Consider the following 115,343-nt stretch of genomic DNA (forward strand, 5'->3'; position numbering starts at 1 on the left):
TCGCTTGCCGTGTTCAGCAAAAACCGGTTTTGGTTGATTAAATGTTTTCATGTTTCCTTTCACCTCACGTCCAATTCTACCATAGTTAAGAAGAATACTTCGACAAATGCGATCAAAATCTTACCCTTAAAAAGAAAAAAACCTCTCTTTACGAGAGGTTCGCTAGCAAAATGATTAGTTTGATGAAAGAAAAGCCAAAATAAAGAGCAAGACCATCCAAACAAAACCTAAAATGGCCGTTGAGCGCTGCATCACTGCTTCAAATCCACGGGCTTTTTGCTTACCAAACAATTGATCCGCACCGCCAGTAAAGGCACTAGCTGCACTATTTTGCTTGCTAGGCTGCATCATGATCGTAATGACCATTAAAATCGAAATAACAATTACAGCAGTTAATAAGATATTATACACGTTAGCTCCTCCTTGCTTGCTAAAGTCGTCCTTTCTATTTTAGCATTTTCCGCTAGAAATTACTACTCCCTTTTTGTCATTGCTCGTTGCGTGACGGTTTAAAAAAAAGACTGTCCTTTCTGACAGCCTTTTTCTCATAGATCGCTTTCGTTCAAATCAGCGAACGAGTACGTCATCATATTCTGGTTTTTCTTTGAACTCTTTAACCGCAAAGGAGCAGACAGGCATAATTTTTTTCTCTTCCCGTCGTGCTTTTTCAACAACTGCTTTGAGCAATTTTTGCGCCAATTGCTGTCCACGATAATCAGGGTTGAGGAAGGTGTGATCAACTTCAAGTACATCATCTGGTGTTTCTTGCCATGTAATCTCACCAATTTCTGTTTCTCCATCATATAAAGCAAAACGCTTGTTTTCTTCTTTTATTTCCATTGTTTTCGCCCTTTCTATCAGACAATGTCTGTTTTTTGTTTGATATTCTCAATAAATTGCAAAACGGTTGGCCAATATTCTGGGGCATCTTTAACTGCCTGTAAATGTCCCATATTGGGAAAAAGGACTTTTTGTTTCGGCCCAGCCGTTGCTTCCATTAAAGTATTGATTTCTTTTTCAGAAAGAAACGTATCCTTTTCTCCTTGTAAAAACAGCACAGGTAAATGGTTGCTGCCGACTTGTCGGGTCACTGAGATTTGTAGGAAGGGGTAGCCGACTAAGTGTTTACTGTAACGATTGGCTAATCGCAAAAAGCGCTTGACGGGTAACCGAGAAAATTGTGGTAGACTTGCCCGAATGGCACTATAAACGGACGTATAACTGCTGTCTGAGATCAAACCCGCAACTTGCACCGGCATGACTTCTCCACTGGCCAGCAGCAAAGTCGCCGCTCCCATCCCTAAACCATAGAGGAAGATTTGGGTTTGTGGGTCTTTTTCCAAAATCTTATCGATCCACAAAAGCAGATCCATCCGATCTAGCCACCCTAAGCCGATCTCTTTGCCTTCACTACGGCCATGTCCACGCAAATCAGGAACTAAAACATTGTAACCCGCAGCCCAGAATTTCTCGGCCGCATCTTGACAGTCTGCTTGCCCATCACTGCGATACCCATGCAAGCAGATCACCCACGTTTTAGCACACTGATCAAAGACTTCTGCTCTCAGGATCAGATCATCGGTGGTCGTTACCGTACATTCCGAACCTTGTGACCAAAAAGCCGAACTGCTTTTCGCGATCCGCTCTTTGTATGGAATCCCCAGTTTCTTTCTGCCTTCTTTTTCATACCATTCATTGTTACGCATAATAATTGCCGAAACAAAATAGCGTACGCCCTTTTTCATCACAGACGTGCGATATACATAGTACACCAAAAAAATAAAAATTAGCAGTAGTAGCAATAGCCAAACCATAGGATCCCCCCTTCATTTTAGTTTACCATTTACACCGGTTTTCAGCCAAAGTTTTGTCGCAAGTCTTAAATAAGTCCTATACTTTTTTAAGAAAAAATCTTTGTACTGACTTCTAGCAGAGAAGCAGGACAAAGTTTTGATTGGTTAACTATGTTTTCGTCGATAAAGTATCCCAACGCTTGTAACGAGTAAAATACTTCCAAGGATACTCCACACATAAGAAGAGCGCTCGTTTGTCTTAGGCAATCGTTTTTCAGTAGTCGCATGGTTTGCGTCATTCTTGTTGTCATCTTCCGGTTGTTTAGATGTATCTGGCTTTTTAGGTGATAACGGGACCTGCGGCTTTTTAGGATCACTCGGGGTTTTCGGTGTCTCTGGCCCTGTATAAGTGTTGACTAAGTTATAGCCATTTATTTTGGTGGTGTAATCTGGAATTTTTACTTCTTGGATCGTGTAGGTATAGGCTTTTCCTTCGGCATCGTATTTTGGCAGCTTATCAAAGCGATAGGTCCAGTTGCCTTTTTTATCGGCTTTTACGATTTTTTCTGCGTATTTTTCGCCGTTTTGCATCAGCTTGACAGTGATGCTTTCAGGGCGGGTGTTGAATTGGTTGTCGTTGTCATTCCAAGTTTTTCTGCCTGAAACTGTGGTTGTTTCCGTATTGACTAGGTCATAGCCGTTTACTTCACTGATATATCCAGAAACGGTTGCTTCTTGAAACGTGTAGACATAGGCTTTTCCCTTGGAATCATACTTAGGCAGATTCTCGAAGTGATAAGTCCAGTTCCCTTCTTTATCGGCTTTTACGATTTGATTGTCGATCTTTTTACCATTTTGCATCAATTCGACAGTGATACTTTCTGGTCGGATGTTGAGCTGATTGTTGTTATCATTCCATGTTTTCGTTCCTGAAACTGTTGTTGTTTCCGTATTACGGTAGGTGTTGACTAGGTCATAGCCATTTACTTTGGTGGTGTATTCTGGAACATTTTCTTCTTGGATCGTGTAAGTGTACACTTTTCCTTCGGCATCATACTTAGGCAGATTGTCAAAGCGATAGGTCCAGTTGCCGTGGTTATCTGATTTTACGACTTGCTTGTCGATTTCCTTATCATTTTGAATCAGTTTGACAGTGATGCTTTCAGGACGGGTATTGAACTTATTGTCATAGTCATTCCATGTCTTTGTTCCTGATACTTCTGTCGTTTCGGTATTACGGTAGGTGTTGATTAGGTCATAGCCATTTACTTTGGTGGTATACCCATCAACGGGTGTTTCTTGAATTGCGTAGTCATAGGTCTGACCAGATTCGTCGGTTGTTGGTAGATCGGTAAATTCATAATGCCATTCCCCCTCTTTATTTGGGGTAACCGTTTTTGTTTGGAACACTTCACCGTTTTGCAGTAATTGAACCGTAATGCTTGTCGGACGGGTATTAAATTTGTTGTCATAATCGTCCCACGTTTTGGTTCCGCTGATTGTCGTTGTATCAAGAGACAGCAGGTGATTCATTGCAGCTAGTTTGATTATCGGTACAACCGTTTCATTGGCTTGAAGATCCCAGCGGTGGGTTTCCGCATTGACCAATACCGTATCAGCAATGATACTACCGTCAACATTTTGGTGGACATCAACTGTATCACCAACAGCCAAAATCGTTCCTTGGAAGGGACTATTAATCGAAAGCATTTGATTTTCTGGCTGATTAATAAAATTCCATAGGATAACGGCATCATCAAACACTTCTGTTTCATGACTATTGCGCGTCGTGCCATCTGTATATTCTAGTTTGATTTGCGACTTGATATTGACGGTACTTGCTCCTTCGGTATCCACATTGATGAGTACAGGAGACGTGCCTTTTGTTAGCCCTTTGATGGTAATTGGTGTATCTTTTTCTAATTCTGTTTTTGAAAGTGTAACGACTACCTTTTGATCTTCTTCATCAATAGTATCTGCCGAAAAGGAAATTGGTTTCTTGTCGATTAGATAACCATCTGGCGCTTCTGTTTCAACAAAGGAATAGTCCCCTTCTGGAAGATCCGTTTCGATTACTTGTCCATCATCATTTGTGACCTCTTCATCAACCTCTTTATGTGTCTTTTTATTTTGAAGTTCGTAAACACCGTCATCAAGCGGGTTTCCTTGTTCATCCGTTAAGGTCAACACCACCTCTTGCGTATCATTTTCAGCACGGGCGGTATTGATGACCCGCTGATTATTATCAGTAAAATCTTTGGTTACACCGGGTGTTTGCGGATAGGCTCCTAGCCTTTCTGACGTCGCCTGTAACCTTGAAAATACCTTTTTAAAATCTATATACGGTTCACTTGCAGATTGATCTTGGAAAACTTCGGAAGTCTTCAAGTGATCCATTCTCTGACCATTTACAAAAACGGCAGGTTGCTGATTTTGATCTGCTAAATCTACTGTGACTGATGGGCCAAAAACAACTTTGTTTTTTCTACTATCAGTTCCTGATACAAAAGAAGAGTTTGCGATGGAATTGATCTTTTGAATATAATTGATTTCTGTTGGCAAAGAACCATCCTGAATACTGGTCCCAAAATTGACATTTCCGTTTAATTCACCAACGGCCAAATTTCCGTTCGTGTGTGTATTTAGCGTCGCATGGTTAGCAAAAATATGAAAATATTGCGCTTCTCCTAGAAGTGCGTCATCAACTTCAGGAACATCATTTTTAAAAATGCCCCCACTTGAAAGTTGTGAAGCTGCTGGCGCACTTGCTTGGGTATCAGGCGTTGATTCTATGGTTTTTGATGCAGTATTTGACGCCGTTTGTTGTTGTGACTCGCTGCTTGTTGTTACAACCTGTTTTTCAGAAGCCACTGTTTGATCCTGAGTCTCAGAAAGTACGGCTTCTGTACTCGTTGCTTCTGTGGATTCATTTTCAGGTAGAACAACTGCTACATCTGTTGAGTTGATGAGGTCTTCTTTCACTTGTTCATTTCCTTCATCTGTTTGAAGGAAGGCGGAATTGATTGTCAATGTTTGAAGACTTTTTGTTTGAAACGTTAGCGTCATTTGGCTAAAAGAACTGCTAGTAGTTTCTTCTATCAACTGCTGTCTTTGCGAATCATATGTAAATGGCGTGCCGCTACTTTGAATCGAGTTCGGCAGAACCGTTTGTTCCCCTTCACTCAAGCTGAATGCCAGTTGATTTGCTGCTTGTTGATTCTTTTCTACTTGGATCGTCCAAGTGATCTCCCCTGTGGTAGGATCTGGTAATGAGGTCACTTGCGCTGTGCCTTTTTCGTTCTGAAATAGGACTGTTTTGGTGCTTCCCTCGGTGTTTGCATGAGCTGTAACGACTGGTAACAATGGCGTCACATACGACATGACAAGCAAGGACAACATGAAAATTGGGTAAGCTATTTTTTTCACATAAGTAAGCATTTTTCTTCCTCCAAACAACAAATTTTACTCAGGTGATTATCCTAATCGGAAAAAAGACAAAATGCAAAATACCTCAAAGTTTGTTTATGTGAAAAAAATGAAAGCAAGAACCATAAAATGATTCTTGCTCTCAGGAGAACTTGTGAAAATGAAATAGAATTTCTTTAGTTTTAAAAAACAGCAGAACAATTTCTTCATGATAAATACTCAAAATCAAGAAAGAATCTTTTGTTTGTGATAAAAGTTCTTTCCTTGAAAACTCTTGAGCAACAGCAGTGATTGGCAACTCGTTAAAATTTCACTAGTCAAAAAATAATAATTGTAAATAAAAAATGAAAATTTTCATAAACAATCATATTATTTTCATTTTCGGTTACAAAAATTTTAGCAGATTCTTTAAAATCTTACTGTTATTTTCCCTTTATTTATAAGTTCTCTTAACTTTTTCAACTTACTTACTATAGAAAAAACCTGTTCCTTATTCATCCACTAGAAACAGATTTTTTCTATATAGCTTTCATTCACTATTAATTACTAAAAGTTTGAACAATCTCATCTTGATCAAAGCCACAAGCCACATCCAAGGACAAAGAATCCTCAGTATTCAACGCCCCCCATGACAAACAAAATCTTAAATCAGTTGGCTTTTGATTCCCCTCAATAAAATAAGCTGGGAGCCCCGAGTCAGATCTGTCAAGAAGATACACACCACAGGATTTTTTCAGGAAACATTCATCGTCATAATATTGAGCTACAGCAAAATTAAGGTTATTGGCCGATTCTTTTAACAAATATTGCGCTCCATAGTATCGCTCCCCACTAACGATTTCAAAATCACGGAAAGAGTGTCGAGGAAGATTCGTTTTTATCTCAAGTTTTCCCTTTCCTTTGATCATTTTTAAATTAGGCAATAAGATAAATCGACCGATTATTTCGTTGACCCAATCTGGATGAGTTTCACCGTAGTCACTCGAAAAATTGCTATGACCATCGATTACTTTAAAAGAAATCGGCTCCCCGTTAAAGGTTAACCACCAGTTGCCAATAGTTGTGGGTAGCAACTGTTGACTATAAAGATCGCCAAACGATCTGTCTGGTCTTTCATCACATGAATCAGACACAGCTATATCCTTACAATGCTTTTCTATATATACCAATAGATCTGTATCGTCTGTAACGACAGAATATGAGCTACCATCATCAATGATTAATTCTAAGCTGCCTAATGGATGCTGAATGTACGGAAGATCTACATCACGATTCCACCCTTCCCACTCAGTGTAAGAATCAAAGAACAAAAGATCATCTAAAGTAATACTGGGTAAAAAACCAGTTAACACCCCTTCATAAAGATACGTGTCTTTGATTGTATCCAATAAATTATGGCCGGTCAGCCAAATAAGCGACTTTCCATTCTTCTTCTTTTCAATCGAACGAAAAATACTTGTGTCACCTGAATAATCTGTAATCAGCCAATTATACTGGAGGATCACTTCTTTGGGAAATAGGTCAATAATCCCTGCAGCCGAAACAATATGTTCTGCTTCCTTTGATACAACATTATTTATGTACAATTTTTTCATCAGCATTCTCTCCCAAAACACCAAGTTTTCCTATAGTCTATCATACAATTAGCATACCGAAAAAACTCTTTTTCCACTTTGATTCCTGTGAAAATTTTATCAGATTAAAAGTTAATCAAAAAGTAAGTGTTCACGAAATTTGAATGAAGCAAAACCAATCCACGGTTTTTACTTAAATAAATCTACCAACCAGTTTTGTTGACCTGTTTCAGCTAAACTCCCTGATCCGTGAATTGTAAGTAAAAAAGTCCCCTCATGTCATTTACACATGAGGGGACTTTACCATCATTTCAGTTCAGCCAAACGACAACGTTTGATTAAGCTAAGATTATTTATTTTTTAAGTTGTAGAAAGCTTGCAAGCCTTTGTATTCAGCAACTTCACCAAGTTGGTCTTCGATACGTAGTAATTGGTTGTATTTTGCAATACGGTCAGTACGTGAAAGAGAACCAGTTTTGATTTGGCCAGCGTTTGTTGCAACAGCGATATCAGAGATTGTTGAATCTTCTGTTTCACCTGAACGGTGAGAAACGACTGCAGTGTAACCAGCTTCTTTCGCCATTTCGATAGCATTGAATGTTTCAGTCAATGTACCGATTTGGTTAACTTTGATAAGGATTGAGTTACCGATACCGTTTTTGATTCCTTTTTCAAGGATTTCAGTATTTGTAACAAACAAGTCATCCCCTACTAATTGAACTTTGTCGCCTAAGCGTTCAGTTAATAGTTTCCAACCATCCCAATCGTTTTCATCCATACCGTCTTCGATAGTGATGATTGGGTATTTGTTAACTAATTCTTCTAAGTAGTCAACTTGTTCAGCAGCAGTACGTTTTACGCCGTTTTCGCCTTCAAATTTAGAGTAGTCGTAAACACCGTTTTCGTAGAATTCTGATGATGCACAGTCAAATCCTAGGTATACATCTTTACCTGGTTCTAAACCAGCAGCTTTGATTGCTTCTAAGATTGTTTCAACACCGTCTTCAGTTCCTTCAAAACGAGGAGCGAAACCACCTTCGTCACCTACTGAAGTTTCTAAACCACGTTTAGACAAGATTGATTTCAAAGCGTGGAATACTTCAGTACCCCAACGTAAGCCTTCTTTGAATGTAGGTGCGCCTACAGGCAAGATCATGAATTCTTGGAAAGCGATTGGTGCGTCAGAGTGAGAACCACCGTTGATGATGTTCATCATAGGAGTTGGCAATACTTTTGTATTGAATCCGCCTAAGTAGTGGTATAAAGGTACTTCTAGGTAATCAGCAGCTGCACGAGCAACAGCGATAGAAACACCAAGAATCGCGTTTGCGCCTAATTTGCCTTTGTTAGGAGTTCCGTCTAAAGCGATCATTGCTTTATCGATAGCCATTTGGTCACGTACATCGTAGCCGATGATAGCTTCTGCAATGATGTTATTTACATTGTCAACTGCTTTCGTTACACCTTTACCGCCATAACGAGCTTTGTCGCCATCACGTAATTCAACTGCTTCGTGTTCACCTGTTGAAGCTCCTGAAGGAACCATTCCGCGGCCGAAAGCACCTGATTCTGTGTAGACTTCTACTTCGATAGTTGGGTTACCACGTGAGTCTAAGACTTCGCGTGCGTAAACATCAGTAATAATTGACATGTTTTGTCTCTCCTTTGAGTTTGTTTTATCTTAAGGGGAATACCCCTTGCGAACAACTTAATTGTAGTGAAAAAATCACGATTCTGCAAATGTTATTTTCATGAAAATGAAATTATTTTACAGCATCTAATAATGCTAGGAATGAATCAGCTTGCAAGCTTGCGCCGCCAACTAATGCTCCGTCAACATTTTCTTTTGCCATGTATTCAGCAATGTTTTCAGGTTTTACAGAACCGCCGTATTGGATACGCACGCTATCTGAAACTTCTTTGCCGTATAATTTTTCAACGGTTTTGCGGACAACGCCACAAATTTCGTCTGCGATGTTTGCATCCGCTGATTTACCAGTACCGATCGCCCAGATTGGTTCGTAAGCAATCACAAGATTACTTACTTGACCGTCTGTTAAACCGTCTAAGCCAGCAGTGATTTGTCCTTCGATCCACTCCGCTGTTTTGCCAGCTTCATAGGTTTCTAAAGATTCACCACAGCATAGGATTGGGATCATGCCGTTTGCAAAGATTGCTTTGGCTTTTTTGTTGATGTCTTCATCTGTCTCATGGAAGTATTCACGACGTTCTGAATGACCAATGATGACATAGTCAACACCTAGATCTGCTAAAGCTGCTGGTGAAGTTTCGCCAGTAAAGGCACCTTCATTTTCCCAGTAGCTGTTTTGAGCAGCAATTTTTAATTCTGTTCCTTCAGCAGCATTCACTAATGTTTCTAAGAATAAAGCTGGCGAACCGATCACAGAGTCAACTGTCTCGTTGCTAGGAATTTTTGTTTTGACTGCTTCAGCAAATTCTTTTGCTTCTTTCGCAGTTTTGTTCATTTTCCAGTTTCCGGCAATAATTGGTTTGCGCATGTTCTGGCACTCCTTTTCGTTATCAAGCGTGCAAAGAAAGTTCTTTGCACGGCTTGTCATTGATTATTTATCGTTGATCGCAGCTAGGCCAGGAAGTGTTTTTCCTTCTAGCAATTCAAGGCTGGCACCGCCACCTGTTGAGATGTGGGTAAATTTGTCAGCAAACCCTAATTGTTCTGCTGCAGCTGCAGAGTCACCGCCACCGATGATCGTTGTTGCATCTTCAAGGTTGGCAATTGCTTCACAAACACCAATCGTACCGTTTGCGAAGTTAGACATTTCAAACACACCCATAGGTCCGTTCCAAACGACTGTTTTTGCGCCTTTTAATGTTTCAGCAAACAAAGCGATGGTTTCAGGTCCGATATCTAAGCCCATTTGTCCTTCAGGAACATCACCAGTATGTTCTTCTGTTGGGACATCATTTGAAAATTCAGCAGCAGTGATTGAATCAACTGGTAATACTAATTTATCGCCAGCTTTTTCGATCAATTCTTTTGCTAATTCTACTTTATCTGCTTCCACAAGAGAATTACCGATTTCCATGCCTTTTGCTTTGTAGAACGTATACGTCATTCCGCCGCCGATCAAGATTTTGTCTGCTTTAGGAATCAAGTTTTCGATTACGCCGATTTTATCAGATACTTTTGCTCCACCAAGAATCGCGATCATTGGACGTTTTGGTTCTTCGACTGCTTCCCCGATGAATTTGATTTCTTTTTCCATTAAGAAACCAGCAACTGTTGGGATACCTGTTGAAGCGATCCCTACGTTTGAAGCGTGTGCGCGGTGTGCGGTACCAAAGGCATCATTTACAAAAACATCGCCTAAAGAAGCCCAGTATTTGCCTAGTTCAGGATCGTTTTTGCTTTCTTTTTTGCCATCGATGTCTTCAAAACGAGTGTTTTCAAAAACAACGACATCGCCATCTTGCATGTTGTTGATCGCTGCTTCTAATTTTTCGCCGCGGGTTTCATCAACGAATGTTACTTCTTTGCCTAACAATTCGCCAAGACGTTTCGCAACTGGCGCTAAAGATTTTCCAACTTTATCTGCTTCTTCTTTCACACGACCTAAGTGTGAGAAAAGAATTGCTTTTCCGCCGTTTTCGATCACATAATTGATTGTTGGTAATGCTGCTTTGATCCGTGTATCATCTCCGATCACTCCATCTTTCAATGGAACGTTGAAGTCCACACGTACAAGAACTTTTTTATCTTTTAAATCGATATCTTGAACTGTCATTTTAGCCATGAACAGATTCCTCCTAGCATAATTGTTAAAAAAAGCGGAGAAGCGCGATGCTTCCCCGCTTTCTCTTGCGATGGTTTAAATTAAAGTCGTTCGCAACTCTTATAGGTTAGCGAAGTATTCTAAAGTACGTACTAATTGTGCAGTGTATGACATTTCATTGTCGTACCAAGCAACAGTTTTAACTAATTGTTTGTCGCCAACAGTCATAACTTTTGTTTGAGTTGCATCAAATAATGAACCGTAAGTCATACCAACGATATCAGAAGAAACGATTTCGTCTGTGTTGTAACCGTAAGATTCGTTTGAAGCTTCTTTCATTGCTGCATTGATTTCATCAACAGTTACTTCTTTGTCAAGAACAGTAACTAATTCAGTTAATGAACCAGTTGCAACAGGAACACGTTGAGCAGCACCATCTAATTTGCCGTTCAATTCTGGGATTACTAAGCCGATCGCTTTAGCAGCACCAGTTGAGTTAGGCACGATGTTTGCAGCAGCAGCACGGGCACGGCGGAAGTCACCTTTAGGGTGTGGTCCGTCTAGAGTCATTTGGTCACCTGTGTAAGCATGGATTGTAGTCATTAATCCTTCAATCACACCAAATTTGTCGTTCAATGTTTTCGCCATAGGAGCTAAACAGTTTGTTGTACATGAAGCACCAGAGATAACTGTTTCTTCACCTGTTAAAGTTTCATGGTTTGTGTTGTAAACGATTGTTGGAACATCGTTTCCACCAGGAGCTGAGATAACTACACGTTTTGCACCAGCTGTTAAATGTTTTTCAGCAGCTGCTTTAGAAGTGAAGAATCCAGTACATTCTAACACGATTTCAACACCTAGTTCGCCCCAAGGCAATTCTTCAGGGTTGCGGTTAGCTAAAACTTTGATTTCGTTTCCGTTCACATTGAATGAACCTTCGTGAACTTCAACTGTACCGTTGAAACGTCCTTGTGTTGTATCATATTTTAACAAGTGAGCTAACATTTTAGCGTCTGTTAAGTCATTGATAGCCACAACTTCGATTCCTTCTACTTCTTGGATACGACGAAATGCTAAGCGTCCGATACGTCCAAATCCATTAATACCTACTTTAACTGTCATTTAAGATTTCCTCCTTATGAAAATCATAAAAATATTTATTTTAAAGGGTTGCCCCTTTTAAAATCTCATTTGCGCAAGCTTCATCGGTGATGAGCCAGGTTTGTTTTGGTGCATTTTTCATGTATGCATTGACCGCTTTGGCTTTTGATTGTCCGCCAGCGACCGCAAAAATGATTGGGACTTTTTGTAAATCTTTTAATTGAAGTCCGATTCGAGGAACTTTGTAAACGACCTCGCCTGCTTCGTTAAAGAAATACCCAAAGGATTCTGCAACTGCATTTTTTTGTTTCAACATCAGAATTTCTTGTTCTGACATTTTTCTTCGAGCCGCCATATGCAACGCCCGTCCAATACTATGAATAACACAATTTGCTTGACTTATCAAGTTTAAGACATCAACGATGGCGGGTTCTTTCAAGAGAAACTCGTAGGTGTTCATGCTTAATTGTTCTGGTACAAACAAGGAGCGATAATCGCCATTTGTCTGCATTGCCATCACCGAGCTGACAGAGTTTGCTTGCACGTTGACTGATTCTCCGATACCACCACGGGCTGGAACAAACAAGTTATGACGTTTGGCGGTTTCCAAATTACCCAATTCCTCGGCAACTTTCGCCATTGTCGTCCCTCCCATTACTGCGATGGTGTTTTTGCCTTCTGGCAATAAGAGATCCAACGATTCATTCAGCAACTGGCCAAATTCAGCAATAACTTTCGGTTGTCGATCACCATCGCCGCTCGCAATCAAACAACGTTCGATGCCAAAGGTCTCTGATAATCGTTTCTCGATTTGGTGCATTCCGAACAGCTGATCCATCAGTGCACCAATCTTCGTGTACACTTCTTCTCCGTAGGCGGTCAATTGCATGCCGCTTTTTGAAGAGTCGATCAGTTTCAGCTTTTTAAGGATATCTGTTTCCGTCCTCAACACGCGTTCCGTCATTGATAAACTTTCCGAAAGTGTCCGGCGGCCAACGGGCTGCATCCAATAAATATTTCTTAAGATACGGTAACGTTCCTGGAGTACAGCGAGAATATCCGGGGTGATTGCCTCAATCAATTTTAATTCATCGAGCATTTTATATCCTCCCGTTGGACAATTTTCGTCCTACAATGACTTAAAATGACCCATCGATTGCAAAAAAAATTTAAATCTGTTTCCTACACCAATAATAGTAGCACTTATCGCCTTGATACGCAACTATTTCAGTCACAAAATCTTGCTTTTCATAAAATCGTCATAATTTGAAAAAGAGGAAAGGATCGATAAAAAAAGGAAAGGCTTTGCTGCCTTCCCTACTCATCGTTAATAGTAAGTTTTGCTTTACTCGAATCGTTTCCGCTTGGAAGAACCAGGGATATTCATGGCTTCACGATACTTTGCCACCGTTCGTCTAGAAATATCGATGCCTTGGGCTTTGAGGGCATCTGTCAACTTTTGGTCTGACAATGGTTTGTTTTTATTTTCTTCATTGATCAGTGCTTTTAGCTGCTGTTTGATCGATGCCGTCGTCAGGTCATCACCGCTTTCTTGCGTCGAAACTTTCTGTCCAAAGAATAGTTTTAATTCAAACACCCCAAAGGAGGTCTCCAAGTATTTCCCATTGACTGCCCGGCTGACCGTTGATTCATGAATTCCTAATTCTTCGGCAACTTCTCTTAAAACCAATGGCTTTAATGGTCGATCTGGTTGAGTGAAAAACTCCTTTTGCCGCGCAACGATCTGCACCCCGACACGATAGATGGTATCCCCTCGTTGCAGCAAGGTCTTCTTTAACCACTCGAACTCTTGGGCTTTATTGTCTAAATAACTTAAGACTTCTGGATCACCGCTTTGCTTCAATTGGTCAAAGTACTGCTGCTGAAAGCGAACCTCTGGTAAGGCGCGTTTGTTTGATTTCACGATCGGTTGTCCTTTTTCAACCGTCACTCGCAGGTCAGGAACGATGTAAAGCCCATCGGTCGACCCAAACGCCGCCCCTGGTGTGGGGGTCAATGTTTGAACATAATCAAAGACCTTTTGAATCTCAGTTAATGGAATCTGCAGCGCTTTGCTGATTTTGTCCCACTTGCGCTCTGCCATTTCCGTGAAGAATTCTTCTAAAATGAGATAAGCCATTGGCGGCGCATAGTCATCTCTTTCCGTTTGCAGCATCAAACACTCTCTTAGATCACGAGCACCGACTCCTGCCGGATCCAGTTGCTGGATCAAGGTTAAAGCATCAAGCATTTGGATCGGCGTCCCCCCGACAAGCTTCCCAGCTTCTTCCAAATCAATCGTCAAAAAGCCGTTTAAATCAATGTACTCGACTAAAAATAAAACGATCGTCCGCAAAAAGGTGTCGCGGTAATTTAAATGAACTTGATCAATGAGGTGTTCGAATAAAGACGTGTGCTGATCAGGGATCTGGCTTAAGTAATCCATTATTTGTTCTGACGAGCCGCTGCTCTTGCTTGGTGTGATGGGCGAATCATATTCCCCCAGATCAATCAACGGATTTTCTAATGCCTGGTTATCTATGAAGGACAATAATTCATCTGCAGAAAATTGCAGCACTTGGATCGATTGCTGTAATTTCTGCGTCATAGCAAGCTTTTGCGTCTGTTTTTGTTGTTGTGAAAATTGCTGTTGAAATTTCATCATTCTACCTCTTGTTTTTTTCACTGAAATTGGTTAAACTAATATTTGTGCTTCGCGCCTTTAGTGTAGTGGATATCACGTAAGATTCCGGTTCTTGAGACGGGGGTTCGATTCCCTCAAGGCGCGTTTTTTCTTTTCGTTACAAGTATACTCGATTCAAATCAATAATTCAAAAGCACTTAGGGACCGCTGATGCGGTTCCTTTTTTATTTGTATCTATGTAAGAAGGCGAACTCGTCCTTCAACGATTAAAAGCTGCTTGCAGCCATAAGGCGAAAAAAAGAAGAGGATTACTCCTCTTCTCAGACTGTAGACAAAGTACTAGTTTTTAGTGCTTTGTTTTTTTTTATCCGTTAAAATAAGAGTATCAATTGGAGGTGTATCCAGATGCTCTCAAAACAAGATATGAGTAAACGCGCACAAATCGGTTTCTTTTCTCTTGAAGACTTGGTCCCACAGGACCATTTATTGCGGCAAATAGATCATTGTATTGATTTCTTCTTTATTTATGAATTGGTTAAAGAGAAATACGATGAAATCCAAGGACGTCCTAGCTTGGATCCTATTCTTCTAATTAAATTACCAATGATTCAATATCTATTTGGCATTAAAAGTATGAGACAAACAATAAAAGAAATTGAAGTGAATATCGCTTATCGCTGGTTTTTGGGTTTGAGTTTAGAAGATCCTGTTCCTCATTTTTCAACATTTGGTAAAAACTATACGCGACGGTTCAAAGGAACAGATCTCTTTGAAAAAATTTTTTATGAAATTCTAGAACAATGTATCGCTGAAGGTATCGTAGATACTTCCGAAGTATTTATTGATAGTACGCATATTAAAGCACATGCGAATCGTAACAAAAAAGAATCTGTCGAAGTAATGGAACAAGCTGTTTTTTATACAGATAAGCTGACAAAAGAAATCACCAAGAATCGAGAAAAACATTTAAAAAAGCCCTTAAAAGAAACAAACGCAGAAAGTAAAACTTCCTTGAAAAAAAGAAGTACGACTGATCCTGAAAGTGGTTGGTTTCATAAAGGTGAACACAAAGAAGTTTTTGCCTATAGCTCACAAGTGGCGTGTGATAAACATGGATGGATATTAGGTTATACTACACACCCAGGGAACTTTCATGACAGTCGTACGTTTGTTTCTTTATTTAACAAGCTCAAAGGAGCTTTTCCCCTAGAAAAATTAATTATGGATGCTGGGTATAAGACACCAGCAATTGCACATTTACTACTCGAACATAAATTGACCCCAATTTTCCCATACAAACGTCCTATGACTAAAAAAGGCTATTTCAAGAAACATGAATATGTTTATGACGATTACTATAATTGTTATATCTGTCCCAATAATAAAATACTCTCTTATGCCACTACCAATCGCAAAGGATATATCGAATACAAAAGCAATCCAAAGGATTGTAAAAATTGTCCTTTCTTGTCTAAGTGTACCAACTCAAAAAATCATACCAAAGTAATCACTAGACACATTTGGGCTGAAGCTATAGAGACCTGTGAAGAGATACGCCATCAAAGTTGGTTCAAAGAACTTTATAAAAAGAGAAAAGAAACCATTGAACGAATTTTTGGGACAGCAAAAGAATTTCACGGATTACGTTATACCAATCAAATAGGAATTGAAAAAATGCACATGAAAATTGGGCTTACTTTTGCGTGTCTTAATATGAAAAAGCTAGCAAAAATAAAAAGGATCAGAGCGCAAAAGAGGCGTTTTCCAAAAGGAAAACTGCCTAATCTATCGATTATTCATAGAATATTACATAGAAAAAAGACAAACCTCATATTTGTATAAGGTTTGTCTACAGTCTGAGAAGAGGATTACTCCTCTTCTTCCTCTTCATCCGCAAAATCATCTTCATCATCGTCATCGATAATGGTTAGATCTTCCTCAATGCTGTCAGGTAATTCTTCTTCATCATCGGTGCTATTGTCGGCGCCGATTTCTTGCAAGTCTGAATTGTATGCCGAGATTTCTTCATCCTCGTCATCATCATCATCAAAGAGATCATCTTCTTCGTCATCTGACAAATCAGTATCCTCAGGATCATCATCGTTATAATCGATTGCATCTTCATCATCGTTGATAAAGGCATTGACTTTTTTACGTTTGCGACGACGTGGTGTATCTTCATCCTCGTCTTCGATGCCATGGTTGACTTCTTCATCGATCGAATCAATGGCGTACCATGAACGTAAGCCCCAACGATTGTCGCCTAAAGAAATAAAACTACCGTCGATATTCAAGTCTGTATAAAACTGCGCCAATGAATCACGAATCTCGCTGTCTGAAGTTTCAAGATAGTTTTGAATTTGGTTGACCAAATCAGAAAAATCCATCACGTCACCGCGCTGCTCTAAAATCGCATGGGCAACTTCAATCATCGACAATTCGTTTTTATTTACACCTTCAAATACATTAATTTCCAAACGGGACACGTCCTTTCACAGTCTACTCCTAATCATACAAAATTACGTCTGAAATTGCAATTTTTTCTTTCAATTTCCCTTTGATTAAGCGGTAAATTCTAAAGACAGTTTGTATTCGCCGACTTTGTCAGCAGCCATGAACAAGTCATAATCGATATCGATCTTTCCCGAGTATGGACGGTCTTTCAAGCTAACGTGCAAGTGATTGGTGAAGGTGTGGAACATCATCAAGCCATACGGGGTTTGATAACTCGTCTCTAAACGTTCCTTATAAGAAAATTTCAAGCGCATGCGCATTTCCCCTGAGCGAATCAATTGAATCAATCCGTCTGGCATAATTTTCATCGTAACGGGAATGTCGGTGCCGTCTGGCTGGATCTCTTTGTAACGGAGATATAAGGTATCACCGATCTTGACTGCTTGTCCTTGCAGATCAAACAGAAAGTTCTCTGTTTCCCCTGCTTGACGTACATTGGTTGTTAAATGAATCGAGATTGGGATTCCTTTTGATAATTCTTGCATGTACGTGTGCCTCCTTTGAAGATTTCAGTTTCATTCTTGCTTTTTTTCATTCGTTTGTCAATCATTTCAGTTGATTCTCCTTGGTCTATTTCTTCATTGAAAATAAAAAACGAAAACAATAGCAAGTTTTCATTCTTTTCTCCAAGTAATTTTCCAAGAATCGTATATAATAAGGATAACAGGTATTTTAAAGGAGTTTAACCGATTTGACTATCTATGTAATGGATCAAACCTTACCACGTATCCACAATCCTTATGAGCCGTTTGCCTTCACCGATGTTGCCACCGAAGTTGCTGGCAAACAGGAACAAGTTTATTGTCATTTTTGGCAGTTGTCCGATACGATGATTTTAGGCATGAAAGATACCCGGCTGCCTTTTTTGACAGATGGTCTGCAGGTTTTGAAAGAAGCTGGCTATGCCTCGATCATCCGCAACTCAGGGGGGCTTGGTGTAATTAATGATGCCGGTATTTTGAATGTCTCCCTCATCTTCCCTAAACATTTGGCTGCCACCACAGATGCAGCCTATGAAATGATGGCGACATTGCTGCAAACCGCCTTTCCTGAGCGGACAATTTTGGCTTATGAAATTGCTGACTCGTATTGCCCAGGCACCTATGACCTGAGTATTGATGGGAAAAAAATTGCTGGTACAGCACAACGACGAATCAAAGACGGCGTGGCTGTCATGATGTATCTGAGTGTCAACGGCGACCAACCAGCCCGCGGCTCTCTCGTTCGTCGTTTTTACCAAGCAGGTTTGAAAGAGCGCTTTGGTACAGATGGCTATCCAGTCGTCAATCCTGCGAGCATGACCACTTTAGAAGCGGCCCTCGGCCGTAAGTTTACCACACACGAGGTGACTGACCGCTTGCAAAAAGCCCTGCTTTCCTTGATCACAGACCAATCCCTATATCCGCTTGAATCACTGGATCAATGGCTGACAGAAAATAACCTTAGCGAACAAATGCAGCAACGCTTAGCTGGCATGGAAAAGCGAAACCAACCAATAAAGGAGTTTAGCGATGAGCCTACCATATAAATATCAAACCTTAGCGATAGAAAAAGTATTTCGTGATCCTGTTCATAACTATGTCCATGTACAGCACCAAGTGATTTTAGATTTGATCAATTCCAAAGAAGTGCAGCGTTTGCGGCGCATCAAACAGCTGGGAACTGCTTCCTTTACCTTTCACGGAGCAGAACATAGCCGCTTTTCTCACTCCTTGGGCGTTTATGAAATCAGCCGTCGCATTTGCGATATTTTCCAACGCAATTATTCCCTTGAAAAAGTCGGACCAAACGGCTGGGATGATAAAGAGCGTTTAGTGACCTTGTGTGCAGCATTGCTTCATGATGTGGGCCACGGACCATACTCCCACACCTTTGAGCACATTTTCCATACAGACCATGAAGCCATCACAGTGGCGATCATTACTTCTCCTGAAACGGAAGTTCATCAGATATTGAACCGAGTGGAAGCTGGATTTCCTGAGAAAGTCGCAAGTGTTATCACTAAAACTTATCCAAATCCTCAAGTCGTTCAAATGATTTCTAGTCAAATCGATGCTGATCGGATGGACTACTTGCTGCGCGATGCTTATTTTACCGGCACTGAATACGGCACGTTTGATCTGACCCGAATTTTACGAGTGATTCGTCCGTACGAAGGCGGTATTGCTTTTTCTATGAATGGCATGCACGCTGTGGAGGACTACATCGTCAGTCGTTACCAGATGTATGTGCAAGTTTATTTCCATGCGAGTTCTCGAGGGATGGAAGTGATCTTAGCCCATTTGCTGGATCGAGCTGCAGAACTGTATCAAATGGATTCAGAATTGTTTCAAGGCCATTCGCAGCTGCTTCTCCCATTTTTAAAACAAGAATTCACCTTAGATGAATACTTGAAACTCGACGATGGCGTTCTGAATACCTACTTTACCCAATGGACGGAAGAAAATGATCCGATCCTCAGCGATTTGGCCAAGCGGTTCTTAAATCGTAAACCGTTGAAATCCGCCCGCTTTGACGATGAGACGCAGTTGCCGATGATTGAAGAAATGCAGGGACTGGTGGAAAAAGTCGGCTTCAATCCCCGCTATTATACTGCCATCAATTCAAGCTTCGATCTGCCTTATGATTTTTATCGGCCGACTTCAGGCAAACATCGGACACAAATCGAATTACAGGAAAAAGATGGTTCCCTTGTGGAATTATCCCAAGCCAGTCAGCTAGTTGCAGCTTTAGCGGGACAAACCCAAGGTGACCAACGCTTTTATTTTCCAAAAGAAATGATTGACCCCAACATCCAAAATCACTATGATTTATTTGGAGAGACGTATCAAGAGTTTGCCAAGCACATTCGCAATGGTGCTTTGATCAAACCAAGCCACTAGGAGGAACTTATGAGTATCAAATTGATCGCCATCGATATCGATGGTACCCTGTTGAACAACGACCGCAAGATCACCCCAGCCGTTTACAAGGCATTGAAAGACGCTGAAAAGCAAGGTGTACGCATCGTTTTGTGTACGGGACGCCCTTTAACTGGTGTCCAAGATTTATTAAAGGAACTAGACTTATTTACGGACAATGATTTCGTTATTACTTATAATGGCTCTTTGGTTCAAAAAACCAAAAACCAAGAGATCATCTCTGAATTCGGCTTGTCCCAAGATGACTATCTCTTTGTTGAGATGACTGCGAGAAAATTAGGGGTTCATCTTCATGTAGAAACCGAAGATACCATGTATACCGCTAACCGCGATATCAGTCCTTATACGATTTATGAAGCCTTCTTAGTCAACATGCCATTGAAATATCGGACACCAGAAGAAATGACTGCTGACTTGAATATCATCAAAATGATGATGATCGATGATCCCGAAATACTTGATCAGATCATCCCACAATTGCCGAGCAGTTTGACGGACAATTACAATGTGGTCAAAAGTGCTCCTTACTTCTTGGAAGTTCTAAATAAACAAGCCCATAAAGGGGCTGCTGTCAAAAAATTGGCGGAGCACTTAGGCATCAAACAAGAAGAAGTCATGGCGATCGGCGATAACGAAAATGATTTAACCATGGTGGAATACGCTGGTATCGGTGTGGCGATGGCCAATGCCACTGAAAACGTGAAAAATGCCGCAGATGTCCTAACTGCATCAAACGAAGAAGACGGTGTGGCAGAAGTAATCAACAAGTATGTTTTAGCAAATAACTAAGTGTAAAAGGCAGGTTTCCTTTTTATCGGAAGCCTGCCTTTTTTATTTTGCCAACCATTGTTCAACTGCCCATTTATGGCTGCCGCGTTTCAATCGCTGAATCGCTTCTTCTGGCGTATGCCATGACAACTGATTGGTTTCTTCTGTAGGTTCACAGACTTTTTTCCATTTGGTCATTAAATAGAAATAGCCGGGATGATGGTAAAATGTATCGCGATGGCGTGAATAGAAGTATTCAACTGCCTCCCCTAAATAGGCAGCGATCTCCCCTTCAAATCCAAGTTCTTCTATTAATTCTCGCTGGATCGCTTCTTCTTTGGTCTCATTTGGTTCAATTTCACCGCCTGGTAAAAAATAGGCGCCATTGGGTGCTTGTACCAAGATCACTTCATTTTTTTCATTTGGAAGAACGACATACGCGCCATATCTTGATTTGTATGGTTTCCCCGCTTCTTTTTCCCCGAACACAATTTCCTTTTCTGGCATGATTCCCTCCACCAACACTTTCTTTCCATTTTACCCTATGCCAATAGTCTGGACAAGCTGGAAATAACGCTCTGTTGTTTTTTATTCGTTATAAAATGAGAAAATATGTTATCATACAACTATCAAGATCGAAAGGATGATTTACCCATGAAAATGGCTCACACTTGTGTCCGCGTCAAAGACTTAACGGCTTCTCTAGATTTTTATCAAACTGCCTTTGGTTTTGAAGAATCTCGCCGTCGTGATTTTCCTGAACATCAATTTACTTTGGTTTACTTAACATTGCCTGGAGATGACTACGAGCTAGAGTTGACATATAACTATGACCATCCTGGCTATGAGTTAGGCGACGGCTATGGCCACATCGCCATCAGTACCGATGATCTAGAAGCGCTTCATGAGAAGCACCAAGCTGCCGGATTTGACGTCACTGACTTGAAAGGACTACCAGGGACTTCTCCATCTTACTATTTTGTGAAAGATCCTGATGGTTATAAAATCGAAGTTATTCGCGAAAAATAAAGCGAAGATGCTCGAAAAAAGGACCTCGTGTCCTTTTTTCTTTTCGTTCCATTTACTTATAGAAAGGTTTGATCAAATGAAACCCATTATCGGCATCGCTGCTAATGAACGGCCAATGATTGAAGAAGCAGAACATTGGTTGTCCTATACACCCAAAAATTTTGTCACCCATATCCAACAAGCCCAAGGCATTCCCCTAATATTACCAATGGGTGTCGTGGAAGATGCTGCGACTTACATCAGCAAAATCGATAAACTCTTGTTAGCCGGTGGTCATGATGTCTCCCCTGATCATTATGGCGAAGATCCTCATCCTTTGATTCAAGGCATTCATCCTGATCGTGATGTCTTTGAATTGGCATTGATCAAAGAAGCAGTGGCTCAAAACAAACCCATCTTTGGAATCTGCCGCGGCATGCAGTTACTCAATGTCGCATTTGGTGGGAGTTTGTACCAAGATCTCTCTTTGATCGATCACCCAACGATCAAACACGTGCAATTACCAACGTTCTTTCAATTCCCTACACATCGGGTGGAAATCAAGGCAGACAGTCGTTTGGCTGCTCTTTTAGGCACAACCTATCAAGTCAATTCTTTTCATCACCAAGCAGTCAAAACAGTTGCAGATGATTTCAATGTGACCGCCACCGCTCCTGATGGTGTTGTTGAAGCCATAGAATCCACCGCCTATGGCGCACCGATCTTAGGCATTCAGTGGCATCCTGAGCTAGCCGCTCACAAGCTGCCTTCTGAGCAATCGATCTTCGACTTTTTTGTGCAGGAATTCTAAAGGCCTGCACCTTGTTTTCTAGATTCTAGCCAATAAAAAACGCCCGATCACAAAAAGGATCGGGCGTTTTTTTTATTTCTCATTTTTCATTAACACCAGTGATTGTTTCAACGTTGCCAAGATGCCATTGTCGTTATAGATCAAGACATTTGATTTGTACATTTTTGCAGAAACCAGCATCAGGACGATCGTGGTAACAGCAAGGATCCCTACTGAAATCAACGCTCCGCCAATCCCCACTGTATCATTAGCAAGCCGTACTGGCATAATATACGAGGACAAGAATGGGATATAAGAAGTTACTCGTAAAACAACGTTATGCGGATCCATACCGCCTAGTACGATTCCTAGCATATACCCGCCCAACGAAAGATACGTCACTGGAATAATGGCTTTCGCCGTATCTTCTGCTTTGTTCACTAACGACCCGCAAAGGGCTGACAAGACAGAATAGATCAAGATTCCTAAGAAGACGAAAACGATCGCAAACACGAGGAAAGGACCAAAAATGCCATCTGATGAAAAACTTGCCAATAAGTCTTTTACCATGGAGTTGTCCTTGATCCAGAAATAACTCCCGCCAAAAATCGCAACATACGCAACTAGCTGGGTCGCTGCAACCATGATCACCCCAGTTAATTTGGCGTAGTAATGGGTTTGTGCACGCGTACTAGACAAAATGACTTCCATAATGCGCGTTCCTTTTTCAGAAGCAATTTCTTGCGCAATGATTTGTGCGTAAGTGATGATAAAGAAAAAGAGAACGATTGTTGCGATGGTACTAACTGCTGCTTGCATCGCGGTATTATCTTCTCCATAGGTCATTTCGCCACCTTCACTGAAGGAAACTTTTTGCCGGTCAAGCGGTGCAACTTCACTAAGAACTGCCACTTGCTCAGCAGTCAAACCAAGCTCGCTAGCTCGAAAGGATGACTGCAAGCCCGTCAATAATTGTTGGATCGTCAGCTCTAAAGCTTGCCCCATTGAGGACTCGCTTAATAATTCCCCTTGCAGCGTATCCCCTGAAGCAGTAATAACTAACAAGGCATCAGCATCTTTGTCAGCCAACTGTTGTTGTCCTTGTTCTTCGCTTTCCACAACTTCAAATTCATAATCATCGCTACTTTGCTCCACAAAGGTCTGCGCAATGGCTGGTTCATTCGCATAAACGACAATTTTATCCACACTGCTCATACCATCGGCAAAGTAACTAATCAGATAAAATCCGCCCATTGCAATGAATGGAACCAATATCATAATCAAAAACGAAATTGATTTGATATTTTTCTTATAAACATCTAATGCGATTACCCAAAACTTATTCATTTGTTTTTCCTGCCTTCCGCTTAAAGATTTCTTCTAACGTTGGCGGTTGTTGATTGAACATAGGGATATAACCATCCGCCGTCGCTAAATCAAATAAGGTTTTTCCTACTGCAGGATCAGCGATCGTAATATCATAGCTGCCGTCTTCTCTGGCAATGACTTCCTCAACACCTGCCACTGCCAAAAGCTGTTCTTTCGTCAAATTAGACTCCAAATAAACTTTCGTTCGTCCAAAGGATTCACGAATTTCATGGACCTTTCCGTTTAAGACAGTTTGACCATCCCTTAGCATAATCAAGTGGTCACAGATTTTTTCTACGTTATCCATATTATGACTGGAGAAGATGACACAAGAGCCATTTTTTTTCAGTTCAATGATCCCGTTTTTCAACAGTTCCGCGTTGACTGGGTCTAAGCCACTAAACGGTTCATCTAGAATCACTAATTTTGGTTCATGGATCAACGTTGAAATTAGCTGAACTTTTTGCTGATTTCCTTTTGATAAAGATTTGACTTTATCAGTTTTCTTGCCTTTGACTTTAAACTTGTCCATCCAATAGTCGATTTTGGGTACGATGTCTTCTTTCTTTTTGCCACGTAAACGCGCGAAGTAGATCAATTGATCTTCAATCGTGACTTTTGGATACAAGCCGCGTTCTTCTGGCAGATAGCCAATAAGATTGTATTCTTTTTCACTAATTTTGTGACCATCCCATAATACTTCTCCTTGATCGGCTTTCAAAAAATCCAAGATCAATCGGAATGTCGTCGTTTTTCCTGCTCCGTTTTGACCAATTAATCCCATAATCTGACCATCATTGATGGTAAAAGACAATTGATCGACTGCTGTATAATCCCCAAATGTTTTTACTAGCTGTTTTGCTTCTAACACATGCTCACCTTCCCTGTCTAATAAAATATGTCACTAAAGAAAAAACCGATAATGGCACCAACGATTGCTCCTGCAACCATCAAGATGATAGAGTCGCGGATCACCCGTTGACGTTTCGCCAGTTTCTCTGGTTCATTGTAATAACTTGCTCGATTTTTGTATAAAAATTTCATCAAAATCGTGGTCAATCCTACCCCTATCGGAATAAATACTAGCCCAGTAATCAATCCTAGCCCAAAGGACCAAAAGGGATTTGTACGAATATTGAAATAACGAATGGAAAAATAAATCACTGCTAAAATTGCTAAACTGACCACTGAAAACAGAATCGATTTTTTCATCAAATAGCGCGTCTCATTATCGATTCGTTCTTGATAGCTTTCTTGATCGCTGAAAATCGCTGGTGTATCCGGAGATGCTTTAAAATAAAAATACCGATCTTTATAATTGCTGATATAGGTCCAGCCCCCAGCTTGATACATCGCTAGGTAATCAACGATCTCAGAAGGATCTCCTTCGAAAAAGTCCACTGCATATTTGGTCGTTTCCGATTTTCCTTTGATAAACTTCAAAAACCCTAACCGATTCATCTTCACAAAATGCCAGCCCATTGACGCTTGTTTTTGTAAACGAACCATTTCCTTTTCCGGATAATAGGCGACTCCAAGAGAAAGAAGATATTTCTTATTGATGCCCATCTTGTTCCCCTCCTAACGCTTCGAAGACCTGTTCTCCGATTTGATAAAATAGTTTGCGTCGCTGAATATCTTTCTCCAGAACCTGTCTTCCTTCTGGTGTAATCTGATAGATTTTTTTTCGATCGACGCTTTCTTCTAAATCGATCCACCCCTTTTTCGTCAGCTTTTTCAAAATCGTATACATCGTCGCGGGGCCAATCTCAAATGTTCCTTGGCTTAGCTCATGGATTTGTTTCATAATGACATACCCATGTTTTGGCTTTAAAAGCGCTAATAAAATCAAATAGGTTGAATCTGTCAATGCCTCATCCATTTGATTCCTCCATCCCACTAACTATATCACTTAATGATATATTATCTAATGATATAGCCAGCGTCAATCTTTTTTTTCTGATCTGCTAACATTGCTGGAGAATGCCTGCTTTCTTAATTTTCATTCTCACTTTTCTCATTAGTAATTGAGTGAACACCAATAAAAGTGCATACAACAAAGAGTAAAAGCTAGAAATGTCAAAGGCATTTTTCAAAGACTTTGTCCCAAAAACAAAAAAGCAATAGCCTCTTTCGGCTATTGCTTCAAAAACACTTCTTCTATTACATATGTTCCGCAACTAAAGCTTTCAATTGATCTTTTGTATGCACCCCAATTGCTTTATCAACGACTTGTCCGTCTTTTTTCAACAACAAAGTAGGAATAGACATGATCCCGAATGAAGCAGGTGTTTCAGGATTTTCATCCACATCCATTTTCACGATCTTCAATTCGTCTTCCTCATATTCATTCGCTAATTGTTCCAAGATCGGTGCTTGCATACGACAAGGGCCACACCAAGTTGCCCAAAAATCAATAAGGACTAAGCCTTTATCGGTTTCTTCTGAAAAAGTTTTATCGGTAATTTCTTTTGCCATCGTACTTCCCCTCCATTTTTAAAACTAAAAAAAGTATACCACGTATCGTAAGTTTTTTAAAATCGTCTGCTTACAAAAGGTAAGGGTTCTTAACGTTTAGTTAAACTTCACAATGGTCGCTCCATTGCCCCCTTGGTTTGCTGGCGCAAATTCAAAACTTTTCACCGAGCGATGATTTTTTAGGTAGTCAGTGATCCCTTGACGCAATGCGCCAGTTCCTTTACCGTGAACGATCGTCACCTGCGGATAGCCTGCCAAAATTGCTGCATCCAAATACTGATCCACTTCATTGAGGGCTTCTTCGTACCGCTTGCCGCGTAAATCCAACTGATTGACCACTGGACTGCTGTCAGCAGAACGAATCGTATTAACGATACGCTGTGTAGGCTCCTTCACTGGCGCTGCTGGTTGGAGATCTGTTTCTGGCAAATTCATTTTCAGAATGCCGATTTGGACTTGCCACTGATTTTTACCGGCTTTTTTCAACAGTACCCCACGCTGCCCATAAGAAGTTACGAGTACCTCGTCTCCTTCTTTCAGCGTCTTGGCTGCTTTGGCTTTTTGCAGAACCTTGTTTTTTTGCAGATGTTCTTCTTGCTGCAGTCCTGATAGCTTGGTGCGCGCGTCGATCAGTTCGTGTTCTTTGACCTTCGTTTGACCGCCGGCTAACTGCATTTTACGAATATCGGCAATGATTTTTTCAGATTCCTCTTTGGCTTCTTCTACGATTTGATTGGCTTTTTGACGGGCTTTTGCCAATTCTTTTTCGCGTTCTTCAAAGAAATAACTGTAAGCTGCTTCCAATTCTTGGTGCAAGCGGGCTGCTTCTTTTACATGATGACGAACTTCCAGATACTCGGTTTCCGTCATTTTTCTTCGATTTTCTAAATCAGCGATCATTTCATTCAGGTCTTGGCTTTCTCCGTCCATGATCTCTTTGGCTTGATCAATGATCGTCTCTGGCAAGCCAAGTCTTTTCGAAATCTCAAACGCATTGCTTCGTCCCGGAACCCCGATCAACAAGCGATAGGTCGGACTTAAGGTATCGACATCAAACTCCATAGAGGCGTTGATCGTATTGGATCGGTTATAGCCATAAACTTTCAATTCTGGATAATGGGTCGTCGCCATGACATAAGCCGACTTAGCCCCAAGTTCGTCCAAAATCGCAATTGCTAGTGCTGCCCCTTCTTGGGGATCGGTCCCAGCACCTAGTTCATCAAAAAGCACCAGACTTGTTTCGTCGACTTTTTTCAACACATCAACGATCGTTGTCATATGTGAAGAAAAGGTCGATAGACTTTGCTCAATGGATTGTTCATCACCAATGTCCGCAAAAATTTCATTGAAGATCCCCATTTGGCTTTCTTCTTCTGCCAAGATTGGTAAGCCGGCTTGGCCCATGATCTGCAATAGCCCTAATGTTTTTAAGGTGATGGTTTTCCCGCCGGTATTCGGCCCAGTAATGACAACAGCTTGATAGTCTTTTCCAATCGTAATATCGTTAGGAACGACTTTTTCTTGATCGATCAATGGATGACGTGCTTGTTTAAAAAAGACATGGTTATCTTGATTGATCGCTGGTACGATTGCATTCATCTCTTTCCCCAAACGAGCCTTGGCATTCATGAAATCCATGATTCCGATCACATATGCATTATGGAGGATCTCTCTTTGGTACGGAGCTAACTCTGCTGATAATTCCGCCAAAATACGAGTGATTTCGTCCCGTTCCGCAATTTGATGCTGACGCAAGCGGTTATTTTGTTCCACTACTTGTTTCGGTTCGATAAACAAGGTTTGACCAGATGAACTTTGGTCGTGAACCACGCCGCCGAAAACACCTCGGTATTCTTGTTTGACTGGAATCACATAACGCTCATTTCGCATGGTTACGATCGTATCACTTAGATACTTTGCATTGCCACCTCGGACGATGCCATCCAATGTCTCACGGATCGTCCGTTCTGCTCGTCGGATCGATTGACGAATTCCCCGAAGTGCTGGAGAGGCATCGTCTGTGACTCGGCCATCCTCATCGATAGCTTCTTTCAAGCGACGATTCAAGGTTGGTAAAGAAACCAACTGTTCTTCCCAGTGATACAAGCGGGAAAATTCAATCTCACTTTCAGACAAATCAGCAAAAAAGCGTTTCAATTCCTGCGTAGTTGATAAGACGCGGGCAACTTGTGCCAATTCAACGCCGTTTAAATCTGCGCCGATTTCGATCCGTTTCATTTGGGGACGAATATTCTCAATTTTTGGTACAGGGATTCCGCCTCTTAAACGCTGGATCTTGATCGCGTCTTCTGTTTCTGCTAGCCAAGAGGAAATGACTTGCGCATCACTTGATGGCACAAGCTTTGCTAAGGCTTCTTTTCCTTGGGCTGTTACGATATACTGACCGATTTGACTCTTTACTTGTTCAAATCCTAAAACATCAAGGATCTTAGTATTCATTCTTTTCTCACCTGCTTTGTTTTAACTTTTTGTTCCTAAGAAAAAGGCAGAATGGCTCTGCAACCATCTGCCTGCTTTTTACCCAATCACATCTGTGATCCACAATCGATAGAAATAATCTGTGAGAATCGGTGACCGATCAACGATGAAATTCGCAGTTCCGCTCGTTTCAAACAGATTTTGAATCGTGGCAAACGGGATCATTGAGAGAATCATAAAAAACATATATAAATTGATATACATCAAGATGACATTCAAAACACCCGCAACTGCCCAGTCATAGCCACCTAAAAAACGTAGGCGTTTGTAACGCAAACTGTCTGCAAAAATCACTAATAGTTTTGTGATCAGCCAACCAGCAAAGAGTACCATCACAAAAGCGATAGCCGCATAATAGGCTTTGTCTAAATCTAAAGCCAGTTCCATATCGTAGTATTTTAACTTTGAATCCGCCGTTACTGACATATAAGGAACATAGAGCTCAATTTTTTTCGCAATTTCTTGGTAATTCGCAACTGCAAAGAAAAAAGAGATCAAATAGCCCAAAACTGAGACCAATTGTAAACTGGTTCCGCGCCGCGCGCCGCCGTAAAAGGCTGCCAACAACAAAACCAAGACAAATAATCCAATCATTTAGGAATCCTTTCTACGCCGCACTACCCATGGGCTGTCTTTTCTTGAATTTTTCGTTTCCTTTGTTCATTTAAGATCTGTTGTGCTTCCACATGATTATGGATCTCCACATCACTGCGACCTGTCTCATCGAGAACTTTCCGTGCTTCGGATTCGATTGCTTCGATCCGCTTGATGCGATTCTCAAGCTCCGTTGCTTTAATGGCTTGTCCCCGCAACTCGTCCACTTTTTTTTGTAGGACCAAAAGCTGTTCTTGTTTTTTCAGCTGGTCGGAAACAGCGTTGATCGCTAATAAGATCGACGCTTGTTCTTGATCGGTTTGTGGCGATAATTGCATGATCTCAAGCAGTTGGTCATTGACCAATCTTGTCACCATATCCATGTGTTCTTTGCTTTCGCGTCCAATAATCGTGTAACTTTGATTCGCGATAACTGCTTTATAGCGTTTCTTTTGCTCCGTCATAGGAATATTTCCTCCCATTGCTTACATTCTGCTCTATTCTATCACTTATTGAACATGTGTCGCAAACTCTTAACTATTATACGTGATTTTCTTATGAATTTCCATGCCAATCGTTTGTTTGCTGATCGTCTTAGTAAAAAAGAATAAGAAGTATGGTAAAATCTTAAAGTATCCTTTTGTCTACCTAAGAAAAGACAAAAAAACAGGAGGAATCAAATGAGTACGATCGTTATCAAAGTACCAACTTCAACTATCAAAAAGATGCAGCAATTTTACCAACGAGAACTGCTGGCTAAGAAAGTTCCTTATACAGCGTTTGTCGCCAAAAAAGGGCCAACGACGATCACTGCTTATACGTCTGGAAAAGTCATGTTTCAAGGAGCGACTGCTGAAAAAGAAGCTTCCTTATGGGGCGATACGGCAAGTGCTGTACCGGATAAGAAAAAAGCGACTGTTTCAACCACTGCGTTGCCAGCAGGATTTAGCGAAAAAAGCGTCGTCGGCAGTGACGAGGTCGGCAACGGCAGTTATTTCGGTCCTTTGGTGGTCTGTGCCGTCTATGCCAAAAAAGAGCAATTGCCACAGCTGAAAGCCTTAGGTGTCAAGGACTCAAAAATGCTGACAGATCCAGAGATCCGTAAGATGGCGCCGAAAATCAAAGAATTGGTTCCTTACCAATTGCTCACTGTTACACCCAGCAAATACAACGAGATCCAACCAAAATACAACACGGTCCGAATGAAAGTTGCTTTGCATAATCAAGCCATTCGTTTGCTTTTGCAAAAGATTGCTCCTGAGACACCAGATGCCATTTTGATCGATCAGTTCACAAGCGAAAAAAATTATCGCACTTATTTAAAATCGGAACAAGCAGCGGTTACCGAAAAGCTCTATTTTGCGACGAAAGGTGAACAATATCATCTAGCAGTAGCGGCAGCCTCTATTTTATGTCGTACAGTCTTTTTGGATGAATTAGAGGCAGCCTCCAAAGAAGTCGGTATGCGCTTGCCTTCTGGCGCCCACGCAGCTGCTGACCAAGTTGCCGCAAAATTACTGCAGCAAGGTGGCATAGCACTATTGGGCAAATATGCCAAACTGCATTTTGCGAATACCGAAAAAGCACAGAAACTCGCTAAACTGTGAGTTCTCGTATTTTCAAAAAAACTGCCACTGCTTCTGATAAAGGAAGCAGCGGCAGTTTTTGTCCTCAGTACCAGTTAAATGCTGCGAATCAAAGCCCTAAGCCCGCTGCTTCGATTCCCATCGTGATCAACCCAGCCAAATAGTTTTCTGAAAACCGATCTGAAAAGTGTAACTTTGGTAAGACGCCATAATGAAACACTGCTGCCAGCTGCTTTTCCAAAAAAGAGCGCGGCACAAGCGCCTGCCACTCAGAGGGCAAAAACAAAATGACTTGATGCGGGTCCGTGACTGCCACGATCGCTTGAAGAGTGGCAGTCACTTGCTCTTGGATCGCCTCTGTTGCCAAAGGGTAAGAAACTTTGTAAAGATGCGGCAAATGCTTGATTTCGCCACTTAAATGGTTGGCTCCTTTAAAGAGCTGTTGGTCGATGACCAGTCCCGCACCTGGTGGATAATTTTTTGGAAAATAAATGCCAGCCACGATTTTTTTCTCTTCTTTAAAATGAAATACCGCAGCATTCACGTCATTCTCAATAAGCGTTTTTACCGCGATCTCCTTTTCAATCAATTCCCCTAGCGCCATGTCCTTAAATGCTGGAGCATCCATGATCTTCAGTCTTCCAGCAATTTCCACACCAGGAATTCCCACGACTGCCAAGCTGATTTTCGGGTATTCCTGTTTTTTCTGACGAATCACTTGCAAGAACTGCGGCAATCGGCCCTCTGCTGACTGCTCATGATGCAAAATGTTCCCGACGAGATCGACGACTGAAAAACGAATCACGATCTGCTGGTCTTCTTCGATAAACTGAATGATCAACAACAGTGTCCGTTGCGCATTGTACTGGTAAGCCGCAGCTTGACGTCCTCCCGTTCGTTGCGGTTGATCCGTCGTCAAAAGCAACTGCTTTTCTATCAATTCAGGAAGCAGCTTGTTGATCGTTACCACGCTTAATTGAGAGGCATCTGCCAGTTGGCGCTTGGTCATAGGCGCTTGCTGCTGTTTTAGCAAATCCAGCAATACTGCCTGATTATGTAATTTAATGGTCGTTGGCTGATAAGCTTTCATTTTTCTCCCCCTCAACGCTCCTATTTTAACAGATAAAAAGCTGGGAATATACCTTTATTAATTTTGTTAACAAAGGTATAATAGAAGCAACTTATTAAACAAAGTTTACTAAGTTCAAAAAAAAACGATCTATGTTGCTTATTAAAGGAGTTGTCGATAATGAAAATTGAACACATCGCACTATATGTCAATGATTTGGAAAAAATGAGGACATTTTATGAAACCTACTTTCAGGCGGTCAGCAACCCAAAATACCATAATCCGAAAACAAGCTTTCAGTCCTATTTTTTGACCTTTGATTCTGGTAGTCGGTTAGAATTAACGACCAAGAAATTTTTAAGCCCTCGTTTCAGTGAGAGCTTAGGCTACACTCACCTTGCGATTGCAGTAGGTGATCAAGCTGCTGTTGATCGATACGCTCAACGGTTTGTTGAAGATGGCTACCCTCTTTTAAATGGTCCTCGTACGACAGGCGATGGCTATTATGAAGCAGTTGTCCAAGACCCCGAAGGCAATTTGATTGAATTAACCACCGACGATTTACCGTCTTAGAAAGGATTTTGCAATGAAAGAAGATTTTGATTATCAAGCGATGTTGGCTGGTCAACTGTATCAAGCTGCCGGTATTCTCCCTGAGAATGGCTCAGTGGAGGGGAAAAAACGTGCCCAGGAAATCAACCTTTTACCAGTCGATGACCGAGAAGGAATCATCGCCAAAGAAAAAGCACTCTTTGGCAAATTTGGGCAGCATTGCTTTGTCCAACCACCCCTTTTTGTCGACTATGGTCGCCATGTTGAGATTGGTGATCACTTTTATGCCAATATGGATTGCATTTTTTTAGATGTCAATAAGATTCTGATTGGTGATCATGTGATGGTGGGACCACGGGTCAGCTTCTATACAGCCGGCCATCCGATCGATTCTGTGATCCGCAGTCAAGATTTGGAATTTGGCCTACCGATCACCGTCGAAGATTACGTTTGGATCGGAGGCAATAGTACGATTTTACCAGGTGTCACGATCGGCAAACATGCCATCGTCGCTGCTGGTTCCGTCGTCACAAAAGATGTGCCGCCGAATACGATCGTCGGCGGCAATCCAGCCCGTCTGATCCGTGAGATTCAGCCGACTGACAAAGAGCATTGGGAAACGGCCGCCCAGCTTTATTATCAAAAACGAGCAGACTGGCAGAAGCAGCAAAAATAACGAAACAAAAGGAGACGCCATGATTTTTACAGACTATCACGTTCATAGTGATTACAGCGATGATTCTTGGTATTTGATGGAAGATGTAGTCAAAGACGCCATTAACCTAGGCTTAGCAGAAATCTGCTTTACCGATCATGTGGATTATGGGGTCAAAGAAGACTGGCAAGCGACGGATGCGTACCTCGTCGGAGCCAATAAAGTCGTAAAAAATGTCTACTACGACTTGTATTTTACCGAACTGGCATGCTTAAAGGAAACATACAGTGACCAAATCAAGCTAAAAACTGGGCTGGAATTTGGGATGCAAATGCACACGATCCCACAATTTACCCGTCTTTATCATTCGCATCCCTTTGACTTCATTTTACTTTCCGTTCATCAGGTAGACGATCAAGAATTTTGGACTGGAGAATTTCAAAAAGGACGCAGCCAACAGGAATGCTACGAGCGCTATTATGATGAAATGTATCAGCTGGTCACGACATATAAAGAGTATTCCGTCTTAGCCCATATGGATTTGATTCGTCGTTATTTAGATAAAGAGAAGGACGCTTTTGAACAAACGAAAGAACAAATCGCAGAGATCTTGAAAGTCGTGATCAAAGATGGCAAAGGCATCGAACTGAATACCTCTTCCCACCGTTACGGAATCAATGGGTATACGCCATCGATCGAGATCCTCAAGCTTTATCGTGACTTGGGGGGAAGCGTGCTAACCATCGGCAGCGACAGTCATAAACCAGAGCAGCTCGGGTTTCAAATCAAAGAGGGACAAGATCTTTTACGATCATTAGGATTTACTGAACTCTGTACGTTTGAACAGATGCAGCCGATTTTTCATCGTTTTGCTTAACCTGCACAAAAGCTCCGTCTTTTGCAAAAATCATCCCCTCGTCTTTCGTTATGAACCTAAGTATTTTAAACAACAAAAAGAACGACCGCTTCAATCTGCGGTCGTTCTTTTTTTAGACATTAGTTCGTCCATGCAGCAACTTCTTCTGGGTGATTGGCTACCCAATCTTTGGCTGCATCTTCGGCTGATGTTCCGTCATTGATTGCTAACATGACTTCTTCCATATCTTCTTGTGTCCAGTTGAAACGATCAAGTACTTCGTAAACTTCTGGCATGTCATCTGCTAATCCTTGGCGTACAACAGTGTTGATGCTTTCTGCTTCACCCATTGTTCCTTCTGGATCATCCAGATATTTCAGATCATATTTCGCAAACATCCAGTGTGGAGACCAACCAGTAATAACGATCTCATCTTGGTTCTTGATGGCTTGGCCCAATGCCACTGTCATCGCTCCAGAAGAAGAGGTAGCGACATTCCAATCTGAAAGGTTGTCATACGTCGCAACCGTATTCTCCGCTGCATTTACAACACCAGCGCCTGGTTCGATACCAGTGATGGTTTTTCCAGCTTCGTCAGAAAGGTCGGCGATGGAATCTACATCCATATAACTTGGGACAACGATCCCCAGTTTTGCCCCTTCTAAGTTAGGACCTAAGTTCTCGACTTGATCTTGGTACTGTTCATACTGGGATTGATGCGTAGATGGTAGCCAAGCAGCAACCATCCCGTCAACTTCCCCTTTTGCCACCGATTCCCACATGATGGCGTTATCCAAAGGCGTCGTATTGACTTCGTAGCCCATTTGCAACAAGACTTCTGCCACCACATGGGTAGATGCGACTTCCGTATCCCATTCGACATACGCCAAGTTCACCGTGCCTTTGCTGTCAGAAACATTTCCAAAGGCAAACGATGCGCCAATCAAAGCAACGACTGCCGCTGCCGCAATCCCGCCAAAAAGACGTTTTTGTTTGCGACTCGTCTTGCTGGCTGCTTTTTGATGTGCCGAACGGTTCAAATTCTGGGTAAAGCGATCCATGATGATCGCCAAAATAACTAAGGATACCCCACTGACAAATCCGTTACCGACTTGTGCTCGTTGCAAGGCAGACAAGACGCCGCGCCCTAACCCAGGAGCCCCGATCATTGACGCGATCACGACCATTGATAATGCTAGCATCGTCGTTTGGTTGACCCCAGCCAAAATAGTGCTTTTGGCTAGCGGCAATTCTAATTTGATCAGTTTTTGCCAGCCAGTCCCACCGAAGGAATCAGAGGCTTCTACCAATTCACGAGAAATTTGGCGAATCCCTAAGTTCGTCATGCGAACAGTTGGTGGTAGAGCAAAGATCACTGAGGCAAAGACCCCAGGAACCATCCCGATCCCAAAGAAAGCAACCGCAGGAATCAAATAAACGAAACCAGGCATCGTTTGCATAAAGTCTAAGATTGGCGTCACGATACTTTGCGCTTTTTCGCTTTTCGCCATTAAGATCCCTAGTGGAATCCCAATGATGATCGAAACCAAACTTGACAACAAGACCAACGTCACGGTGTTCATCAAGTCTGTCCATAACCCTTGGTTATAGATGAACAGCAACCCGACAAAAGTAAAGGCTGGCAAGCCGAATTTTTTGCGTGAAACGAAAAAGGCAGCAGCCGTCAATAAGACGATCATTAATAACGGTGGTACAAACAATAATACATTTGTAATAGCGTCCATGATAAATTGTCCGAAAGACTGTAAGGCTGAAAACAATCCACTGAAAGTTCCTGTTAGCCAATCAGTAAAGCTTTCGACCCAATCAGCTACCGGAATCGTATGTTGTAAGAAATTATCCATTTGTCACTACCCCTTCCTCTGCTTGAACGGCTGAATCGGTCTCAGCCAACGCTTCAATCACGCTTCCGCGGATCACGACTCCGATCAAACGATCGTTTTCTACCACGGCTAAAGGTGTAGGCGAATCATAGATCAAATTGAAGATATCCGTTACCAGCATATCTTTATCGATCTTTTTAACATTTTTATCAATAACTTCCTTCAAGGTCAGATTGTTTTTCCGTGCCTCACGAGCAGACTCGGCTGTCAAGCTTCCTTTTAGGTGACGACGTTTGTCGACGGCTAACAGCATGCTGACTTCTTCTTTCCGCATCCGGTTCAATGCTACGCTTGGTCCATCGATCTCGATGTTCGTCGTCAATGCTGGAACCATGATGTTTTGCGCAGTCAAGACTTTGGAACGATCGACATCTTCCACGAAATCACGCACGTATTGGTTGGCAGGATTCGTCAAAATATCTTCTCCTGTACCGATCTGCATGATCTGACCATCTTTCATTAAAGCGATCCGGTCACCGATCCGCAAGGCCTCGTTCAAATCATGGGTGATAAAGATGATCGTTTTTTGAACATTGGCTTGTAGTTCTAAAAGTTCATCTTGCATTTCACGGCGAATCAGCGGATCGAGTGCTGAAAAGGCTTCGTCCATCAAGAGGATCTCTGGATCATTGGCTAACGCACGGGCAAGTCCCACACGCTGTTGCATCCCTCCAGACAGCTGGTCAGGATATTGGTCTTTAAAAGAAAGCAATCCTGAGTTTTCTAACGCTTTTTCCGCTTTCGCTGTTCGTTCTTCTTTCGAGACCCCACGGACTTCTAGTCCATATTCGGTGTTCTCTAAAATCGTCCGATGAGGGAAAAGGCCAAAGCTTTGGAAAACCATGTTGATTTTGTGACGACGAACTTCTCGCAGTTCTTCTTTACTCATTTTGGCAACATCTACGCCATCTATGTAAATATCTCCGCCAGACGGCTCGATCAATCGATTCAATAGTCGAATCAATGTTGACTTCCCGCTTCCAGAAAGGCCCATGATGACGAAAATCTCGCCTTCGTTGACTTCAAAGTTCACATCATAGACCCCGACGGTGGCACCTGTTTTTTCTAAAATCTCGTTTTTGCTGCGTTGTTCTTTGACCATGGCAAGAGCTTGCTGCTTTTTCTTACCGAAGATTTTGGTTAAGTGTTCCACTTTAACTTTACTCAAATGATTAATACTCCTTTTTCTGAAAAATTTCACGAAAGTGACCATACTATCTTAACAAGATGTGGTCACTTTGTCAAAAAAAATTTCCCAATGCTTTTTCTTTTGCAAAAAAAGCATGGGAATCAGGAAAAAGAATTACGCTGAATGGTCCGTTGGATAGAAGAAATTGGTCATGCGCTGCAACGCCAGTTCATTTCCGACAAAATAAATCGTATTGCCTGCACTGAATTTCGCATAAGGTCCTGGTGACAACAACAATTCTTCGGTTGTTTGGATTGCGATGATCGTCGCCCCTGTGGCTTGCCAAATATTCAATTCATTGATACTTTTTTCCAAATGCTGCGCTTGTACCGTCAACTGAAGTTCAAAGGGCACAAACGGACTCATATGGTGTACCTTTTTGGTCTGCTGCACTAACGTGTTCAACAAGTCAGAAAAATTATCCAGCTCTTGCTGCTGCCGCTCCACACTGTCTAAAATGTCTTGTCTGATTTCTTGGATCGACTGCACATCTTGGTATTGTTCAACAAAGGCCTGTGCTTTTTCCTTTGAAGCGATATAGGCGCCGCTGCCATGACGGACATCCATGATTTCTAAATCAACTAATACATTGATCGCTTTGCGGGCTGTTTCAGGAGAGACATTGAAATTGCTGGCTAACGTTGAGCGCGCATGGATCTTTTGCCCAACTTGGTAGCGATTTTCAACGATTCGTTCCGCGATCGCCACGGCAATCTGCTGATAACGAGGCAAAGCGACCTTCTTTTTATCTTGAAACTTATTCGTCATGATGAACTTCCTTTACTTTTTTTTCATCATAACAAGAAACATTGTTGGTGGCAACTATTCACTGGTTCGCGAATTTTTGATCAAGCGGGCACGGATGATCGCTGTTTCTTGCTGTATCTGCTTTTGTAGATCTTGCAACAGTATTTCATTTGTCTCATCAAGATCAATCAAGGTATAGGCGACTCCGGCTTTTCTCTCACTCGCCAAATTATCGATATCTACGCCTGCTTCAGAAATGATCCGCAATAGCGGGGCAAAAGCACCAGGCTTGTCGTGATAAAACAGCGCCAAGCGATACGGTGCCAAAAAAGGCAACTCTGCATGAGGAAAATTGACCGATTCTTGAATCGTCCCAGCGCGCAAATAGGCATGCATGCGATCAAAAACTACGTGATCCCCCTTTTCCAAGGCATTGGTAGTACTGCCGCCGATATGCGGATAACACAACACTTTCGGTTGTCCGATCAAGCCGGCACTAGGAAAGTCGGTGATGTATTGTTTGAGCTGATTTTTGGCTAGTGCTTCTAAGACGGCTGCTTCTTCCACGATCTCCCCGCGCCCAAAATTCATCAACACTGCATTTTTTTTCATCTGCTGAATCGTTTGTCGATTCAGCAAGCCGTGGGTCTCTTGACTCAAAGGAAGCAAAACCACCACAAAATCTGATTCGGCCAACAGCACGTGCAAGTCACTAACTTGTTCGTAATCGTGGGCCGCTTTTTTCGTACGGGCATAGCCGAGGACTTCCATTCCTAACTGGTGACAGGCTTTTGCCACCCGTTCACCGATCTCTCCTAAGCCTAAAATACCGATGGTTTTTCCAGCTAATTCTTCGCCGATCACTTCTTTTCGCCGTTCTTCAGCTACCTTCAACACATCTTCTGCTTCAATTTGACCTGACGTTAGCTCTTCTTGCAAATCAGCTACCGTCTGGATGGCTTTGAATAAGGGGCGAACGCTGAGAAACAAATTGGAGAGCACCAATTCTTTGACTGCATTGGCATTGACACCTGGACTATTGAAGACTACTGTGCCATTTTGAGTACACCGTGCCAAATCGATCGTATTGGTGCCTGTTCCTGAGCGAGCGATCACAGCTAATTCTGGTGTGATCAATTCGTTAGGAACCGTTGAACTGCGTACAAACAGCGCCTCTGGGGCCGCTTGATTTTTTAACGAGTATCCTTTTTTGATTGCTCGCTTACCTATCGTTTCGGTCATCTTATCTAACTGATAAATCGTCTCCATAAAGCAGACCTCCTTTTGTCTTTAGTGCGTATTAGTCAAATAGTACAAAAAAGTGCGGTAAAATGATAGCAATACGCAAGAGAGGATGATTACTATGCACCTATCGATCACAAATTTTCCAGATGAACAGCCGATCGTTGGCAAAGACTCGCAGCTTCAAGACACAACTTTAGGAGACTATGTCGAAATTGGCGAAGCCAATCACATTGATCATTCTTCCATCGGCAATTATACCTATACGGGGCAATATTGCTTTATTCAGAACAGTCAATTAGGACGTTTTATCAGTATCGCAGCGATGGTCCGCATCGGCCCCACCAATCATCCCTATGAACGCCCTAGTCAGCATCTTTTTGCCTATAATGGCGAAGGCTATGGATTTGCGCCAAAGGACGAGTCCTTCTTAGAAAAACGCAAAGCAAAAACGACCGTCATTGGCAATGATGTCTGGATCGGCCACGGTGCCGTGATCCAATCTGGTTTGACCGTCGGTGATGGTGCCGTGATCGCCTCAAACGCAGTCGTAACCAAAGATGTGCCGCCTTATGCGATCGTCGGCGGGGTTCCAGCAAAAGTGATCAAATACCGCTTTGATCCAGAAACGATCACTGCTTTACAAGAAATCGCTTGGTGGAATTGGAGTCGTGCAGAATTAGAAGCACGCTATCTGGATTTCCGGCTCCCAATCGAAGATTTTATAGTAAAATACACCCGTTGATTATGCGCTTTTTCCGCTTAGTACGAGGAATGAATGATAACACATCACAGTCATTCATTCTTCGAAAGTCTTTGAGGGAAGGATTTTTTAGAAATAAATAAAAAACACTGAAAATCTATTGTATCGAGAAATTCCTGTGCTAAAATGGAGAAATCAAATGAAATTTTTCACGAACTTTTAAAGGAGTGTTCTATTTGACCATTTTAGACTATCGTCCATTAAATCTTTACACCAATTACCGCGAAGCTGCCGAGGCATTTCCTGACACAACCATCATCCACGATGAAGTGCTGCCAGCATTTCCTGAACTTGGCTATCGTAGTACTTACCGTTCGAGCCATGAAATGATTTTAAAACGTGCTTACCAACTTGCTGCACTAGGCGTGCAAGCCGGCGATAAAATCATTCTTTATAAATCTTCAAAATTCGATACCTATTTATTAGCAACGGCTGCTTCTTACCTTGGCGCAGTGCCTGCTATGATCTCTTACCATTTCCCTGCTGAAACCATCGAAGTGTTTGTGGATCGCTTAGAAGATCCATTCATCTTATTTGATGAAGAAACCGAAGGCCGCGTCGCACAAGTGAAAAATAGCAGTACTGACAAACAGATTGCTGTTCGTCATCTGCTGCAACAACCCGCGGAACCAGTGGCCCAAACTGAGTTACCAGTGGATCAAATTTCTTATATGACCCACACTTCTGGAACAACGGGTATTCCAAAATTGATTTGTCATTCGGCAAACTCCATGGGCTGGCGGACAAAATGGCAAAAAACGATCTTCACCAAGATTGATCGCACCAAGGCAGACTCTGATTTAGTGGCGTTCCATATTTCACCGGTGCACTCCCGCTTCAATATCGGCATCTCATCCTTGATGGCGATGGGCTTTCCGATGATGCCATTAGCCAATGCCAACGGCGCTCATGTCGTAGGCATGCTAAAAGAATATCCACCAATCGCTTTGGAAACTCATCCAAACAATTTTGTCCAATGGAGCTTTGTGGCAAAAGAACAACCAGATGCTTTCGCCAATATTCGCTATTACCATTCAACCTTTGATGCCATCAACAACCAAACAATGGCCACTTTTTTAAATACTTCAGCAACAAAAGAAGCAATCTTTTTGCAAGTCTATGGTCAAAGTGAATGCGGGCCAATGATCCTAAAAGCACATACCTTAGAAAGCATCGCTACCAACGATGCCCGTGATATGGGTGTGGGTCTCGAGGACTTAACGAGAGCACGGATCGCCGATGCAGAGGGCAACGAGCTGCCAGCCAATACCGATGGGCACATCCATTTCCTTTCAAAAGGACGCGCGTTGACCTATTATAAAGAAGATCAGCGTTTTGCTGACAATGTCTATGGCGCTTGGTGGGACAGTGGAGACTACGGCATGATGGATGATCAGGGACATCTTTACTTAAAAGACCGTCAAGTGGACTTGATCAAAAATATTGAAAGCAATCTTGCCTTGGAAGACCTTTTGCTGGATCATTTAGACTTCCTTGCCGAAGTTGTGATTGTTCGCGACAAAGAAAACTCACCACAACCAATCATTGCTTTAGCGCCAAATCGTGAAATGGATTGGGATGCTTGGTGGAAAATGGTGGAAGACCTCCCTCACCTCAATCAACCAATTTTACGCGACTACGAAGATATCCCACGAACAGCAACCATGAAAGTTCAACGACTACAAATTGAAAAAGAATTCAAAAACGCAGACTAAAACAAAAGAAACGGCCAGCAGATTTCCCTGCTGGCCGTTTCTTTTGCTTTCGCTGTGTTTTCTTTCGCTGCGGTTATTCTTTCGCTGACCGTTTTCTTGAGTAGATACGTTCTTTAGATTGCCCATATTGACTTAGCTTTGTTTCAGCTAATGTGATACCAAAGCCCTTTCCATCAGGTACCAGCAGCTTTCCTTCATGCAAAGTTGCAGGCTGTGTAATGACATCATCATAAAAGTAACGGTCAGAAGCGGAAAGGTCCCCGGGAAAATGGAAAATATCTTGACTCGCAAATTGCAAATTCATGGCTCGTCCTACACCAGACTCAAACATGCCGCCTAACCAAACGAGTAGTCCATGGGTTTGACATCGATCAAGGATTCGCAAAGCTTCGGTGATCCCACCGACACGAGGGATTTTCAGGTTGATCGCACGGCAGCTGTCCAGTGCTGCGACTGTATCGACGTCTTCTGCCGTTCGAATATCTTCATCCAAACATAGAGGCGTCTTCATCTGTCGCTGTAGCTGACTGTGCCCCACCAGATCTCGTACCTTAAGGGGTTGCTCGATCATCACCAAGCCTAAGTCATCAAGTGCCAAAATGCGTTCAGGCTCATTTTGATAGGCCCCGTTCGCATCTGCCATCAAAAGCAATTCTGGAAAGGCTTGTCGAATCGCTCGCAAGGGTGCCACATCTTGCCCCGGCTTGATTTTTAACTTGATTCGTTGATACCCTTGGGCGACATAAGCGGCAACAAGAGCCATTAGTTTTTCGACAGAGTCTTGCATGCCGATACTAACGCCAACAGCGACACTCGGTCGGGTCGCGGTATACAGCTCTTTCACACTTTGATGCGTCTGCTTGCCATATAGATCCCAAATTGCTGTTTCCAAAGCCGATTTTGCCATGTAGTTTCCTTGGACCGTTTGAAACAATTGCCAAACTTCTTGCGGATGCTCGATCTCCTGGTCAATCAATAATGGGATCAGTGCTGTTTCAATCACTTGTCGAGCAGAAAAGAGGGTTTCTTCAATGTAATCTGGCTGCTCAAAAGCGACCAATTCACCGATGCCCACCGTTCCATCCTCTGCAGTCACCAAATAAAGATCAAAGGCTTTTTCTGTTAATTGTCCGTAACTTGTCACAAAGGGTTGTTTGAGGGGCAAGCGACAGGCGATGCGTTCAATTTTCTCAATCTTCATTGCGTTCTCTCCTTGTCAATCAGCTGACTGTGGCCTCGATCCTTTTACAAACCATTGATCGATTTCATGACGAACCTGTGTCGGCTGTTCTAAATGGATACAATGTCCAGCATTAGCAACGACTTTGATGGTCATCTCTGGTTGCAGCTGCTTCATTTGGTGGGCGATTTTCCGAAACTTTAAATCTTTTTCCCCCGCTAAATAAAGAATTTCACAAGCTAGCTGCGGAAGTGCCGACCAACAGCTTGGCTGTTTGCCAGTACCACCGTAAACCAAGCTTACTGCCAAGCCAAATTTATTTTGCTGCAAGCGTCCTTGGCGTACAGCAGCCTGCTGCACTAAGGGCAGCTCCTTTTGACTAGCAAACAACGGCAGTTCTTGCCAGTAATCGACAAAATCGACCAAAGGCTCCCTTAGTAAGCGCAATCCTAAGCGGCGATCGTGCCGCTGACGAGCGAGTCGTTCTGCTGGATCAGCCAACCCGGGGGAACCACTCTCAAGCAAAAGATGGGTCACTGCAGCTGGTTCCTTGACTGCCCAGACAAGTGCGATTCGTGCCCCCATCGAGTAGCCATAAAGACCATAGCGTTCAATCCCTAACTTCGCTAAAAGCTGTGCGAGATCATCCACCAGTAAAGGAATTTCATAACGCATGGGATGGACATAAATCGATGACCGTCCATGTCCAATCAAGTCGACTGCCAATACATTATAAGAACCTTCCTCTACAAAAACCGGTCGAAAACTTTCCGAAGAACCCGTGAAGCCATGCAATGCCACAAGGGTTGGTAAGGCTGGTCGGTACGGTTGCAACCACTGATAAAAATAACTGACGCCATTTATCGTGTCCCTCATTGCTGCGCTCCCGCCTCGCTAAACTGCTGTTGCAGTGCTTGCCAAGTGTTGACCGGATCTTTTTGATCACCCTTCACTTCGATTATTTGAAAACGCGGCTGTTGGCTTGTTTTCGTTAAAATCGTTTGAAACTCTAGCAAAGAGGTCGGTGTGTGCCAATCTGCCTCATATAAGGCCGCCACTTTTTGAAACTCAAGGTCTAACGGCGTGCCAAAGAGCGGGACAAAGTCGTTTGGTTCTAAGGTGTTTTGTGACAAAAAGGAAAAGATCCCACCACCGTTATTATTCAGTAAAATGATCGTTATTGGCAATTGATACTGACGCAGTAGTTGTAGGCCGTTCATATCATGGTACAACGCTAAATCACCAATCAACAAGTAGGTAGGCTTTTGACTGGCGGAAGCAATCCCAGCTACGGTCGAGACAAGGCCGTCGATCCCATTGACGCCCCGATTTCCATACACTCGATAAGTGGAGGAAGTTTTGCTGCCGTAGCGATCAAAGAAACGGATCGCATTGCTGTTTGCCAAAAGAATTTGCGCTTCTTCAGGTAGACATTGTTGGAGCATGCGCACAGCGCTGCTCTCATCCCATTGTTTCAACTGCGGACTTGCAGCAATCACCTGATCTGCCCGCGCTTGAAGTGCTTGCCATTGTTGTTGCCACGCCGTATGTTTGACGATCGGCAACTGGGTGATGGCCGCCACGAAAGTGCTGATCGCTGCTTCGATCAAATAGTTTGCCCGATGCAACTGGTCTTGCCACTGTCCCGATGGATCAACAAAGAGCCACGTCGTCGTATCCGCTGCTTTGTTCAACCATAATAGGACATTTTTAGTGACTGGTAAGCGACCAAAACGCACGACCACTTCTGGTTGGAAGGCAGAAGTCAATTGCGGGAAAACAAGATCGGCTTGACTGATAAATGTTCCTACTTTGGTACCGGCTGTCGCCAGATTGGTCAATGGATCGCCGACAATCGGCCAGCCTAATTTCTCTGAAAAAGCCAGCAACTGCTGCGCTTCTTCGATCGTAAGGCTTTCTCCAGCAATCAGAATACCTTTTTTACCAAAGTAAGGAGCTAGCTGGGTGATCATCTCTGCTGACAGCTCTTGTTGTGGTGCCAGATAGCTCACGTCTTGCTGAATACTGCATTGGCGACTAAAGTCAGGCAACAGCGGCTCCCGTAATGGAAAGTTGATTTGGACCGGGCCTTTCGGCTGTTTTTGCGCTTCGATCGTGCAAGTTGCAGCTTGCCAAAAACTATAACGCAACAAAGCAGGATCGTTTTCTGGCACGGTCATCTCTACCATCTTTTTGACGTGAGAGGCATACAAATTCTGTTGGTCCATCGCTTGTGGCGCCCCAACGCCCCGCAGTTCTGGCGGGCGATCAGCCGTTAAGACGATCAATGGCAAGTTGGTGGCCTCTGCTTCACAAATTGCTGGATAATAATTGGCTGCTGCAGTTCCAGAAGTACACAGTAAGATTGTCGGTTGGAGATCAACTTTGGACATCCCTAAAGCAAAAAAAGCAGCCGAACGTTCATCGACAGCCACCATACAGGTGATCTCAGGATCACGATGCAATAGTAGCGCCAATGGCGTTGAGCGTGAACCGGGACTAATAACCGCTCGCTTCGCACCCGCTGCTTTTAGTCCTTGGATTGCCGCTAATAAATAGTCTGTCATGACTGTCTGGTTATTCATCTCCTAAGATCCCTCTCCTCATCGGTTGAAATTTTAACCGTGTTTCTTGACGTTCGGATTCCGCATCTGAATCGGCAACGATCCCACAGCCTGCATACAGCGTTGCTTGATTGCCGCTAAAGAATCCTGAGCGGATCGCCACAGCAAACTCGCCAATATCTTCTTGAATACCCAACCAACCGATCGGTCCACCGTACATCCCTCTGCTGGCTGGTTCATGGGTACGAATCCATGAGACGGCTGCTTCTTTCGGTTCTCCCCCCAATGCTGGGGTCGGGTGTAGTTTTTGCACGGCGCTCAGAAAATTGACTCCTGCTTTTCTTTGCCCTGCTAAAGGAACAAACAAATGCTGAATGTCACGATTCTTGATGACGGAGCGGGCTTCTGATTGAAAACCGTCAGCTAACAAAGTAGCCAATGCCGTTTCCAAGCGATCGACAACTACTTGATGTTCATGGGTATTTTTTGCGTCCGCTAAGAGGGCTTGTGCCAGTGCCTCATCTTCTTCTTTGGTTTTGCCTCTTGGCGCGGAACCTGCGATACTTACCGTTTCAAATTGATCGACAGTCGCTTTTAGCAAGCGTTCTGGCGTCGCACCAGCAAAAACATGTCCCCCATGTTCGATGGCAAAAAGATAGGTATTCGGCTGCTGTTGCGCCAACCGTTGCAACACCGCAGCACTAATGATCGACTGCTTCGTTTCTATCTTCATTCTCCTGGCCAGAACCACTTTTTTCAACAATGTTTCAGTCGAGCGAATGGCTGCCACTGTCTCTTCGACCGCTTGCAGCCATTGGGGCACCTCTAGTTCCTCTTGTGCCTGAAAAGCAGGCGTTTCTGCTACAAGACTCTTGTCCGGGTTGGCATTCAACCAGCTTGCGACTTTTTCCTGTAAGGCAGCGACTTTTTGTTGTCGTTGTTCCTCGGAAGAAGCGGCTACTGTATAAACGACGCCACACTGATCATCAGTTTTGCTGACCAGTATTTCTGGCAACGCAAAGAGACCGGCACCTAGCTCAGCCCAATCCTGACTGACTTCTGCCTGTTCATCAAAAGCAAAGCCGCCAACTAACTGCGCCTGAAAAGGTGCCTCTGGTTGATAGTGGGCTTGCTTTAAGAGAGAGCGGACTTCTGAAAAGTCTGCAAGTTTAGGTTGCGAAAAAGTGGCTAACCAACCCAACCCTACCAGACTAGTCGTTTCATCAGGGGTACGCCAGAAATAGCGTTCCCCTTGATATTCTTGTGCCGCTGCATAAAGAGCCAGTAAGTCACACCTTTTTAAAGGCTGATACTCACTCAAATAGGTTTTCCCGGCAGCGATCGCTGCTTCATAATTACTTGATGATTTGCTGTTCAATGTAGTTCACTCTTTCTTCACTCAGCAATAGCCGTTTTAAAAGTTTGCCGCTTGCTGTGCGCGGCATTTCTCGCACGTGATAAAAACGGCGCGGAAATTTATAATGGGCGATCTGCCCTTCTAATGTATTCAACAACGCTTGGAGTCGGACGGACTCATTTAACGTTAAATAAGCCGCGACAGATTGTCCCCACTCCTCGTCTGGTTCCCCCACCACAGCTGCCTCTTTGACCGCTGGATGCTGCAACAAGGCTTGCTCCACTTCTGCGGGATAGATGTTTTCTCCACCAGATATGATCAGTTCGCTTGCACGACTGACTACATACAAAAAGCCCTCTTGATCAAGATACCCTAGATCTCCTGTGGCAAACCAGCCCTCTTGGTCCCACTGCTGTGGACTGCGATCGTTTAAGTAACGGGTCGTGATCGCCGGTCCTTGCAGTTGTATCTCTCCGATCGACTGGGTACTTTCAGCAGTCCGATGATCTGCCATTTTCGCATCAACCGCAATTCGTAGATGGACACCTTGCAGGGGAACCCCTGAGGAGCCGATTTTTTCTGAAGCTTTTTCTGGCGGCAATGCCACCACTTGTGAACAGGTTTCTGTCATCCCATAGGATTGGATCACAGAAAGCTGTTTTTGCTGGCATTTTTCCAATATACTTTTGGCAATGGGCCCGCCGCCTAGCAGTACATAACGCAACGAATCAAAGCCTTGTTGGGGCACCAATGGCAGCAAATCTGTCAACATTTTCGCCACCAAAGAAACGATCGTCCCTTTTCCTGCCTCAAGATCTTTCGCCATTTCTCCAGCATCAAAGCGCTCATACAAACGAACACTCATTCCAAGTCGCAAGGAACGCAAGAGAATTGATAATCCACTGATATGATACAGCGGAACTGCACAAAGCCAACAATCCTCACTAGTGATCGTTAAGTTCTTTTGAGTCGCTTCGGCACTTGCTAGATGATTCCTAAAGGTTTGCGGCACACCCTTAGGATTGCCCGTCGTACCGGATGTATACATAATCGAAGCTACTTGTTCTGCTTGATAGATTGCTTTATTAGGAACAAACGAAGGATCAATAGAACTGGCAAGAGCCTTCGCCTGTTCCATCGCTTGTCCAAAGGTCATGCTGCGAACACCCGAGACCGCAATCTTATCTGCCGTGATCACCCAGTCGCAGTGGGCATCTTGCAATTGGAAGGTGATTTCAGCGGCTGTCAATCGCGTATTCAACAGCTGGACTTCGATCCCCAACTCCCACAACGCAAGGATCGTAAAAACCAATTCAGGGGAGTTATTGCTAAAAAGGGCTACCCGGTTTGGCAGAACAACGAATTGGGCTTGATAATAAGCAGCATAAGCATAAACCTCTTTTTGCAAGGCAGCAAACGACCAGCTTTTTTCATGCCAATAAAAAGCTGGTCGTTCTGGATGAAGTTGTGCTTGCCTTTGCAGCCAACTCCCAGTCATTATGGGAATTTAGGGAATTGGTCGAAGTCTGGTTGACGTTTTTCTTTAAACGCGTCACGACCTTCTTTGGCTTCATCCATCGTGTAATACAATAAGGTCGCATCGCCAGCTAATTGCTGAATGCCAGCTAATCCATCCGTATCGGCATTCATTGATGCTTTGATCATACGTAACGCCAACGGGCTCTTTTGCAGCATCGTTTCGGCCCATTCCATCGTTTCATCTTCTACTCGATCAAGAGGAACGACTGTATTGATCCAGTTCATCGCCAATGCTTCTTCGGCAGTATATTGTTTTGTCATGAACCAAACTTCCTTGGCTTTTTTATGTCCGATCGTCCGTGCAAGATAGCCCGAACCATAGCCACCATCAAAACTACCGACATTTGGTCCTGTTTGACCAAATTTAGCGTTGTCAGCGGCAATCGTTAAATCACAAACCAATTGTAAAACATTTCCGCCGCCGATCGACCAGCCTTTAACCATGGCGATCACCGGTTTTGGCAACGTTCGGATCAAGCGTTGCAGATCCAATACGTTTAAGCGAGGAACCTGATCTTCCCCAACATAGCCACCGTGACCACGGACTTTTTGGTCTCCGCCTGAACAAAAGGCTTTGTCGCCGGCGCCTGTCAAAATAATCACCCCGATGCCTGGTTCATCGCGACTGATTGAAAACGCATCAATCATTTCAAACACCGTTTTTGGTGTAAACGCATTGTGGACTTCTGGGCGGTTGATCGTGATCTTCGCCACTTTTCCATGTTGTTCAAATAAAATTTCATCATATTCCTTTAAGGTTTTCCATTCTCTCATTACTTGTTCCTCCTCAATTCACATAGCTCTATTATACACATATCTAGTCGCTTTTCGTTAGAAATTGCTTTGGTTAAGGGAATTTCTTAAGACTTCTCCCCCTGTTGCCGACTTTCTGAGAACTTCGGCTATTTCTAACAAAACTCGTGCTATAATCATGGTAACTTTCTTAGAAAAAGGAGCAAAAAATGAACTTACTAGAAGCCTTAGAAATCGAAGTAGAAGCAGCAACAGCCGATTTTGTTCGTTTACGGATGCCCATCAAAGAACAGCACAAACAGCCTTTTGGTCTCGTTCACGGTGGCATTAACGGCGTTTTGATCGAGACTGCCTGCAGCATCGGCGCCAATCAAGCTTTGGCTCAAGAAGAAGCCTTCGCCGCCGGCGTTGACCTACAAGTCAACCATCTAGCCGCCGCTCAAGAAGGAACCCTGATCGTAGAAGCTAGTCCTGATCGTATCGGCGCTCGTATCCAAACTTGGCAAGCCACTATTTGGTTAGCTAGCGGGTTAAAAACTGCCGTTGGTCGCTGTACCTTGACGACAGTGCGCAAATAATTCTTTTCGCTCCTGTGTTGTAAACACGGGAGCATTTTTGGCCTGCTTTGAAGAAAGATGCCACCAGTTAACCCTTTATCAAAGATATTCTTTCATTATAAAGATATTGAGAATATGAGCGTAGTTTTTTCAAAAGGTACGTTGTTTTTTTACAGAATAGGGGTCTTTCGTTATAATGTAGCTAAGAAAGCGAGGCTTATTATGAAAAATAACCGATTGATCCACTTTTTAGGCGGCAAAACAAGCTATTATGTCTTAGGACTGATTATCTTGTCGGCAGTTGCTGTCTTTTTGCTAAATCAGATTTCTTTTTTATTTACACCCTTTTCAGCCATACTTACAGCTATTATCCCCCCCTTTTTATTTGGGCTGATCCTTTACTATCTGTTTAACCCGGTGGTCGATAAATTGGAATCGAAAAAAATTCCCCGCAGTGTTTCGATTGCTGGGATCTATCTTTTGATTCTTTTGTTGATCGTCTTTGCTGGTTTCCAGCTTTACCCGATTTTGGAGCAGCAAACCACCGATCTGATCAACAGCTTACCAAGTTTGGTCAGTGACTTTGAGAAAAACGCGACCGCCTTTTTAGAAAATACCCCGTTTCAAGATGAGATGGCACAAATTACAGACACATTGCAAAATATCACCAACAACATCATGAGTTTTATTGGGGACTATTGGGAAACTGGTGCTGCTGGGCTCAGCAGTTTGTTTTCAACGATATCGACCTTGTTCATCGCTTTGTTTACGGGACCGATCATTGCCTTTTTCTTATTGCGCAACCCCAACAAGTTTTATTTTTCGGTTCTCTCGTTAGTGCCACCACGTTTTCGCAAAGACTTTAATGAAATCGTCAAGATCTCTGACATACAAGTCGGTGCCTTTTTGAAAGGACAAATCATTTCTTCCTTGATTTTAGGGGCGATCTATTGGGTCGTTTTCCTATTGATTGGCTTAGAGTATGCCAGTATTCTGGCGATCGCCGCTGGTCTGCTTTGCATCATCCCCTATATTGGTCCTTTTATCGTCTTTTTCCCGGGACTTTTCATTGCCGCACAAGACTCCACCGGGATGTTGGTTAAATTTTTGATTGCTTGGTTTGCTGTACAGTTGCTTCATGGGGATTTAGTCGTGCCCCGTGTGATGGGTGACCGATTGAAAATTCATCCTATTACGATTCTGGTTGTTTTATTAGTGATGGGTGATTTGATGGGGATCGTTGGGGTGATTTTCGGGATCCCAATTTATTGTCTGCTAAAAGTTCTTGTCGTTTACGTGTTCCGCAAATTCAAGCAGCGCTATAACCGCTATTACGGTCAAGAAGGCAAATACTTCCACAGTGCCTTCACTAGCAAAGATTACCTAGGTGACGAAGACAAAGACCCCAAGAAAAAAACCTAAAAAAACTGTCGCGAATCGTTGGTTCGCGACAGTTTTTTGGTCTATTTTATTTCATCTCATGTTCCAAAAAGAAATGATAGAGCGCCCCTAATAAGTTGGCATCGTTTTGAAATTTGCACGCTTGGATCTCCGGCTTCGTCAAAGTCTGCTGCAAAATCGGTAAACTAGCTAGCAGTTGCTGATACTGACGGTCGATTTCTTCCACCACGATTGCTTGGGCACTGATGCCCCCGCCAATCACGAAGCGCTCTAAGTCGATCACGGCTTGAACATTGAGCATGACACACGCGATTTCTCGGCAATACGCTGTAAACAGCGCCCAGACCTGTGGTTGTTTCTGATTGATGGCGTCAAAAACTGCTTCACCATCCGCAAGATCAGCTAAGCCTAGCAGTTGGGCGCTGCGACGAATCATGGCGACCGCTGAACCGCTAAAACCTGCCAATTGCTGCAGGGTCAATCCCTGATTGACTGGTTGCTCAGCGTTTTCTTGAGTGTCACTTCTCTTAGTGGCATTTAGTAGAAAACTTAATTCCCCGGCTTGAAAATGTGCACCTTGGATCAGTTTTCCCTCAACGATTACGCCACCGCCCAAACCAGTACCTAATGTTATGGCAGCTCCGTTTTGAATCCCTTTAAGGTTTCCTAGCCACCATTCAGCTAATGCGGCTGCTTTGCCATCGTTGGTCACAGCAAGCGGCATTTGATACTTTGCCAGCAGCTGTTTTAAGGAGACCCCATCTAAAAAAGGCAATGCCCCGCCAAACGAGATTGTCCCGGTCTCTGGGTTGACTTTTCCCGGGGTACTAACCGCAATGCCCCGAATGCTTCCATGAACGTCCTCAACGATCGTTTCAATCCCCGTCAAAAATTCCGCAAGACTTTTCGGCGTATCCATCCGTCCTCGTGTCAGAATATTCCCCGAACGATCAATGACAGCCGATTTGATTTTCGTGCCACCGATGTCGATGCTTAAATAGTTTTTATTCACTGAATCCCACCTTCTACTTCTACTGCCCATCGCAGGACGGTTTTGGCTTTATCTGGTGAGACTTTTCGCGGATCAGACAAATAGATTTCTCGATGCTGGAACGTGTCCATCGTTGGACGGATCACTAACTGTTCTTGTTTTAACAGCTCCTTCATTTGCGCAAATGTTTCCGCTTCAGTATCAAAAGAGCCTGTATGCATTGCTTGCAGACACAATCCTTCTTCATAGCGCTCAAAGATGAGCTTTTCTAGATTTGGATTGTCTTTCTTCTCTTTGACGGCCAAGAGCTGTTCTTGAAACAGTGTTTCCGTGACTGGTTCTGGTTGGCGAATCATGATTTTGTAGATCAATTCTTCTTTGTTGACGGCACCGTCTGGCTTTTTCAGAGAGGTCCACACACCTTCTAAAGGAAAGACCGTGTATTCAAAGGGTTCATTGCCAAAAGCCCCTTTTTTTAACCCCATCCTGAGTGAATAAGAAATCGTATATAAAGCGGCGATCTCTTCGCTGAATTCAGGTCGATTCGGATTGCCGCTGCCGCTTAAACTGATAAATTGATACGTTGGCACCTCGATCACTGTTGGTTTTTTGGGAAGATAGAGCTCTTTTTCTAGTTTGCGCCATTCATACTTCATAAGGACCCTCCTCGATTTGCTTTTCTTTATTTTACCATGAATCACTTGAGCCGAACGAATGAAATATAGACTGTTTAAGTGAAGGAAAATAACTTGGTCAGCACCATTTTCATACTGAAACTAGTTTGACATTACAGAAATTTCTCTATCTTCCTTGCCTTCGCTCATTGTTTTACTATGGCAATCTCCTTTCTTCTATCTTTTCAAATACAAAAACTGCAGAAATCAATTCAAGAAGAGAGTGATTTCTGCAGTGATCGAGCCTCGGCTCTTTTTTTATTGTCTTACAGCCTCATTAGCAGCAAAGCGTTTTGAAAAATGTTGTTCTAATCGCTTTTGACCGGCTTCAATCAAAATGCACAACAGCCAATAGATGATGGCAACTAGCACGTACATGGACATGTAATCAAAAGTTCGTCCGCCAACGATCTTGGCTTTTTGAAAAATATCAGGAATCGTGATCATTGCTGCCAAGGAGGTTCCTTTCAACAAATCCATTGCCACATTACTCAATGCCGGTACAGATATACGAAAAGCTTGTGGCAAAATAATCAGACGCATCGTTTTCGTAAATGATAACCCTAACGCATAGGCAGCATCAAATTGCCCACGATCCACTCCAGCAATTGATCCTCGGTAGATTTCCCCGATAAATGCGCTGCTGGTCAATGTAAAACAGATGATCGCAGCACTAAGCGCCGACAATTGATAGGGCAAACCAAAATACAGGAGGAACAACAAGACCAACGCTGGGACGCCTCTTAGAAATGAGAGATAGCCCCGCACGAACCCTCTAATGATGGGGTTTTCCAGCATCCCTAAGAAGGTGAGCATGATCCCTAAGAGGTTGCCACCTAGAAAAGAAACGACAGCAATGCCGACCGTATAGGACAAGCCCGACAGCAAATAGGGCAATGAGTCCCACATCAACGGCAAATCAAGGGTTGGAATATACATTAGTCTGTTTCAACCGTTTGGATCGCTTGATCAGATTTTACTGAAATATCGGTTTGAAAATACGTTTCTGCAAGTTCTTTTAAACGGCCGTCTTCTTTCATTTCTGCTAAAACAGCATCCACTTTTTCCTGCAATGCTTTATGATCCTTCACAAATAAGAAGCCCGTTTCATTCGGATTAAAGTAGACATCTTCTAAAATTTTTACAGGGATATCTGGCAAAGCAGCAACCGCCATTTTTTGCAAATAGTAATCATTCAAGATCACATCCGTTCGACCATTCGCAACATCTGTCAAATACTGATCATTCGTTGCGTTGTCGTAAGTCACTAATTCTGCCCCATAAGATTCGGCTAAGCGCATGTAGCTGGTATTCGGTTCACCAGCAGCTTTTTTGCCATCCAAATCTTCTAAAGAAGCAATCCCTGAGTCATCACTTTTACGCACGATCATACTATCGAACGAGTATTTGATAGGCGTTGAGAGACTGAATTTTTCCGCCCGTTCATCCGTCAAACCAAAATCGTTGGCAGCAAAATCGGCTTCTCCACGTGTTAAAGAAGAAACTTGTCCATCGACATTGTACTCTTTAAATGTGATCTCTACGCCTAATCGTTTGGCGACTTCTTTTGCCACATCGACATCATAGCCCACTAATTCATTTTCATCGTTATAGTAAGACGATGGATACAAGGTTCCCGAAGTAGCAACAACCAATGTTTTGGCTTCTTCCACCTTGCTTAGACTTGAGTCTTCTTCCGTTGGTTTGCTGCAGGCACTTAACAGGACCCCCGTAAATAAACCTAAAAAGCCAACCATTGCAACGATTTTCCCTTTTCTAACTTGTTTCATAATATCCTCCTCTTAGTTTCCTTGTTTTGGCAACAGAAATCGTTGCTGTGTTTCAAATAAATAGCCGACTTGGAAAAGCAGATCTTCTCTGCCTTTAGACGCCATAAATTGGATCCCTAGCGGCAACCCTTCCTCGCTAAGAGCAGTTGGCAAGCTGATGGCTGGCTGCCCCGTTAAATTGGCTAATTGAGTGTAAGGTGTCAGAGTATAGCTCTTGGCAAACATTTCTTCGATCAACTCACCCGCAGCACTTTTTCCAAGCGATTCGATCTCATGCAGTCTTTGGCGAATGCTATCGCTTTGTAAGTCTTCCTCGATCAAAGGGGCTGGAAAAGCCGTCGTCGGTGTTAAAAAGAGATCATAGGTCGAAAAGACTTCTTCCATTTTTTCTGCCAGCTGATCCCACCACTGCAAGGCAAGAACGTAATCGGCGGCCGGCAGTTTTTTGCCATATTGGTAAAGTGCCCAGGTCATCAATTCCATCTCTTCCCGTCTGACCGGTTCTTGACGAGCAGCATCGATCTCAGCAAACATCGCAGCTGTTTCGCCACCATTCATGGCGTAATAGGTGGTCATCATTTGCTGACCATCCACTGGATAGCCCACTTCAATGACTTCGTGCCCCTGCTTTTCTAAAAATGCGGCTGCACTTCGGACTGCTTGGATGGCAGTTTCAGACACTTGGCCACCGGTCGGCGATGCGGTAGTAAAAGCAACCTTCAACCGCGGTTTTTGACTCGCTTGCTGATGATGCCATTCTACTTGCGGTGCCTGATAAGGGGCTGCCGGCTGTGACGTCCGCAACGCATAAAACAACTGTTCCGTATCACGCATAGAAAGCGTCAACGCAAAGTTGATGGAAGCGCCTTGCCAGCTGCGCCATTCACTAGGACCCACTGGCATCGTGCCACGGGTTGGCTTCAAACCGATCAATCCGCTAAAGGAAGCTGGAATGCGGATCGATCCGCCGCCATCACTGGCACCTGCAATCGGAAACATCCCCGAAGCCACTGCCGCTGCCGCACCACCACTGGAACCACCAGCTGAATAGGCAGGATTCCACGGATTACGTGTAGGCCCATACAATGTTGGATCAGTGATATTTTTGAATCCAAATTCTGGTGCATTGGTTTGCCCTAACGGCACAAAGCCCGCCTCTTCTAAACGAGAGACAAAATGAGCCGTGCGGCTGGCTCGTGCTTTTGCAAACAGTTTGGCTCCTGACGTTGCTGGCCACCCTGCTTTAGTTTGGCCGAGTATTTTTAACGGCATGGGTTGTCCACCAAAAACCGTTTTTTGAAGATGCTGCTCGTAATGCTGGATCGCTGCTTGCGGATCAAATGTTACAAGCGCATTCAAAAGCGAATTTTGTTGATTGACTTTTTCTTCGATCATCGCCACCCGCTCGGCAAAGCTGATTTGTCCTTGCCGCAATTGTTCCGCCCAATAGGTCGCATCTTGCATGCTTGTCCCTCCTTTTTCTCAATAACCTCAAACAATTATCTAAACTGTAACACATGGGAAATTCTTCTTTATATAGACTACAATATACCAAACACTAGGAAATCTTTCAACAAAAATAGAACAGTTTTTAAACCTGTATCACATCGTTATCAAACGTTCCAATCTTTTTACTACTGGCCGTCCACCAACGCTTTCTCTTAGCTGCCCGAATCATAACCTAACAAAAACGGCACATCGCCAAACGATGTGCCGTTTTGATTTACTTGTATTTTTCTTCCAGCTTGCTCATCCAAAGACCTAACCAAGCCCCCAAGACAAACAAGATAATTCCGATGACGGCCGTTACCCAAGTAAAGCCGCTATAGTTTGCCACCGGAGGAATCACGATCAAACCCGTTGAGGCAATAACGATCCCTAAAATGAAGTGATAGACTTTTGAATGATAATGCGTCAATAGCCACTCCATCAATTTCGAAAACAACAGCATCACTGCCAAGCCGCCAATGGCGATCGGTAGAAAGACCCCCATGATGTCAAAGCTCTTAAAGCCTTTCAACATCGGATCATAAAGTCCCAAAACGAGCAAAAGGTTTGAAGGACTCAAGCCAGGAACCAAAACACCTAACGCGATCAGACCGCCGGCGATCACAAAACCTATGAAATTGGCAGGGATCGTTCCTAAGATATCGCCCATAAAATAGAGGAACAAGAAGCCGATGACCATACTGCCGAAGAACCAAAGCAGATCGCCGGTTGTCCGTTTGCTTTTCAAGGTCGATTCTTTAGCAAGTGCTGGTAACGTCCCAATAATTGCCCCCGCAAAGCCCCACAAAACGATGATTTGATAGTTTTGCAGCAGCCACTCTAATGGCTTTGATAAAAGCCCGATCCCTACGATTCCCCCGATCCCTACTGGCAGGAAAAAGAGGAGATTCTCTTTAAAATTCTTCGTCAGATGTGCCATAAAGCGCAGCATCCGCTCATAAATGCCTAAGATGGCTGCCAATACGCCACCTGAAACACCAGGCAAGATAAAGCCCAAGGCAATCACCACGCCTTTAAGAAAACGTGACAAAATACTTTCGTTTCTCTGTTTTTCCATTTACAATTGCTCTCCTTAGCGATGGTTTTCACCAATCGTTCTTTTTTCATCAATCTCTTTAACTATACTTGATTGCCAAAAAAATGGAAAGTAATTTCTAATTCCTCATACAAAGGCAGATTTCAAAGTTCTTTCAGCATCAAGAAATCCGTCTGCTCATCATCCCCCATAAAAAAGGAATGACTGCCAACTCTTTCAAAGCCCATCGTATGATAAAAAGCCAACGCATTGTCGTTAAATTCCCAAACGCCTAACCAGATCGACTTTTTCTGCAGCTCTTTGGCGGTCTCTTGAGCAAACAGCAGCAGTGTTTTGCCATAGCCTCTGCGCTTATGTTCTTTTTTGATATAGATTCGTTCAATTTCCAACCCCTCTGGGGCAATCGCTTCCGTTTGCGCCTCACCCCAGTTAAGTTTGATATATCCTACGGTTTGATCATTTTCTTGTAAAAAATAAAACGCCGACTGCGGATTTTCTAACTCTCGGGTCAGTTTCGGCAGATTGTAGGCTTCTTCTAGATAGATACGAGTATTTTCCTCCGTATTGAAAGGAGCAAATGTATCGTAATAGGTGGATACGCTGATTTCTCCCAATTCTTCTAAATCTGCCAAAGTACATCGTTTGATAGCCATCAAAACGCCTCCTCATTTTTTCAAGCTATTCTATCACATCTCCATCATCCCTTGCAAAAGCAAAAAGGACAGACAGCTTTCCCCGCTGTCCGTCCTTTCATAGACTTACTCTTTTATAACCAAGAGCCAGAAAACTGATGGATCACCATCGTACTCGGATCTTCCTCGACCTCACCAGTGATATAGCTTTTTGGTGAAAACGTCATTTGCGGGAAGATTTCTACACCCTTAACGGTTTGTCGTTGATTATTCAATTCTAATCCGTGGTTTTGCAACAGTTCCGTCACTCGGATCACATTGGTGACGACATCTTCCGTTTTTTCTGCCCGGACAAATTTTCGGTCATCGTAATCGTGGTACCATTCTTCCATAAAGGGATGATGCGGCACCGCTCCAATGATCCCCGTAGAAATCTTGGTTTCGATCTCAAAGCCCATAAATGCCTCCAGTGTCAAGAGCACATCTAAAGGTTTGACCACCTCGATATCGGTATCCATATAAATACCGCCTTCTGTCACTAACGCATACAAACGAACCACATCTGACACAAATGCCCATTCTTCTTGGTCATAGGCCTCTTTTAGATAAGGACCGAATTTTGAAAGGTTGATCGTTGATTCATCCCAACGTTTGATCTCATAATCCGGACAATATTTTTTCCAGGTATCCATGTATTTCTTTTCTTGTTCACCTAATGGATTGCCGCCAAACCAGCAATAATGAATAATTTTTGGAATCATCAATCTCTCTCCTTTAGTTTATTGGTCTCTTTTAAGTGTAGCGGATTTTGCAATTGTTTCAAAATCATATACACTTTTTACGGCGAAAAGAACTGTTGGCTCTGCTCTTCAGGATCAGAAAGGATCATTGAAAAAAGCACCTGAGTCAACGACTCGAGTGCTTTTTGAGGGATTGCTTATAAATAATGATTGTCCCGACGGCTTTTTTGATATCTGCCACCGTTTGCGTCCCCGCAAGCTGCATGACCATCTCCAATTCTTTTTTGAAGAAATCAAAGACTTGTTGAACACCGGTGGCACCACCTAGAGCCAACCCATAAATCACTGGTCGACCGATTGCCACCAGATCTGCTCCGCAAGCAATCGCTTTAAAGACATGCTGTCCTCGCCGTACCCCGCTATCGAAGATGATCGGCGCCCGACCTGCTACTGCTTCAGCCACGATCTGCAAGGAATCAAAGGAAGCTGGACCACCATCCAATTGGCGTCCCCCGTGATTTGAGACCCAAATCCCTTGTGCACCTGCCCCTAATGCTCGGTCCACATCTTCTTCTGATTGCACCCCTTTGACATAAACCGGCAAATCAGATTCTTTGGCGATAAAAGCGACATCCTGAGGACTTAATTTTTGTTTTGAGGAGCCGTAAACGGCATCCATCGTTTGTCCGATCCCTGATTGATAAGCCTGAACGATCGGCATTGCCAACGGAAAGGTGAAGCCATTGCGGCGATCCGTTTCTCGATTGCCCCCAACAGTTGCATCTGCGGTCAAAACGATCGCTTTGGCGCCATTGCGTTTTGCCATCGCTAAGATGTCTTTGTTAATGCCATCGTCTTTGCTCATATAGAATTGGAACCACTGCGGCGCTTCTTGGCCACCAGCTGCTCGGATTTCTTCCAACGTACAAGAAGCATACGAACTCGCCGTATAGATCGTGCCAAAACGTGAAACACCTTTAGCTAACGCTTGTTCTGCCGCAACATTTGCTAAGCCGTGGGCAGCCACAGGCGCCATAATGATTGGCGCTGACAACGTGTCACCGCCAAAGGACAACGTTGTGTCCGGTAATTCAATGTCCTTTAAGACATGAGGAATGATCAATTTGTGATTGAAGGCGCGTTCATTTTCTTGATAGGTAAAAATATCCCCCGCACCACTGCTGATATAGCCATACCCACCTTTAGGAATCACTTCCTCTGCCGCGATCTCCAAATCGCGCATATTGATAAAATCGATTGCTCCTTCTGCGGTACTTGCTTGATAAATTTTTTCCATGCCTTTCCCTACTCTCCAATAAGATAACGTTTACATTTTCATCCTACCCCTGATTGCAGGATCACGCAACTCATTCGCTCACTCCTACTCAACACGCTGCTTTTACTTTTCAACTCAAGCCAGCCCTCCATTTGAGCTGGCTGAATTATTTTTATGTTCGTGAGAAATATTCTGCCAATAACAACGGCTGAATCGTTGGATATGTCCAACTGGCAGGCGGCTCTGCCCTTACATAAATTGCTTCGATCTCTGAAGTCAACTCATCCTCCAAGTCCGTGATCTGGGCTTCGAACACCAAGCCGTAATCGGTCTCCCCGTCTTTTTCTACCCCATAGATAAATAACGGCTCTAGAGTAAAGTGCTTGGCTCCTGTTTCTTCCTTTAATTCACGGGCGGCACACGCTGTGATGCTTTCTCCTGATTCTCGCTTACCTCCGGGTATTTCTAATGTGTCTCGTTCTTTGTGTTTGACATAGACGAGCTTTTCTTGATACTTGCTGATGATCACCGCAAAAACTAGCTGCTCTTCTGCGATCTTTTCAAGCTCAAAAATCGTTACGTGATTCATTTTACTCATTCCTTTCAAAAAAGCAGGCTTGCTTCTATAATAAACAGTCGTTAAAAATCAAAAAAAGTGCTGATCCCTTATGGAAAGGATCAGCACTTGCAGCATGTTATTCTTCTTCTTCCGCCATGAATGTGTTGAAGACTTCTTCAATCATATCCCATTCTGCTTCTGTTTCGATCTGTTCTAATTCACCTTCAGAACCGTCTTCGTTTTCAATATAAGCGTACGCTTGTAATTCAACGTCTTCTTCTTCCGGTACGCCTGCTGGATAAAGCAAGACGTAGTTGCGGCCGAATTCTTCCGTACCGTCAACCGTTAATAGAATTTCGTATAAGGTTTCATTTCCTTGGTCATCGATCAAAGTAATGTGTTCATGTCCTTCATGATCGTGATCGTGGTTATGATCGTGTGTATGTTCTGACATTTATTTTCCTCTTTTCTGTAAATTAAAACAGCTGTTTCCCAGCACCATCTAAATAATTCTGCAAAATCATGACTGCTGCTAATTTATCAATCACTTTTTTTCGTTTGGCACGCGATGTATTCGCCTGTTCTACCAGCATTCGTTCTGCTTGAACGGTCGTCAGACGTTCGTCTTGGTAAACGACAGGCAAACCGAATTGCTGTTCGATCGCTGCGCCGTAAGCCATAGAAGCTTCCGCTCTAGGTCCGATCGTATTATTCATATTTTTAGGTAGTCCTACCACAAAACGTGAGACTTCATATTCTTTCACCAATTCAGCAAGTCGATCATAACCGAAATTGCCTTCATCTTCATTGATGCGAATGATCTCGATCCCTTGTGCTGTCCAGCCCATTGGGTCACTGACCGCCACGCCGACTGTCCGCGAACCAACATCCAATCCCATGATTCTCATTATAGGTTGATCCCGTGATTGCCTAAATAATAACGGATCAGAACTTCCATGATCTCATCCCGTTCGTGACGACGAATCAAATTCCGGGCATCCCGATAACGAGGAATGTAAGCCGGGTCGCCAGAAAGGAGGTAACCGACGATTTGATTGATCGGATTGTATCCTTTTTCCTCTAATGCTCGGTAGACGATAGCTAATGTTTCGCTGACTTCTTTTTTACGGCTATCATCAAAATCAAAGCGAACTGTTTCATCTGTAAAACCCATTTCACGACACCTCTCTTTTGTATAGATTTTAGCATATGTTCCTACTTTATTGTACTAAACGTTTGATAAAACTACAAACATATGCTTAGATTTTCTTCATTATAACAAAGGTTTATGATGTTTCTATGAACTTTCTTAAAAAAAGCTAGAAAGCGCGATAGACATACTGGTTTTCTGGTGCTTCAATCGTCTTCTCTTGGTCTGCTACCACCATCGGCAAGTCTCGTTTGAAGGGTTGATAGTACTTCGATTGGATCGTCCCTTCCACGTGGAGCCACTGGTTATTTTCTGCAGTCGCTTGCTGCGGCAATTCCACCCGTAAACCGAAAACGCCTGAATCAGCCACACAATGGATAATGCCAAAACGAAACAAAAAGATTTCATTGGCATCATCTTGATCTGCATGGTACACAAATCCATCATAGGTGATTTTCTTACCAATGAATTCACTCGGGTACGTATAGATCAACTCCATGACTTCCAAGTAATTTTCTTCCGTTACCGCAATCGTCTCATCTTTGGCGTAACGTGCCAAGGCTGCATCCATCTGAGTGTCATAATCTTCTTTGTTAAAATAAAGACTTGTATCGGGTTTCAGATATTGGGTCGTCATTTCTGGATCCCCCACAGATTCTTCACTTAGGGGGAAATTAAACCCTTTTGCTTCAACGATCGTCGTATCCAAGCTAACGGTGGGAAAAAAGAGACCCACGATGATCGGTAAGGCTAATAGAAAATACGCAATCACTCGTTGGTATTTTTTCTCTAATCCATGCTGGTGCTCGTCGTCATGATGATGCTCGGGCTCTTGTTTGACCCAAAAGTACAGCTGGACCAAAGCCAACAATAAAGAAATGATCATAGATAAAATAGCGAGATAGCGATAATGAATGTTGATAAACTGATTGAGTTTGCCCGTCACTTGCAAATACATCATTAATTCAAAATAGCCTGATAAGATCAAAAAACGAATCATTCTTTACACCACCCATGCATAAATTGAAACGACGATTGCGACTAAACCAACCAGAGAAGCGATAAAACGCCCCGAAAAGTACCGCTTCATCATCAACAGGTTTTTAATATCTACCATTGGACCAAAAACCAGGAAACCGACGACTGGTCCAGTGCCGAATAAACTCAACAACGAAGAGCCGATAAAGGCATCTGCTTCGGAACATAGGGATAATGTCAGTGCCAACAGCAGCATGACGAAAACCGCTAACAGCTTCGTGGAGCCTAATGTCAGCATCAAGCCAGTTGGCAGATAGGTCTGCATCGCTGAGGCGATCAACGCACCAATGATCAAATAACGCCCAGTATCGAAAAACTCATCCAAACTATGCTGCAGCAAATGACGAATCTGCCGAAGAAGCGGATGACTGGTCTTTTCTGTTTGATGGTGGGCGTGATCATGCCCATGATGGTGTGGGTGAGCTACTTGCTCATTCCCGCCACTTAATTGATTGGCAAGCCGTGTTTTTAAGACCTCTTGTTTGTTAAAATACGCCAGCCAGATCCCCACGACCATTGCGACCAATAAGCTGCCCAGTACACGCAAAAAGGCGAACTTCGCGGAATTTCCAAAGGCAATGAATGTCGAAAAAATCACGATAGGATTGATGATCGGTGCAGTCAGCATAAAGGCAAACGCCGTATACACTGGCACTTCTTTTTTTACGAACTGATTAACGATCGGTACGATCCCACACTCGCAGGAAGGAAAAAATACCCCCAGGCCACAACCAACAGTGATCGATGCCAATTTGTTTTTTGGTAAGAGTCTCGTGACTCTTTCTGGCGTCAAGAAGACTTGTAAAGCACCTGATATCAAGCAGCCCAATAGGACAAAGGGCAAGGCTTCAATGACGATAGATAAAAAAATAACACTCATTTGCAGGACAGAATTCGGTAATGCCTGAAACATAACTTTAACCTTCTTTATCAATAAATTCGAAACGCTGGAATTACTATACGTTTTTTCCTTTTTTTATACAACGTTTTTTTTAAAGCAGTCTGTTTTTTTAATCGTTGCTTTAGATTTTCCTTATCTTTAAATCCTTCTTGTTCACCTAAATGATCAGCAACTAGCAGATATTTTGACTTTTCCTCAAGAACAGCGTACATTTTCCATGGAGGAATGACTTATGCAAAAAAATCAACCGATCCAAGAGAGGCTCGCCCAACATCCGTTGGCACTACTCTATCTCTCTCAACCAAATTGCAGTATTTGTGTTGCGGACAAACCACGCATCCAAACACTGGCACAAACCCAACAACTCCCACTATTTACCATCAACACGCTGACAGAGCCAGAAGCAGCCAGTTTATTTTCGGTCTTGACGGTTCCCGTCGTCCTCTTGTTCGCAAATGGGAAAGAAGTGCATCGCGAAGCCCGCATCATCGATTTCACACGTTTGACTCAACAAATCTTGCGGTATCAAGAAGCACTCACAAGCGTTGAAGAGCAAGATTCCTACGAATCACTTTTTGACCAGTTAGACGAGTAAGTTCAGTGAATGAAAGCAAAAAACAGCTGTCAGATCCTTGTATATACTACGATCTGGCAGCTGTTTTGCTGGTTCCTATTTATGTGATGCGATTATTCGCTTAGTGATGGTTCTTCTACTGGTTCTTCATGGGACAAGACGTTGCCTGAATGCAAGAAATAAATCAATGTTTGCAATTCATTGGTTAAGTCAACGTTTTGAATCAGCACGCCTTTTGGTGCAGTGATCCGTGCAGGTGTAAAGTTCAAGATTCCTTTAATGCCAGCTTTCACAAGCTCGTTCACTAAATCTTGTGAATGTTGTGCGGGAACCGTCAAAATAGCCACATCGATCTGCTGGATCTTCACTTGTTCCTTCATGTCATCCATTGGATAGACCGGCACACCATCTACGATTCGACCAACTAGATCTTCATTGACATCAAATGCAGCACTGATCCGAATGCTGTTGCTTTGGTGAAATTTGTATTTCAACAAGGCGCTCCCCAAGTTTCCGACACCGACTAAAGCTACATTCGTCATGTGGTCTTCGTTCAATGTCTTCGCAAAGAACTGCATCAAGCTTTCAACGTCATAGCCATAGCCGCGTTTTCCTAATTCACCAAAGTAGGAAAAGTCGCGGCGGATCGTCGCACTATCAACTTGAACAGCTTCACTTAGTTCGGTCGAAGAAACTTTTAATTTGCCAGCTTGGTGCAAAATACGCAAGTAACGATAATATAAAGGCAATCGCTTCGCTGTTGCCTTTGGAATTTGATGATCTTTCAAAGAATACTCCCCCATTGTGAAAAATTCACTTGTGATGAAGCTATCATAACAAATACATTGTTCAAAAATCAATTTGAATGCTCATAATTTGAAATATAAATTTTATAATGGTAAAATCAAACTTTTTCCCAATCGCCGTTTCCCCTAAAATATGATAGACTTGTAGTATTGTAACCTTGATACAGACAAGTTTCTTAAAGATAGGAATGACATACACATGATTTTATTACAAGCCAACCAAATCGCCCGTCTTTTCGGAGCCGAGGTTTTATTTGAAAATATCCAATTAGAAATTGCCAGCAATTCCCGAATCGCGCTTGTTGGGCGCAACGGTGCTGGTAAATCAACGCTACTGAAAATTATTGCTGGACTCGAAAGTCCTGATAAAGGAACGATCGCTAAAAACAAGACCGCTACGATGGGCTACTTAGCTCAAGATACCGGACTTGCTAGTCAGGCCACCGTTTGGGAAGAAATGCTAGGAGCTTTTGCAACGGTTCGGCAGATGGAGCAGCGCATGCGTACCTTAGAGATCGCCATCTCCGAAGCAGATCCTGCTGCTGACTCTGGCAATCTCCTCAAAGAATATGATCAATTGCAACATGAATTCGCAGAAAAAAACGGCTATGGCTATGAAAATGAAATTCGCTCCGTCTTGCACGGTTTTCAGTTTGATCCTTCTTTTTACACACAGCCGATCGATACCCTTTCCGGTGGTCAAAAAACCCGCTTGGCATTAGCAAAAATGCTGCTGCAAAAACCTGATATCTTGATCCTCGATGAGCCGACCAACCATTTAGACATCGAAACGTTATCTTGGTTGGAAAACTATCTACAAGGATATGCCGGTGCGTTGCTGATCGTTTCCCATGACCGTTACTTCTTAGACAAAGTTGTCAATGAAGTCTACGAACTGAGTCGGCAAAAAATGCGCCACTACAAAGGCAATTACAGCCGCTATTTGACCCTGAAAGCTGAACAGCTGCAAAGCGAATGGAAAGCCTTTGAAAAGCAGCAAGAAGAAATCAATAAACTGGAAGACTTTGTTGCCCGCAACCTTGTCCGTGCGTCTACCACCAAACGCGCGCAAAGCCGCCGTAAGCAATTAGAGAAAATGGACCGGTTGGATCGCCCGCAAGGAGATGAAAAATCCGCCCACTTCCTTTTTTCCATTGAAAAACCTTCAGGAAATGTTGTGATGCAAGTAGAAAATGCCGCTATCGGTTATTCTGAAGAAGAAGTTTTATCGGCGCCCATCGACTTAGATGTTCGTCGCAAAGATGCGATCGCTTTAGTGGGACCGAATGGGATCGGCAAATCAACCTTACTGAAATCGCTGATTCATAAAATCCCCTTTATTCAAGGAAAGGTGCATTTTGGCGCCAATGTCTCAATCGGGTACTATGACCAAACTCAATCCGATCTGCACTCAACCAAAACGATCCTCCATGAGCTTTGGGATGACCACAGTACCACACCTGAAGTCGAGATTCGCAATATATTAGGCAGCTTCTTATTTTCTGGAGAAGATGTTGAAAAGCCGATCACGCTGTTAAGCGGTGGCGAAAAAGCCCGTGTCGCTTTGGCAAAATTAGCCATGGACCATGACAATTTCTTGATTTTGGATGAACCAACCAATCACTTAGATATCGACAGCAAAGAAGTCTTAGAAAATGCCCTGATCGATTATGAAGGCACGTTGTTCTTCGTATCTCACGACCGCTACTTTATCAATCGAATCGCCACCAAGGTCGTGGAACTGTCTGAAAACGGCAGCAAGCTCTATCTAGGCGATTACGATTATTATTTAGAAAAGAAACAAGAAGAAGCTGAGATCGCAGCAATGTTGGAAGCAAAAACAACCGAAACCACCATCTCAGCGGGCAAGCAAAACTTTGTCCAAAGCAAAGAACAGCAAAAAGCCGTTAGAACCTTACAGCGAAAAGTCGCCCAAATCGAAGAAGAGCTTGCCACGATAGAAGAAACGATCCAGCAACTGGAACAAGACATGACCGCACCAGAAGCGTTGAATGATCATGTAAAATTGACCGCGTTGAATCAAGCGTTAGAACAAGCCCGCACTGAACAAGAAGCCCTATTAGAAGCATGGGAAAATACTAGCTTAGAACTAGAGGCATTTGAAAGTTGATCGTGGAATCGGTCTGTAGGCCGATGACAAGCTCCCCCTCCTTTGTTTTACTTAAAAGAACAGGATGAATACGTACGATTCGTAAAACAAGGAGGGAAAAATGCAAAAACAGACAGATGTTTATCGAAAGCGTCGGCCAATGATTGTTTTAGCAGGATTGGTGTTGATTTGGATAGGGTTCAATCGAATCTCTCATCACGTGTTGTACGGAGAGTTGTCCGAACACGTGTCTACCGCCGTTGCCTATGATGATAGCTACGATGACGAATATGTTTACTCCCAAGCTTTTTTAAGTGAAGATATCAATGCTTACTTAGGGGAAATGGACATCACAACACCGATTTTCCTGCAGACGAACGAAGAATGGGCCGATAGATCCTATGGCAATGACGGCAGCCAAACCTTAGCAGAAAACGGCTGTGCGATCGCTTCTCTTGCGATGGTTCAATCCTATCTTGAAGGCTATCACATTACGCCACCGGAAGTCCTTGATTGGGCAGGAGATCATTATTACGTTGACGGCCAAGGAACGGACTGGCGGATTTTTTCTGATTTTGCCGATGCAAACGGCTACAACTATTATGATCTTAGTACTGACCTAGCTAGCGTTGAAGCCTACTTGCAACAAAATCATCCCGTCATCGTTTCTATGACCCCAGGGGAATTTACAGATGGCGGCCATATCATGGTCTTAGGTGGAATGATGGGCGATCAAGTGTTTGTCTTAGATCCCAATGATGATCCGGAAAAATCCCACTACGCTACTTACTACACACTAGATGAAATCGCTGATCAAAGCTTACGCTTTTGGACCTTCAGCTGATTGTTCGAAAAAAGTCCCATTGTGGGGCTTTTTTCTTTGTCGTCCCGAAAGTAGCAACTGGATCTTATTTTTTTAATAAAAAAACCCTTTTTTCTCCCTTTGGGAATCCGCTTTCTATTATAATGGAAGAAAGAAAGGTGTGAAGTCTATGAAAATCGGTATCCCCAAAGAAATCAAGAACAATGAAAATCGTGTGGCATTGCCGCCCTCCGGAGTCTATGAGTTAGTCCAAGACGGACACGAAGTCTTCGTTGAACAAGGCGCTGGTGCAGGATCAACCTTTTTTGATCAAGCGTATCAGGAAGTCGGCGCTACGATTGCTACCGTTGAAGAGGTTTGGGCCTCTGAATTGGTTATGAAAGTCAAAGAACCTTTACCAGAAGAATACCCCTTTTTGCATGAGGGACTGGTTTTATTCACCTATTTCCACGTAGCCGCCAATCAACAGCTTGCTCAAGCGTTGATCGACAGCAAAGTGATCGCTGTTGCTTATGAGAACGTCCAGCTGGCGAACGGCACCCTGCCTTTACTGTCTCCCATGAGTGAGATCGCTGGAAGAATGTCTGTTCAAATTGGCGCGCAATTTCTCGAAAAAATTTATGGCGGAAAAGGGATCCTGCTTTCGGGTGTTCCCGGCGTCCGTCAAGGTCGGGTAACGATCATTGGTGGTGGCGTTGCCGGCGAGAATGCCGCGAGAGTCGCCGTAGGTCTAGGCGCACAAGTGACAATTTTAGACGTTTCAATCCCACGCTTACAAGAGCTGGATCGACAATTTTCTGGTCAAGTCCAAACTTTGTATTCCAATCGTTTGAATATCGAGCGAACGATCCAATCCGCAGACTTGGTGGTAGGAGCCGTTTTATTGCCAGGACAAAAAGCCCCGTGCTTAGTGACCCGCGACATGGTGAAACAGATGCCTGAAAAATCCGTGATCGTCGATATTGCCATTGACCAAGGCGGAATTTTCGAGACCGAAGACAAAGTCACCACCCACGACGAGCCAACCTATATCCGGGAAGAAGTCATTCACTATGCAGTGGCGAATATGCCGGGTGCTGTGCCGCAAACGGCAACCATCGCATTGAGCATTGCCACATTGCCATATGCCCAGCAGCTAGCGAAGGATCCTTTAGCAGCGTTGCGAGAAAACGAGGCCCTTGCCAAAGGGGTCATCGCCTATGAGGGCGCATTTACTTCAAAAGAAGCCGCTCACGATCTGTCATTGCCTTTTACCGATCTATCGGAATTGATTTGAGCCACTCTCCCACAATAAAACCAGCAGCCGTACAAGTAATTCGCGGCTGCTGGTTTGCTTTCTATGAGAATTTCCTTTTTTGGGTAGCATGGGCTTTGGAAGTATGCTATATTCATACTTAAAAAAATTCGACCTAGACAGGAGGAACACTGTGCTTACTCAACAACAAATCCAAGCATTTCCCAAAGTAGAACTTCACTGCCATCTCGACGGTTCCATTCGTCCAGAAACATTGATCGCCATCGCCAATCAGCAAGAGCTTCCCATCGCTCAAGACATCGAAGCTGTGAAAGCACAGATGCAAGCCCCCAAAGATTGTCATGACCTGAGGGATTATCTTCGCTGCTTTGATTTTGTTCGGCCGTATCTGCAAACACAAGAAGCTTTAGCAGCTGCTGCCTATGACGTGATGGAACAAGCCGCTCAAGATGGGGTCGCTTATATTGAGATCCGCTTTGCCCCCAGCTTATCGATGGACAAAGGACTCACTTGCAGCCAGACCATCCAAGCCGTGATCGAAGGCATCGCACGAGCAGAAAAACGCTACCCAATCAAAGGCAATGTTTTGGTCATTGGGATGCGTCAAGAAGACCTACCAGCTATTACGGAGATTTTTGATGAAGCGATCGCTCTTACCGATGAAAAAGTAGTCGGTATTGATCTAGCAGGTCCAGAAGAAGACGGGTACGTCCCTGATTTAGCTGCCAGCTATCAAGTGTTCCTCAAGAACCAAAGTGTCCAGCTGACCTTACATGCAGGCGAATGCGGCTGTGTGCAAAACATTTATCAAGCCATCGAAAGCGGTGCGCAGCGGATTGGCCACGGCATCGCCTTAAAAGGAGATCACACTGCTCAAGCGTTTGTTCGAGAACAAAAGCGCTGTATCGAAGGCTGTCCTACCAGCAATGTTCATACTCGTGCGATTCCCACATACTCGGCATACCCATTAAGAGAATGGCTGGAAGCCAAGGTCCCTTTTTGTTTGAACACCGATAACCGAACGGTCTCAAATACGACATTGACCAATGAATACCTGCAAATGGCTCATCATTGCGACATGTCCGAATCAGAGATGCGCTTCATAAACGAAACTGCCGCTCAGCATTCCTTTGCGGAAGCTGCCGACAAAGCGGTACTCTTGAAAAAAATTCAAGAATGGCAATTCTAATAAACATGGACGCTAGTGATCCCCACTGGCGTCCATGTTTATTTCCAAAACAATCAACTTTCTTTCCTTCACGCAAAGAAGAGCCGATCGATCCTTGTTAATCCTAAGGCATCGATTTCTAAAAGAGCTCTTTCGTAAATTTCTGTATTTGTGAAAGCCACACTCTCGTGGGCATCGATCCCAATAATACAAGAGCAGCCGACTTCCTTAGCGATCTTCCAAAATTCAGGATGCGGATAGCCACCATTCGTATAGCCCGCCAAATTATACTCCAATGGCAGCTGATACTCTTTGGCTTTTTCGCATAAACGGTAAGCAACTTCTTCGCAATGGGAATCGAAGGTTTTATAGCCCCGCATAAACACATCTGGGTGTGCCATATAAGCAAAAATTTCTGATTCGATCCCTTGTAAAGAAACACGGAGATAATCTTTGATCGCTTTTACCGAATCCCCGGGTGTATGGTCGTAATAGTGATTGCTTTCGATTTCAGGAAAGTGATTGCCAAAAATCAAATAGTCGATCGACAGCCTTTCTTTCTCTGCAACTAGCCAAGGAATCATTGTTTCAAAATATTCACACTCTAATCCTAATTTCACATCGATTTGTCCTTGATATTTTTCCCGTAAGCTTTTCACCGATGAAACGTAATCTTCCAATTGCGCAACATCCATCCGCATGGGCGAGACATACCCATCCTCAAAGGGCCAGGGACAATGATCAGCGAAGCCGATTTCCTTAAAGCCAGCTTGGATGGCTTTGATCACATAGTCTTCATCAGAATCCCGTGCATGTTTGCATCGAGTTGTGTGGGTATGATAGTTTGCTTTCCACATGGTTATTCACTCCTTCTTATTACATTTAGGTTAATTTGTTTTTGTGATCGCATTTTAGGTACACTCTTCTTGAGGCGTTATCCTTCAAACCGTTCGCTATTTTACAGAATCTTTTGTAAACGGAACCATTTTTTCGAAAAAATAGTACTAGCTATCAACACCTATCACTTAGCAACTTCATCAGTCTGGATTTATTCCAGTCCATTTCATTATAGAATTGCGGCTATCCCAAGACAATCAAAAGAAAGCTGCAAGCGGTTGCTTCTTTTCCCATCACTTCCATTGAGTCGTTTCTCTTGGGACAAATGAATTTTTCAAGAGGACGTGTCTTGGTGCGGTTTTGTCTCCTTGTACCTCTTGAAAAAGTAGCTGGGTCGTCCAATCCACCATCTCCTCTAAAGGTCGTGCGATGGACGAAAGCAAAGGGTTAGTACAAAGACAAACATTGGTGTTTTCATAACCAATCACTTGAATCGCTTCACCAACCTTTTTATCCAGTGAATGAAGGGAACGTAAAGCGCAGGCTGCCAAAAAATCACTTGCCGCAAAAATGCCATCGATAGAAGGCCATTGACGAAAAAGTTGATCAAAGGAAGTTTGCGTGACATTTACAAAATCGAGTATGACCTCGTGAACATGGATCTCTGGGTATTGGTCCATCACTTGATAAAAACCAGCTGATTTTTCTTGAACGGAATGTAATGTCTTTGGTCCATTAACGAAGAGGATCTCGCGACAACGATTTTGGATTAAGATCTGTGCTGCCAACTGTCCACCTGAGGTATTATCCGCAGAAACGGAGGATACTTCATCGCTAAGGACTCTACCCACACTCACTAGAGGTAATTTGAGAACCTTTTGCAACAATGGACCTTGCGTACAAAGGTTGGTACATAAAATTACCCCATCAATATTATTTGCGAGAAACAAGTTCAAAAAATAGGTTTCTCTTTCAGGATTCCCTTGTGTGGTACCAATCATCAAACTATAGCCTTTCTCAATCAGTTGCGACTCGATTCGGGTAATAAATTGATTATAAAAATCATTTTTCAAATCATAGATCAGCAAGCCGATCATCTTTGAGGAATTGTAATAAAAGGACCGTGCTAATTCATTTGGTACATAATCAAGTGCTTGAATTGCTTCTAGCACAATCTGCTTTGTTTCTTCATTCACGTATTTTTTATTGTTGATCACTCGTGAGACGGTAGTCACGGATACATTGGCAAGTTTTGCCACGTCTTGCATGTTTGCCATTGGTCCCTCCTTTCTCTCTTTTACATGTCTCGTAAATATTAAATCCTTTTCCATTTGATCTATTATCCGAATGCAACATTCCAAAACGCTTTCTTTTTATTCTATAATAACAAACCTTACCTTACATTTTCTATTTTTATGAAAATAAAAAAGCTGTTTAGATGAAATCTCACCATAAACAACTTTTCTATGCTAGATAAAAGTTTGCATTAATGTCAGCGTCTTTGAAGAAAACAAGAAAATCACTCCCGTGTTCTCTTAAACAATCATTTACACAAGCACCCAGCTAATTTTTTAAATCTAAGCCTTCAATCAACGCCACCGCACGATCGATCCCAGCGTCTTTTGTTTCTTCTAACACCACGTAACAGTATGGCTTGTGTTTGATCAGAAGCTGTAAAATTTCTGGATACCGTATTTGTCCTTCACCTAACGGGACAGGGATCACTTCTTCTCTCGAGAGTTGAAAATCCTTTAGGTGCAAGCAGACGATTTTCTCGCCAAAAAGAGTAAACGCTTCTTCTACCAATGCAACTTGATCAGCAGCCGTTTTTGCGGTGATCAAATTCGTTGGATCGTAAATGATCCCTAGATAATCAGAAGGAACACGTTCAATCAGCTCGGCGATGCGCTGATTCGAATACAACGGATGATTCAGTCCTGCTTCGATCCCTACCATGGTTTTATGTTTTTCTCCCACTCGAACGAGTCGCTGGATCACATGGATCAAGTCTTCAAAAACCTCATCCGAAAAATTCTCTTCGCTATATCCCAGCGCGGCAATGACTGAGCCTGTTTCTGAAGCCACCATGCTGGCACCAAAATAACGGGCATGGAATAAGTAGCGCTCAAATTTCTGTAAGATTTTCTCTCGTTCCTCTGGTTCGGGATGAATCAAGTTACTATAACAACTTAACAAAGCGATTTGAACGCCTTGTTCTTGGAATTCATTCTTGAAGAAGGTCCCCATACCTGGACTCATTTTTTCAGGAGCACTTAGGTCTGGAAAAGACGCATTCAAGGCAAACTGAACGTTTCTTATTTTCTTTGCTCCTACCGCTTGTGCTAGCTGCTTGGGTGTATATTCTCCTGAGAGGTCATGCCCTCGGATGGCTAAATGAATCATCTGACTCCTCACTTTCTACTGTTTTTTCCCATTCAATAATCAAATTTTCATAAGGTTCTAGCCTATGGTTACCCCGCGCCAGCGCTTCACCTGATAAGCGTTCGAAACCGGGGAGATGTAAGGTAAAGTCAGCTGTCGTCATCCCTAAGTTACTGATCCAGAGTTGGACATGGGTCGCTGACTCTCGGCGATACTTCATCACACCTTCCGAACATTTGATCAACAGGCGCTCTGATTCATAAGGGAAAAGTTCTTTGTGACAAAACGACTGCCATATCAAACTGTCTGTTAAATTGCTAGGTAGCGCACCTAAATAGATGATCTCTCCTTGAGCCAGTTGTTTCTTAGCTAGTAGCGTTTGGTCATTCCCTCGTCCGATCGTTTCCCAATCTTCTGGGCAATGAAAAACTGTGACCAAATGATCCAAAGGTTCTTTTAGGCCGTCATAGGTTAGCTGATAAGTCAGTCCTTTCACCGTAAATTGCTGGATTTGGTCAAACCCGAGCCATTCTCCTAAACGATCTAAGCCATTTGTCGCTGGCCACGCCAGCTCTTTGGTCCGATCCCCCGTCATCGGGCCTAAAATCAGCTTGCCTCCTGCTTCAGTAAAGGCGGCAAATTTTCTCAGCAAGGTCGGACTGATCCAACGAACAAATGGGGCAAGAACAACATCATACTCTTCTAACGGACTATTTTCTTGAATGATTTCTACACGAATCCCTTGGCGAATCAGACTGCCGTAAAATTCGGTAAACAGGCTGCGATAATCATAAACACCCCCATGATCGATCGTGTAAAAGCGTTTCGAGTAATCCGAGTAGATAATGGCTATTTTTGCCGATACATACTTCGTTTCCGCTAAAAGTGGTGCGATCTGTTGTCTTAGTTCGCCAATCCGAACTACCTCTTCATACCCACGATCTGGCTCTCCCCAAGCAGTTAACACGGCACTATGGGGTTGCTCCACACCATAGCGATGTCCACGAAAATGCCAAAAACAGAAGGATTTCAAATGACCAGCATAGCCAATGAACGCTTCACTTGTGACAAACCCATGAGGACGAGGTGCCGCATAGTTTTCAATATGACCGGCATTGGCGGTACAAGTTTCTAACAATAACATTTCCTTGTTGCGCGGTTTGACATTCCGCCAACGATCCAAGTTCATGGTATACGCTGGATAGTTGTCTGCCGGTGCATACGTATCAAAACCGGCAATATCTAAATCAGCAAATAGCTCATCATTTTGCAAGTTAAACCCAAAAGCGGAGTTATGGGTAATGGGTAACGCGGTCTCCATTCGGATAAAATGACAAAGATCATGCGCAAACTCATTCAACGTATCGGTGGTAAAGCGGCGAAAGGCATTCATCAGGGAAGAATTATGCAAAAACGGGGTCGTTAGTGGCAAGACGACATCCTCAAATGCGTCATACCACTCACTCCACACCTTCGTGCCCCAACACTCGTTGAGGTTGGTCACGGATTGATAGTTGTCTTTTAAATACGTATGCCAACGCGTTTGGCACGTCGTACAGTAACATAGATCGACATGACATTTAAACTCATTGTCCAATTGCAACATAACGACATTTTCATGTTTTTCGGCAATCTCAGCGATTTTTCTCGTCAAACGATAGGCATAGCGGCGAAAGTCCTCGTTGTTGGTACAGACATGCTGTCTTGAGCCATGATGCATCTTCGTCCCATCTTGATTAGTGATTAAAGCTTCTGGGTACTGTTTTGTAAACCAGCGGGGCGGAGTTGGCGTTGGAATACATAAGCAAACATCGATGCCATTTGCTTGGTACTGTTCTAGCGCACGTTCCAACAACGCAAAATCATATTCTCCAGGTTGAGGCTCCAAGTCACGCCACATGAATTCCCCAATTCTAGCAAAATTCATGCCCAACGTTTTCATCGTTTGACTATCACTTTGCATGATTTCTTCCGACCAGACTTCTGGATACATGCAGGCGCCGTAATAAATATCAGGAAACAGTGGTTGCTCATGGAAAAACGCCTGTAAACGAATCGCTACATAGCGAGCGATCATATGCGCCCCGACCTTTGAAAAGTGGGTATCATCTGCGAGACCTGCAGGATAATTGGGGTGCTCATCCGGTGCTAACCAAACAAAGAGCGCTTTGGAAGCTTCTAGTCCTAATGTGTCATAATAATGATAGGTATAGCGATTTAAATCAAACAAATCCACTTCTTCCGTTCGACTAAGTTCTCTTAAGACAGGTAAAAATGCTGACAACGTATGCGCCAGTCGTCCCTCTTCCCCTACACGTCGTTCAACAGGTGTACACAGGATAGGAATTCCTGCTTTTTCTTTGATTTGACGGATCATGTCTGTCAAATGAGCAATGTACGCCTCCATCGTGACATGATTTTTCTCTTTTTGGTCATTATGTCCAAATTGCAGTAGGACGACTGTATTCGGTTCGACTTCTTGCAGGAGTTGCTTAAACAACCCTTCTTCGATAAACGAACGAGTCGTACTGCCGTTTTTCGCAAAATTGTGTACGTCTACTTCTGGGGACAGATAGCTTGGTAAAGCTTGTCCCCAGCCCATCATTGGCTGTTGATCAAGGGGATAATCCGCCACGGTTGAATCTCCGCCTAGAACGATTTTCATTTCTTTTCTTCCTCCATCTATTTACTATCAGATTTCCAACAACTTCGACAAGTCCACTGGTTTTCTTGCTGAACATAAGCTGCATTAGAAATCGCTTTCTTTTCTATTATACAAAACATTTGCTGACGAAAACATGGAAAAATCAGAGCAAAAGCTGCGAAAATACGAGCTTTTCCGCAGCAACCAACAGTGATCAGCTCTGACCTTTTCGATATTGTCCTGGGGTCATTCCCGTGCACTTTTTAAATAAACGATTGAAGTAACTGGGATTATACCCAAGGTTTTCTGCAATTTCATTGATTTGGTGATCAGTTTCGAGCAACTGCCGTTTTGCTTCTACGATGCGAACATTGGTTAAATAATCAATAAAGTTGACCTGCTTGGCACGCTTGAACTCCTTACTCAAAAAGATTGGGTCTACTTCGAAACGATCCGCAACGTATTCTAACGAAATTTGTTCATTGCGAAAATCAGATTGGATGTACTCCGCTACTTTTTGGATCATTTCACTATAAGAATTAGCGACATTTTCTTGCCAGAGGATGGAGACGGGTTTTAAGAAATGATGGTACAAAAAGGCTTGGATCTGATTGATGTCCAAAAGTCGTTCGATTCGCTCTAACACAACCGTTTTCGATACATAATCCGTTCGTGAGACCCCATTTTCATTTAAAAGGTAATCGACTTGATCGTACAGTCGATTGACCACATAGATCACCGCAGCCTGTTGATTGTTTTCTGCCACGACCTGTTCTAAAAACCGCTGGACACTTCGTTGCAATTCTTCATGATAGCCACTTTTCAGCGCTGTTAAAATCAAATTTTCTTGCGAAAGAGAATACTTCGGCAGCGGGCGCATTTTCTCTCCTTGAAGCACTTGATTTTCGGGAATCAACCGTTGCAGATGGATTTGCTTTTTGAGACGTTGGGCAACTTCAGGCAACTTGCGAATCTCTGTTTCTTGTTGCGAACTAACGATGGTGACATAACGGCAGACGATCAAATTGATTTGCTTGGTGATCATCGTGAAGTAATCTGTCAGTAGCTGCTCTTGATTGACCACAAAAACCAAAATCCGTCCTTCATTTGAAGAAACAATGGTTGATTCAGGGAAAAACATGGCTGTGACATCCGCTATAATGTTTTCTAAGGCAAACAAAATGTGGGTTTCATCTTGTGAATTTGCTTGATTGCTTAATAGATCATTGAGTTGGAAATAAAACAGGCGATACCCTTGGTCACTTAAGCACCAGTTTTTTTGCTGCAGTAATTGTTGCGATTCTTCCTCCGATAAATAGCCATAATACCCTTCCATCAAATGTTGGATCACTTGTCGCTTCAGCGAATCTTGAAAGCGTTCCGCCTGATTTTGCAACAATCCTTTTTCCCGACTTAATTGTTGCCAACGGTCCACCAAAAACTCCAGATCGTTTTCTTTTTTCCATTGGGTATTACCAAAGAGCTGATCCATCGTTTTTTCAAAAGGTTGGTATTGTTTTTTTGCCAAAAAGAGACTCATGACTGCCACACAAGCAATAAAAAGAATGCTTACGACGATCAGCACTCTAGCCAAATGAGTGACTGGCTCGGTAATCAATGCTAAGGGAACGACGGTATAAAACGTCCATATTTGGTTGAGTCGCGTACTGTTTACGGCGATCATGCTATAATCATTGCCATTGATCGATTCGACCCAGGTTCCTTGATGCTCCTCACTCAGCGGTTGGATAACATTCGCTAAGTTCTGATCGCCAATAAAACGAAAACTCTCATGATTAAAGGAAATCGCTGCGAGTCCATTTTCAATTTGAGTATCATAAAAATACTTTAACAATGATTGCTCGTCGATCGTTGCAACTAAAAAAATTTTAGGCTGATCTTCGCCTTGGCTATCAATGTTTTGTACAAAAATCAATTCATCCTCTTCTTCAATGATCTTCCACTGATACTGCCTACCATTATCGATCCGATAGCGTTCAAATGCTGTTTTGGTTTGCTCGAGCGTTAATTCATACGTGCCGCCACTTTCAATCCCAAAGGGCGCCTCTCCGAGCGAATAAATACCGATTCGATTGACATAATTGGAGCTATTGGTTAAGTAAAACAATTCTTCCGACAGCTGGATCAACGTCTGATAATTCGTCGTTTCCAATAAATCTTCTTGGTAGCGCCTTTGAAACGATTGCCCCCAAACGCTTAAAGTCACTTCCAGCTGCGAGAACTGTTGGTTGATGTTACTAACGATTCCTTCGACTTGGCGATTGTTTAGTTCTTGATACGATCGTTGTAATGGTCCGATCAAATAGGCATGCAAAAAGATTGCAACGGCTAATAGCGGCACGACGATCCATAGACTGGCTAGCTGCAGTTTTCGATGAAAACCGCCTGTTTTAAAGTACTTCATTCCCAAACACCCTTGTAATAGATTTTATGTAACAAATTGTCATGCGAAAAAACGCATGACAACCTATCCACAACTATTGAAGTGTATCATCCTTTGACGGATCCAATCAGCATTCCTTTGGCAAAATGTTTTTGCAAAAACGGATAGAAGATCAAAATTGGTAAAGTCGCCACAATGATGACTGCAAATTTGATTCCTTGTTCAGGCGGCACATAGTTTGGGTCCATACTTGCTAACGCATTGGCACCACTGGAGGCCATCGTGATCTGTCTTAACAATAACTGAATCGGCCATTTTGCTGAATCGTTGATATAGAGCAATCCACTCATGAAGTCGTTCCAGATACCAACGGCGTAAAAAAGGGTGAAGGTCGCGATCACTGGTTTTGATAAAGGCAAAATGATTTTCCATAAGATCCCTAGTTCCGTACAGCCGTCCATCTTGGCGGATTCTTCCAACTCGATCGGCATTTCTTGGAAAAAGTTTTTGATGATCATTAAGTTGAAGGGATTGATCGCGATTGGCAAAATCAATGCCCAATAAGAATTGATCAGTCCTAAATTTTTCACCACGATAAACGTTGGGATCATCCCACCTGAAAAGAGCATTGCAAAAATCACGAGATTCAACAAGGTGTTCCGTCCTTTTAGGTGCTTGCGTGATAAAGGATAGGCAAAGGTGAAGGTACAGAAAAGCTGCACCAGCGTGCCAACGATGGTAACGCCGACCGTTACAAGCAAACTACGGATAAAGGTGTTGGTTGAAAAAATAAAGCGATAGGAGTCGAGACTGATCTCATTTGGCCATAAGAAAAACGAACGTGTGGTCAATTCTAACTCCGTAGCAAATGAACCTGCAATCACATAAATAAAAGGAATCACCATGAATAACCCAATCAATGCCAAAAATAGTGCATTAAAAATGTCAAATATTTTCCCTGCCTTCGTATTGTGTAAAGTATCCATCTTTTTCCTCCTTAGTATAAGCCGCTTTCGCCAAAACGTTTCGCTAATTTATTGGTACAAAGTACGAGGATGATCCCAACGATCGATTTAAATAATCCGACGGCTGTTGAGTAACTGTAAGCGCCATTGGTGATCCCCATCATATACACATACGTATCAAAAACATCTGCTACTGTTCGGTTCAACTGATTGGTCATCAAGAAAATCTGATCAAACCCAGTAGACAAAATCGACCCGATCCGCATGATCAGCATAATGATGATCGTCGAACGAATCGCAGGCAAAGTGATATGCCACACACGACGAAAACGTCCTGCACCATCCATGATCGCGGCTTCGTATTGTTCCTGATCCACACCTGATAAGGCAGCTAAATAAATAATGGTCCCCCAACCGATCTCTTTCCAAATCGATTGCATCACGATCATGGGGCGGAACCATTGCGGGTCTGAGAGAAAATCGATTTCCACGCCTGTCAACGAAGCGATAAATTGAGTGATCGCTCCATGATCGATGTTGAATAAAATATGCCAAAGACTAACGACGATCGTCCATGAAAGAAAATGCGGTACATAGACGAAGGTTTGAATGGTCCGCTGAAACAGCTTGTTGCGTAATTCATTCAGTAACAGTGCCAAAAAGATTGGTGCTGGAAACGAAAAGAAAATGTTTAAAAAGGCAATCATCAACGTGTTCCACAAGATTCGAAAGAAATCAGGATTATTGAAGAAATCCATAAAATTTTGTGTTCCTACCCATGGGCTATCTGCGATTCCTAAAAAGGGCACATAATCTTTGAAAGCAATGATCAACCCATACATCGGCGCATAACGAAATACTGCAAAATAGATGATCCCGGGAATCGTCAAAATATAGAGCCATTTATTTTGTTTAAAATGGTTGAGAAAACTCCCCCATTGCTCTTTCGTTTTCGGCACTTTTTTTATTGTTGTTTCCATTCATTCTCCTCCTCTAATTCCGCTCCAATCAGTGCTAAACAACAAATCGTATTTAGCCCCCACTGTGACAACACATTGGTCGATACCCACGGCATTTCTTTTATTTTTTTCCACGTTGTCGCTGCTTCAATGGTCGCTTCGATCGGCAATGGAACACCCGATTTGTCATTATCAAGCAATAACTGCCAAGCCCTTTGACTGATTGCTCGATCGTTACGCACTCGCCCAGCAAAGGCCATCATCGTCGACGCAAACATTGGCCAGGCAAAATGAGGTTCCGTCAGTACCTCGTTTGACTCTTCTGCTTTTATTTCAGGACTCAAGCTATAAAACCAGCCAAACTCCCCTAACATCTCTGTCCACTCTGGGTCTTCCAGCACTTGAGCAAGTTCTAACCAAACTTGCGGCGCCCCAAAGGAGATGACCATGTGATAGCCGCCAAAATTCCCTGTTCCCATATAAGATAAGGTTTTGTCTTGTGGATCAAATAACACTGTGGGACCAGACAATAGGCGCTGGGGCATGGCTTTGATGCAGGTGATGCCGGTGCGAATTCTTTCAAGGTACACAGGATCATTCGTCCGTTCCCACTGGGTAAACCAGTTCGAGACTAGCGCAGCCCAATCTGGTCCGATGCGAATCGGTATCCGCTTCGTTTCTCGTTCATAAAACTCGCGCATCGGTGGTAACGCATCAAAAGCATAGGTTTCATTGTCTTTGACTTGTTCCATAATCTCTCCAATGCGTTCATCCGCTGTCAAATAGTAGTAGTAGCGATGGAGACCCGCCATTGAAATTCGAACTTCTTTGGCTTGGCAACCCCAATGAACGACATTATGCCGTGACCCTAATCCTTTGTATTCCCCAGCATGATACTGATCGACTTCTGAAGTATGTCTCGTCATGCTTTCAGCCAGATAGTAGACGCTTGGATCACCAGTCCGTAAGAAATCTAGCCAAAGCCACATGTTAGGGACCAATTCAGTGTTTTGCCAAGCGTACCCACCAAGATCGTAGCGCCATTGGTGTCGAAACTGATCATAGGTATGCATGACATCACCATAGTTCCAATAGCCATACCAACTTCTTTGTTGGACTTCTGCTAAATAGAATTGACGCATCTCAGCCAATTGTTGCTCCAGCAACTGTTTCGTTTTCGTTGATTCGTCTGGTAAACTGATCCTGCCAAAAACCTTTGTCTCTTGATAACGCTCAGGCAATGAAACGATCTGGGCAGGTTCTTGGTTTTCTTGAGCTAAGCCCAGCAACACTTCTTCTGACGGGGCTTCTTCATATAGATCCAACCAACAACGCGTCGTATTTGCTACACCAACTGCCGTCGAACGAATCTCTTCCATTCCTTCGTATCCGCTAAGCATATGATCCCGTTTGGAATAGTGCTGAAAATCCATTGGCTTGGCATTCGGTGACCACTGCCACATCGTGATTTGGGTTTCTTTTTGGGTGATGCCTGTCACCTCGATCGCCGATGGTGCTTTTTCCCAAAATTTCTCCATGCTGCAAGCAACGCCGCCGGTTTCTCCCCCAGCGTAAAAGGTACCTGAATAATGCTCGCCATCCCCAATGGGCAACCAACAGTACCCAGCTTCGGTCTGTTTTTCTAATTCAAATGACCGATGATTGATTTGATTGACCCGAAAATTGTCCCAAATAGCATTTTCCACCGCATGAGACAGCATCGGCTCGTCCGCTGGGGTCAATGAAACGAGCTGTCCACTGGCTTGTTCTTGATAGGGAATGTTTTGCTGATAGTGTCGCCGTGAAAGTAACAATTGCGCCGCTTCATGATACACAGCATCTGCAATAAATTTGACTTGTCGATTCCAATTTTCACCTGTCAACGCATAATCAAATGCTATCCCCATGCCTTCATAAGCAAGTGGTTTGATGATAATGACCGTATGAATGATTTCCAATTTGCTGATTTCGCGAAAGATGCGGAACCGTAAAATAAACTCTTGCACCACTTCTTGATCGATCTCAATGATGCCTGATACTTTGATAACGGCTTTCTCGGAACCATTTTCTTCCAACATCAAGTCCGTTACTTTGGACTGCACCTTTTTGTTTTGGTATTGCAGGATTGCGTGAAGATCTTGCAATTTTTTCTGCCCATTGACCGCTACCCAGTCCAATACATTTTTCCCTTCCCCATGTTTCGGGAAGAAGCCTTTGATCGTACCGTTGTCAAAATAAATACCGTTGTAAGCTTTCCTAGCAATCGCCTGTTTCTTCTGGACACGCTGTTTTCTTTGAAAAAGTAACTGCGTCGTTTCTGCCACCAGACCACTGTGTCCTGTCCATTTCACACTGCCATCTGGCCAGTAAGCCAGTACTTTCGTTTGTAGCGGCTCCTCACCCAGCAAAAAAATTTCCTCACTTAGAGCCTCAGGTTGTAAAGCTCCTTTTTCCCATGGATACCCAAAACTCAGCCCACGTTTTCCCTTAGGTTTATTTTTGAGCCATTTCAATGCCATGTTCGATTTCCTCCTCTTCCCTCTCTGCAGGTTGACCTGCATCTTTTTGTTGCTTTAGCTTTCGTTCATTTTCATCAAATAATTTCAAGTAAATCCCCATTGTGCCAATGATCCACATCCCAATACTTAAAAATGGCAGGAGACCGGGGAGAAAAAAACTGATCGTACTACAAATCCCAAACCAAAGGACGCCTAAAAAGGTGCCAATAGGTTGAAAAAAAAGAAAGCGTAGCGAAGCGCCTAGGTACTTCTTCGTTGGGAGCACATAATATTCGTACATGCTAAGCAATGTATTGATCACAGCGATCGCGACGCATTGGCTAACGATCAATAAGATCAAGCCTGTTTGAGTCAATGCCGCTAAAAATCCTTGCTGGATCACTACCATGGGGCACAAATAAAAGAGAATGATCGGTAAGCCCAAGCGATTCGATCGCCAAAAGTTCCTGCGGTAATACCCAAAGAACGTTTGAAAAAAAGGCGGCGATTCCTGTTTAAGGGTTTTCTTTGCTACGTGGAATCCTGCTTGTACGCTAGGCGCCAGTCCAAAGATGATCCCACCTACTAGCGCACCTATAATAACGGTTACATTTATCAGCAAACAATAAAAGACAAAATCTGCTGCTTGATATACTTTCTGCCAATTCATCACCGTTCCTCCTCTAAGGAATATACCTTTAAGTCTTTATAGCAGGCCTTCATTGGCGCCATTTGCCGAAATCCGATCGCTCCTTTGGTTAATATGGGACCAAACTGTTCCTCATCAAGGTACCTTAACACCAATAAGTCGTTGATCCAAAAGGAGATCGTTGCACCTACCTTATCGATTCTTAGGTGATAAAACCCTCGGGCATCTGCTACACTCGGAAGTGGATCTGCGCCTTGGGCGACCAGATGAAACCCATGGCTTTTGCGCAAATTACACGTTTCAAACGCCCGTTCCTCCTCATACTTTCTTCGAAAATAAGAAAGGTGGTAAGCATCGATCCCTCCAGAATGATACTCGGGATATGCCCCGGTTCGTTTGGGTACTCCAGAATCGAAGATCGAGCCACCCTTGCGATTGGCTGCTGCAAAAAAGAGCATACATAAGCCTGGTTCAGCCAGTGGTTGAAACTGCCAGGTGATTCGTAGGTCCGCTGGAAATTGTTGAGGCAGCCATAAAACAAAATGTGGTTGTTTGTTTGATTCTTCAGAATACGTATTCGCCAGAATCATCCCGTCTTGGAAAGTAATCTTGGGCTCTCCTTCAGCAATAAAGTGTTGAATATCTGCTGCTTGATTCAGCGGATTTTCATAGATCAATTTCGCTAACATTTCTTCTCCTTTTATGCGTATATGAGCTGCTTTTCTCTTTTCATAGTAAACTTGACCTACATTTCTAACAATTGACTTTTTTTGAATTCTTTGATATCAAGCGTTAGATTAGGGTTTTCATTTGCTTGTTTCCATTTTTTCTTTTCTGATTTCTCACTACCTGTCTCGTCTCACTTGACTATTACTCCATTTTATTAGCTGAAAAAAATTATTGAAAAAGAAAAAGGTTGAGAGCAAGATCCACTCAACCTTCTTCGACTGTCGTTATTGTGCTTGATGAAGGGCATTCGTTTCTTCCATCAGCTGCGTGCCTCCTTGATTCTTCCAAAGTTCGATCGCAGCTTCCCAACCCGCTTCATCGATTTGTCCTGCGATAAATTGAACCCGCGCATCACTAATGATCTGATCAAGCTGTGCCCCTTTTGTTACATACGTATCTGTATTATAGGAGGCTGCTGGGTTAAAGACAGCGTGCTCTAAATCAGCTTCCATCAATGACAATCGTTTTTCATAGCTTTCAGTAGCCGCTTCTGTATCAGGCTTAGCAATATAGTACAGGGTATCTTCCGTTACATTCATCCCAATTTGTGAGTACCCTTTGACCGCATTGGCTAACGCTTCAGCTTCTGATCCTTCTAGTGCGACGGACATTCCATCCACTACTTCAAAATTGATTCCTTCGATTCCGTTGTTCAGCAATACCTGTGCTTCTTTATCATTTAATTTATCAAGGAACGTCAACACCTCTTTTAGATGTTCCTCTGTCTGGACACTCGACTTAGGAATCGCCAAGAAACCAGAATAGCCATCTGTCGGTAACGCATTCATCGTACCGCTATTATCTTTTAAATTCCCTGTAAAGACGACGAGGTCTTCTTCTCCAGCTTGCAATAATTTATTACTGATTTGTGCTGCTCGTGAATACGTATCAATAATGATCCCACCACGTCCATTGATAAACGGCTCATCCCATTTATCTGCTGCCATGGTTGCAAAATCACGATTGACATAGCCTTGTTCCACCATATCTTTAACAAATTGCATTGATTCTAGGTATTCTGGTTGCATAAAGGATGGCTCTAAAGTGCCGTCTATTTCTTTCCAAGCATTTCCTGCCCCAAACCAAGTAGCTAACACATCGTAAGGACTATTTGAATTGATCGAGCCAGGCCATTGGGGAATAATCAAACCAAACGTATCATTTTCACCATTCCCATCGGGATCGTTCTCAGTAAATGCTTTGGCAATCTCATAAAGATCATCGATCGTTTCTGGTACCTCTAAGTTTAAGTTTTCTAACCAATCTTTTCGGATGATCACCGCCGTCCGCATCGCATCACGTTTCCGATAAATTCCGTACACTTTGCCATTCACAGAAGAATTACGCAAAACATCCTCGTTAGACTGAGAGAGATTAGGATAATCAGCTAAATAGTCGGTCAAATCCCAAAAAGCCCCATTTTCTGCTGACTTGATAAATCCTCCTGATTTTCCTTGAATGACCATCACTTCTGGAATATCATCTGAAGCTAACGTAATATTCATTTTATCCTCATAGGATGTATTGGGTGCCCAGGTAATATCAATGTTTTTGCCAGTGTAAGCTTCTAATTGTTTCAAAATCTCGTTGTCACTTGCAGGTGGTTCAGTTTCAATGTACGGCGATAAAATCGAAATCGTATCATAATCTGTTGTGGAACCTGCTTCCTCCTTCCCACATGCCGACAAAAAGGCGACTGATAGTAACCCCAAACCAAGAATCGTACTTAATTTTTTCACTACTTTTCCTCCTTAGATTTTGTTGTTGAGCTCGATTAAATAAACCGCTTTCAATACCAAAAGCATAACGAAAAGCAGGATTTCCAGCAATTGACATTTTTTGTTAATCGTTGATATATGGCTGGGTAGGGAGTTTTGCTCTACATTTGCAGGTATCGTAAATTATAGGAAAAAAGAATAAATAGTTCTTCGTGTTCTTAGTTCGCTCAATTAATTTAATTATCGCAGTTTTTCTGATTCCTATCATTCTTAAATTCTCGTTGTAGAAAAAGTAGCCTAAGTACTGATGTTCTTATTCGTGAGAGATTTGGAAACATCTTATCATGAAAAAAAGACCAACTCATTGGTCTTTTTTGATAATTCATCAGTTTTGTAGTACTAAGCGGATCACCACTCATTCATATCCGACAGAAAGAGTACTACCGCTCATACACATCATTTTGATCCAAGGTTGGCGCTAACGCAGTGACGATCGTTTCCACCATCTTTAAGTTTTCGACCCCTGCAATCTTGCCGAACTCGTCGGCATGGATGGAAAGATTTTTCATTGTTAGATTGCGGATCGGTTCTGCTGGGCTGGCCTCGATGAAGAAAGCACGCACGCTTTGTTGTCCTATTTTGGTAGCTTGCACGTTTTCAATATTAATGTCGCAGACCTTTGCTGGACCTACTGGAATAGCAGGTTGTGCCATCAATTTGTGCCAATAGTCGGGAATCTCTTCCGCATAATCAGCTGGCAGTTCTGGATAACTATAATCTGGGTACCAATTTGTTTGTAAGAGAAAAGGAAAGCCAACATCCTTCATCGTTAAATCCGAAGCAGTGACCTTGCGTATAAATCCACCTCGATTGTTAGCGGATTTGATCCGAAACCCTGCGCCAGTTTGCTCAAAGACGACTTTTTGGATTTTGATCTCTTCGATCCCACCTGAAGTTTCACTGCCAATGGCAATTCCTGAACCGTACCCTAACTGACAGTCTTTGATCGTGATTTTCCGACAGCTTCTTTGCTGGGCTAAGGCTTCTGCCCCACGTCCCGCCTTGATCGAGATATTGTCATCGTTGCAGGAAATGTAGGCATTTTGAATGGTGACTTCTTCACAGGAATCAATATCGATGCCATCAGTACTAGGCCCTTTTCCATTGTCTATCGTGATGCCGTCGATCAATATGTGGTGAGAATACGTGATTTGTGTATTCCAAAAACCCGACTGTACCGACGAAATATCTTTGATGGTTACTTGCTGACTTTCATAAACAAGGATATTTCGTGGACGCTTGCAATCATAATCTGCTGCCCAGCGTAAGCCTTTCTTTGCATAATCCGCCATCATCCCGCTGGCTTCATCTGTTCCCCAAAACGTTTGCCACCATGTTTCTCCACGACCATCAAGTTTCCCTTTTCCCGAGATCATGACATTTTCTGCGTGAAAAACATTGATCATCGCTGCAGGCCACTTCATATTGATCCCTGCGACCCGATTATCTACTTCGGGATAATCGGCCAGTTCTTGACTACCATACAGAATCGTATCCTCTGAGACAATCAAGTGCACATTGCTTTTTAAAAACAACGCGCCGATTTGATAGGCGCCGGGTGGTGTAATCACTGTTCCCTGCACAGTTGATGCTTGGTCAATTTCTCGTTGCAATAATTGCGTGATGTCTTCCATTCTTGCTTACCTCCTACGCTTTTGTTTTACGCTACAAATAGGTTTATCGATATCCATGACTTTTAAAAATTTGCGCATCGCCAACCTTTTTTCATCTATCATTTATTTGGATAGAACTAAGTGCTTCTTACTGGCGCTGTCCATCAAGTAAAGCGTTCCTCTTGGCACATCTCGTTGTCTTTTCCCATGTGCTTTCTGGCGTCCTTTTTTCCTACATTCTTTACTATAGTCCCCTTAGTGGCAAAAGAAAGTCCTTTTTGATTTCTGAGGATCGTCTTTTTTTGTAACGTCCTTTCTTGTTAGAAAAATGCGCCTTTTTGTCTACAAAAGCAAAAAGGCGCAACCTGTCAAGGAAGGAAATAAGGTGCTTAACTAACTGTTTCTCATTGGGAAAACCAACGCAGATCATTTCCAAAAGCTTGTTCTACGTGCGTTTCTTTTGCCCCACCATGGATAGTTCGACTGTTTCTTGGCAACTTATTGCGTCACTTATGGCCGCTCGATCAATGATCGCTGCCTCTTTAAAGCTGACCTCCTGACACTGTTCAAAAATCATTTTCTTTTGCCCTTTAGCTGATTCAAAGGCAACTGACTCAAAAGTAACGCGTTGGATCGGTGAAACCTGCTGTGTTTGTTCATCGACAAACCCTTTTAGCTCGACCAAAGGGTTCTGCCCTACGATACGGGTATTCTTGACCAAAATATCCGAAATGATCGGTAACTGTTGTGCTGCCTGACCATCGGCATTGTAAGCAACAGGATGAGCCATGAAACGATCCAACAGGCAATCGGTGATCGTCACTTGACGAATATAGCCACCACGATCATTCTGCGCTTTCAATTCTAGTCCATAAAGCGTATTGGTCAGTTGACAATCTCGAAAAGCGATATTTTCAACACCACCAGATTGCTCACTACCAATCGCGATGCCATGTCCCCCTCGAATAGCCAAATCAAACAGCCGAATATTTTTCGCTGGTCTATTGATCTGATTTCCTTCTGGATTTTTGCCAGATTTGATTGCGATACAATCATCGCCCGTATCAAAAACGGTGTCAAAAATCAGCAAATTTTGCGAAGAATCTGGGTCCCAACCATCGCCATTGTCGATGCCTTTGGACTGAATAGTCACCCCATGGGTCACAACGGTGTCACAGTAAATCATATGAACAGTCCAGCATGGTGGATCACTCAACGTCAGCTCTGTCAAATGGATGTTTTTGGCCTGCATCATACAGATCAAACGTCCCCTTACTCGTCTTCCAGGTTTTCCATCAGAAACATATTCTGGATACTGTTCACGGTCTGCATAAGGGTTTCGCATCGCTAGTCCTAATGGATTCCCGCCACCAATGATCGTTCCTTTGCCACAAAGACGGACATTTTCACAAACGATACGCCCTCGATCGCCCCGATCGATATACCCAATGTTGATCAATGAACGAAAACAAAACAATTCCCAGCCTTCATAACGGCTTAATGGCAACCCCTCTTGATTCACGCTTCCTAAATAATCGTGAGGGGCAACCCGATACGTTTCTATGTCGAGGCTTGCTTGCAATGTGCCATCTACCTGAAAAATCATATTGCTTTTTAGCTCCAACGCACCGGAAAGGATCACCGCCCCTGTTGGGATCCAGACTGTGCCGTTGCTAGGACAATCGTTGATCGCTTGCTGGAGAATGGCGGTACTATCTTCTTTGCCTTCGCTATCAGCATGGTATGGTGCTTGCGTAACATCTAACACAACACTTTTTTTCTTTGTACGAAAGGTCGTCGTGACTGCGGTATTTGTAAGCAGACATCCCTGAAGATCGAGGCAGATGATCGTTACTTGATACGTTTGATCGGCAGATAAGTTTGTCAACGTCCAATGCGTCTTGTTTGTTGGTCTGGTTTGGATCAAATCGTTGTCTAAAAACAATTGATAACCAAAAATAGCTTGAGCGTGCAGCGGCTTCTCCCAAATAAGGGTCGCTTGATGAGCGCCGATCGTGCTTGGTACGACATGAAAATCAATTACTTGAAATGGTTCCATCGGTTTGTCCTTTCTTCAACGAATTCATTCAATAGAAAAAAGATATTCCAAAACAGCGAATATCTTTTTCCATACTTATTTAAGACCAGTCGTGCTGATGCCTTCAACAATGTATTTTTGGAAAATAAAGAAAATGATCAACACAGGCAGCAAGGAGACCACAGACATCGCGAACATGGCTCCCCAATTGGAGGTGCTGCTAGCATCCAGGAACTGCTTCAAGGCAATCGATACCGTGTAGTTTTGCGGACGTGTGAGGTACAGCATCGGTCCGATCAGTTCTTCCCATTTCCAATAGAAAGAGAAGATCGCAGCGTTTGCCAAGGAAGGCTTCATCAACGGTAGAATCACGCGGAAGAAAATACCGACCCGTCCACAGCCGTCCATTTTTGCTGCTTCATCTAAATCTGTCGGGATCGCAGAGACGAATTGGACCATCATGAAAATAAAGAAGGCTTGTCCGAAGTATGAAGGAACGGTCACTGGACGAATCGAGTTAAGCCAGCCTAATTGATTAAACCAAAGATACTGAGGCACCATGATGATCTCTTGCGGTAGCATCATCGTGACCAAGATACAAGCAAACCAAAAGCCTTTTCCTTTGAAAGGAATCCGACCAAATCCATAAGAAATGACAGCCGAAGAACAGACCGCCCCTACCATTGAAATCAACGCGATTTGCAATGAGTTGAAAATATAGCGAATGAAGGGAATCCCTGCGATCCCTTCAAACCCCTTGGTAAAGTTTTCTAACGTCCAGCTGCGGGGGATCAACTCCGTTGCCGTTCGAAAAATGTCACTACTAGGTTTAAAGGCACTAAACAGCAGCCAGAAAATCGGATAAAGCATCAGTAATGCAGCAACTAAGATCACGGCATCAAAGAAATAATTTTGTTTTTGTTCACGCATCAATCAAACCTCCTCGTTTTCTTTAAACACCCAAAATTTCGATGTTGCGAACAACAGAATCGTAATCAACCCAACGATGACCAGTAAAATCCACGCTAAGGCTGAAGCATAGCCCATTTTGAAATCGGTAAAGGCTCGTTGATACATGTACAAGGAATAGACTAACGTGCCGTTACGGGGTGAACCCGTCCCATTCGAAATGATAAACGCAGGTGTAAAGGTCAAAAAGGCCATGATCGTTTGATAGATCAGATTGAAAAAGATGATTGGCGTCAGGACTGGGACCGTGATATTGAAAAACTGTCTGATTTTTCCTGCCCCATCAATTTCCGCCGCTTCGTAATAATCTTTCGGAATATTTTTCAAACCGGATAAGAAAATCAACATCGACGAGCCAAATTGCCACGCTGCTAATAAAATCAAGGTCATCAACGCTAAGCCAGGACTTTTAAAGAAGTAGATCGGGTCTAAGCCGATCGCCGCTAGCACGCCATTGATCAACCCTGAATCGCCAAAAAGATTCCGCCACATGATCGATACCGCCACGCTCCCACCTAAAATCGAAGGGATATAAAATAATACCCGATAAGCGCCGCTTAATTTCGATGGGCGGTTGATCAGCATCGCCACTGCTAATGCGACGATCAGCCGTAAAGGGACTGCCAACACAACATATTTCAGCGTAACAGTCAGTGACTGAACAAACTTGGGATCATTCGTAAAAATCGTTATAAAGTTATTCCAGCCAACAAATTGCGCCTCTGTCAATAGATCATAGTCATGAAAAGACATAAAAAGAGAAATCCCCATCGGGACGATTATAAAAGCAAAAAAGCCAATGATGAAGGGTGAGATAAATAAGTAGCCTGTAACCATATTCTGTTTTGATTCTGGTAATCGATTAAACCAGCTTTTGAGTTTCCCAGGTTCTTTGGCCGTGGGTGATTTTGATTGTAGTTCCATAATTTTCACTTCCTACCTCCTATAGTTGATTACGCTTACAAGTTGATTTTAACGAAGTACTTCTTAAGAATGAATAGAAAAAAAAGCACAGAAATGTGAAAAACTAGAGGACCTATATTTTTTTCCTCCAGTGCTTCTCCTAAAAAAACGCCTTTACTGAAAAAGTCAGTAAAGGCGCCGCATCTATGCTTATTGATAGTTTTCTGCAAAAATTTCTTCGCAGCGTTGCGTAAAGGCATCATAAGTTTCTTCTGGTGTCATCGTGCCATAAGTGATCTCTGCGTACAGCTCTTTAAAGTACGTGTTGATTTCAGCAAACCCAATTGGTGGGATTGGGGATGGATCACCGACGATGTCTGCAATATCATCTAAGAAATCAGAGGACTCTTGTTCTTCTGGTGTCATGTCGGCATAAAGCAATTCTTTGATGGCATCATTGGAAGGAATTCCCCGCTCAGTACCGATGATCTTATTGGCTTCTTCACTATTCACTAAAAAGTCAACAAACTTCGCAGCTGCTTCTTTTGATTCAGAAGCATTCGCGATCGAATAAAAGAACCCTGGTCGATACGCCATCGCCCCGTTTTCTGAGTCAAAAGGACGAGCCAAATTGATTTCGACATCTTCTGCGGCGGAGGCTTTATAGGTCAAGTATTGATTGGACCAAGTCATCATATAAGCTGCTTTTCCTTGTGAAAACGGATATTGATCCATACTGTTGGCATTGCTAGTCACTTCTGCGGTTGGCATTGCTTTGGCTTCCGTAAGATCTGCGATAGCCCCCATAAATTCAACCCAGTTTTCTTTGGTAAAACCGATCTCTGGTTTGCCGTCTGCATCGTATTGGTATAGATCTTCGCCTTTAGTACGTAAAAAGTATTGCAAAATCGTACTGTTGTCATTGTTATCGTTCCAACCGTAATCACCTGTTGCTTCAGCGATCGCTGCCGTACTTTCTACAAGGTCATCGAAGGTATAATTGCTAAAGTCAATCCCAGTGCCCCCTTGTTCTACCAATGATGGATTGTAGAGCATCGCCATAGTATTGACAGAAGTTGGTATGCCGAAAACGTTTCCATCTAACTCGCCTGTTGCTAAAATCGATTCTTTGATATCATCGGTTTGAATCTCATTGCCGATAAATTCCGACATATCTGCTAATTGATTTTTCGTTCCATATTGCGCAATGTACTGCACATCCATCTGGATCACATCAGGTAATTCTCCAGAAGCCGCTTTTGTCGCTAGTTTTTTCCAATGGTCATCCCAAGAACCATATTCATATTCAACTTTGATGTCAGGATTTTGTTTCTCAAATTCTTTGATCGATTCGATATACTTCTCGTGTCTGACTTCTGAGCCCCACCAGGTAAAGGAAATCGTCGTTTTCCCATCTGCATCAGCTTCTGAGCTTCCGCTACTATTGCCGTTATTGCCACAAGCTGCTAAGGTCGCACCAAGAAACAACAAGCTCGCTGCTTTTAAAAAAGTTTTCTTCATTCTTCTACACTCCTTTTTGTTTGCGCTTACAAGGTGATTGTAATGGAAATCCTCGTTAATAAAAATGAAAAAACAAGAGCAAATATGTGAAAAACTAGACTGTCGTTTTTGCTGAAGGCTAAGCCTTCACGGGCAATAGCTAGAAAAAAATAGAAAAACAGATGAAAAATGTAAAAAAACAGACATGCTCTATTTTTTCCAATATACTATGCTATACTAGCGTTGAAAAGGCTTACTTTTCAAAAAACAAGGTAGGTGGAAACAATGAAAAAAATACAAACCGGACTGTTTCGTCTTTTTACGGTAACAGCTTATTTTGCTAAATTAAACCTTTTATGGCTTTTCTTTACCCTTTTAGGGTTGGGGATTTTTGGCTTCGGTCCTGCCACCGCTGTCACGATCAAATGTTTACATGATTTTCGTAAAACTGGTCATGACTATTCAGCTGTTGCCTTCTGGCAAGCCTACAAGCAAGCCTTTCGCACCTTTTCCCTTTTTGGCATTGGACTATTAAGTACAGTACTCCTGTTGTTGTTTAACTTACGGATTACTCATTTTTTCCCGACTGAAATGGCTTGGCTGCGTCCTGTCTATTTACTTTTAACGATTCTCCTCCTTTACACTGCATTCATCAGCTTTATGACCTATGCCAAAGCCGAACAACACGCTTGGAAACAGACCTTGTACGTCAGTATCTTTCTAGTCTTTCGCTACCCACTGCAAGGCCTTGCCTTGTTGTTTACCTGGTATTTATTGTTTCTCTTATTGACTGCCAAAACCTCTTTGTTACTCGTCTTTGGACTGGTGATTTTCTTGTTCTTCGCTGAATTTTTTCATGGTCAGATGATTGAAAAAACCAAACAATTGCAAGCAAAGCGAGGCAGTGTCCATGAAGTCCCAGAAGCTGATCAATCACTTTAAAAAGCAGCCTTTTGAGCGACAGTTACATTTTGTCTTTTTTGCGACGGTGGCAATTATCGTCTCATTGGCTGTTCTCCTGACCTTAGTTTGGCGACAAGTCTACATGGCGCAGCTGAAAGAAGCCGCGTATAAAGATGTCTCGATCATTTCAACAAATATCGCCAAGCGTTTAACTGCCGTCGAAACCCTCTCTTTTCGCATTATCGATAGTGCACCGATCCAAAATGGCCTACAAAGGATCTTGGCACAAGATTCCTTGCAATCCTTAGAGGCGATCGACCAAAAGAATGCCTTAAGTGCAGAAATCAACGCCCTCGTACGCAATGAATCAACGATTCAAAACGTCTATCTCTTTACCCCAACGAACGAAAACATGATCAACTTTCTAGCCGAGACCGACCATATCTTTAATGGCCAAACCATCAAAGATATGATCGAGACTTTGCCCGATAAGCCTGCCAAAGGGAGTTGGTTTTTTGCAAAGGACCTTTCTCAAGGTGTCTACCTGCGAAAAATCTATTCAACAGCCGATCTTTCTTTAACCTATATTGGTACGGTGATATTTCTAGTGAATACGTCCTTCTTTCGTAACGAGATCGAAAGTCTTCCCATTGTCTCCGAACAAAACCAATTTTTCATGGCGTATCAGAACCAATTTTATAGTACCGCAAATGACGAGCAAACCCTCGCTGCGGATCAAAATACCTTGCAGCAAAAAATGGAAACCTTCCAGCGATCGATCGGCTCCATGACGTTTGATAATCGCCAGTACTACTACGCAATGGATCGGAAGACGATGCCGAATATGACCTTCATTTATTTACTGCCTGAAAATCAAGTCTTAGCTGATCTTTATAAACTACAAGGCCTTTCCATCGCTGTGAGTTTGCCTTTTTTATGTTTGATTATTGTTGTGATTCGGAAAATAAGCAATCAGCTGACCCGCCCTTTAGCTGACTTGGCTTCGCAAATGGCCGTTCTGCGGAAAACGAAAAAACTGGCCTCTTTAAAGACCCTCGCTGTCCCAGAAAATAGTCAAGAAGAGATCATGGTCCTTTATGAAAGCTATAATACGATGATCGATGAATTAAATGCCTTGATCAAGGACAATTATGAAATGCGTATATTGTCCCAAGAAATCGAATTTAAAGGATTGCAAGCGCAATTAGATCCACATTTTCTATACAATACGTTAGACTCGATCAACTGGATCGCCATTGAAAATCAGCAGTGGCAGATCTCAGAGATGGTCACCTCCCTTGCCTATTTGTTTCGAAAAAAAATCGATACCAAGTCTGACTTCACAACGCTACAAGATGAATTAGATATCGTGCACGCCTATATCAATATTCAAAACGTTCGCTTCGGGAAACGGATCGAGTATATCGAAGTAATTTTGGTGAATGACTTGTCCTTTAAAATTCCTAAGTTACTGATTCAACCATTGATTGAAAATGTCTTTAAATACGCCGTCAATGATATGAAGGAGACGTGTCGCCTCGTCCTTACGATTGAACAACAAGCAACCTTTCTCCAAGTCAGTGTCTCTGACAATGGCCCTGGTTTTAAAGCCAACTTCTCGATTGAAAAAGAAGGCGGCATCGGATTGACCAATATTCAAAAACGATTGCAACTGCATTATGGTGATCAAGCGTCCTTAGCCATCGTCTCCTCGATTCCCTTCAAAAAGACGACGGTGCGCTTTGTGATCCCCTTAAAAGGAGTGAGTGAAACATGAAAAATATCCTCGTTGTTGACGATGAACCCTTGATAGCAAATGGTGTGGCTAACCTCGTTGCTTCTTTTGATTTCCCATTAGTGGTCAAAGGAATTTACACAGACAGTGAAGAAGCCTTGGCATTTTGTCAGCAAAACACCATCGACATCGTGATTACCGACATCAATATGCCTAAAGTCAATGGACTTGCCTTGATCAAAAAATTAAAAGCCATCAATCCTGCGATTCAAATCATTATTTTGACAGGCTTTGGCAGCTTCTCCTTTGCCAAAGAAGCGATGGCTTTAGGGGTCAAATTTTTCCTTGAAAAACCTGTTTTTCCGAGCAAGCTTTCAGAAGCGTTGGCTGAGACGATCGAACGTTCTGAACGTCGTCAAATGGAATCTACCCTCTATTTAAAACAACAAATTGAACAATACATCAATAGCTGCGGAGAAGAACCGCTGCCTGAATCGTTCGTTTTTCCATTTTGTATGTACTTATTTGATTCGAAATTCTATCACGCCATCGCCAAGCGGATCGAAAGCTATGAGAACCATCACGAGTTGGTGATCGGTCATCAAAACAAAGTTGGCTATATCCTGAACTTCAGTACGGAAAATACCTTTAATCTCTTTTTTAAAACGAAGGTACAGGCTGCGCATCTAGGAAAAGGGATCGCCATCAATTGCTGGGTCGAAACCCCCGAAAAATTTTTACTCAGTTATCATTTAGGCAAGCGGAACTTGGATAAGGAGTTTTATTTTGATACCTTTGAAGTCATCCAAGAAGCCCAAATCTCACAAGAAAATGTCTATGAAAATGGTCTCTATATGGAATACCGTGAAAAACTTTTGGCATTGATCGACAAAGGCGAACTGACTTTAGCCCAAGTTCTTACGGAAAACTTTTTTTCTACCTGTCGCATGGAGCTTTACCCTGTCCAACTATTGCGGCTGCAGGTCAACGATTTGTTATCGGCAATTTTTGAAAACCATCGCATCAAAAAAGACATCTACTTTGATGACTATTCCCCAAAGATCATGCTCTTGAATAATTGGCACGAACTCCAGTTTATGCTGCTTCACTGTATCGATTTGATGCGGGGCAGCTTAGACGATAGCGAGAACATGCAGCTGTCCCAAAAAGTCAACCTGATCATCGAAGAATATTATGACCATGAAGCATTGTCATTGAAATGGATCGCCGCCCATCTTTTGTACTTAAATCCTGAATACTTAGGAAAAACCTATTACAAAGAAACCGGGATTCGCTTCAATCAAAAATTAGCCGAATACCGCATCCAAAAAGCACAAGAACTGCTGAAGAAAAACTACAAAGTCTACGAAGTGGCAGCGATGACGGGCTTTAGTAATGCCCCCGAATATTTTGTTCAAACGTTTAAAAAGATTACCGGTATGACACCAAAGAAATTTTTGAAGCAGCAAGAAAAAGCACTTCTCTCTTAACGTTTCTTCTATCCGAAATGACTGTGTTGCTATTTCAACAAAAGAGGTAGTCCGCTCACATTCGTGAGCGAACTACCTCTTTGACTAACCAGTAATTGATGTCAAACAATTGATACGACCGTGTTCGTTTTAAGAAATAAACATTTTTGTCTAGCTTACAGCGTAAAGACTTCCTTTAACTCCTGTGTCACTGGCGAATCATCCGGATTTGTTTCCATAAGTTCTGCCATGTACTGCCACCATTTTTGGTTGATCTCGGTTGCCGCTAACTGCTGCCAGCGGGTTTCATCTTCAATCTCAAGGTAGCCAAACAACGCAAGGCTTTCTGTATCTAAGAAAATCTGGTAGCTTTTCGCCCCGTGTGCTATGAGCTGCTCTTTTAGTTCTGGCCATAGTTCGCGATGCCGTTTTTCATATTCTGCTTCATAACCAGGATGTAGCTTCATCCGAATCGCTTTTTTGATCATCTTTGTCTGCTCCTCTCTTTATTACGTAAGGTGTTTAACTTAACAAAATGAAACCAATAGTTCAGTAAATGCTAAAACTGTCAGTGATTGCCCGTAAGGCATTGCTGTAATCGCGATGTTTTTGTAGTACTCCAAGTCTTCTCCCATTCCAGTACCGATGGAAACATTTTGGACTTCTCCATCTTCTGCGACTTGTTCGATCAAACCGGCTAACGCTTTATAGGCAACATCTTCCCAAGCTTTGTCAATGTAACGCTTATGAACGGCTTTTAAAATCCCATAGGCAAAACCAGCCGTCGCAGAAGCCTCCACATACGAGCTAGGATCATCTAACAAGGTGTGCCACAAACCACTTTCATCTTGCATTTCTTGCAAGGCAGCTAGTTGGTCTAAGAGGGTATTGATCAAGAAGCCTCGTAACGCATCTCCTTCTTGCAAGTCGAGAATGTCAATGATCTCAGGAATCGCAATGGTGATCCAGCAGTTGCCTCTTGCCCAAAGCGCTTGCGCATAATTGTGGCGTTCTTCAAAGGTCCAGCCGTGGAACCAAAGACCAGTTTTTTTATCAACTAAGTATTTGATATGGATCATAAATTGTTGTTTTGCTTCTTCGATATAGGCCGGACGATTCAGCAACATGCCAATTTTCGCCAAAGGCAAAGCGGTCATCATCAAGGTATCGTCCCAAAGCTGGTTGCGATTTTCTGGTCCATAGGTCGCATGCTGCAGACCATTTTCATCGGTTCGCGGCATATCATGCATGACCCATTCCGCCCATTGTTCAAGGTACGGCAAGTAACGAGAATCTTTGGTGTCTTCATAAAGATACGCCATTGCCAAAAGCGGCGCCATCGTGTTGACATTTTTAGGCGGCGCGCCTTCTAACATCCGCTGCTCAAACCATTCTTCCACAACTTGGAGCGCTTTGGGATTTTTGGTGATTTGGTAGTTTTTATAAATGCCGTATAGTCCCACCCCTTGCGGCCAGTTCCAAATCCCCCAGCTTTTATCATCAACGATCAAGCCGTCAAAGTCTAATAGAAATTCGCCATTATCATCCTTGATCGTCGTTAAATTTTCGATCATGCGATCAATTTTTTCTTCTACAACACGTTTTTCCACAAATAACTGTTCTAAAATCACCATTGGGTTCATCCTCTCATTTCTCTTTGATAGATTGATCGTAACACGCTTACATTTACACAAAAATAGCAGTTATTGACACTTTACTATCTATTCTTGTATGATAAAAACAAACGAGTACGAAAGGAGCCAATCATGGAGAAGCAAAGTGCGGATACGATGATCAACGATCGTTTTGAGGCCTTTCATATCAAAGACATCGTAGAAGAAAACAATACCCTTTATCATTACCATAGTTTTTATGAGATTCACTGTACCTTAAAAGGATCAGCGGTCTTCTTTATCGATGGCGGAGAATTCCCTCTAGAACCTGGTACGATCATCTTGATTCCTCCAAACGTCTTGCATCGAATCGTTCATCAAACTTCTGATTTTTTCGAGCGAACCTACCTGTATATCAATCCTAGTTATCTCGCTGCCCTCTCCACTACCCAAACAGATCTCACTGCCTGTTTTCGTAGCAACGGCGGCATCAACAGTCGTATTTTATCGATCGATGCCGACCAACTAGACCAGCTATTGCGTCCTTTACGCAAAAAAACGGATAGCAATTATGGCACCGACTTACTTTATCAAAATCATTTGATTGCGTTTTTGATTTCCATCAATACGATTGCCTATCAGGAAAGAGAACCGCTATTTTTATCCGACTCACTCTATAAAAATAAAGACATTTTGGCTGCTATTACCTATATCAATCAGCATTTGACCGCTGATCTCTCCTTAGAGACCGTCGCCAAAGCCCTTTTCATGAGCCCATACTCGCTTTCAAGGACCTTCAAAAAAGAAACTGGCGTCGCCTTTCATGCCTATGTGGTAAAGAAACGACTCTTAAAGAGCAAAGAAATTTTACGTAAAACCAGAAGCGCCACCGCCACGTTCGAAGCTTGCGGCTTCAACTCCTATACCCATTTTTTACGCTGCTTTAAACAAGAATTTCAGCTGACACCAAAAGAATTTTTACAAGAAGAAGCCCAAAATCAGTTTGTCCGTTTTACGCATTTTGCAGGGAAAAAATAGCAAGCCGATGAAAAGATTTGCTTAAAAAAAAGACTCTCTTACATTGACGATCGTAAGAGAGTTTTTCATTCAATCTTTTAAAAACAGCTACCCAAGTTCTTCAGCAGTTCCCCGCTCGAAATAAAGAAAATAGCGATTGCTGATCACTGACACAATCCCAATCATAACCAACAAGCCCCCTGATAGGATCATCTGCATCCCTGCTGTTTCATTGCCGCTGACTAGTATCAGTAAGCGTGATGCATAAGGTGCTAACGTGACTCCTAAATTGTAAGCAACGATCGAGACGATCGTGCCAAACTTAGCTTCCGCTTCACCACCAGTCGTCAGCAAGTGGGTGAAAAAAGGCATGATATTGCGAAAGGCAAAGCCTAGTAGTAAAGAACAACCCAAGAGCAGCCCCACCGTCTGCAAGGGATAGGTCAAATAGATGCTGCTTCCTGCAAGCAATGCCGCAACGGGCAGCAACCAGCGATGTAGGCGGCTGTATATCAAGCCAAAGGCATTGCCGGCGATAAATGCCCCCGTCGCAATGGCGGCGATCATGTTACTGCCATCGGTCGCATCACCGATTCCTTTTTCCAACAACAACGGGGTGATCTGCAGATTGTAGTTGATAAACAAGACAACGATCAGAAACAAGAGCACACCCAAAACAAATGACTTTTGTTTCCGTTCTGTTGAAACCGTGACGTTCGCTATCAGAGCCGCATCGGTGGTCGCTTTTGTTTCGTTGGGAATAAATACCTGAACAAAAAAGAGACTGATCAAGGCAAAGCCATAAACGAAGAAAGAGATCTCCCAACTGATCTTCACTAGCTGCCCTACCAGCAAAGTCATAAAGATACCGCCTAAACCACCGACGGCACTTTCTAACCCAAGGGCCTTGGCTTTCTTTTGCGGCTCATTTTGAAACAACAAACTAATCATTTGAAGCGCCAAACGATTGAATAAGCCGATCCCAAAGCCAAGAATCGCGCGCGAAAGAAACAAGACGGGAAAGCTTCCCTGATACCATGCCGGCAGCGTGCCAAAAACTGCCACAATGACCAAGCCGGTGACCATCGTGTATTTTTTGCCGATCCTTTTTTCGATCATGCTGGTAGTAAAAATCCCCAGTAAAAGAAACAATGATGGAATCGTGGTCAGTAACCCAATGTAGACCGCATCAACTTCTGGAAAGCTTGCCGCAATCGCTGGGACATTGGCAGAGATCGCCGGTGCCGAATAGACGACCATTGCCACTGACAACAGTGCCAACAACTTCATAGAAAAAAATTTCATAATTACCCCTTTCCTTAAAAACACCTTTTCTTCCTTGTCTCTGAACCCAATAGCCCAAGATGACAAAGTGATCCTTTCATTACCTTATTATTCGCTAGATTGTCCTCGTTGACCAATGCTTAACGCGCTTGGGCTTCATGCTTGAAAAGCATTGGTCTTCTGTATTTTGCTGCAAATCGTCACCGATTGTTTGCAAAAAAACCTTGCAGTCTGTTTTTCTGCAAGGTTTCCTTCGATCATTCATTTTTTAACAATCCTATCAGCTACACAAGACACCCTAAGAGAACTTATTTCTGCAGCTGTTCTATGACATCTTTCGTAATTTCCTCAGCAGTGATACCAAGTTCAGATAAAACGTCTGCTGCCCGGTAATTATCATAAAATTTCTTTTCTAAGCCATAGTTTTTGACGGCAATCTCACGATCACCAAGATAGCTGGCAATCATTTGTCCATAGCCGCCCTCTCGTATGCCGTCTTCCAACGTGACAACGAGTTTGTGCGATCGTGCCACAGCATCCAGCAACTCTTTGTCGACCTCTGAAATAAACTTAGGATTGATCACCGTTGGCGTAATTCCATGTTGCATTTTCAATTGTTCTGCGATCTCTTCTGCTAGCGCATAAAAGTTTCCAACACCGACGATAGCTACCTGCGTGCCAGCTTGAGTCACCTCATTTTTTTGATCGCTATAGTCAGTAGAGGCTGCTCTTACCGTTTCGTTGACAGGTCCAACCGGTACCCGGATCGCAACCGGAGCGTTGGCTTGTTCCAGCGACCAATCCAACATTGCCAGATATTCTTCTTTAGAGGTTGGCGCAAGATAAATAAGGTTGGGAATATGTGCCAAAAATGGAATATCAAAAATTCCCAAATGGCTCTCGTCATTCATGCCGTGGATCGATGCACCGTATACCAAAATCGTTCCAGGCAGATGATTTAAGGCTAAATCATGGGAGATTTGGTCAAAACTACGTTGCATAAAGGTAGAAAAAACGACCCAGATAGGTTTCGCGCCATTTTTTGCTAACCCAGCAACCATCGATACCGCATGTTCTTCTGCAATACCTACATCTACAAATTGTTTGCCTGCTTTTTCTCGTTGTTCTGGAGAAAAAAGCAGCATCGGTGTACCAGCGTTTACTGCCACGACTTTAGGATCTGTCGCCATTTTTTCTAATAAATAATCCGTCGTTAAGCTATTGTACGTTACTTGATTGCCGCCAGCAGAAATATATTCGCCGGTTTCTAAACGAAAGGGACCGCCTGCATGAAACTTTTCACGATTTTCTTCCGCAAACTTGAAGCCTTTGCCTTTGATCGTATGAATGTGTAATAAAACAGGATGATCAATGTCTTTCACTTTTTCAAATAAAGCGATCAAGGCAGCGAGATCATTTCCTTCATCCAAATAGTGGTACTCAAAACCAATCGCTTTGAACAGATTGTCTGCTGCTTGTCCCTTGGTTTCCCGCAATGCCCGCAAATTCTGGTACATCCCCCCATGGTTTTCTGCAATCGATTGGTCATTGTCGTTGAGGATCACGATGGTATTGGTGCCTAATTCCACGATATTGTTCAAGCCTTCAAACGCTAAACCGCCTGATAGAGAACCATCGCCAATCACGGCAACGACGTTATACGTTTCATTTTTTAGGTCACGGGCTTTCGCCACACCATTTGCCAACGAAACTGAGGTGGAGGTATGACCGACCGTAAAGAGATCGTGCTCGCTTTCTTTCGGATTTGTGTAACCAGAAACCGCATCATACTGCGAAGCATCAAGAAAGGCATGGGCGCGTCCTGTCAGCATTTTATGGATATAAGTCTGATGAGACACATCAAAAATCAGCTTATCTGTGGGAGAATCAAAGACTTTATGCAACGCGATCGTCATCTCAACCATCCCCAGATTGGGGCCATTATGCCCCCCATGGTGACTGATTTTTTCCAATAAAGCAGTTCGTGCTTCTACTACCAGTTCTTGAAGTTGCCCACTGGTCAATTCTTTTAACTCTTTAGGGCTTTTGATTTTTTCTAATAACATGTACGTACCTCCTGTAGAAATGTTTGAATAATTCGTGTGTTTACTCACAAGGAAAAAGACACGAAGTCGAAATGAGTAGATCGTTCTCTGGAATAAAAAAATGCGGCAATCGGAGCTAGACGCTCTTTTTAGAATTCCTGTTAAACCGAGAAATAGCAAGTTATTCTAAAGGGGAATCGTGATTTTTCTGAGTTTCAACAATCGCTGCTCATTTCTTCTATCTAAAAAGATACCACCTAGAGTTGACTTTAGGTCAAGTGGTTTTTGAAACATTTTGAACAATACGAGGCTGGTTTTTTCTAATTATTGAAAAAATTGCAGGTTTATTCTCTATAAATTTGCTTTTCTAATACATATTCTTAGAGGTTCCTTTGATATGTCATAGTAAATTATAAAAAACTGCCATTAAACAGGATCCATTCCTTGCTTAATGGCAGTTTGCTTATTTCCGATACATCTTCGACTAAAATCCGAACTAACATTTCGATTAAACATTGTCGAATAAAGCTTTTTAAGAGAAGGTGAACAAATAAAATATCAATAATTTGCAGTCAATTTCTAGCAAATAGAATTCAAAATAGCATCCAAAAATAATTTATGTAAATCTTTTTTGTACAGTGACTACTAGATAATAAAACTCTTCTTTTATTCACCTTAGAAAAACTATCGTATATACGTCTTTATTCTGCAAAATTATGAAAGCGTTTGCTTAAATTTGTGATATATTATACAATTAAACAGTACTGAAGATTAATCACGAAAGGAGTGATATGTGAATAAGAAACAGAAGGATGGCCACTGCGGAACGGAATTAATGGATGATGCTTAAGTTTATTTTAGTTTAATTAGGGAGAGAATCATTATGTTAAGAAAAAACTTAAAAAAAATAGTTATTTCATTATTATCTATAGCTATTATCGTTTTTGGTACTAATGTCGTTTACGCGGAAGACACAGTTGGTCAGAACAATGAAAATAATACAACACTTTTATCAGAAGAGGTTCCCGAGGAGTTAATTGATCTAGTCAAGGGGAGATTAATTTATTTTGACAGTATATTATTGAATGATGATGGAATACCGTCAGGTGATAAAGCTCTGGGAATGCCATTTTCTGTTTATGACGATGATGTAAAAGAAACATATTACTATTTTCCTTTGTATCATCAAGACGAACTGATTAAAACCATTTTTTGTTACTTCGACTCTTATATTGATCAGTGGGAAACAAATATGTCGGGACATTTAATTGATGAGTTAACAGATTTCTTCAGTGGCGAAAATGAAAACAGTGAGCGAGTCGGCTTTCTACAAAAAAACGCTGATTTATACTTAGTCGATGAGGATTCAATAGTTTCTCTGTTCTATGATTCACCGGTCTCCGAAGGAGTAACCACCCCAAGTGATTTAAGATGGGATGAATTCGACTATCAAGAACTTACAGAAGAATACGAAGACACTCTTATCTTTACTTTGCCTATTACAAATAAAACTACGCAAAGATCATTAAGATCACAAGGGCAGCATTATTTACATTTAGATTTTTTGGAAAATCAAGGACAAACTAATTGGTGTGCCGCTTATGCTACCACATCAATTATTCGATATCACACAAAAAATAGAACCCCGACAGCTGAACAAATGATGCGTTCACTGCACCCTAATTCATCTAATTTACCGAACCAATCAGCTTCAAATGCTCAGTGTATTAGCTATGCAACCAGTCATGGGTTCCGCGGTATAACAGATAGATGGGGTGTAGCAACAGTAACGGAAACTGTTACTGAAATCAATGCGAATCGTCCCTATTGGGTCTCTGCCGAAGGACAAAGCTCAAACTATAAAAAAGGTAGACACGCTTTTGTCGTCAGAGGATATGCGAATTTTGATTTTTATAGAACTATTTCAGTATGGAACCCATGGAGTACCGCAAGCTATGGATACGACCTTTTAAATCCTGATAGTCAGTTGATTTCAACCCATGGATCAGTATGGAAACAAGATTCCGGCCTATTTTCTTGGCACTACTGACAAAGTCTCTTGAGCGATTAGGAAAGAAAAGATCTGTTTATGTGAATCTTTGATGTTCGATATTTGATAAACTTTTTTTAAGGAGAGCATATATGAAAAACAGAAAAATTTACTCGTTATGTTTCTTGATATTAATCCTAGGTATCGTATATGCTACTTGGTCTTATCAAGAAAAGAAGATCGAGTATTTGACATTGTCAGAAGATGAACTGGAAGCACTCGCCTTTTTTAATGGTACATGGCTCTATACCGAAGATGATGAGATAACTTATTATACGATCAATGTTACCAATCATTTTCTAATCGTTGAGGTTAATGGCTCTATATATAATGGGTATATTACAGGAATCAGTTTTGATGAAAAATTACTGATTGGATCTGTAAACAAGGAACAGACTGTTTCTTATGGGATGAAAGAAATTGATGCAAAGCATCTGTTTCTGACTAGGGGAAACCCAATAGAGAGTATGAAAGGAAACTCTGGGACGATGGGAATTGAGTTAGTAAGATACGAATAACAAAGAAAGATTCTAATAAATAGAAACTATTCTTTTACAACTTTAAATACATTATTTGTTTATGGTACTAGATTTACTGACTAAAGAGCGTTTCTTAACTAACACCACAACCAAACAATGCATTGTTACTCAGTTTATTAACAATTTCCATGGACAGTTATTTCAAGGTTTTAGCTATTCATTTTTCAAATTTAACATTGATACAGTCACTCGAAATTTTGAGCAACTTACGTAATTAACAAAGTCAAACTATGAAGAAGGAGATTAAAAAATGAAGAATCTCAAATTTTTGTTGAGTATTTTTATTATCCCCATTGTATTATTTGTTCATTCAAGTGTAGCAACTGCAGAAGGCTTTGACAATGACCTAGATGAAAAAATAACTTATGAGACTGAAATTGATTACATGCCTAGTGGGAATACACCTATTGAAAGAGCAGAAGATATGGCAGAATATATGCGTCGTTTCACTGGTAATCTAGATATTTCATTTGAAGGATTCATTACGGATGACAAAACACACCCGATTTCTAAAACACCGACAATCGTATTGGGTGAAGACAATCGTATAAAGGCAGACCCTACCATATCCCCTTATAAGCAATGCGGATATCTTGAAACCCATTTCCTTGATGGATCTTCACTCTATATGAAGCAAGGGACAGGTGCTTTGATAGATCGAGATCGATTTGTTACAGCTGGAAGTATGGTCTATGCTCAGGAAGACTTTAAAGGCTGGCCTATCATAAGTACAATATGGATCGCGAGCCAAGATGGGCGAGGAACGCTAACAGATGATCCATACTCTGGAATGAATGCTGGAATCAGTTTTACTTCAATGAATGGATGGATCAACTCAGCAGATCCACGATATGACATGGGTTATATCACGATGAATACACCATCAGAGCATTTAGCAGGTCGGTTAAACTATGCTGTACCGACAGAAGGAGCGGTTTTGTCTCATGTTGTAAGTTATACTGGTAATCTTATGCAACAGATTATGTGGGGAAATCAAACATTTGCGATCAACACACCAGAGTTAATTTTCCATGACGTCACTGTTTCGCAAGGCTCCATTGGCGCTCCCATCATTCAAAACTCTTCGATCGTTGGAATAACTACAACACTTGATAAACAAGGACCTATGAGTCAAGCTTTGGCTATACGTCCTGAACTATACAGTTTCTTTTCCTCTAATTGATAGAGTGTGTATTATTCTTGTCTACAGGAAACCAAATTAAAAATTAATTACTGTTCTCTAAACAACCGTGCGAAAGTATGATATCTATACTTTTGCACGGTTTGCGTTTTATTTATTATTGTTCCCAAAATTCAATATTTTGTTGCTCTCGAACGTATTGCTCTATCTCTTTTCAATCGGCGTCAGTGAATTTTTTTCCACAATCAGGTTAGCTTTTTCCCCTCTCAGACGTGACTAGACCCCTATCCAGTCATCAATTTCGCTAACATCATTGCCTTTATCTGCCTATTCCATCAATTTGTTGTAAATGACAAACTGTTGCGACCCTTTCGGGTAGTACCAAAAACTGACCATTTTGGAACGCACGATGATCATTAAAGCGTGTGGTTATTGCCACCCCAATTATTGTCGTTTCCTTCAAAAAATTCACTATATTGCCGACAGCCTCGTCTTTTCAGTTGAAAAAAATCCCATTCGATCATCCCCTTAAAAAATGATTAAAATAGACGTTGATTTCCCCACCGGAATAGTGGAGCTTATACTTATTAATGCCTCATTCGTTCAAGGAGAAATTCTCTATCTCTATCAGCAATTGCACTTATATGACTACCTATGGTCGGAATAAAAGCTATCGTTTTGAAGAAGTTTATCACATGTGGTTAAAGCAACATCAACATACGGATAAACCAACAATACTGGAAAATATCGAAAAATGTTTTAAAAATCAAATTTTCCCACAAATTGACAGTCTAAGTATTGAAGCCACCAATACCCATACTTGCCAAAAAGCAGTAAATTAATGGATAAAAAAAGTCGTAATTTATCAATAAATCAAAGCATATGCGTTAAAAGTCTTTGATTATGCGATCAACAATATCATTATAAAAAGATAACCCAATGCAACAAGTGATCATGCCAGAGACGGTCGAATGATTAGAAAAGAAAGTTGATTTATATACGCAAGAAGAATTACAGCAATTCTTTGAGGATCTGAAAAAAGAAAAAGGACTTATAACATTGCCTTAACAACGTTTATAAGTCCTTATGGCTCTTATTTCCGATACATCTTCAACACAAAATACCATAGAATTTCATTTGATTTTATACGCTTTTTTGCTTACTGGAAGAAAATTGGAAAACCAACAACTATAATATATCTTACTCTCTTTTAAAATAACTACACTTGGAAAGCATCGATTGCATCAATTATTCGACAATCAGACTTTGCATATAGATGTCCATAGGTTCCCAAAGTGATTTGAATATTAGAGTGTCCCATCCTTTCCATAATTGCTAATGGTTGAACATTTTGTTCAATAAGGAATGCGACATGCGAATGTCTAAGTGAATGCAATTTAATCGGTGATACTTTAGACTTAACGGCCGCTTCTTTCAGCCAATTTGCAAAAGAATATGGAGGAGTAAATGTTCCATCTAATTGGATAACAAACTCAAAGGACCCTATCATCATCTGCAATTGTTTCCATTCTTCTAATTTTCTTGATAACATTTTCCCAATAGCAATTGTACGATATGCATTTTTCGTTTTAGGCGTTGAGAAATACCAACTTTCTTTTTTAGAGTATACTAAAGTTTTTTCAACTGTAATCTGATTTTTTTTCAAATCCACGTTACTCCAAGAAAGTGCAGAAAGCTCACCAATTCTTAACCCTGTATAAAATAATAGTTCAAAAACAAGTTTTCTGTGTTCATTTTGAAGACTCTTACCATTGAAATAACTTATGGCTTTTTTAAAATCATCTAACTCCCAAAAACTAACTTTTTTGTTTTCTACAGATAAATAAGAAACATCCAAAACTGGATTTTTCTCAATGAATCCTTCTTTTTCAGCTCTGTCCATTACAATCTTCAAATGACCACGAATTCGATTAATATAGCTTTTTGACAGGACTGATTTTTCCCTTTTAAGTCTTGAATTTCTTGATGTCATTTGACTTAATTCAAATATCCAATCCTCAATGATTTCTGCTGTAATATCAATAAGTCTATAATGATAGAAAAATATCAATTTCTTTTCAAATATGAATTTTGCATTCTCAAATGTCTGTCTCTTTACTTGTCTTTCATACCACTTAACAAATCTATTTTTATAAAACTCTTCAAAGGTCAGATGGCCTTTACATGGCTCTTTCTTATTCGTACTTGATTCTTTAAAATTATAGGACAACATAAATTTATCATATGCTATCTTCGCCTCTCTTTGAGTCGAAAACCCCCTCCTTGTTTTTTGTATTCTTTTTCCGTTAGAATCCTTTCCTAAGTATGCTCTGAAATACCATTTTTTAGTTTTTTTATCTTGATAAATACTCTTTATTTTTCCCATAATGAATACTCCTAGCAAACCCTTTCGTTTTGATTGTAGCAGTCATTTACGAATTTTCAAGTGAAACAATTTTTCAATTATTCTTGCCGGTACAACATTTATCTGCCTATTATTGTATAGATATATTCCTTCAACATTAACTAAATATTGTTTAGCTTCTCTTAGCATTTGTGTTGCCTGATTATTTTTAAATCCCATTGAAATTAAATCGGATTTAGTTATCATGATATCAAATTCATTAATCATCATTGTCCTCCCATTTTTAATAGTTTTCTATTGACTATATAAGAATCTTATTTGCTCTTTGATTATATCTACTAAATAAATCATTGCCAGAATAACATTTTGTCAATTATGTTTTTATTTTTGCTTATCCATGCAAGGCAAGTTCCTAATTTTACTTTAGAATATTATCCAAAGTCTAACCTAGTATAAACAAAACATAAGAAGCAGTTAAATATTGATACAAAAGTATTTCGGAAAAATTTAGGGTTTTCTTTTTTCACTTCAAAACATTTTATTAATTACTTTGAAAAAGATATATCGGAGTGCTCCTCTGTTTATCAGGGAGACGCTTATTTGGACATCATCATCTTAAACAACTGTTTATTTGCCTAAAGATCTCATATCTTTATCACTACTTTGTGCTTATCGCCCCTTCAAATCTTAGAAATTCTTGCTCACAAAGTTACTTACTACTTAGATACTGAAAAGAGTTTAGAAAATGGTTTATGCGATTATCAATGAACAATAGACGAACTAATCATTCTCTTATAATAATAGTTTTACCCAATTTTTTTCATAAGATATATTAGTTTTGCAATAAATGATACATTTTAACAAGTAGTTGAATGAAAAAGCAAAGGAATTTACTGAACATTCATATCGGTAAATGGCACTTAATGGCATACAGTACTTTGGAAAAAACGACGAAAAAGAAAGTCCGTCAAGTGCTAGTTTGACGGGCTTCTTGAGGTGATTTTAATTATGTAAACTAGAATAAATGTTGTGGCTTACAATTTTGTAAGTGCATTATTTAAGTAATTATATTGTTAAAAAAAAACGTTATGCTATACTTTAATTAGATGATCATACCTATTGGTGGTAAATTGAGGAGCGACCTAAATGAAAATGACTAAAACTACTTTATTTATACTATTATCGGCCATTTTCTTATCAGGATGTAGTTTTCTAGATCAAAATGATAACCCTTTGATTACTAACACATCTTATACAATAAATATTAATGACAGATACGATGTTATACAATCATCTGCAACTACTAGTAATTTTGTTAAAGATGAACGAATCAAAGAAATGGAGATTATTGTTGAAGGCGTCGATCAACTTAATTGGAATGAGCGATATGTAGTAATCAAAACTTATGATGATAATTTCTATGTATATGATATGGAGACGGAAAAGCTTTTAGAAAGAGATAATATGAATGACTTTTTAGAATTACAGCAAGAATTATCAATCTCTATTCCCTTAAAGGAAAAAAGAGATTTTAATTGGAGCAAGTAATTTTTTAAGTAATATAAACTTAAGGAGATTATATATGATAAAAAAAGTGTTCGGATCAATAACAGTTTTTGGTGGTATGTTTTTACTTTTTGCGAGTCCAGTTATTTCTAATGCAGACTCTCTGGATGAAATTATTACGATCGGTGGCTCAGAGGTGATTGAACCACTTATTCCAAATAGTGAGTTGGAAATTTTTCCAGAAGTTCAAGCTAGAATTGATGATTACGTTTCAGAATCTGCAGGCAATGAAGAAGTTATAAATGCAATAATTGAAAATTGCAAACTGAGCGGTGTTGTATCTTCTGAGGAAATGAATCAAAATTTAACTGATTTTATTAGATCTGCAACAGTCGATCCTCAAGATTTAGAAAGAGCAATTTTGTCAGCCGAAGAACTTGTTAATAATGACAAAATTAGTTCATCTTCAAAAAATGCTAGAGCGGCTGTAGATCCAATTCAAGCGGCGAGATCCGCTTGGAATATTGGAATTGCAGCAGTTAAAGCTGCAGGATACCCAAACACTGCAATGTATATGAAATATTCAGAAGTTCCAAACTTTTTATCCCCTGCTCCAAAAAAACATGTCTCTAACAATAATGCTTGGGCTAAAAGTGTCATTACTGGCGATGATATTTTAAATGATTTTTATTCTAGTAAGTACAAACCTTGGGTAAGATCTAACAAAAAAACATTATCAGTGAGCGGAAGTTTCGTGTTTACAACAGGTGATAAGCACTACGCCTTAAATAAAGTTAATTATTCTTATTCTTTCGTCAGACAGGCTAATGGATCAGTAAAACGAGTTGGCGTTGTGACGGATACTTATGATTTTGCACTCTCAGGATATCAAAGCATACCTACGGGTATTGCGAACAACTATGCCGTTGCAATGCAAACATTGGGTTTAATTAAGCCATATCCGATTGAGATTAAGTACTCTTTGTAGTCATTAAAATAAAAAATCCCTTGGTGCCTGATTGCCATAGGGATTTTTATTTTAGTGATAAAATTAAAATAAAAATTTTTACAAAATATCATTTGTACTTGACCACTTTACTTTAGTAATTATTTCAATATTCCTAATTTCATCATAGCCAACCTTTGTCCCACCAACATATATTCCTAGTTCATCATGCTCCTCAATATGGCCAACTATATCAGTAAAGTAGCTCCCATCTCGATCACGAGCTTCAATTTGGATAGTTACTGATTTGTTCTTGAGCGTTGCCTGGTTCAAAGTTTCGGCGATCTCATTGACATCCATCTGAAACTTTTGAGTTGGTTTACTTCTTTCAATAGTTCTTTCTCCATCAATTGCTTCGGTATGTTCTGAAAGATAAAATCCTCCCCACTTCACCATTCCGCGATCGTGATATTATTGACCATATCCCATAGCTGCGCCTCCTCTCTAATGACCTCCAACTTTGGCAGATCTTGATATTGCTGTAGCTCCATCAAGTAAGGAACTTGCATGCACTAGTGATTTAAAACCGTACTTACTTCTTATCCTGTCACACAAGTAGTCCAATTTTTCTTGTCGTATTTGTTTTTCCGCATCATCAAATAAATCTAATTGCGGAGCCGTTTGATACATTAATTTGGAACAAGAAATAGCTACTGATCGAACCATAAATCCCTCATAATGTTCATCAAAAAGCTTCAATGCATAGTTGGTTATTAACTTAGTATTTGAGGTGGATGGAATTTTCATTTGATGCGAAAATCCTGGTAACAACTAGCCATGGGAGTAGCCAATAGAAAGGGCGATTGATTCGGTTTGAGCATGTTCTTTTCGCAACCTTGATCCGACCAAGTCAGCCATTTCACGGATGATAATCATTACTTCTTTTTTATCTGTATAATCTTTCATAAGGATTTGAGAATTAGAAATACTCTTTTCTAGAACTTTATATTTCTTATCAATCTCGCTACGATCGATTCCGTTTGCGTGAGCGTGCAATTGAAGCCCAATCACACCCATGGAGGCCTTCAGTCTGGAAGGGGGGGTATTTGCAAGTTCTTCGACAGTAGTGATCCCACGTTTCCAGAGATTTTTTGCTGTACGGTGGCCAATGCCCCAGAAATCGGTCAGACTTTGGATTTTCCAAACAGTAGTAGGGACGTCCTCATAACGCCATTCTGCAATCATGTCCGGATTCTTCTTTGCAGCATTATCCAATGCGAGTTTGGCCAATAACATATTATCGCCAATCCCAACAGTGGTATAGATTCCCGTTTCCTCGAGTATCCTTTGCATTAAGGCTTTTGCGAATTGCTTTGTACGACAATTGCCGTAGAGGTTTTTAACTTTGTCAAAGCGTACAAAGAGTTCATCAATACTATAAACATGAATGTCATCATCAGAAACATACCGACGAATAATATTTACGATTTTTATGTTTGTTTCGATATATAAGTTCATTCGGGGTGGCACACAAATCAAATCTTTATGATCCGGTAGCTCATATTTTCTCGTGACGTTGGAAATACCTAATTCTTTTTTTGCGGCAGGAGAGGCGGCCAAGACAAGTCCACCTGGTCGATCAGATCCAGATAATACGACTAGCATGGTCGTCAAAGGGTTTAAGCCTCTTTCTACGCATTCCACGGAGCTGTAAAAACTTTTACAGTCGATACATAAGTAATCGCCACGGGGTTCAAAACGATAATCGAAATACATAAAAAACCCTCCTTTATCACAGTTCATCATACGAACTAATGTTCGTTCTGTAAAGAGGGAGGGACTTGTTTAATTTTTTTCAGTAACTAATAGGAGTCAATGGCAATACGTACATCGATGTATTCTAAATCGGTACAAACAAGGGGATTATCCATCGGTTTTCTTTCAATCGAGCTTAGAATTGCCCTATGACAACCAATAAATAGAAAAACAAGCGAACCGAGAGAAGGATTCGCTTGTTTCTGATCAGTTCTGTTTAATTTTATCTAGGATCACTTCAAATGTTTCAAAGGTATCTATATCTAACTGGCACAACCAAAGCAAATACTTCTTTTCTTTGTAGGTCCAATTTATAGTAGGGTAGGAGGACATCAAATTATTATATCTTGCTCTTTGTTCGCTTGATGCTAGCTGCCAGCGTTTCTCAAATATTTTTTCTTCTTCCATTATCGATCCCCCAAAAAGAGCGCTGCCTGAAACTTCAATAACGGGCAGCGCAAGTCTAATTACGCAGATCTAAGTATAACATAGCATACAAATATGAAAAAAATTAGAAGGTAGTAAAGGTTCTTCCGTCTTTTGCTTTGCTTCTGTTCTTAATGTGTTTCGTTATCGTTGCCCTACAAAGCTTTTCATTCAGTACACACTCGTTTATTGTTGCGTACTTCCTTACATTGCTCTCTTGATCAATTACTTCTATTCCATTGGCATCCTGATAGTTCATAGGAGAAGCGCGGCCATCAGCGATTGTTGAGCTTATTTCTTGAACTTCTTTTATAATTTCAGGACGGTTTAACCATCTCTCATCAGCTGTTAAGCTAAGAATTTTATAGTAGCTGTCTTTGCTTTTCAAGTACAGAAATCACCGCCAAGATTATAGTATAGCATCATATTTTAGATCTTAATTTTTGAGACTCAAATGGTGTTAGAGTATGCTGAACATAAGGTATATTCAATAAATATTTCCTTTGTTCTTCATCTAAGTTGTCCATCAATTCTTCTAATTCTGTTACAAAAAAAATATCAGCTTTAATTCTTTCAATTTCAAGAAGATAGAATAATAAATCAATGAAAAACTGCTTATCTGTCGTAAAGTCATTTTCTTTTATCTGGTGTATAAATACGGATAACAATGCCTTTGAATCACCCTCATAAAGATAGTTCTCTTTGTCACTCATAATTTTTTTCACTTTTGATAGATAAACATTGTTCGAACTAAATAAATATGCGAGCTCATTTAAATTTGAACCGTCATGTTCATTATCCAGTATCCATTTAAGCCACTCATCCTCATAAGGATATGATTCTTCATTTGTAAATATGATATCTAACATAAATCTAAAACGTATATCTTCAGAATAATCCAGTTCAATATAATTGGGATTAATCTCATACAGTCCAATTAAAAAGGGGACTGTTTCTAAGTTATCGACTATTGAATTTGATTTTAAATTTTGAATTACTATGTTTATAAAGTCTTGTACGATATCTTCCTTAGCAATTGCTGAATGAAAGTAGCAAAATCCCCTAAAAGTATTATCTGTAATCTCTAGCTGCTGTACGTCATATTCATGGAATAAAGAACCTTCTGAAAAATTTCGAATTGTACTTGGTATAATTTGACTGAACTTCAATTTCGCCAAGGAGCTTTCGACTTTTCCTGATTTTACTATTTTGATTAAGGACCAAAGGTAGCTTCCTAGCTCTGTATTTATTAATTTAACAAGTTCTATTAATTCATTATTTTTATTATCATAGTCTAGTGCGGATATATCTACTTCTAGGAATTTATCAAGTATATCTTCATTATAATCAAAATTGTTTAATAAAAAGTTGGAAAAAAAAGAACTATAATTATTTGTATATCTAGAAACATTTATCTTTCCTAAATATATTTTTGTAATATTTTCAACGAATATTGAATCTAGTTTCTTATCAATTGCAATTTTTAGATATAGATTTTCGTATCTATCAAATAGTTTCCCACTAAAATCAATCAAAATTTTCTTAAGTTTTTTGGATATATCATTGTCTTCTTGTAACAATCTAAATACGAACTTAATAGTCTCATCATCGGTCTTAAAGTTGCTATAATCAAGGTTAGCAGGATCTTCATAATAGTTTTTTTCGGAAATGAGAATGTGTACTATTGTTTTTACGTCATTTGTAAGAATATCTTCAGCTGTTATAAAGCT

Annotated in this window: 105 protein-coding genes, 1 tRNA gene and 1 pseudogene (2 of these 107 only partly in view); 30 read left to right on the forward strand and 77 right to left on the reverse strand. The window is 42.0% G+C overall.

What is annotated here, in order from left to right:
• From ACIPK1_RS01530 to rpoN, 12 genes are all read right to left on the reverse strand, one after another.
• Positions 1-51, reverse strand: the beginning of a protein-coding gene (locus ACIPK1_RS01530) for a carboxylesterase (RefSeq protein WP_005234371.1). Its footprint begins 702 nt before the window's first position; only the first 51 of its 753 coding nucleotides appear in the window; its start codon is at positions 49-51; its stop codon lies off the left edge, out of view.
• 123 nt (positions 52-174) lie between these two features.
• On the reverse strand, positions 175-411 hold the full coding sequence (secG, locus tag ACIPK1_RS01535; protein ID WP_005228700.1) for a preprotein translocase subunit SecG: 237 nt from the start codon (positions 409-411) through the stop codon (positions 175-177).
• Between the two features lie 156 nt (positions 412-567).
• Positions 568-840 (reverse strand): GNAT family N-acetyltransferase, encoded by a 273-nt coding sequence (locus ACIPK1_RS01540; RefSeq protein WP_301389210.1) that lies wholly within the window; start codon positions 838-840, stop codon positions 568-570.
• Between the two features lie 17 nt (positions 841-857).
• Entirely contained in the window at positions 858-1,814 is a 957-nt protein-coding gene (locus ACIPK1_RS01545) for an alpha/beta hydrolase (protein WP_005234368.1), read from the reverse strand.
• A 144-nt stretch (positions 1,815-1,958) separates the two neighbouring features.
• A complete protein-coding gene (locus tag ACIPK1_RS01550) occupies positions 1,959-5,231 on the reverse strand; it encodes a Cna B-type domain-containing protein (protein ID WP_400449768.1) in 3,273 nt (1,090 codons plus the stop codon).
• Positions 5,232-5,758: 527 nt separating this feature from the next.
• On the reverse strand, positions 5,759-6,814 hold the full coding sequence (locus ACIPK1_RS01555; protein ID WP_301389806.1) for a hypothetical protein: 1,056 nt from the start codon (positions 6,812-6,814) through the stop codon (positions 5,759-5,761).
• 328 nt (positions 6,815-7,142) lie between these two features.
• Complete coding sequence (eno, locus tag ACIPK1_RS01560; protein WP_005234360.1) at positions 7,143-8,444, reverse strand: surface-displayed alpha-enolase; 1,302 nt, start codon at positions 8,442-8,444, stop codon at positions 7,143-7,145.
• 112 nt (positions 8,445-8,556) lie between these two features.
• Positions 8,557-9,312: a triose-phosphate isomerase gene (tpiA, locus tag ACIPK1_RS01565; protein ID WP_008380860.1), complete on the reverse strand. Its 756-nt coding sequence runs from the start codon at positions 9,310-9,312 to the stop codon at positions 8,557-8,559.
• A 63-nt stretch (positions 9,313-9,375) separates the two neighbouring features.
• Entirely contained in the window at positions 9,376-10,566 is a 1,191-nt protein-coding gene (locus ACIPK1_RS01570; protein WP_400449772.1) for a phosphoglycerate kinase, read from the reverse strand.
• A 99-nt stretch (positions 10,567-10,665) separates the two neighbouring features.
• Complete coding sequence (gene gap, locus ACIPK1_RS01575) at positions 10,666-11,667, reverse strand: type I glyceraldehyde-3-phosphate dehydrogenase (RefSeq protein ID WP_008380858.1); 1,002 nt, start codon at positions 11,665-11,667, stop codon at positions 10,666-10,668.
• A 40-nt stretch (positions 11,668-11,707) separates the two neighbouring features.
• Positions 11,708-12,745: a sugar-binding transcriptional regulator gene (locus ACIPK1_RS01580; RefSeq protein WP_005228675.1), complete on the reverse strand. Its 1,038-nt coding sequence runs from the start codon at positions 12,743-12,745 to the stop codon at positions 11,708-11,710.
• A 246-nt stretch (positions 12,746-12,991) separates the two neighbouring features.
• Entirely contained in the window at positions 12,992-14,311 is a 1,320-nt protein-coding gene (rpoN, locus tag ACIPK1_RS01585) for an RNA polymerase factor sigma-54 (RefSeq protein ID WP_176257008.1), read from the reverse strand.
• A 51-nt stretch (positions 14,312-14,362) separates the two neighbouring features.
• On the opposite strand from rpoN, the gene ACIPK1_RS01590 reads away from it, so the two are divergent.
• Positions 14,363-14,434 (forward strand) — tRNA-Arg (locus ACIPK1_RS01590).
• 261 nt (positions 14,435-14,695) lie between these two features.
• Complete coding sequence (locus tag ACIPK1_RS01595; RefSeq protein WP_016621163.1) at positions 14,696-16,132, forward strand: IS1182 family transposase; 1,437 nt, start codon at positions 14,696-14,698, stop codon at positions 16,130-16,132.
• A 26-nt stretch (positions 16,133-16,158) separates the two neighbouring features.
• Here the strand turns inward: ACIPK1_RS01595 and rpoE are convergent, their stop codons facing one another.
• Together rpoE and ACIPK1_RS01605 are read right to left on the reverse strand one after the other, a co-directional pair.
• Positions 16,159-16,767, reverse strand: a complete 609-nt coding sequence (gene rpoE, locus ACIPK1_RS01600; RefSeq protein WP_005234347.1) for a DNA-directed RNA polymerase subunit delta — start codon at positions 16,765-16,767, stop codon at positions 16,159-16,161.
• 84 nt (positions 16,768-16,851) lie between these two features.
• Positions 16,852-17,289: a DUF1934 domain-containing protein gene (locus ACIPK1_RS01605; protein ID WP_005234346.1), complete on the reverse strand. Its 438-nt coding sequence runs from the start codon at positions 17,287-17,289 to the stop codon at positions 16,852-16,854.
• A 221-nt stretch (positions 17,290-17,510) separates the two neighbouring features.
• Here ACIPK1_RS01605 and ACIPK1_RS01610 point away from each other — a divergent pair, with 221 nt between their 5' ends.
• Genes ACIPK1_RS01610 through yidA form a run of 3 tightly spaced genes read left to right on the forward strand, consistent with a single transcriptional unit; the run spans position 17,511 to position 20,514 of the window.
• Entirely contained in the window at positions 17,511-18,332 is an 822-nt protein-coding gene (locus ACIPK1_RS01610) for a biotin/lipoate A/B protein ligase family protein (RefSeq protein ID WP_400449988.1), read from the forward strand.
• Positions 18,316-19,686: an HD domain-containing protein gene (locus tag ACIPK1_RS01615; RefSeq protein WP_301388738.1), complete on the forward strand. Its 1,371-nt coding sequence runs from the start codon at positions 18,316-18,318 to the stop codon at positions 19,684-19,686. The genes ACIPK1_RS01610 and ACIPK1_RS01615 overlap by 17 nt, the downstream gene beginning before the upstream one ends.
• A 9-nt stretch (positions 19,687-19,695) precedes the next feature.
• The gene (gene yidA / locus ACIPK1_RS01620; protein ID WP_016619757.1) at positions 19,696-20,514 is read left to right on the forward strand and encodes a sugar-phosphatase; all 819 of its coding nucleotides are present in this window, start codon (positions 19,696-19,698) and stop codon (positions 20,512-20,514) included.
• 42 nt (positions 20,515-20,556) lie between these two features.
• Here the strand turns inward: yidA and ACIPK1_RS01625 are convergent, their stop codons facing one another.
• Positions 20,557-21,000, reverse strand: coding sequence for an NUDIX hydrolase (locus ACIPK1_RS01625; protein ID WP_005234342.1), 444 nt, complete (start codon positions 20,998-21,000; stop codon positions 20,557-20,559).
• A gap of 147 nt (positions 21,001-21,147) precedes the next feature.
• On the opposite strand from ACIPK1_RS01625, the gene ACIPK1_RS01630 reads away from it, so the two are divergent.
• Positions 21,148-21,522, forward strand: a complete 375-nt coding sequence (locus ACIPK1_RS01630; protein ID WP_005234340.1) for a VOC family protein — start codon at positions 21,148-21,150, stop codon at positions 21,520-21,522.
• Positions 21,523-21,598: 76 nt separating this feature from the next.
• Positions 21,599-22,312 carry a gamma-glutamyl-gamma-aminobutyrate hydrolase family protein gene (locus tag ACIPK1_RS01635; protein ID WP_008380852.1) on the forward strand — a complete coding sequence of 238 codons (714 nt, stop codon included), beginning with the start codon at positions 21,599-21,601 and terminating at the stop codon, positions 22,310-22,312.
• 72 nt (positions 22,313-22,384) lie between these two features.
• On the opposite strand, the gene ACIPK1_RS01640 is transcribed toward ACIPK1_RS01635, so the two are convergent.
• The 8 genes from ACIPK1_RS01640 to zapA all read right to left on the reverse strand — a co-directional run bounded on the left by ACIPK1_RS01640 (position 22,385) and on the right by zapA (position 29,694).
• The gene (locus ACIPK1_RS01640) at positions 22,385-23,638 is read right to left on the reverse strand and encodes an ABC transporter permease (protein ID WP_008380850.1); all 1,254 of its coding nucleotides are present in this window, start codon (positions 23,636-23,638) and stop codon (positions 22,385-22,387) included.
• Positions 23,631-24,530: an ABC transporter ATP-binding protein gene (locus tag ACIPK1_RS01645; protein WP_005234329.1), complete on the reverse strand. Its 900-nt coding sequence runs from the start codon at positions 24,528-24,530 to the stop codon at positions 23,631-23,633. Before ACIPK1_RS01645 ends, ACIPK1_RS01640 begins: the two co-directional genes overlap by 8 nt.
• Positions 24,531-24,547: 17 nt before the next feature.
• Positions 24,548-25,228 (reverse strand): DUF2812 domain-containing protein, encoded by a 681-nt coding sequence (locus ACIPK1_RS01650; protein ID WP_005234326.1) that lies wholly within the window; start codon positions 25,226-25,228, stop codon positions 24,548-24,550.
• Positions 25,215-25,541 (reverse strand): PadR family transcriptional regulator, encoded by a 327-nt coding sequence (locus ACIPK1_RS01655; protein ID WP_005234324.1) that lies wholly within the window; start codon positions 25,539-25,541, stop codon positions 25,215-25,217. The genes ACIPK1_RS01650 and ACIPK1_RS01655 overlap by 14 nt, the downstream gene beginning before the upstream one ends.
• A gap of 281 nt (positions 25,542-25,822) precedes the next feature.
• Positions 25,823-26,137, reverse strand: coding sequence for a thioredoxin (trxA, locus tag ACIPK1_RS01660; RefSeq protein WP_005228645.1), 315 nt, complete (start codon positions 26,135-26,137; stop codon positions 25,823-25,825).
• Positions 26,138-26,233: 96 nt separating this feature from the next.
• Positions 26,234-28,597, reverse strand: coding sequence for an endonuclease MutS2 (locus tag ACIPK1_RS01665; RefSeq protein WP_301388745.1), 2,364 nt, complete (start codon positions 28,595-28,597; stop codon positions 26,234-26,236).
• 78 nt (positions 28,598-28,675) lie between these two features.
• Positions 28,676-29,230 carry a CvpA family protein gene (locus ACIPK1_RS01670; protein ID WP_400449780.1) on the reverse strand — a complete coding sequence of 185 codons (555 nt, stop codon included), beginning with the start codon at positions 29,228-29,230 and terminating at the stop codon, positions 28,676-28,678.
• A 23-nt stretch (positions 29,231-29,253) separates the two neighbouring features.
• Entirely contained in the window at positions 29,254-29,694 is a 441-nt protein-coding gene (gene zapA / locus ACIPK1_RS01675; protein WP_005228634.1) for a cell division protein ZapA, read from the reverse strand.
• A 216-nt stretch (positions 29,695-29,910) separates the two neighbouring features.
• On the opposite strand from zapA, the gene rnhC reads away from it, so the two are divergent.
• A complete protein-coding gene (gene rnhC, locus ACIPK1_RS01680; RefSeq protein WP_005234312.1) occupies positions 29,911-30,837 on the forward strand; it encodes a ribonuclease HIII in 927 nt (308 codons plus the stop codon).
• An 88-nt stretch (positions 30,838-30,925) separates the two neighbouring features.
• Here the strand turns inward: rnhC and ACIPK1_RS01685 are convergent, their stop codons facing one another.
• Positions 30,926-31,906, reverse strand: coding sequence for an ROK family protein (locus ACIPK1_RS01685; protein WP_005234311.1), 981 nt, complete (start codon positions 31,904-31,906; stop codon positions 30,926-30,928).
• 159 nt (positions 31,907-32,065) lie between these two features.
• Between ACIPK1_RS01685 and ACIPK1_RS01690 the strand changes: the two genes are divergently transcribed.
• From ACIPK1_RS01690 to ACIPK1_RS01700, 3 genes are read left to right on the forward strand one after another with little or no spacing between them, the layout of a single operon-like run.
• Positions 32,066-32,458, forward strand: coding sequence for a VOC family protein (locus ACIPK1_RS01690; protein WP_005234310.1), 393 nt, complete (start codon positions 32,066-32,068; stop codon positions 32,456-32,458).
• A gap of 13 nt (positions 32,459-32,471) precedes the next feature.
• Positions 32,472-33,113, forward strand: coding sequence for a sugar O-acetyltransferase (locus ACIPK1_RS01695; RefSeq protein ID WP_005234309.1), 642 nt, complete (start codon positions 32,472-32,474; stop codon positions 33,111-33,113).
• Between the two features lie 19 nt (positions 33,114-33,132).
• On the forward strand, positions 33,133-33,969 hold the full coding sequence (locus ACIPK1_RS01700; protein WP_005234307.1) for a histidinol-phosphatase HisJ family protein: 837 nt from the start codon (positions 33,133-33,135) through the stop codon (positions 33,967-33,969).
• 119 nt (positions 33,970-34,088) lie between these two features.
• Here the strand turns inward: ACIPK1_RS01700 and ACIPK1_RS01705 are convergent, their stop codons facing one another.
• From ACIPK1_RS01705 to ACIPK1_RS01720, 4 genes are all read right to left on the reverse strand, one after another.
• A complete protein-coding gene (locus ACIPK1_RS01705) occupies positions 34,089-35,813 on the reverse strand; it encodes an ABC transporter permease/substrate binding protein (protein ID WP_301388749.1) in 1,725 nt (574 codons plus the stop codon).
• Entirely contained in the window at positions 35,806-37,020 is a 1,215-nt protein-coding gene (locus ACIPK1_RS01710) for a glycine betaine/L-proline ABC transporter ATP-binding protein (protein ID WP_034872109.1), read from the reverse strand. Before ACIPK1_RS01710 ends, ACIPK1_RS01705 begins: the two co-directional genes overlap by 8 nt.
• A gap of 135 nt (positions 37,021-37,155) precedes the next feature.
• Positions 37,156-37,809 (reverse strand): GntR family transcriptional regulator, encoded by a 654-nt coding sequence (locus ACIPK1_RS01715; RefSeq protein WP_086316481.1) that lies wholly within the window; start codon positions 37,807-37,809, stop codon positions 37,156-37,158.
• Positions 37,810-37,863: 54 nt separating this feature from the next.
• Positions 37,864-39,057 carry an NAD(P)-dependent oxidoreductase gene (locus tag ACIPK1_RS01720; RefSeq protein ID WP_086316482.1) on the reverse strand — a complete coding sequence of 398 codons (1,194 nt, stop codon included), beginning with the start codon at positions 39,055-39,057 and terminating at the stop codon, positions 37,864-37,866.
• Between the two features lie 94 nt (positions 39,058-39,151).
• Here ACIPK1_RS01720 and ACIPK1_RS01725 point away from each other — a divergent pair, with 94 nt between their 5' ends.
• The gene (locus ACIPK1_RS01725) at positions 39,152-39,775 is read left to right on the forward strand and encodes a DapH/DapD/GlmU-related protein (RefSeq protein WP_008380829.1); all 624 of its coding nucleotides are present in this window, start codon (positions 39,152-39,154) and stop codon (positions 39,773-39,775) included.
• Positions 39,776-39,969: 194 nt separating this feature from the next.
• Positions 39,970-41,508 carry an AMP-binding protein gene (locus tag ACIPK1_RS01730; protein WP_086316483.1) on the forward strand — a complete coding sequence of 513 codons (1,539 nt, stop codon included), beginning with the start codon at positions 39,970-39,972 and terminating at the stop codon, positions 41,506-41,508.
• A 73-nt stretch (positions 41,509-41,581) separates the two neighbouring features.
• Here ACIPK1_RS01730 and menC read toward each other — a convergent pair whose 3' ends face one another.
• From menC to menB, 6 genes are read right to left on the reverse strand one after another with little or no spacing between them, the layout of a single operon-like run.
• Positions 41,582-42,709, reverse strand: a complete 1,128-nt coding sequence (gene menC, locus ACIPK1_RS01735) for an o-succinylbenzoate synthase (protein ID WP_301388755.1) — start codon at positions 42,707-42,709, stop codon at positions 41,582-41,584.
• 15 nt (positions 42,710-42,724) lie between these two features.
• Complete coding sequence (gene menH / locus ACIPK1_RS01740; RefSeq protein ID WP_301388756.1) at positions 42,725-43,564, reverse strand: 2-succinyl-6-hydroxy-2,4-cyclohexadiene-1-carboxylate synthase; 840 nt, start codon at positions 43,562-43,564, stop codon at positions 42,725-42,727.
• Entirely contained in the window at positions 43,561-45,273 is a 1,713-nt protein-coding gene (gene menD / locus ACIPK1_RS01745) for a 2-succinyl-5-enolpyruvyl-6-hydroxy-3-cyclohexene-1-carboxylic-acid synthase (RefSeq protein WP_301388758.1), read from the reverse strand. Before menD ends, menH begins: the two co-directional genes overlap by 4 nt.
• The gene (locus ACIPK1_RS01750) at positions 45,266-46,630 is read right to left on the reverse strand and encodes an isochorismate synthase (RefSeq protein WP_301388760.1); all 1,365 of its coding nucleotides are present in this window, start codon (positions 46,628-46,630) and stop codon (positions 45,266-45,268) included. Before ACIPK1_RS01750 ends, menD begins: the two co-directional genes overlap by 8 nt.
• Positions 46,608-48,107: an o-succinylbenzoate--CoA ligase gene (gene menE, locus ACIPK1_RS01755; RefSeq protein ID WP_301388762.1), complete on the reverse strand. Its 1,500-nt coding sequence runs from the start codon at positions 48,105-48,107 to the stop codon at positions 46,608-46,610. Before menE ends, ACIPK1_RS01750 begins: the two co-directional genes overlap by 23 nt.
• Entirely contained in the window at positions 48,107-48,922 is an 816-nt protein-coding gene (gene menB, locus ACIPK1_RS01760) for a 1,4-dihydroxy-2-naphthoyl-CoA synthase (protein WP_005228595.1), read from the reverse strand. Before menB ends, menE begins: the two co-directional genes overlap by 1 nt.
• A gap of 188 nt (positions 48,923-49,110) precedes the next feature.
• Between menB and ACIPK1_RS01765 the strand changes: the two genes are divergently transcribed.
• Together ACIPK1_RS01765 and ACIPK1_RS01770 are read left to right on the forward strand one after the other, a co-directional pair.
• Entirely contained in the window at positions 49,111-49,479 is a 369-nt protein-coding gene (locus tag ACIPK1_RS01765; RefSeq protein WP_005234285.1) for a PaaI family thioesterase, read from the forward strand.
• 201 nt (positions 49,480-49,680) lie between these two features.
• Complete coding sequence (locus tag ACIPK1_RS01770; protein ID WP_301388765.1) at positions 49,681-50,880, forward strand: AI-2E family transporter; 1,200 nt, start codon at positions 49,681-49,683, stop codon at positions 50,878-50,880.
• A 46-nt stretch (positions 50,881-50,926) separates the two neighbouring features.
• Here ACIPK1_RS01770 and ACIPK1_RS01775 read toward each other — a convergent pair whose 3' ends face one another.
• The 15 genes from ACIPK1_RS01775 to ACIPK1_RS01845 form a co-directional block, all read right to left on the reverse strand.
• Positions 50,927-51,871 (reverse strand): ROK family protein, encoded by a 945-nt coding sequence (locus ACIPK1_RS01775; RefSeq protein ID WP_005234281.1) that lies wholly within the window; start codon positions 51,869-51,871, stop codon positions 50,927-50,929.
• A complete protein-coding gene (locus ACIPK1_RS01780) occupies positions 51,868-52,506 on the reverse strand; it encodes a GyrI-like domain-containing protein (protein ID WP_060792813.1) in 639 nt (212 codons plus the stop codon). The genes ACIPK1_RS01775 and ACIPK1_RS01780 overlap by 4 nt, the downstream gene beginning before the upstream one ends.
• 276 nt (positions 52,507-52,782) lie before the next feature.
• Positions 52,783-53,463, reverse strand: a complete 681-nt coding sequence (locus ACIPK1_RS01785; protein WP_005234278.1) for an amino acid ABC transporter permease — start codon at positions 53,461-53,463, stop codon at positions 52,783-52,785.
• On the reverse strand, positions 53,463-54,314 hold the full coding sequence (locus ACIPK1_RS01790; protein ID WP_005234276.1) for a transporter substrate-binding domain-containing protein: 852 nt from the start codon (positions 54,312-54,314) through the stop codon (positions 53,463-53,465). Before ACIPK1_RS01790 ends, ACIPK1_RS01785 begins: the two co-directional genes overlap by 1 nt.
• A gap of 12 nt (positions 54,315-54,326) precedes the next feature.
• A complete protein-coding gene (locus ACIPK1_RS01795; RefSeq protein ID WP_005234274.1) occupies positions 54,327-55,778 on the reverse strand; it encodes an amidase in 1,452 nt (483 codons plus the stop codon).
• 259 nt (positions 55,779-56,037) lie between these two features.
• A complete protein-coding gene (locus tag ACIPK1_RS01800; RefSeq protein WP_301388769.1) occupies positions 56,038-56,880 on the reverse strand; it encodes a DUF368 domain-containing protein in 843 nt (280 codons plus the stop codon).
• A gap of 122 nt (positions 56,881-57,002) precedes the next feature.
• Positions 57,003-57,512: a GNAT family N-acetyltransferase gene (locus tag ACIPK1_RS01805; RefSeq protein ID WP_015510214.1), complete on the reverse strand. Its 510-nt coding sequence runs from the start codon at positions 57,510-57,512 to the stop codon at positions 57,003-57,005.
• A 113-nt stretch (positions 57,513-57,625) separates the two neighbouring features.
• Entirely contained in the window at positions 57,626-58,252 is a 627-nt protein-coding gene (locus tag ACIPK1_RS01810; RefSeq protein WP_400449789.1) for a glycosyltransferase family 32 protein, read from the reverse strand.
• Between the two features lie 145 nt (positions 58,253-58,397).
• Positions 58,398-59,528: an alpha-hydroxy-acid oxidizing protein gene (locus ACIPK1_RS01815; protein WP_400449791.1), complete on the reverse strand. Its 1,131-nt coding sequence runs from the start codon at positions 59,526-59,528 to the stop codon at positions 58,398-58,400.
• A gap of 151 nt (positions 59,529-59,679) precedes the next feature.
• Positions 59,680-60,096, reverse strand: coding sequence for an NUDIX domain-containing protein (locus tag ACIPK1_RS01820; RefSeq protein WP_042890226.1), 417 nt, complete (start codon positions 60,094-60,096; stop codon positions 59,680-59,682).
• A gap of 106 nt (positions 60,097-60,202) precedes the next feature.
• Positions 60,203-60,520 carry a DUF1292 domain-containing protein gene (locus ACIPK1_RS01825; protein WP_005228559.1) on the reverse strand — a complete coding sequence of 106 codons (318 nt, stop codon included), beginning with the start codon at positions 60,518-60,520 and terminating at the stop codon, positions 60,203-60,205.
• Positions 60,521-60,542: 22 nt separating this feature from the next.
• Complete coding sequence (gene ruvX, locus ACIPK1_RS01830; RefSeq protein WP_005234242.1) at positions 60,543-60,974, reverse strand: Holliday junction resolvase RuvX; 432 nt, start codon at positions 60,972-60,974, stop codon at positions 60,543-60,545.
• Positions 60,974-61,240 (reverse strand): IreB family regulatory phosphoprotein, encoded by a 267-nt coding sequence (locus ACIPK1_RS01835; RefSeq protein WP_005228556.1) that lies wholly within the window; start codon positions 61,238-61,240, stop codon positions 60,974-60,976. Before ACIPK1_RS01835 ends, ruvX begins: the two co-directional genes overlap by 1 nt.
• A gap of 145 nt (positions 61,241-61,385) precedes the next feature.
• Complete coding sequence (locus tag ACIPK1_RS01840; protein ID WP_008380795.1) at positions 61,386-62,216, reverse strand: TIGR03943 family putative permease subunit; 831 nt, start codon at positions 62,214-62,216, stop codon at positions 61,386-61,388.
• Positions 62,217-62,219: 3 nt separating this feature from the next.
• Positions 62,220-63,167 (reverse strand): permease, encoded by a 948-nt coding sequence (locus tag ACIPK1_RS01845; RefSeq protein WP_008380792.1) that lies wholly within the window; start codon positions 63,165-63,167, stop codon positions 62,220-62,222.
• Between the two features lie 220 nt (positions 63,168-63,387).
• Here ACIPK1_RS01845 and ACIPK1_RS01850 point away from each other — a divergent pair, with 220 nt between their 5' ends.
• Positions 63,388-63,750 (forward strand): thioredoxin family protein, encoded by a 363-nt coding sequence (locus ACIPK1_RS01850; RefSeq protein WP_008380790.1) that lies wholly within the window; start codon positions 63,388-63,390, stop codon positions 63,748-63,750.
• Positions 63,751-63,842: 92 nt separating this feature from the next.
• On the opposite strand, the gene ACIPK1_RS01855 is transcribed toward ACIPK1_RS01850, so the two are convergent.
• Positions 63,843-64,517 (reverse strand): redox-sensing transcriptional repressor Rex, encoded by a 675-nt coding sequence (locus ACIPK1_RS01855; RefSeq protein WP_005228549.1) that lies wholly within the window; start codon positions 64,515-64,517, stop codon positions 63,843-63,845.
• A 217-nt stretch (positions 64,518-64,734) separates the two neighbouring features.
• Between ACIPK1_RS01855 and ACIPK1_RS01860 the strand changes: the two genes are divergently transcribed.
• The 4 genes from ACIPK1_RS01860 (at position 64,735) to add (ending at position 69,912) form a co-directional block, all read left to right on the forward strand.
• The gene (locus ACIPK1_RS01860) at positions 64,735-66,666 is read left to right on the forward strand and encodes an ABC-F family ATP-binding cassette domain-containing protein (protein ID WP_086372318.1); all 1,932 of its coding nucleotides are present in this window, start codon (positions 64,735-64,737) and stop codon (positions 66,664-66,666) included.
• A gap of 100 nt (positions 66,667-66,766) precedes the next feature.
• Positions 66,767-67,489 carry a C39 family peptidase gene (locus ACIPK1_RS01865; protein WP_301388778.1) on the forward strand — a complete coding sequence of 241 codons (723 nt, stop codon included), beginning with the start codon at positions 66,767-66,769 and terminating at the stop codon, positions 67,487-67,489.
• Positions 67,490-67,637: 148 nt separating this feature from the next.
• Positions 67,638-68,744, forward strand: coding sequence for an alanine dehydrogenase (gene ald / locus ACIPK1_RS01870; protein WP_400449796.1), 1,107 nt, complete (start codon positions 67,638-67,640; stop codon positions 68,742-68,744).
• 151 nt (positions 68,745-68,895) lie between these two features.
• Entirely contained in the window at positions 68,896-69,912 is a 1,017-nt protein-coding gene (gene add / locus ACIPK1_RS01875) for an adenosine deaminase (protein WP_086297866.1), read from the forward strand.
• A 68-nt stretch (positions 69,913-69,980) separates the two neighbouring features.
• Here the strand turns inward: add and ACIPK1_RS01880 are convergent, their stop codons facing one another.
• The 16 genes from ACIPK1_RS01880 to ACIPK1_RS01955 form a co-directional block, all read right to left on the reverse strand.
• A complete protein-coding gene (locus ACIPK1_RS01880) occupies positions 69,981-70,748 on the reverse strand; it encodes a histidinol-phosphatase (protein WP_301388781.1) in 768 nt (255 codons plus the stop codon).
• Positions 70,749-71,021: 273 nt separating this feature from the next.
• The gene (locus ACIPK1_RS01885; protein ID WP_074933365.1) at positions 71,022-72,005 is read right to left on the reverse strand and encodes a LacI family DNA-binding transcriptional regulator; all 984 of its coding nucleotides are present in this window, start codon (positions 72,003-72,005) and stop codon (positions 71,022-71,024) included.
• Between the two features lie 286 nt (positions 72,006-72,291).
• A complete protein-coding gene (locus ACIPK1_RS01890; protein ID WP_194188644.1) occupies positions 72,292-73,131 on the reverse strand; it encodes a sugar phosphate isomerase/epimerase in 840 nt (279 codons plus the stop codon).
• Positions 73,103-75,775, reverse strand: a complete 2,673-nt coding sequence (locus ACIPK1_RS01895) for a beta-galactosidase (RefSeq protein ID WP_301388784.1) — start codon at positions 75,773-75,775, stop codon at positions 73,103-73,105. The genes ACIPK1_RS01890 and ACIPK1_RS01895 overlap by 29 nt, the downstream gene beginning before the upstream one ends.
• 193 nt (positions 75,776-75,968) lie before the next feature.
• Positions 75,969-78,179, reverse strand: a complete 2,211-nt coding sequence (locus ACIPK1_RS01900; RefSeq protein ID WP_008380767.1) for a helix-turn-helix transcriptional regulator — start codon at positions 78,177-78,179, stop codon at positions 75,969-75,971.
• Positions 78,180-78,265: 86 nt separating this feature from the next.
• Positions 78,266-79,144: a carbohydrate ABC transporter permease gene (locus ACIPK1_RS01905; RefSeq protein WP_005234200.1), complete on the reverse strand. Its 879-nt coding sequence runs from the start codon at positions 79,142-79,144 to the stop codon at positions 78,266-78,268.
• A gap of 11 nt (positions 79,145-79,155) precedes the next feature.
• Complete coding sequence (locus ACIPK1_RS01910; protein WP_005234199.1) at positions 79,156-80,103, reverse strand: sugar ABC transporter permease; 948 nt, start codon at positions 80,101-80,103, stop codon at positions 79,156-79,158.
• A complete protein-coding gene (locus tag ACIPK1_RS01915; RefSeq protein ID WP_301388789.1) occupies positions 80,088-82,601 on the reverse strand; it encodes a hypothetical protein in 2,514 nt (837 codons plus the stop codon). Before ACIPK1_RS01915 ends, ACIPK1_RS01910 begins: the two co-directional genes overlap by 16 nt.
• On the reverse strand, positions 82,576-83,250 hold the full coding sequence (locus tag ACIPK1_RS01920; protein WP_301388791.1) for a YesL family protein: 675 nt from the start codon (positions 83,248-83,250) through the stop codon (positions 82,576-82,578). The genes ACIPK1_RS01915 and ACIPK1_RS01920 overlap by 26 nt, the downstream gene beginning before the upstream one ends.
• The gene (locus ACIPK1_RS01925; protein WP_301388793.1) at positions 83,250-83,918 is read right to left on the reverse strand and encodes a DUF1961 family protein; all 669 of its coding nucleotides are present in this window, start codon (positions 83,916-83,918) and stop codon (positions 83,250-83,252) included. Before ACIPK1_RS01925 ends, ACIPK1_RS01920 begins: the two co-directional genes overlap by 1 nt.
• Positions 83,919-84,182: 264 nt before the next feature.
• The gene (locus ACIPK1_RS01930) at positions 84,183-85,697 is read right to left on the reverse strand and encodes an extracellular solute-binding protein (RefSeq protein ID WP_005234195.1); all 1,515 of its coding nucleotides are present in this window, start codon (positions 85,695-85,697) and stop codon (positions 84,183-84,185) included.
• A 419-nt stretch (positions 85,698-86,116) separates the two neighbouring features.
• The gene (locus ACIPK1_RS01935; protein WP_016612693.1) at positions 86,117-87,370 is read right to left on the reverse strand and encodes a glycoside hydrolase family 28 protein; all 1,254 of its coding nucleotides are present in this window, start codon (positions 87,368-87,370) and stop codon (positions 86,117-86,119) included.
• A 424-nt stretch (positions 87,371-87,794) separates the two neighbouring features.
• Positions 87,795-89,408, reverse strand: coding sequence for a glycosyl hydrolase family 28 protein (locus tag ACIPK1_RS01940; protein ID WP_016621591.1), 1,614 nt, complete (start codon positions 89,406-89,408; stop codon positions 87,795-87,797).
• A gap of 75 nt (positions 89,409-89,483) precedes the next feature.
• Positions 89,484-90,317: a carbohydrate ABC transporter permease gene (locus tag ACIPK1_RS01945; RefSeq protein WP_005234188.1), complete on the reverse strand. Its 834-nt coding sequence runs from the start codon at positions 90,315-90,317 to the stop codon at positions 89,484-89,486.
• 3 nt (positions 90,318-90,320) lie between these two features.
• Positions 90,321-91,280 (reverse strand): carbohydrate ABC transporter permease, encoded by a 960-nt coding sequence (locus ACIPK1_RS01950; RefSeq protein WP_016621592.1) that lies wholly within the window; start codon positions 91,278-91,280, stop codon positions 90,321-90,323.
• Between the two features lie 189 nt (positions 91,281-91,469).
• Entirely contained in the window at positions 91,470-92,780 is a 1,311-nt protein-coding gene (locus ACIPK1_RS01955) for an ABC transporter substrate-binding protein (RefSeq protein WP_016612696.1), read from the reverse strand.
• A 264-nt stretch (positions 92,781-93,044) separates the two neighbouring features.
• Between ACIPK1_RS01955 and ACIPK1_RS01960 the strand changes: the two genes are divergently transcribed.
• From ACIPK1_RS01960 to ACIPK1_RS01970, 3 genes are read left to right on the forward strand one after another with little or no spacing between them, the layout of a single operon-like run.
• A complete protein-coding gene (locus ACIPK1_RS01960; RefSeq protein ID WP_010749870.1) occupies positions 93,045-93,701 on the forward strand; it encodes a DUF624 domain-containing protein in 657 nt (218 codons plus the stop codon).
• Positions 93,670-95,439, forward strand: coding sequence for a sensor histidine kinase (locus ACIPK1_RS01965; protein WP_008380747.1), 1,770 nt, complete (start codon positions 93,670-93,672; stop codon positions 95,437-95,439). Before ACIPK1_RS01960 ends, ACIPK1_RS01965 begins: the two co-directional genes overlap by 32 nt.
• Positions 95,436-96,887 carry a response regulator gene (locus ACIPK1_RS01970; protein WP_400449804.1) on the forward strand — a complete coding sequence of 484 codons (1,452 nt, stop codon included), beginning with the start codon at positions 95,436-95,438 and terminating at the stop codon, positions 96,885-96,887. Before ACIPK1_RS01965 ends, ACIPK1_RS01970 begins: the two co-directional genes overlap by 4 nt.
• 155 nt (positions 96,888-97,042) lie before the next feature.
• Here the strand turns inward: ACIPK1_RS01970 and rhaM are convergent, their stop codons facing one another.
• Positions 97,043-97,354, reverse strand: coding sequence for an L-rhamnose mutarotase (gene rhaM / locus ACIPK1_RS01975; protein ID WP_400449806.1), 312 nt, complete (start codon positions 97,352-97,354; stop codon positions 97,043-97,045).
• 39 nt (positions 97,355-97,393) lie between these two features.
• Positions 97,394-98,500, reverse strand: a complete 1,107-nt coding sequence (locus ACIPK1_RS01980) for a glycoside hydrolase family 105 protein (RefSeq protein ID WP_008380741.1) — start codon at positions 98,498-98,500, stop codon at positions 97,394-97,396.
• 132 nt (positions 98,501-98,632) lie between these two features.
• On the opposite strand from ACIPK1_RS01980, the gene ACIPK1_RS01985 reads away from it, so the two are divergent.
• Positions 98,633-99,517 carry an AraC family transcriptional regulator gene (locus tag ACIPK1_RS01985; RefSeq protein ID WP_400449808.1) on the forward strand — a complete coding sequence of 295 codons (885 nt, stop codon included), beginning with the start codon at positions 98,633-98,635 and terminating at the stop codon, positions 99,515-99,517.
• 87 nt (positions 99,518-99,604) lie between these two features.
• Here ACIPK1_RS01985 and ACIPK1_RS01990 read toward each other — a convergent pair whose 3' ends face one another.
• Together ACIPK1_RS01990 and ACIPK1_RS01995 are read right to left on the reverse strand one after the other, a co-directional pair.
• A complete protein-coding gene (locus ACIPK1_RS01990; protein ID WP_301388802.1) occupies positions 99,605-100,801 on the reverse strand; it encodes an MFS transporter in 1,197 nt (398 codons plus the stop codon).
• Between the two features lie 287 nt (positions 100,802-101,088).
• The gene (locus tag ACIPK1_RS01995; RefSeq protein ID WP_301388804.1) at positions 101,089-102,846 is read right to left on the reverse strand and encodes a 1-deoxy-D-xylulose-5-phosphate synthase; all 1,758 of its coding nucleotides are present in this window, start codon (positions 102,844-102,846) and stop codon (positions 101,089-101,091) included.
• Between the two features lie 862 nt (positions 102,847-103,708).
• Here ACIPK1_RS01995 and ACIPK1_RS02000 point away from each other — a divergent pair.
• From ACIPK1_RS02000 to ACIPK1_RS02015, 4 genes are all read left to right on the forward strand, one after another.
• The gene (locus ACIPK1_RS02000; RefSeq protein ID WP_301389878.1) at positions 103,709-104,875 is read left to right on the forward strand and encodes a C47 family peptidase; all 1,167 of its coding nucleotides are present in this window, start codon (positions 103,709-103,711) and stop codon (positions 104,873-104,875) included.
• 92 nt (positions 104,876-104,967) lie between these two features.
• Positions 104,968-105,393 carry a hypothetical protein gene (locus ACIPK1_RS02005; RefSeq protein ID WP_301389879.1) on the forward strand — a complete coding sequence of 142 codons (426 nt, stop codon included), beginning with the start codon at positions 104,968-104,970 and terminating at the stop codon, positions 105,391-105,393.
• 271 nt (positions 105,394-105,664) lie between these two features.
• Complete coding sequence (locus ACIPK1_RS02010) at positions 105,665-106,597, forward strand: serine protease (protein ID WP_301389880.1); 933 nt, start codon at positions 105,665-105,667, stop codon at positions 106,595-106,597.
• Between the two features lie 602 nt (positions 106,598-107,199).
• The gene (locus tag ACIPK1_RS02015; RefSeq protein WP_400449812.1) at positions 107,200-107,397 is read left to right on the forward strand and encodes a hypothetical protein; all 198 of its coding nucleotides are present in this window, start codon (positions 107,200-107,202) and stop codon (positions 107,395-107,397) included.
• 377 nt (positions 107,398-107,774) lie between these two features.
• On the opposite strand, the gene ACIPK1_RS02020 is transcribed toward ACIPK1_RS02015, so the two are convergent.
• Positions 107,775-108,941 carry a tyrosine-type recombinase/integrase gene (locus ACIPK1_RS02020; protein WP_301389881.1) on the reverse strand — a complete coding sequence of 389 codons (1,167 nt, stop codon included), beginning with the start codon at positions 108,939-108,941 and terminating at the stop codon, positions 107,775-107,777.
• Positions 108,942-108,983: 42 nt separating this feature from the next.
• Positions 108,984-109,187, reverse strand: a complete 204-nt coding sequence (locus ACIPK1_RS02025; protein ID WP_140966738.1) for a DUF3173 family protein — start codon at positions 109,185-109,187, stop codon at positions 108,984-108,986.
• Between the two features lie 879 nt (positions 109,188-110,066).
• Between ACIPK1_RS02025 and ACIPK1_RS02030 the strand changes: the two genes are divergently transcribed.
• Positions 110,067-110,468 (forward strand): hypothetical protein, encoded by a 402-nt coding sequence (locus ACIPK1_RS02030; RefSeq protein ID WP_301405378.1) that lies wholly within the window; start codon positions 110,067-110,069, stop codon positions 110,466-110,468.
• Positions 110,469-110,502: 34 nt separating this feature from the next.
• Positions 110,503-111,414: a hypothetical protein gene (locus ACIPK1_RS02035; protein ID WP_301405377.1), complete on the forward strand. Its 912-nt coding sequence runs from the start codon at positions 110,503-110,505 to the stop codon at positions 111,412-111,414.
• Positions 111,415-111,492: 78 nt separating this feature from the next.
• On the opposite strand, the gene ACIPK1_RS02040 is transcribed toward ACIPK1_RS02035, so the two are convergent.
• From ACIPK1_RS02040 to ACIPK1_RS02060, 5 genes and pseudogenes are all read right to left on the reverse strand, one after another.
• Entirely contained in the window at positions 111,493-111,828 is a 336-nt protein-coding gene (locus ACIPK1_RS02040) for a hypothetical protein (RefSeq protein ID WP_301405376.1), read from the reverse strand.
• 48 nt (positions 111,829-111,876) lie between these two features.
• A pseudogene (locus ACIPK1_RS02045) lies at positions 111,877-113,148 on the reverse strand (Y-family DNA polymerase).
• Between the two features lie 246 nt (positions 113,149-113,394).
• The gene (locus tag ACIPK1_RS02050; RefSeq protein ID WP_062806333.1) at positions 113,395-113,595 is read right to left on the reverse strand and encodes a hypothetical protein; all 201 of its coding nucleotides are present in this window, start codon (positions 113,593-113,595) and stop codon (positions 113,395-113,397) included.
• 103 nt (positions 113,596-113,698) lie between these two features.
• Entirely contained in the window at positions 113,699-114,001 is a 303-nt protein-coding gene (locus tag ACIPK1_RS02055) for a hypothetical protein (RefSeq protein WP_301405372.1), read from the reverse strand.
• Positions 114,002-114,035: 34 nt separating this feature from the next.
• Positions 114,036-115,343 carry the final stretch of an SIR2 family protein gene (locus ACIPK1_RS02060; protein ID WP_301405370.1) on the reverse strand. The gene runs 1,932 nt beyond the window's last position, so 1,308 of the gene's 3,240 nt are visible here — the last part of the coding sequence; the start codon falls outside the window, past its right edge; its stop codon occupies positions 114,036-114,038.

The sequence above is a fragment of the Enterococcus sp. NPDC086594 genome (assembly GCF_044746145.1).
GTDB classification, from domain to species: Bacteria; Bacillota; Bacilli; order Lactobacillales; family Enterococcaceae; genus Enterococcus_D; species Enterococcus_D entomosocium.

What these genes read in the sequence shown, in the direction of transcription:
- ACIPK1_RS01545 (WP_005234368.1), bottom strand. Translation starts at nt 1,814, where the DNA reads ATGGTTTGGCTATTGCTACTACTGCTAATTTTTATTTTTTTGGTGTAC.
- ACIPK1_RS01655 (WP_005234324.1), bottom strand. Translation starts at nt 25,541, where the DNA reads ATGGATGAGGCATTGACAGATTCAACCTATTTGATTTTATTAGCGCTT.
- ACIPK1_RS01995 (WP_301388804.1), bottom strand. Translation starts at nt 102,846, where the DNA reads ATGTTATTAGAAAAAATCAAAAGCCCTAAAGAGTTAAAAGAATTGACC.
- ACIPK1_RS01785 (WP_005234278.1), bottom strand. Translation starts at nt 53,463, where the DNA reads ATGTATATTCCAACCCTTGATTTGCCGTTGATGTGGGACTCATTGCCC.
- ACIPK1_RS01540 (WP_301389210.1), bottom strand. Translation starts at nt 840, where the DNA reads ATGGAAATAAAAGAAGAAAACAAGCGTTTTGCTTTATATGATGGAGAA.
- ACIPK1_RS01695 (WP_005234309.1), top strand. Translation starts at nt 32,472, where the DNA reads ATGAAAGAAGATTTTGATTATCAAGCGATGTTGGCTGGTCAACTGTAT.
- ACIPK1_RS01555 (WP_301389806.1), bottom strand. Translation starts at nt 6,814, where the DNA reads ATGAAAAAATTGTACATAAATAATGTTGTATCAAAGGAAGCAGAACAT.
- ACIPK1_RS02000 (WP_301389878.1), top strand. Translation starts at nt 103,709, where the DNA reads ATGTTAAGAAAAAACTTAAAAAAAATAGTTATTTCATTATTATCTATA.
- ACIPK1_RS01905 (WP_005234200.1), bottom strand. Translation starts at nt 79,144, where the DNA reads ATGGATACTTTACACAATACGAAGGCAGGGAAAATATTTGACATTTTT.
- ACIPK1_RS01860 (WP_086372318.1), top strand. Translation starts at nt 64,735, where the DNA reads ATGATTTTATTACAAGCCAACCAAATCGCCCGTCTTTTCGGAGCCGAG.
- menD (WP_301388758.1), bottom strand. Translation starts at nt 45,273, where the DNA reads ATGAATAACCAGACAGTCATGACAGACTATTTATTAGCGGCAATCCAA.
- ACIPK1_RS01685 (WP_005234311.1), bottom strand. Translation starts at nt 31,906, where the DNA reads ATGAAAGCTTATCAGCCAACGACCATTAAATTACATAATCAGGCAGTA.
- ACIPK1_RS01635 (WP_008380852.1), top strand. Translation starts at nt 21,599, where the DNA reads ATGAAACCCATTATCGGCATCGCTGCTAATGAACGGCCAATGATTGAA.
- ACIPK1_RS01940 (WP_016621591.1), bottom strand. Translation starts at nt 89,408, where the DNA reads ATGGAACCATTTCAAGTAATTGATTTTCATGTCGTACCAAGCACGATC.
- ACIPK1_RS01605 (WP_005234346.1), bottom strand. Translation starts at nt 17,289, where the DNA reads ATGCAAGAATTATCAAAAGGAATCCCAATCTCGATTCATTTAACAACC.
- menB (WP_005228595.1), bottom strand. Translation starts at nt 48,922, where the DNA reads ATGAGAGAATGGAAAACCTTAAAGGAATATGATGAAATTTTATTTGAA.
- ACIPK1_RS01900 (WP_008380767.1), bottom strand. Translation starts at nt 78,179, where the DNA reads ATGAAGTACTTTAAAACAGGCGGTTTTCATCGAAAACTGCAGCTAGCC.
- ald (WP_400449796.1), top strand. Translation starts at nt 67,638, where the DNA reads ATGAAAATCGGTATCCCCAAAGAAATCAAGAACAATGAAAATCGTGTG.
- ACIPK1_RS01665 (WP_301388745.1), bottom strand. Translation starts at nt 28,597, where the DNA reads ATGAATACTAAGATCCTTGATGTTTTAGGATTTGAACAAGTAAAGAGT.
- trxA (WP_005228645.1), bottom strand. Translation starts at nt 26,137, where the DNA reads ATGGCAAAAGAAATTACCGATAAAACTTTTTCAGAAGAAACCGATAAA.
- ACIPK1_RS02005 (WP_301389879.1), top strand. Translation starts at nt 104,968, where the DNA reads ATGAAAAACAGAAAAATTTACTCGTTATGTTTCTTGATATTAATCCTA.
- ACIPK1_RS01690 (WP_005234310.1), top strand. Translation starts at nt 32,066, where the DNA reads ATGAAAATTGAACACATCGCACTATATGTCAATGATTTGGAAAAAATG.
- ACIPK1_RS01885 (WP_074933365.1), bottom strand. Translation starts at nt 72,005, where the DNA reads ATGGCAAACATGCAAGACGTGGCAAAACTTGCCAATGTATCCGTGACT.
- ACIPK1_RS01705 (WP_301388749.1), bottom strand. Translation starts at nt 35,813, where the DNA reads ATGGATAATTTCTTACAACATACGATTCCGGTAGCTGATTGGGTCGAA.
- rhaM (WP_400449806.1), bottom strand. Translation starts at nt 97,354, where the DNA reads ATGATCAAAAAAGCGATTCGGATGAAGCTACATCCTGGTTATGAAGCA.
- ACIPK1_RS01965 (WP_008380747.1), top strand. Translation starts at nt 93,670, where the DNA reads ATGAAGTCCCAGAAGCTGATCAATCACTTTAAAAAGCAGCCTTTTGAG.
- ACIPK1_RS02025 (WP_140966738.1), bottom strand. Translation starts at nt 109,187, where the DNA reads ATGATTAATGAATTTGATATCATGATAACTAAATCCGATTTAATTTCA.
- ACIPK1_RS01720 (WP_086316482.1), bottom strand. Translation starts at nt 39,057, where the DNA reads ATGGAGACGATTTATCAGTTAGATAAGATGACCGAAACGATAGGTAAG.
- ACIPK1_RS01840 (WP_008380795.1), bottom strand. Translation starts at nt 62,216, where the DNA reads ATGATTCGTTTTTTGATCTTATCAGGCTATTTTGAATTAATGATGTAT.
- ACIPK1_RS01640 (WP_008380850.1), bottom strand. Translation starts at nt 23,638, where the DNA reads ATGAATAAGTTTTGGGTAATCGCATTAGATGTTTATAAGAAAAATATC.
- ACIPK1_RS01815 (WP_400449791.1), bottom strand. Translation starts at nt 59,528, where the DNA reads ATGGAAAAAATTTATCAAGCAAGTACCGCAGAAGGAGCAATCGATTTT.
- ACIPK1_RS01970 (WP_400449804.1), top strand. Translation starts at nt 95,436, where the DNA reads ATGAAAAATATCCTCGTTGTTGACGATGAACCCTTGATAGCAAATGGT.
- ACIPK1_RS02010 (WP_301389880.1), top strand. Translation starts at nt 105,665, where the DNA reads ATGAAGAATCTCAAATTTTTGTTGAGTATTTTTATTATCCCCATTGTA.
- ACIPK1_RS01890 (WP_194188644.1), bottom strand. Translation starts at nt 73,131, where the DNA reads ATGATTCATTTAGCCATCCGAGGGCATGACCTCTCAGGAGAATATACA.
- ACIPK1_RS01725 (WP_008380829.1), top strand. Translation starts at nt 39,152, where the DNA reads ATGCACCTATCGATCACAAATTTTCCAGATGAACAGCCGATCGTTGGC.
- ACIPK1_RS01650 (WP_005234326.1), bottom strand. Translation starts at nt 25,228, where the DNA reads ATGGGCATCAATAAGAAATATCTTCTTTCTCTTGGAGTCGCCTATTAT.
- ACIPK1_RS01765 (WP_005234285.1), top strand. Translation starts at nt 49,111, where the DNA reads ATGAACTTACTAGAAGCCTTAGAAATCGAAGTAGAAGCAGCAACAGCC.
- rnhC (WP_005234312.1), top strand. Translation starts at nt 29,911, where the DNA reads ATGAGTACGATCGTTATCAAAGTACCAACTTCAACTATCAAAAAGATG.
- ACIPK1_RS01800 (WP_301388769.1), bottom strand. Translation starts at nt 56,880, where the DNA reads ATGGAAAAACAGAGAAACGAAAGTATTTTGTCACGTTTTCTTAAAGGC.
- ACIPK1_RS02050 (WP_062806333.1), bottom strand. Translation starts at nt 113,595, where the DNA reads ATGGAAGAAGAAAAAATATTTGAGAAACGCTGGCAGCTAGCATCAAGC.
- ACIPK1_RS02030 (WP_301405378.1), top strand. Translation starts at nt 110,067, where the DNA reads ATGAAAATGACTAAAACTACTTTATTTATACTATTATCGGCCATTTTC.
- ACIPK1_RS01865 (WP_301388778.1), top strand. Translation starts at nt 66,767, where the DNA reads ATGCAAAAACAGACAGATGTTTATCGAAAGCGTCGGCCAATGATTGTT.
- ACIPK1_RS01835 (WP_005228556.1), bottom strand. Translation starts at nt 61,240, where the DNA reads ATGGGTTTTACAGATGAAACAGTTCGCTTTGATTTTGATGATAGCCGT.
- ACIPK1_RS01795 (WP_005234274.1), bottom strand. Translation starts at nt 55,778, where the DNA reads ATGCAAGATGCGACCTATTGGGCGGAACAATTGCGGCAAGGACAAATC.
- ACIPK1_RS01880 (WP_301388781.1), bottom strand. Translation starts at nt 70,748, where the DNA reads ATGTGGAAAGCAAACTATCATACCCACACAACTCGATGCAAACATGCA.
- ACIPK1_RS01580 (WP_005228675.1), bottom strand. Translation starts at nt 12,745, where the DNA reads ATGCTCGATGAATTAAAATTGATTGAGGCAATCACCCCGGATATTCTC.
- ACIPK1_RS01915 (WP_301388789.1), bottom strand. Translation starts at nt 82,601, where the DNA reads ATGGCATTGAAATGGCTCAAAAATAAACCTAAGGGAAAACGTGGGCTG.
- ACIPK1_RS01595 (WP_016621163.1), top strand. Translation starts at nt 14,696, where the DNA reads ATGCTCTCAAAACAAGATATGAGTAAACGCGCACAAATCGGTTTCTTT.
- ACIPK1_RS01550 (WP_400449768.1), bottom strand. Translation starts at nt 5,231, where the DNA reads ATGCTTACTTATGTGAAAAAAATAGCTTACCCAATTTTCATGTTGTCC.
- ACIPK1_RS02035 (WP_301405377.1), top strand. Translation starts at nt 110,503, where the DNA reads ATGATAAAAAAAGTGTTCGGATCAATAACAGTTTTTGGTGGTATGTTT.
- ACIPK1_RS01780 (WP_060792813.1), bottom strand. Translation starts at nt 52,506, where the DNA reads ATGAAGTATGAATGGCGCAAACTAGAAAAAGAGCTCTATCTTCCCAAA.
- ACIPK1_RS02015 (WP_400449812.1), top strand. Translation starts at nt 107,200, where the DNA reads ATGACTACCTATGGTCGGAATAAAAGCTATCGTTTTGAAGAAGTTTAT.
- ACIPK1_RS01895 (WP_301388784.1), bottom strand. Translation starts at nt 75,775, where the DNA reads ATGAAAATCGTTCTAGGCGGAGATTCAACCGTGGCGGATTATCCCCTT.
- ACIPK1_RS01920 (WP_301388791.1), bottom strand. Translation starts at nt 83,250, where the DNA reads ATGAATTGGCAGAAAGTATATCAAGCAGCAGATTTTGTCTTTTATTGT.
- ACIPK1_RS01985 (WP_400449808.1), top strand. Translation starts at nt 98,633, where the DNA reads ATGGAGAAGCAAAGTGCGGATACGATGATCAACGATCGTTTTGAGGCC.
- tpiA (WP_008380860.1), bottom strand. Translation starts at nt 9,312, where the DNA reads ATGCGCAAACCAATTATTGCCGGAAACTGGAAAATGAACAAAACTGCG.
- menC (WP_301388755.1), bottom strand. Translation starts at nt 42,709, where the DNA reads ATGAAGATTGAGAAAATTGAACGCATCGCCTGTCGCTTGCCCCTCAAA.
- ACIPK1_RS01805 (WP_015510214.1), bottom strand. Translation starts at nt 57,512, where the DNA reads ATGGCTATCAAACGATGTACTTTGGCAGATTTAGAAGAATTGGGAGAA.
- ACIPK1_RS01945 (WP_005234188.1), bottom strand. Translation starts at nt 90,317, where the DNA reads ATGCGTGAACAAAAACAAAATTATTTCTTTGATGCCGTGATCTTAGTT.
- menH (WP_301388756.1), bottom strand. Translation starts at nt 43,564, where the DNA reads ATGAGGGACACGATAAATGGCGTCAGTTATTTTTATCAGTGGTTGCAA.
- eno (WP_005234360.1), bottom strand. Translation starts at nt 8,444, where the DNA reads ATGTCAATTATTACTGATGTTTACGCACGCGAAGTCTTAGACTCACGT.
- ACIPK1_RS02040 (WP_301405376.1), bottom strand. Translation starts at nt 111,828, where the DNA reads ATGGTGAAGTGGGGAGGATTTTATCTTTCAGAACATACCGAAGCAATT.
- ACIPK1_RS01910 (WP_005234199.1), bottom strand. Translation starts at nt 80,103, where the DNA reads ATGGAAACAACAATAAAAAAAGTGCCGAAAACGAAAGAGCAATGGGGG.
- ACIPK1_RS01820 (WP_042890226.1), bottom strand. Translation starts at nt 60,096, where the DNA reads ATGAATCACGTAACGATTTTTGAGCTTGAAAAGATCGCAGAAGAGCAG.
- rpoN (WP_176257008.1), bottom strand. Translation starts at nt 14,311, where the DNA reads ATGATGAAATTTCAACAGCAATTTTCACAACAACAAAAACAGACGCAA.
- yidA (WP_016619757.1), top strand. Translation starts at nt 19,696, where the DNA reads ATGAGTATCAAATTGATCGCCATCGATATCGATGGTACCCTGTTGAAC.
- ACIPK1_RS01955 (WP_016612696.1), bottom strand. Translation starts at nt 92,780, where the DNA reads ATGAAGAAAACTTTTTTAAAAGCAGCGAGCTTGTTGTTTCTTGGTGCG.
- ACIPK1_RS01670 (WP_400449780.1), bottom strand. Translation starts at nt 29,230, where the DNA reads ATGATTGGATTATTTGTCTTGGTTTTGTTGTTGGCAGCCTTTTACGGC.
- ACIPK1_RS01810 (WP_400449789.1), bottom strand. Translation starts at nt 58,252, where the DNA reads ATGATTCCAAAAATTATTCATTATTGCTGGTTTGGCGGCAATCCATTA.
- ACIPK1_RS01715 (WP_086316481.1), bottom strand. Translation starts at nt 37,809, where the DNA reads ATGACGAATAAGTTTCAAGATAAAAAGAAGGTCGCTTTGCCTCGTTAT.
- ACIPK1_RS01625 (WP_005234342.1), bottom strand. Translation starts at nt 21,000, where the DNA reads ATGCCAGAAAAGGAAATTGTGTTCGGGGAAAAAGAAGCGGGGAAACCA.
- ACIPK1_RS01700 (WP_005234307.1), top strand. Translation starts at nt 33,133, where the DNA reads ATGATTTTTACAGACTATCACGTTCATAGTGATTACAGCGATGATTCT.
- ACIPK1_RS01610 (WP_400449988.1), top strand. Translation starts at nt 17,511, where the DNA reads ATGGATCAAACCTTACCACGTATCCACAATCCTTATGAGCCGTTTGCC.
- gap (WP_008380858.1), bottom strand. Translation starts at nt 11,667, where the DNA reads ATGACAGTTAAAGTAGGTATTAATGGATTTGGACGTATCGGACGCTTA.
- menE (WP_301388762.1), bottom strand. Translation starts at nt 48,107, where the DNA reads ATGACTGGGAGTTGGCTGCAAAGGCAAGCACAACTTCATCCAGAACGA.
- ACIPK1_RS01630 (WP_005234340.1), top strand. Translation starts at nt 21,148, where the DNA reads ATGAAAATGGCTCACACTTGTGTCCGCGTCAAAGACTTAACGGCTTCT.
- ACIPK1_RS01935 (WP_016612693.1), bottom strand. Translation starts at nt 87,370, where the DNA reads ATGGAAGACATCACGCAATTATTGCAACGAGAAATTGACCAAGCATCA.
- ACIPK1_RS01960 (WP_010749870.1), top strand. Translation starts at nt 93,045, where the DNA reads ATGAAAAAAATACAAACCGGACTGTTTCGTCTTTTTACGGTAACAGCT.
- ACIPK1_RS01770 (WP_301388765.1), top strand. Translation starts at nt 49,681, where the DNA reads ATGAAAAATAACCGATTGATCCACTTTTTAGGCGGCAAAACAAGCTAT.
- ACIPK1_RS01615 (WP_301388738.1), top strand. Translation starts at nt 18,316, where the DNA reads ATGAGCCTACCATATAAATATCAAACCTTAGCGATAGAAAAAGTATTT.
- ACIPK1_RS01950 (WP_016621592.1), bottom strand. Translation starts at nt 91,280, where the DNA reads ATGGAACTACAATCAAAATCACCCACGGCCAAAGAACCTGGGAAACTC.
- ACIPK1_RS01570 (WP_400449772.1), bottom strand. Translation starts at nt 10,566, where the DNA reads ATGGCTAAAATGACAGTTCAAGATATCGATTTAAAAGATAAAAAAGTT.
- ACIPK1_RS01790 (WP_005234276.1), bottom strand. Translation starts at nt 54,314, where the DNA reads ATGAAACAAGTTAGAAAAGGGAAAATCGTTGCAATGGTTGGCTTTTTA.
- ACIPK1_RS02020 (WP_301389881.1), bottom strand. Translation starts at nt 108,941, where the DNA reads ATGGGAAAAATAAAGAGTATTTATCAAGATAAAAAAACTAAAAAATGG.
- ACIPK1_RS01990 (WP_301388802.1), bottom strand. Translation starts at nt 100,801, where the DNA reads ATGAAATTTTTTTCTATGAAGTTGTTGGCACTGTTGTCAGTGGCAATG.
- ruvX (WP_005234242.1), bottom strand. Translation starts at nt 60,974, where the DNA reads ATGAGAATCATGGGATTGGATGTTGGTTCGCGGACAGTCGGCGTGGCG.
- ACIPK1_RS01980 (WP_008380741.1), bottom strand. Translation starts at nt 98,500, where the DNA reads ATGGTGATTTTAGAACAGTTATTTGTGGAAAAACGTGTTGTAGAAGAA.
- ACIPK1_RS01925 (WP_301388793.1), bottom strand. Translation starts at nt 83,918, where the DNA reads ATGTTAGCGAAATTGATCTATGAAAATCCGCTGAATCAAGCAGCAGAT.
- ACIPK1_RS01850 (WP_008380790.1), top strand. Translation starts at nt 63,388, where the DNA reads ATGCAAAAAAATCAACCGATCCAAGAGAGGCTCGCCCAACATCCGTTG.
- ACIPK1_RS01825 (WP_005228559.1), bottom strand. Translation starts at nt 60,520, where the DNA reads ATGTCAGAACATACACACGATCATAACCACGATCACGATCATGAAGGA.
- zapA (WP_005228634.1), bottom strand. Translation starts at nt 29,694, where the DNA reads ATGACGGAGCAAAAGAAACGCTATAAAGCAGTTATCGCGAATCAAAGT.
- ACIPK1_RS01845 (WP_008380792.1), bottom strand. Translation starts at nt 63,167, where the DNA reads ATGTTTCAGGCATTACCGAATTCTGTCCTGCAAATGAGTGTTATTTTT.